This window comes from Sphingobium sp. B2 (genome assembly GCF_007693735.1).
Taxonomy (GTDB): domain Bacteria; phylum Pseudomonadota; class Alphaproteobacteria; order Sphingomonadales; family Sphingomonadaceae; genus Sphingobium; species Sphingobium xenophagum.
Genome location: NZ_VDBZ01000001.1, coordinates 2,604,775 through 2,718,131, shown reverse-complemented (window position 1 = coordinate 2,718,131; position 113,357 = coordinate 2,604,775). Strand labels below are relative to the sequence as shown.

Genomic DNA, 113,357 nt, shown 5'->3' with positions numbered 1-113,357 from the left:
TTGAAATGATGATGTTCCAGATTGGCGAAGCTGTGCGACATATTGCCTTCGCCCGACAGGAACGGCTTTTCCCAGATCGGGACGCCATCGCGCAGGATGCGGCTGGCACCCTCGATATGCGCAGGCGGGGTACCGACCAGCAATTCCGGCCCAAGGGCGGCCTGCCGCAGCTTGGAATGGGCGAGCCACAGATAATTGTGCCGTTCGGTCACATGGTCGCTGAACTCGTTGGCCAGCGCCAGGCCGAGCCGATAGGGCTGGCCGTCATCACCGATGATGTAGATGCCCGCAAGTTCCGGTTCCTCGCCGCCATCCCTGGCAAAGGCCGGCATGGTCAGCGGTTCGCCCGGCCCGACCAGTTGCGACCCGTCGCCCTTGTAAAACCATTCGGGCTGCTGGCCGACGGCGCCCGGCGCGGGCTTGCCGCCCTCCAGCCCTTCCAGGAACATGCGCATGGAATCGGTCTGCCGTTCCGCCGCCGCTGCCTCACGGTGCATCTTGTCGCGGCCTTCGGCGGAGCCGAGATGGGTCAGGCCCGTGCCGGTCAACTGGATATGCGCGTCATCATCATGGTCGATGGGGGCGAGCAATTCGCCCGCTGCAAAGGCCGCGGCAATGTCGATCGCATCGCCCGCGCCCGCCGCTTCGACCGCGGCGCTCAGGCTGATGTTACGGGCGATCGCGTCGAGCGCCAGGGCGCGGATGCTGGCATAGCCCGGCACGATATGGGCGGCATCGCCCTGCGCCGCGATGACGGAGCGGACGCCGCTGGGGGCACGATGCTGCAACAGGCGCAATGTCATGTAAAAACTCTCCTCCCGCACGCCATTTGCGGCGCTGGCTGATCCTGAATGATGGCCGATCATGTGCTTGGGCGGCTGCAATATGCAGCAGCGCTCGCGTGATGACTCTCTCAATTACTCCGACATATTACAGGAAGATGGTAATGGCAATGCTTGTATTCTACATCGATCCGTGCCTGATAGGTGCAAGGTGGGAGGAGCCGGGATGGGACAGGACAGGCCGTCAAAAACTGCGCATGCCGCGGAAAATGGGGATTCGGCAAAAGTGGCGCGGGGGCCTGGCAGGCGATTGCACGGGGCGATCGCGCACAAGCTGGGCACGGCGATCTTGTCTGGCCAATATGCGCCGGGCGATGTCCTGTCGGGTGAGGTCGCCTTTGCCGAGGAACTGGACGTGTCGCGCAGCGCCTATCGCGAAGCGATTCAGGTGCTGACCGCCAAGGGATTGGTGGAAAGCCGCCCCAAGGCCGGGACGCGGGTGTTGCCGCGCACCCGCTGGAACCTGCTTGATCCCGAAGTGCTGGGCTGGGCCTTTGCCGGGGAACCCGACATCCAGTTCGTGCGCGACCTGTTCGAGCTGCGCGCCATCGTCGAACCGGCCGCTGCCCGGCTGGCGGCGCAGCGGCGCGACAAGAATGACATCAAGATCATGAAGGACGCGCTGGCCGCGATGCGCCGCCATACGCTGGCGACCGAACTGGGGCGCGCGGCCGACCGCGATTTTCACAATGCGATCCTCAACGCGACCCGCAACGATGCGCTTCAGGTGTTGTCCGCCAGCATCGGATCGGCGGTCAACTGGACAACCCAATATAAGCAGCGCGCCCGCGCCTTGCCGCGCAACCCGATCCCCGACCATGTCCGCGTGTTCGACGCGATCGCGGCGGGAGACGCGGCGGCGGCGGCCGAGGCGATGGGCGTGCTGGTCGATCTGGCGCTGGAGGATACTGCAAGCGCGATGGGGGGATGACCCTGCCCGGTACGGGGAATGAAAAAGGCCGGAGCAGGATGGTCCTGCTCCGGCCTTTTTTGCCCCGAAGTGCGACCCTCGGCTGTTTTTGGCTTATTCCGCGACTGGCTGGTCGGGCAGCGCGTGGGTCACTTTCGATCCCCATAGCGCGTAGAAGAGGATGTAGAGTTCGCACGCCGCGGTCAGCAGGAACGACCATTGCAGGCCGAATTCGTCCGCCAGCTTGCCCTGCACCACGACCAGCGCGCCACCGGCGATCGCCATGATCAGCAGGCCCGACCCTTCCTCGGTCAAGGGGCCAAGTCCCTTGATACCCAGGGTGAAGATGGTGGGGAACATGATCGAATGGAACAGGCCGACCAGGATCAGCGACCACATCGCGATCGGGCCGGTGGTAAATACCGTCACCAGCATGACGATGAACGCCCCGATCGAGAAGGCGGCCAGCACATGGCCTGCATCGAATTTCTGCATGATCGCAGAGCCGGCAAAGCGGCCGACCATCATCCCGCCCCACAGCAGGCTGAGATAATTGCCCGCCTGCTCATGGGTCAGGTTGGCGATATCGGGCTGGCTGACGAAATTGACGAACAGGTTGGCGACGCCGATTTCCGCGATCAGATAGATGAAGATGGCCGGGATGCCGAACACCAGATTGCGATGCACCCAGAGCGAGTGTTTCTTGCGCTCTTCCTTGCTGTGACGCGATGTCGCATTGCCCATGGCGGGCAGGGGGAAGCGGGCGATGATGACCGCCAGAACCACCAAAATGACCGCGACGATGATATAGGGCAGGATCACCGACTGCGCGTCGGCCAGCCGTTCTGCCTGGGTCAGGACGACATCGCCCTGCGACGTGCCACCCTTTGACCGGCCCAGGATCAGATAGGCGCCAAACAGGGGGGCGAGCATCGTGCCCGCCGAGTTCATCGCCTGCACCAGATTGAGGCGCGAGGAGGCGGTTTCCGGCTTGCCGACAACCGCGACATAGGGGTTGGCCGCGACCTGCAACAGGGTGATGCCGCTGGCGATGACGAACAGCATGACCAGCGTCACGCCGTAGGAGGGAATGGACGCCGCCAGCGTCATGCCCGCCGCGCCCGCCGCCATAATGAGCAGGCCGATCACCATCGATTTCTGATAGCCGACCCGTTCGATCAGCTTGGCCGATGGAATGGAGGCGAAGAAATAGGCGATGAACCAGACTGATTCGATAAGCGTTGTCTGGGTGTAGCTCAAGTCAAACACGCTGCGCAGATGCGGCAGCAGCGTGTTGTTGATGACCGTGATGAAGCCCCACATGAAAAACAGGCTGGCCAGCAGCCCTAGCGCCGGGCCGTAGCGAACGCCGGGATTATGCGCCATCGATGGCGCGGCGGTCGAGGAAACTGGTCCTGCCATTCATCCGTCTCCGTAAATTCCAATGCGGCACAGCCGCTATGAGGGGTTGCATCCGCTTATTTTGTCTGAGTATATTCCCCGAAACCGCCCGTCAATGGGTCATGGTCATAAGAGGAAGCCTCATGCGCAACGTCGCTATTATCAAAACAACGCTGTCATACGCAGTCACGCTGGCGCTGACAAGCGGGGCGGCGCTCGCCGCCGAAGCCAGCCGCGCGCCCGCTGGAACCCTGGCGGACGGAACCGCGGTCGAGGTGATCAGCCTGACCAACAAGCAGGGCATATCGGCCCGGATACTGACCTATGGCGCGACGCTCCAGTCGCTGTCGATGCCGGACAAGCATGGCAAGACTGCGGACGTGCTGCTCGGCTATGACGACCTCAAAGACTATGTCGACCATCCCAATTATTTCGGCGTGACCGTGGGCCGCTATGCCAATCGCATCGCGGGCGGCGCCTTCTCGATCGACGGCAAGGCCTATCAGTTGCCGCTCAACGACAAGACCAACAGCCTGCATGGCGGCGGCAAGGGTTTCGACAAGCAGGTCTGGAAAGTCGCCTCCGTCAAGAGCGGGCCGGTCGCAACGCTGGTACTGACATTGACCAGTGCGGATGGCGATTCGGGTTATCCGGGCAAGCTGGACAGCAGCGTCACCTACACGCTGGATGAGGCGGGCAATCTGGGCATCCTATTCGATGCCAAGACGGACAAGCCCACCATCGTCAACATGACCAATCATGCCATTTTCAACCTGGGCGGCGAAGGATCGCCGGACGGGGCGCTGGGCCATGTGCTGACGATTCCGGCCAAAGCCTATACCCCGGTCGATGAAGCGCTGATCCCGACTGGTGAACGCAAGCCGGTGGATGGCAGCGTATTCGATTTCCGCCAGCCCCGCCGCGTGGCCGACGGCATTCGCGACGGCCGCGATCCGCAGATCGTTTTCGGGCGTGGCTATGACCATAATTGGGCGCTGGACAAGGGGCTGACCAAGACCCCCGAACTGGCCGCCCGGCTGGAAGACCCGGCATCGGGCCGGGTGGTTGAGGTGCTGACGACCGAGCCCGGCGTGCAATTTTATGCGGGCAATTTTCTCGACGGTACGCTGGTGGGCAAGAGCGGTCACCTCTATCGCATGGGTGATGGCATCGCGCTGGAGCCGCAGAAATTCCCCGATGCGCCCAACAAGCCCAATTTCGTGTCGGCGCGGGTGGATCCCGGCAAACCCTATCATCACGCGATGGTCTATCGCCTCTCGGTCAAGCGGTGAACCATGGTGCAGTGGCGGATGATCGCGCGCGATGGCGCCGACATGCTGGGCGAAGGGACTATATGGTCGGCGCGTGATGATGCGGTCTATTGGGTCGACATCCTTGCTCCCGCGCTCAACCGGCTGTCCCTGAAGGACGGCGCCGTCGAACGCTGGGCAGTGCCCGAACCGCTGGGCTGGGTGGCCGAGCGGACGGGCGGCGGCTTTATCGGCGGGTTCAAGAGCGGTTTTGCAGAGATCAGCCTCGACCCGCTGACCATCACGCCGATCGGTGACCCGGAACCTGACCTGCCGGGCAATCGCATGAATGATGGCAAGGCCGATGCGCAGGGCCAGATCTGGTGCGGCACGATGGACATGGCGGAGGAAAGCGACAGCGGATCGCTCTATCGCCTGACCCCCGATCTTGTCTGGCAACAGATGGATACAGGCTATCGCGTCCCCAACGGCCCGGCCTTTTCGCCCTGCGGCAAATGGCTCTATCATAGCGATACCGCCCGCCGGATCATGTATCGCTTCGCCCGAACGGCAGAGGGAATTGCCGATCGGCAACCCTTCATTTCCTTCACGGATGCGGATGGTTATCCCGACGGCATGACCGTGGATGCCGACGGCCATATCTGGGTCGCCCATTGGGGCGGCGGGCGGATCAGCCGGTTCACGCCCGATGGCAGGCTAGACCGCGCCATCGCCTTGCCCGCGCGGCAGGTGACCAACATCTGCTTCGCCGGACCCGACCTCAATCGCATGTTCGTCAGTTCAGCCGCGATCGGCCTGCACGCGACGCCCTATGACGGCGGCTTGTTCGAAGTCGATTGCGGCGTGCGTGGCTTGCCGACCCATCTATTTGCTGGCTGACGTTCGATCGACATATGGGTCGATAAAAGGCGATTGAACTGCGTGCCGAAATCTGCTTAAAGCGCCGGGACAGCGTTGTCATTCCTTCTCCAAGACGTACAACGTTGCGATCCCGAACAGCCATAGGCGAACTGCACGCGCCAAAAGGCTGTTCGGGACATTTTTCCGCCACCTATGTTCGGTTCGCTGTCGGCTTATCCCGGCCAGTGCCCGTGCGCGGCGACCTGCTCCGGCTTTCGCAGGCCAGTCCCCTGGAAAAAGCAGCGTCGCTTGCGGGCGGAGAATGGAGACAGGGGCGCAAGCCCCTTCCCTGTGCGTGGCTTCCTGCTAAAGCGCCCCCATGCTCAATCTTAACGGTATCACCGTGCGCCTTGGTGGCCGCACCATCCTCGACCGCGCCAGCGCGGCGCTTCCCCCACGCAGCCGGGTCGGCCTGATCGGTCGCAATGGCGCGGGCAAGTCCACGCTGATGAAGGTCATGATCGGCCAACTCGATCCCGACGATGGCAGTTGCGACATGCCGCGCGACACGCGCCTTGGCTATATTGCGCAGGAAGCCCCCAGCGGCACGGCGACCCCGTTCGAAACGGTGCTGGAGGCGGACAAGGAGCGCGCCGCATTGATGGCGGAGGCCGAGCATACCGAAGACCCCGATCGCCTGGGCCATATCTATGAGCGGCTGACCAGCATCGACGCCTATACTGCGCCCGCCCGCGCCGCGCGCATATTGGTGGGCCTTGGCTTTGACGAGGAAATGCAGGGGCGTCCGCTCGACAGCTATTCGGGCGGCTGGAAGATGCGGGTGGCGCTCGCCTCGCTGCTCTTCTCCAATCCCGACCTGCTGCTGCTCGACGAGCCGTCGAACCATCTCGACCTTGAAGCAACGATGTGGCTGGAAAATTTCCTGAAAGCCTATCGGGGCACGGTGGTCGTCATCAGTCATGAGCGTGACCTGCTCAACAATGTCGTCGATTATATCCTCCATCTGGAGGGCGGCAAGGTCACCCTCTATCCCGGTGGCTATGACGCATTCGAGCGGCAGCGGGCCGAACGCCTGGCCCAGCTTGAATCGGCGCGCGTCAAGCAGCAGGCCGAGCGGGAGAAATTGCAGGATTATGTCGCGCGCAACTCCGCGCGCGCATCCACTGCGAAACAGGCCCAGTCGCGTGCCAAGGCGCTGGCGCGGATGCAGCCGATTGCGGCGGCGATCGAAGACCCCACGCTGGCGTTCAGCTTCCCCAGCCCGCCCGAACTGCGCCCGCCGCTGATCACCATGGACATGGCGGCGGTCGGCTATGGCGACACGCCGATCCTGCGCCGGGTCAATCTGCGCATCGACCCGGACGACCGGCTGGCGCTGCTCGGCCGGAACGGCAACGGCAAGACGACGCTGGCCCGCCTGATCGCGGCGCAACTCGCGCCGATGGAAGGGCAGATGCAAAGCTCGTCCAAGATGCAGGTCGGCTATTTCACCCAATATCAGGTGGAGGAACTGGACGTCACCGACACGCCGCTGGAACATATGACCCGCGTGATGAAGGGCGCGACCCCCGGCGCGGTGCGCGCGCAACTGGGGCGGTTCGGCTTTTCGGGCGAACGCGCAATCCAGAAGGTCGGGAGCATGTCCGGTGGCGAGCGGGCGCGGCTGGCGCTGGCGCTCATTACCCGCGATGCGCCGCATTTGCTGATCCTCGACGAACCGACCAACCATCTGGACGTCGACAGCCGCGAGGCGCTGGTGCAGGCGCTCAACGATTATAATGGCGCGGTGGTGATCGTCAGCCATGACCGGCACATGATCGAACTGGTCGCCGACCGGCTGGTGCTGGTCGATGGCGGGACGGCCCAGCCGTTCGACGGCAGTCTGGAGGATTATACCGACATCGTCCTGCGCAAGGCCGATGGCAACAGCAGCGGCGACGCGCCCAAGGTCGATCGCAAGGCCGATAAGAAGGCGGCTGCCGAATGGCGCGAAAAGCAGAAGGCGCTCAAAAACGCCGTCTCCCGCGCCGAAAAGGAAATGGCGGCGCTGATCGCCGAGCGCAAGCGGATCGACGCCGTGCTGTTCGATCCCAAGGCCGCCACCGGGGCGGAAGCGAAGATGACGACCAGCGAGTTGATGGTGAAGCGCGCTGCGGTGGAAAAGAAGCTGGAAGCGGCGGAGGAAGTCTGGATGGAAGCGGGCGCGGCGCTGGAGGCGGGCTGAAACCCTTTCAGCGCCCGATCAGGATGAACGGCGCCCAGATATAGGGTTGCGCTGCGTCGGGCCGCTTTGACCGCATCAGCTTGCGCATCGCCTTCTGGAGCGCCACCGCGCGGGGCGTCCCCCGGTTGGCGGCTTTCACCGTTTCGAGCGTCACGAAAGCGCTCGCATCGTCGCGCACCGGCCAATGCGACACCAGCAGCGATCCTGCCCCTGCATAGCGGAACGCCTGCGCCAGTCCCGAATAGGCCGGCGCCTGCGCGCTGTCGCCCGCCGCCGTGTTGCAGGCCGACAGGATTACCCAGTCCGCGCCGATCCGCATTGCCGCGACCTCCGAAGCGGTCAGCAGACCGTCATCGCCGGTGCCGGGGGACGGCGGAGACAGGACCAGCGCGGGTTCGGTCACGCCCTCCATCTGGCCGCTGACCAGTCCGTGGGTTGCAAACAGGATGACGGAATAGGGCGCGAGATCCTGTGCGCGCAGTGCCGCTTCGCTCGCCTGCGCCCCGACCAGCAGGGTGGCGCGATCCGTGCCGAAGCGATCCGCCACGGCGCGCAGTTCGGCGAGCGATCCGGGCAGGGACGGCAGTTCGGACAAGGCAGCCGCATCGGCGGTGCCGCCGCGAAAATAATGGTTCGCCGCGAGCAATGCGGGCGCCGCTGGCCTGGTCCCGGTGGCAAAGGGGGCAGGCGCGCCGACGCCCAGAAAGCTCTGGTTGCGCATGGCGATCCGCTGTGGCGCCGCCGGGCCGGTGGCAAAGCCGGGCTGTACCTCGATCGCGAAGCGGCGGATCAGCCAGGGCGTATCCCGATCGATCGTAACGACGGGCCGCTGCGGCAGCATCGCGAAGGGCAGCGAGGCGAAGGCGCCGGTGGGCACGATCCGCAACGCCTTTGCCTTGCCCAGCCGGGCGAGGATGGTGGGCGTGAAAATCTGGGCATAGAGATCATGCGCAGCGGTCCGGTCGAACCCGCCGGGTGTCATCGTGCCGCGCAGCCGGTCGACCAGCGCGACCATGGCGGCGCGGCCCAACCCCGCGCGCTCCACGGTCGCGCCGTCGGCATCGACCGCCAGCAGATACACCCCGTCAAAGGCGGGCATCACCGCCAGCAAGGCTTCGTCCTGCGCCAATCCGGCGCGCAATGTCGCAAGGTCGGGCCGGATGCCGCCGCGTGCTTCGATCCAGCGGGGATAGTCGCGGGCGATGGCGGCCCGTTCGGCCTCGGCAATGGCCTCCACGGCGGAGCGGGCGGCGCGCGCGGCGTCTACATCCTTGTCGGTCGCCAGCGCCTTGAGCAACGCGCTGTCCGCCTTGGCCAGCGCCTTCAGCTTGTCCTGCAAGGTGCGAACCCGCGCGGCGAGCGCTGGATCGGCCACCAGCCGCTCTGCCACCAGCCTGTTGGCCTGGGCGATGCGCGATCCGGCCAGAATCGCCATGGCGTCCAGCGCCAGCGCCGGGTCGTTCGCCTGCACCGCGATCTTGAGGATGGTATCGAGCGCGGCGCGTTGATCCTCATTCAGGTCGCCATCATCGTCGAGCGACTGGCTTTCGCGCAGCAGCCCGGCCATTTGCCGCGCCGCCGGGACAGCGCCGTCGCCCTGTGCCCAGGCGGCCATCATGGCGGCATTGGCCAGCGCGAAGGCAGGCGCATCATCGATCTGCCGGGTTTCGCGCAGATAATCGGCGGCGGCGGCCCGCGCAGCGTCCTGCTGGTTGGTGGCGATCAGCGCGGGGACGAGCAGCGGATAGACACGCTGCCCCATGTCCCGATCGCTGGCGGTCGGGGTGCGGACGCGGTCCATCGCCGTGCGCGTACGCTCGATCACCTCCTCCGGCCGTCCCGACGCGGCACTGGCAACGGCGGCAAAGGCCAGTGCGCGCGCACCCTGCGGGCTATTGTCGCCCTCGATCGCCCGAAAACCGCGCTCCGCCTCCAGAAACAGCGGCTCGGCATCGCTATAGCGTTCCATCGGCAACAGCACGCCGGCCATGTTATAGAGGCCGAAATGATAGAAGAGGCTCTTCGTCCCCACCGTCTCGCGCTTGATGGCGATGGAGCGCTCCATATAATCCAGGCTTTCCGCCCGTCGCCCCGTCCGCGCCAGCAGCAGCCCCAGCATTTCCAGCGACCGATGATAGCTGGGATGTTTGCGATCGACATGGTCGGTCGCGATATTGACCGCCAGCCGCGCATATTTTTCCGCCTCGACCAGCCGCGCCGCGCGATAGAGCATCTGCGCATAGGTGTAGGTCGCGGCCACAGTATCGGGATGATTGGGGCCAAGGCTGGTCGTGCGGGCTTCCAGGCTGGCGCGCTGGGCGTCGACGGCTTCGCCATAACGCCCCAGTCGCGATAGCGCCTGCGCGTGGGAAAAGGCGATGTTGGACTTGAGCATATAGTCCGCTTCGGAAAGCGCCTTTGGCCCGACGCGCGCGAAATAGCCGTCGGCATAGGCGCTGGCCTGCGCCAGCGTCTCGGCCCCGGCGGTGACGTCGCCGATGATCGACTGGACATAGCCCTTGACCGACATGCCTTCCAGCCAGGGGATGGGATAGGCGTCGCGGAACGGCGCGATCAGCGCCAGCCCCTTGTCCACATGGGCGAGGGCGGAGGGATTCTTGCCCTCGATCTGGTCCATGGACCCCAGCTTGATCAGGCCGACGCCCGCCAGCGGATGAGGGTGGTTGCCCACGCGCACCTTCATCGCCTTGTCGTGCAACGCGGCCCAGGCGTCGCGCGTCTTTTGCGACATCGACTGGGCGAAATCGTCATTTTCGAACAGGGTCGTCGCTTTTTCATCAAGCGCGCGCAATTGGGCGTGGCGCGGATCGTCGACGCGGAAGCCCGGCACGGTCTGGGCGACGCCCGGCAGCACCGGCATCGTCGCCAGCGCCAGCATCACGGCTATCCTGCCTGCCAAAAGCCCCATCGCCTGTCCCCTGACTCTGCCCCTACGGCATCCTTTGCGGGCGCGGGGGCTTTGGCGTCAAGTTACAAGCGTTCGGGCCGGACGATCATGCCAGGGTCAGGCGCCAGTCCCAGCGCAGCGGATCGCCATCCATGACATCGACCCCGCGCGCGATCAGGGCGTCGCGTATCTCGTCCGACAGGGCGAAATCCTTGTCGGCGCGCGCAGCGGCACGGCGTTCCAGTTCCGCTTCAATCTCTTCCGGCGCGATCTGCGCATCCTTGGGCTGGAGCCGCAGGTCGGCGCGGGTGAGGGTCATGAGGTTAAGACCCAGCGCCGCGTCGAAGGCTGCGATCAGGCAGAGTTTCTCATCCACCGGCACTTTCTTGAGCGCAATCGCCTCTTCCAGCAAAGGCAGCGCGCGCGGCGTCATCAGGTCATCGCTAATCGCGGCGTCAAACTGCTCCAGCAGGGGCGCGAGTTTGGGATGCATGTTGGCGCGCAAATAGTCGAGCCGGGGCGATTGCCACGTCACCCCTTCGGCGCGGGCTTTCAATCCCTCGACGCCCATGACCAGCCGCTTCAACCGGGTCAGAGCCGCACCGACCCCTTCCGCGCTGAATTCCAGTTCGCTGCGATAATGCGCGCCCAGGCACAGCAGGCGATAGGCCAGCGGATGCACGCCCGCGTCGATCAGCGAAAAGAGCGTGGTGAAACCGCCCTTCGACTTGCTCATCTTGCCGCTGCGATCGACCAGGAAATTATTGTGCATCCACCAGCGCGCGCCGGTGAAGCCCGCTTCGGCCGCGCCGACATCCGGACCGCAGCAGGCGTGAAAGGCCTGATTCTGGGCAATTTCATTGGGATGATGGATTTCGCGATGGTCGATGCCGCCGGTATGGATGTCGAACGGATGGCCAAGGCGCGCCTGGCTCATCACTGAACATTCCAGATGCCAGCCCGGCGCGCCCTTGCCCCACGGACTGTCCCATTCCATCTGCCGCTGTTCGCCGGGCGGCGACTTGCGCCAGATCGCAAAGTCGGACGGGTTGCGCTTGCCTGCGACCGGGTCGATCCGGGCATGGGCGGCATCGTCCCGCCCGCCTGCCAGCGCGCCATAATCAGGCACGGTCGCGCTGTCGAAATAGAGGCCGCTGTCCAGTTCATAGCAATGTGCTGGCGCGATCCGCTCGGCAAATGCGATCATCTGCGGCACATAGTCGGTCGCGACGGTCCATTCGCTGGGCGCGATGATGTTGAGGTCGGCGATATTCTGCTTGAAAGCCTGCGTGTAGTGGGCGGCAATGTCCCAGATGCTCTTGGCGCTGGCGCGGGCCGCCGCCTCCATCTTGTCATCGCCCGCGTCCGCGTCGCTGGTTAGATGGCCGACATCGGTGATGTTGATGATATGGGTGACCGACAGCCCCTTCCACAGCAGCGTCCGCCGCAAAGTGTCGGTAAAGACATAGGCGCGCAAATTGCCCAGATGCGCATAATTATAGACGGTCGGTCCGCAGCTATAGACGCGCGCATGATTGTCCTCGATCGGCGCGAACGGCTCGATCGGGCGGGTCAGGCTGTTGAACAGGCGCCAGGGCGCTGCGATATGCTGATCGTCGGACATGGCGCAGAGCCTGTCTCTTATACACATCTAGATGTGTATAAGAGACAGCTGTTGAACAGGCGCAAGGGCGCGGCGATATGCTGGTCGTCGGACATGGCGCAGAGCGATGACGCGAAGCGGCGCATGGGTCAATAAGAAGAAATCCTCGCCGCGCGGGGGAAGAACCGAGAATTTGTAATAAAATGTTGCGCCGGCCTCTGGCTCTTGTACCGGCGCGTTCCTCCGCCAATATGGTTGGTGCGGGCCGGGCCCCTCTGACGCGCTGGACTTCTCCCCCCTGGTCCAGCCGTGATGTCGGACCGCATCGGGTGCGCCCGGTGCAGGTTTTGCGGCAATTCCCCCCTCATATGCCGCAGGAGACCGCACCGGGCCACTCGAACCATATCTTGATGGATGGAGTGACCTTACGTGAATAATCCCGTTCGTATGCCGGGCTATGGTGCGAGCCGCACGGCGCAGACCGACGCCGGGCTGCGCGCGCACATGCTGGGCGTTTTCCGCAATATGGGCCTGGGTCTGGTGATTACCGGCCTGGTCGCGGCGTTCATCGGCAATACGCCGGTGCTGGCCGCTGCCATCTTCGGCACGCCGCTCAAATGGGTGGCGATCTTCGCGCCGCTGGCCTTTGTCTTTTTCTTCAGCTTCCGCATCGAAAAGATGACGACATCCGGCGCACGCATGGCCTTTTGGGCCTTCTCCGCCGTGATGGGCGTGTCGCTGGCCAGCGTCTTCCTGGTGTTCACCGGGGGCAGCATCGCGCAGGCCTTTTTCTCGGCCGCCGTCATGTTCCTGGCCATGTCGCTGTGGGGATATACCACGCAGCGTGACCTGACGAAGATGGGCAGCTTTCTGATCATGGGCCTCATTGGCATCATCGTCGCCAGCCTAATCAACATCTTCATCGGATCGTCGGCGATGGCGATGGTCATCTCGATCCTGGGCGTGGTGATCTTCACGGGCCTGACAGCCTGGGATACGCAGCGGATCAAGTCGGAATATTTCGCCTATGCCGGCCATGAAATGGCGGCGAAGATGCAGGTCATGGGCGCGCTGTCGCTGTACCTGAACTTCGTCAACCTGTTCCAGATGCTCCTCAGCCTGACCGGCGAGCGGGAGTAAGCGGATGCGGGACCAAGCGGCCGTATCGGCCATGCTCTGCCCGGTCTGTCACGTCGGATTGGCGATGACGGACCGGCAGGGGGTCGAAATCGACTATTGCCCGCAATGCCGGGGCGTGTGGCTGGACCGGGGCGAACTGGACAAGATTATCGACCGGGCCATGTCCGACACGGCTGCGCCCGCCCGGCCAGCGCCCTTCGCGCAACCCAGCTACCGCCCGGACCGCGATTATCGCGACGACGGGCGGGGCTACCCGAAAAAGCGCAAGAAGAGCTTTCTGGAAGAGCTGTTCGATTGATGGAAAGGCCGGTCCTGCTGGGCCGGCCGTTTTCATACACCCATACCCGTCATCCCCGCGAAGGCGGGGATCCAACTCACGCCAGTCGCGGATCGGGAGATGGGTTCCCGCTTTCGCGGGAATGACGGAAATTTTGACACGCTTCACCAGCGCGCGATTACTACTGCCGCTGTAAAACACGAGAACATTGCTATCACCGCGCCGGGCCAGCCCGTATATGGCGGGGCTGTTGCGAAACAGCAAAGAGCGTAAGTAGCGCGGCTATTTTTTGGGTCCCATCGGCTTGCTTGATCTTGAAAAGCTCAATGCGCGGCGCCCCAACTTGGCCCCGTGCCGATTTCCACGCCCAACGGCACGCTCAGTTTTACGATCGGCTCGGCGGCGCTTTCCATGACGCGGCGGATCACGGCGCTGGCGGCGTCCACATCGCCCTCCGGCAGTTCGAACACCAGTTCGTCATGCACTTGCAGCAGCATCCTGACGCCCGGCAGCCCCGCTGCCTCCAGCGCCGGTTCCATGCGCGCCATCGCCCGCTTGATGATGTCGGCGCTGGTCCCCTGGATCGGTGCGTTGATCGCGGCGCGCTCGGCGCCCTGCCGTTCGTGCTGGATCGATGCGCGGATGCGCGGGAACCAGGTCTTTCGCCCGAACAATGTTTCGGTATAGCCGCGTTCCCGCGCCTTCTCGATCGTTTCGTTGATATAGATGCTGATGCCGGGGAAGCGCTCATAATATTTGGCGATCATCTCCTGCGCCTCGTCCGCGCTGATCTCCAGCCGCCCGGCCAGTCCCCAGCGGGAAATGCCATAGAGGATCGCGAAATTGATCGTCTTGGCCCGCCCGCGCGTGTCGCGGTTGACCTCGCCAAACAGCTCCTTGGCGGTCGCCGCGTGAATATCCTCTCCCGCCGCGAACGCCTCTTTCAGCGCAGGCACATCAGCCATATGCGCGGCCAGCCGCAGCTCGATCTGGCTATAGTCCGCCGCCAATATGACATTGCCTGGTTCCGCGACAAAGGCGTGGCGGATCTGCCGCCCGACTTCGGTGCGGATCGGAATATTTTGCAGGTTGGGATCGGTCGAGGAAAGCCGTCCTGTCTGCGCCCCGGTCAGCGAGTAACTGGTGTGGACCCGGCCTGTATCCTTGTTGATCTGGGCTTGCAGCGCGTCGGTATAGGTGGATTTGAGTTTGGAAAGCTGACGCCATTCCAATATTTTGCTGGCGATCGGCGCGCCTTGCGCGGCCAGTTGCTCAAGGATGGTGACGTCGGTGGAATAGGCACCGGACTTGCCCTTCTTGCCGCCCTTATAGCCCATCTTGTCGAACAGGATCGCGCCCAGTTGCTGGGTCGATCCGATCGCGAAGGGTTGCCCGGCCAGTTCGTGTATCTCCGTCTCCAGCGCGGCGATGCCAGCGGTAAATTCGCCAGACAGCCGCGCCAGATGTTCGCGGTCCACCTTGATCCCGCGATGTTCCATCCGCGCGATCACCGGCACCAGCGGACGGTCGACCAGTTCATAGACGCGGTTTGCGCCTTCATTGGCTACCCGCGTCTTGAACAGCTTCCACAGGCGCAGCGTCACGTCCGCATCCTCGGCGGCATAGGCGGTCGCCTTGTCCAGCGGCACTTCTGCAAAGCTGATCTGGCTCTTGCCGGTGCCGACGACCTCCTTGAAGCTGATACACTCATGATTGAGGTGCGTGCGTGCGGCCTCATCCATGCCGTGGCCCGACAGGCTTTGACCGGCATCCAGGTCGAAGCTCATGACGATCGTGTCGTCGAACGGCGTGACGGCGATGTCGTGCCGCCGCAGCACGGTCATGTCATATTTCAGATTCTGCCCCACTTTCAGGACTGCATCATCCTCCAGCAGCGGTTTGAGCTTCGCCAGCACGGTCGCCAGCGGCAATTGCTCCGGCTTTTCGGCAAACATGTCGCGCCCGCCATGGCCGATCGGGATGTAGCAGGCCTTGTTGGGGCCGGTCGCCAGGCTCACCCCCACCAGCTGGCAGGACACGCAATCGAGCATGTCGGTTTCAGTGTCGACCGCGACGATCCCTTCCGCCGTCGCCTGTGCGATCCAGCGGTCGAGCGCTTCTTCGCTGACGACGGTTTCATACAGGCTGCGGTCGATCGCCGGTTCCGGCGGCGCGACCGGGGTGGCGACGGGTTCCGGCACGCCGGAGGAGACCGCGGCCACCGCGACGGCGGCGGCTGGGGCGCCCAGCCGGTTGAGCAGCGTTTTGAAGCCGTGATGCGTCAGGAAATCCTGCAACGGCTCCTTGGGAATACCCTTGAGCGCCAGATCCTCCAACGGTTCGGGCAGATCCATACTGTCATGCAGCGCCACCAGCCGCCGCGACAGGCGCGCCATTTCGGCATGGGCGATCAGATTTTCCTGCATCTTGGACTTCTTCATCGTCGGCGCTGCCTCCAGCGCCGCTTCCAGCCCGCCATATTCGACGATTAGCTTGGCCGCGGTCTTGGGACCGATGCCCGGCACACCCGGCACATTGTCCACGCTGTCGCCCATCAGCGCGAGCACGTCGCCCAGCTGGTCGGGCTGTACGCCGAATTTGCCGACGACATAATCGGCCCCGCGCCGTTCATTCTTCATCGTGTCATACATGTCGACGCCCGGCTGGATCAGCTGCATCAGATCCTTATCTGAACTCACGATGGTGACATGCCATCCCGCCGCAATCGCCGCCCTGGTATAGCTGGCGATCAGGTCGTCCGCTTCATATCCCGCCTCCTCGATACAGGGGAGGGAGAAGGCGCGGGTCGCGTCCCGAATCATCGGGAATTGCGGGACCAGGTCTTCGGGCGCGGGCGGGCGGTTCGCCTTATACTGGTCATACATATCGTTGCGGAAGGTGTGCGACCCCTTGTCCAGGATCACCGCCATATGCGTTGGCCCTTCCGCCTTGCCCAGTTCCTCCGCCAGTTTCCACAGCATCGTCGTATAGCCATAGACAGCGCCGACCGGCTGGCCATGCTGGTTGGTGAGCGGCGGGAGCTGATGATAGGCGCGAAAAATATAGCCGCTGCCATCGACGAGATAGAGGTGATTCTGGGTCATGGGGAAGGGGGATAGCGGGTTACGCATCCTCCCTCCAGTCGTCAGGTCGACAGAAAGCCCGGCGACCGGACCCGATCGATCAAACCCCGCGTCACCGGCGCGCGCCCTTATCTCATTTCGGCTCGTGGTTCGCCGCGACGGCCTTTGCCACAGCCTGCATCAGCGCCCAGCGTTCCGGGATGGAAACGGTGGTGCTGCCGATCATCACGGCGACCGCGTAGCTGGTGCCATCAGGCGCAGTCATGATGCCGACATCATTATATCCGGTGGAGCGTGGCGGCAGATCCTGGCCGGTTCCGGTCTTGTGCAGATAGGACCAGCCCGGCGGCACCCCGCCCTTGATCCGCTGCGGCCCGGTCTTGGCTTCCGACATGATCGACAGCAGCAGGCGGGAAGATGCGGACGATAGCATATCGCCCTGTTTCAGCCTTGCCAGCGCCTGGACGATCGCGGCGGGCGCCGCCCCATCGGGCGGGCTGGCGAGGTAATTGTCCAGCGCCTTCACCCGCGCGGCCATCGGCACCCTTGCGCGGGCAGTGTAGAAGTTGCGGCCGATCGCATAATCCTGCCGCCAGTCGAGCCCCGCCGTCGCCGATTGCAGCAGCCTTTCGCCCGGACCAAAGCGGATGTCCTTGATCATCCGCCGCGCCAGAAAGCCACGCACGGCGTCCGGCCCGCCGACCGCGCGCAGCAGCGTGTCGTTGGCGGTGTTGTCGCTTTGCGTCATGGCCCGGCGCATCAGGTCGGAATAGCTGGTGGTCCAGCCTTTGGTCCCGACCATCGCGGCGGTCGGCTGGTGAAACAGGGTCAGGTCGTTGCGGGTGATGGTCGTGGTGTCCGCCAGGCGCAGCTTGCCCCGGTCGACAGCGTCCAGGAACGTCATCGCGACCCAAAGTTTGGACACGCTCTGCTGCGGGAACAGCGCATTGCCATTCCATGCCACGGTCCAGTCCGCGCCGATCCTGCGAACGGCGATGCCCACCTTGCCCCGGAAACTTTGCCCCAGATTGCGCACGACGCTGACCAGCGCGGGGGAGGGCGTTTCTGTCTGGTCGATGTCCCTGTAGGGCAAGGGCGGGTTGGCGACCTTGCGGATCGGCCAGGTGTTGGTCGTGGGCTGCACGCCCTTGGGCGCGGCGGGGGCAGCCTGCGCCGGGCGCGGTTCGGGGGCGCTTACGCAGGCGGACAGCGCCGCCATCAACAGGACCAGGCGCGCAGAACCGCCCCGGCTATCATTCGATCTCATTCCATTCCCCGCACTCTGCAAGTGCCATTTAGGGTCAGCCGCCCGGTTGGCGGGCAAGGCCGATGCGACGAATGATTCCACAAATGCGATGTAAGGAGGCTTAACGGGGAACCGGCACGAAACCGCTTCCGCTCAGTTGCGGTTAAGCGGCGCAGCGGCAATAGGGCGGCATGATGGACAAAGGCATGGACAGGCGGGCGCTGCTCGGGGGGATGCTCGCGGCGAGCGGCCTGATGTGGGGCGGTACGGCGCAGGCCGCGCCCTTTACCTCGCGCCGGATCGCGGTGACGGTACGGGGCGCTGGGCGGGACGTGCTGCTGATCCCCGGCCTTGCCAGTGGTCCGGGCATCTGGAACGGGGTGCTGGGCGCGATGCCAGGCTATCGCTTCCATCTGGTTCAGGTGCGCGGCTTTGCAGGGTTGGCGGCGGATGCCAATGCCAGCGGCCCGCGGGTTCAGCCGCTGGCCGACGAAATTGCCCGCTACATCACGGTCTCTGGCCTCAAGCGCCCGGCGATCGTGGGTCATTCGATGGGCGGCACACTGGCGATGATGGTGGGGCTGAAGGGCGTGGCTGGCCGGGCAATGGTGGTCGACATGCTGCCAGCCGGGGCGGCGATGGTCGGCGGCACTGCCAGCGGCCTTGGCTTTCTCGCGGACCAGCTTGGCGGCTATCTGACCGGGACAGTCGCGGGGAGGCGCTATCTGGCGCAGATTGTCGGCCAGGCGCCCGGCGCCAGGGGCAGCGATCCCGAAGTCATCGCCAACGCCCTGCGCGATCTGGCGAATATCGATCTTGGCCCGCAACTCGCGCGCCTTTCTATCCCGCTTGAGATAGTCTATGCGGTCGGCGCGGACCGGGAGCAGGCAGCGGTCATCACCAGCCGGTTCCGCAGCGCCTATGCCCCCAAGAAGGATGCCGTGCTGCGCGCCATTGGCCCCAGCGGCCATATGGTGATGGCAGATCAGCCCGCACGCTTTCAGGCCGCGCTCGGTGCTTTCCTCAAGGATATTTGATAGGCGTCAAAGCGTGGTGCGAGCGACAGGGGTAGGGCGGAAATCGGATGCGCTTTCAGCGTCTCCCTCCTCCACCTTGAGGCGCGGCGCCGACCCGGCGACCGCGCCATTTTTTTACGGCGTCAGCACCGTGTCGACCGCCTTTTCCAGCATGTCGGGATAATCGAGGGTATAGTGCAGTCCCCGGCTTTCCTTGCGATGGAGTGCGGAGCGCACGACCAGCCGGGCGACTTCCAGCAGGTTGCGTAATTCGATCAGGTCCGGGGTGACGCGGAAATTGCCGTAATAATCATCGACCTCCTGCGCCAGCAGGGCGACGCGGTGCTGGGCGCGCTCCAGCCGCTTGGTGGTGCGGACGATGCCGACATAATCCCACATGAAGCGACGAATCTCTTTCCAGTTATGCTGGACGATGACTTCTTCGTCGCTGTTGGTCACGCGGCTTTCGTCCCATGGCCGGATGGGCGGCGGGGCGGGCAATTCGTCCCAGTGATGGCGGATATGTTTGGCGGCGGCTTCGCCGAACACGAAACATTCAAGCAGCGAGTTGGACGCCAGGCGATTGGCCCCGTGGAGGCCGCTTTCGGTCACTTCGCCGGCGGCATAGAGACCCGGCAGGTCGGTCCGGCCATCCAGGTCGATCACCACGCCGCCGCAGGTATAATGTTGCGCGGGGACGACCGGAATCGGCTCCTTGGTAATGTCGATGTCCAGGTCCAGCAGCCGGGCATAGATGGTCGGGAAATGGTGCCGCACAAACTCCGGTGGCTTGTGGCTGATGTCGAGATGGACATAATCGAGGCCCAGCCGCTTGATTTCATGGTCGATGGCGCGGGCCACCACGTCACGCGGGGCCAGTTCCTCGCGCGGGTCGAAGCGCGGCATGAAGCGCTCGCCGCCGCCCGGCACGCCGGGCGGCAGTTTCAGATGCCCGCCTTCACCGCGCACCGCTTCGGTGATCAGGAAATTCTTGACCTCCAGATTATAGAGGCAGGTCGGGTGGAACTGGTTCATTTCCATGTTCGACACGCGGCAACCCGCACGCCAGGCCATGGCGATGCCGTCGCCGGTGGCGCCGCGCGGGGCAGTGGAGAAAAGATAGGTGCGGCCCGCGCCCCCGGTGCACAGGATCGTCGCCTTGCCCAGCAGCGCATCGACATGCTTGGTCTTCTTGTTGAAGGCATAGACGCCCCAGACATGGCCATCGCCTGAATAGCGCTCGCCATGGCGGGAGGTGATGAGGTCGATCGCGATCAGATCGTCGATCAGGGTGATGTTGGGATTGGCGCGGGCGGCCTTCAGCAGGGCGACCTGCACCGCATGGCCGGTGGCATCATCGACATGGACGATGCGGCGATGGCTGTGCCCGCCCTCGCGCGTCAGGTGCCAGCGATCGCCGAAATCCTCACCTGCGTTGAACGGAACGCCGAGTTTGGCGAGGCGCTCGATCGCGGCAGGCGCTTCGGACACGACAAACTCGACCGTAGCGCGATCATTGAGGCCAGCGCCCGCGACCATCGTATCTTCGACATGCGCCTCGAAACTGTCACCGGCGTCGAGTACGGCGGCGATGCCGCCCTGCGCCCAGTTGGTCGACCCGCCGTCCAGCGCGCCCTTGGCCAGCACCAGCACCTTGCGATCCTGCGCGAGGTTGATGGCGGCCGTCAGCCCCGCAGCGCCGGAGCCGATGATGATGACGTCGTGGGTGGTTGTGGGCATCGTCGTCCTAGATACTCTTTTTCCGTTCGTCCTGAGCGAAGTCGAAGGTCGGGGCCGAACGGAGTGAGGTTTTGCCTTCGCTACGCTCAGGCGAGGGCTTCGACAAGCTCAGCCCGAGCGGAGACTGGAACAGCCCACCCTCACGCCGCCGCCGTCAGATTGAGGAACACATCCTCCAGATCCGGGTCGCGCGTCACGACGTCGACGATCGCCAGGCCGCTGGCCTGCACGGCGCTGAGCACCTGACCCGCATTGGCGCGGTCCTTGAGGTAGGTGATGGTCAGCGTGCGGTCGCCCGATCGTTCGACCTTCTCGAAACAGGGGGCGTCGGGCGGGGTCGTAATGTCGCGGTCCACGGTCACCTGCACCACCTTTTCCTGCGCCATGTCGACCAGTTCGCGGGTCGGCTTGTCGGCGATCAGGCGGCCATGGTTGATGATGCCGATGCGGTCGCACAGTTCCTCGGCCTCTTCCAGATAATGGGTCGTCAAGACGATGGTGACGCCCAGCGCGTTGAGTTCGCGCACATAGGCCCAGAGTTGCTGGCGCAATTGCACGTCGACGCCCGCGGTCGGCTCATCGAGCACCAGGATCGGGGGGGAATGGACCATCGCCTTGGCCACCAGCAGGCGGCGCTTCATGCCGCCCGACAATGTGCGGGCATAGGCGTGCGCCTTGTCCTCCAGATGGACGGCGCGCAGCAATTCCATCGATCGGCGCTGACCCTTGGGCACGCCATAATAGCCGGCCTGATTTTCCAGCGTCTCGAAGGGCGTGAAGAAGGGGTCGAACACGATTTCCTGCGGCACGATGCCGATGGAGTTTTTCGCGTTGCGCGGATTGACGTCCGTATCGAAGCCCCAGATGCGCGCTGTGCCCGACGTCTTGTTGACCATGCCCGCAAGGATATTGATCGTCGTCGATTTGCCTGCGCCATTGGGGCCGAGCAGACCGTAAATCTGGCCGCGCGGGATCGACAGGTTCATGCCGTCGAGCGCGCGCTTGCCGCCCTTGTAGATTTTGGTGAGATTGCTGATCTCGATGGCGGCCTCTGGGGCGGATGCGGGCGTTTCGGTCATGGCTCCACTCTATGGTGATCCGGCCGGGCAAAGGGAAGGGGTCAGAATTCGTCCGCAATGTCCATCAGGCCAAGCAACTTGCGCGGAGCGACCTGACGCCAGCTTTCGCGCAGCCGTTGCGCCACATGGTCCCAGTCCGTGTCGCCAAGGTCCAGCCGGATGCCGACCCATTCATTGCCGAAATAGGCGGGGCGGTAATAGCGGGCCGGGTCGGCTTCGATCAGGCTGGCCTGTTCTTCGGGCGCTGTGGTTTTGACCAGCAGGGCAATGATGCCGTCGCCATGATGGTCGCGCGTGAAATAGGCGAATTTCTTGCCCTTGACGATGCCGAAGCAGGGCATGCCGTGCGAAACAATCTCGTCCGCCTGCGGCAGGGCCAGCGCGCTTTCGCGGACCTTGTTGAGCAGCCAGTCGGGCTGGCGTTCGCGGGTGACGAAATCGGCCAGCGTGCGAGAATAGAGCTGATGTTCGGCGATGAGGATGCGGGCGGCCAGGCTGTCGGCGGTGTCGCCGGGCAGGATCGCCACGGCGGTCTGGCCCAGCACCGGGCCATCGTCCAGTTCGGCGGTGACGATATGGACCGAGCAACCGGCATGGCTGTCGCCCGCGTCGATGGCGCGCTGGTGGGTGTCCAGCCCCTTATATTTGGGCAGCAGGCTGGGGTGGATGTTGAGCATCCGGCCTTCCCAACCCGACACGAATTCGGGCGACAACAGGCGCATATAGCCCGCCAGCGCCACATATTGCGCGCCCGCCGCGCGCAGCTTTGCGTCAATGATCCGGTCGAATTCGGCGCGCTTATGGCCTTTATGGCTTTGGCCGAAGGTGGGGATGCCCTCCGCTGCGGCCAGCGTCAGGCCAGCGGCATCGGGATCGTTGGCGGCGACCAGTACGATCTCATAGGGGCAGCTTTCCGCCTTGGCCGCATAGAGCAGCGCCGCCATGTTGGACCCGCGACCGGAGATCAGGACGCCGACTTTTGCCTTTTGCATAACAACATCCGTTCGGTTCGAGCGAAGTCGAGAACCCTGGCGCGACCGTTTCTCGACTTCGCTCGAAACGAACGGAGGGGGTGATTTTAGCCCAGATGCGTGGCGCGCCAGTCGGCCTTGCCGCTCCATGTCTCGACCGAGCCGCGCACGGTGCAGCCCTTCTCGCCCGCCTGCACTTCGCCGATGCGATGGACGGTTTCGCCCGCAGCTTCGAGCGCGGTGGTGACGCCTGCGACATGGTCTTCTTCGACGCTCAGCACCATGCCGATGCCGCAGTTGAAGGTCCGCGCCATTTCGCCCGGTTCGATGTGGCCCTGCGCCTGGAGGAAGGCCATCAGGCGCGGCTGGTCCCATGCGTCGGCATCGACCATCGCATGGCAGCCGTCGGGCAGGACGCGCGGGATATTTTCCAGCAGTCCGCCGCCGGTGATGTGGGCCAGCGCATTGATCATCCCGGCGCGGACCAGAGGCAGCAGGCTTTTCACATAGATTTTGGTGGGCGCCATCAGCGCGTCGATCAGCAAAATATCCTGATCGAAAATGGCGGGGCGGTCGAGCTTCCAGCCCTTGTCGGCGGCAAGGCGGCGGACCAGCGAGAAACCGTTGGAATGGACGCCGGAGGATGCCAGGCCCAACAGCACGTCGCCGACCTTGACCCGATTGCCGGTCAGCGCCTTCTGCCGTTCGACCGCGCCGACGCAGAAACCGGCCAGATCATAGTCGCCCGGCCCGTACATGCCGGGCATTTCGGCGGTTTCGCCGCCAATCAGCGCGCAACCGGCGATCCGGCACCCCTCGGCTATCCCGGCGATGACACGTTCGGCGACGCCGCTCTCCAGCTTGCCGGTGGCATAATAGTCGAGGAAGAAAAGCGGCTCGGCCCCCTGGACGATCAGGTCGTTGGCGCACATGGCGACCAGGTCGATGCCCACGCCATCATGGCGATCATGGTCGATCGCAAGCTTCAATTTGGTGCCGACGCCGTCATTGGCCGCGACCAGCAGCGGATCGTCATAGCCTGCGGCCTTCAGGTCGAAAAAGCCGCCAAATCCGCCAAGTTCGGCGTCTGCGCCAGGGCGGCGGGTCGCCTTGGCCAGCGGCGCGATGGCGCGGACGAGGGCGTTGCCCGCGGCGATGTCGACGCCAGCCTTGGCGTAGCTGTAGGATTCGTTCTCACTCATGGGGGAGCGCCCTAGAGCAAAGGCGGGCAAAACGGAACCGTCGATCTTGGCGGCATCATTGCACATCCGTTCGCCCTGAGCGACGTCGAAGGGCTTTACCGAGCGTAGCGGGGTGCTTCACTGCGTTCAGCAGAGGGCTTCGACTTCGCTCAGCCCGAACGGTAGGGGGTGGGGCATAGTGAAGGTTGGCGCTTGGCATCCTGGGCAAATCCCGCCAAAAGGCGCTCGTGAGCCTGAGCCAGACCCTTAATCGCCTGCCGTTCCAGCCCGGCGCGCTGCTGCGCGCCGTGTCGCGCCCGGTCCAGATCCTCCTCGCCATCGCCATCGGCCTGATTGCCGCAGCGCTGTTTGCGCAGATGGAGGGGGAGCGGGGCGTCCCGCCGATCGCCAGTGGCGGCGATTTCGAGGTGCGCGGCGTCAAGGTCGATGTCGTCGCCAAGGATGCAGACAGCGCCCGCTATGCCGGGTGGCGGATGGCGCAGCGGCAGGCGTGGCGGATGCTGTGGACGCGCACCCATGGCGGCGGCGGCGCGCCGGCCCTGTCCGATTCGCAGATCGAGGCGATGGTTTCGGGCATAGAGATTGATTTCGAGCAGGCCGGACCGACCCGTTATGTCGCGACATTGGGCATATTGTTCGACCGGGCACGCACCGGGCAATTGCTGGGCGTGTCGGGGAATGTCATGCGGTCGCCGCCGCTGCTGGTGATACCGGTTCTGTGGGATGGCGGATCTGCGGTGTCCTATGAACGCACCAATGAATGGCAGAAGGCCTGGGCGCGGTATCGCACCGGCGACAGCGCGATCGACTATGTGCGCGTGGCCGGGTCGGTCGCGGACCCGATATTGCTGACGGCCGGACAGACCGGGCGGCGCGGACGCCTGTGGTGGCGGGTGCTGCTCGACCAATATGGCGCGGCCGACGTGGTGATCCCGATCGCGCGGCTGGACCGCGCCTATCCCGGCGGCCCGGTGACCGGCACCTTCACCGCGCGCTATGGCCCGGACAACAGCCTGATCGGCAGCGTGACGCTGCGCGCGTCCAATGCCAGCGGCGTCGCGCAGATGCTGGACGAGGGCGCGCGGCGGATCGATGAAATGTATATTCGCGCACTCAATGATGGCCGCCTGCGCCCCGACCCGTCGCTGATCATCGAGGAGCCGGTCGATCCTGACGCGCTGGCGATCGAGAATGCGACGGATACGGTGATCGAGACGGACGATCTGCCGACGGCGGCCAGCACGAGCGGCACCAGCAGTTTCGCGATCCAGTTCGACACGCCCGATGTCGGGTCGATCAGCGCGGGCGAATCGGCGGTGCGGGCGATCCCCGGCGTGCGGTCGGCATCGACCAGCAGCCTGGCGCTGGGCGGCACGTCGGTCATGCAGGTCAGCTTTGACGGCACGGTGGATATGCTGCGCAACGGGTTGCAGGCGCGCGGCTATACCGTCAGCGTATCAGGCACGACCCTGCGCATCGTGCGCAGGCAGGCGCCGCAGCCGACGCCACCATCACAGCAATGAGCCAGATCAGCCTGCCTTTCGACTGGCAAGGCGCGGCCAGCGGCGGAGATTTTCTGGTCAGCGACGCCAATGCCCAGGCGGTCGCCCATCTGGAACGCTGGCGCGACTGGCCGCTGTCGGTGAGCGTGCTGACCGGGCCGCCCCTGTCGGGCCGATCGACGCTGGCGCGCCATTTCGCGCAGATGAGCGGTGGCAGTGTGATCGACGATGCGCAGGGAAAGGACGAACATGCGCTGTTCCATGCCTGGAACGAGGCGCAGACGAGCCGCCAGCCATTGCTGATGATCGGCCATGCGCCCCCCGCCAGCTGGACCGTGGCGCTGCCCGACCTGCGATCGCGGCTGGCCGCTGCGCCCCATGTCGCGATCGCCGAACCGGACGAGGCGCTGGCGCGCGCGCTGATCGAGCGCCAGTTGGGCGCGGCGGGGGCACGCTTCGCCGCCGACCTGCCCGACTGGCTGTTGCGCCGGATCGAGCGCAGCTATGGCGCAATCGCGGCGGTTACGCGGCTGCTCGACCAGACGGCTTTGTCATCTGGCCGTAAGATTTCCATCTCAATGGCAAAAGACTGCCTGCAAGGCGCTGGCTATCTGCCTATAGTAGCGCCCGACCCTTCCCTCGATCCGTGCGAGTGATCCCAGTGGCCGAAGCCGATCCCGCGACCAGCCTGACCCAGCCGATGGGTCGCTATTTCAACCGTGAGCTGTCCTGGCTGGCGTTCAACCAGCGCGTGCTGGAAGAGGCGATGAACCGCGCCCATCCGCTGCTGGAGCGGTTGCGCTTCCTGTCGATTTCCGGCGCCAATCTGGACGAATTCTTCTCCGTTCGGGTCGCGGGCCTCAAGGGGCAGCAATTGCAGGATGTGGACATGTGTTCGGCCGACGGGCTGACCGCGGGGCAGCAATTGACGGCCATTGCGGCGGAAACCGACCGGCTGATGCAGGCACAGCAGAAGGTGTGGGGCGTCGTCCATGGCGAGCTGGCGCAGGTGGGGATCGAAGTGGTCGGCCCTACCAGTCCGATCGATCCGCTGAGCGAAGCCTGGCTGCGGGACCATTTCCTGAACCAGATTTTCCCGATCCTGACGCCGCAGGCGCTGGACCCGGCCCATCCCTTTCCCTTCATCCCCAATCAGGGCTTGTCGATCGTCTTCGACCTGCAACGCCTGTCGGACAAGCAGCCGATCCGTGAACTGGTGATGATCCCCGCGTCGCTTGCACGCTTTGTCCGCATTCCCGGCGAACCGGCGCGTTACATGGCGCTGGAGGCGGTGGTGCGGCGTTTTTCGGTGGATCTGTTCCCCGGATATATGGTGCGCAACAGCGGCGTGTTCCGCATCATCCGCGACAGCGACATCGAGATCGAGGAAGAGGCCGAGGATCTGGTCCGCCACTATCGCAGCGCGATCAAGCGCCGCCGCCGGGGCCGCGTCATCCGGATGGAGATAGAAGAGCGCATCCCCGAACCGGTCGAGGAGATGTTGCAGGACATGCTTCAGGGCCATGAGGCCGTAGTGGTCGAGGTGGAGGGGTTCATCGGCATCGGCGACCTGTCCGGCGTCGTCGAGGAGGATCGGCCAGACCTGAAATTCGAACCCTATGCGCCGCGCTTTCCCGAACGCATCCGCGAATATGGCGGCGACTGTTTCGCCGCGATCCGGGCCAAGGATATTGTCGTCCACCATCCCTATGAGGCGTTCGACGTCGTCGTCGCGTTTCTGAAGCAGGCAGCGGTCGATCCCGATGTGGTGGCGATCAAGCAGACGCTCTATCGCGCGGGCAAACAGTCCGCGATCATCCGCGCGCTGATCGACGCGGCGGAGGCGGGCAAGTCCGTGACCGCCGTGGTCGAATTGAAGGCGCGGTTCGACGAAGAGCAGAACCTGATGTGGGCCGACGCGCTGGAGCGGGCCGGCGTGCAGGTCGTCTATGGCTTCATCGACTGGAAAACCCACGCCAAAGTGTCGATGGTGATCCGGCGCGAGGGGGATCAGTTTCGCAGCTACTGCCATTTTGGCACCGGCAATTATCATCCGGTCACGGCCCGCATCTATACCGATCTGAGCTTCTTCACCGCCGATCCGGCCTTCAGCCGGGATGCCGCCGCGCTGTTCAACTATATCACCGGCTATGTTGAGCCGCAGGGGCTGGAAAAGCTGGTCATGTCCCCGCGCAGCCTGCGCGATCATCTGTGCGCGATGGTGGATGCCGAGATCGACCATGTCCGCGCCGGTCGCCCCGGCACCATCTGGGCCAAGATGAACAGCCTGGTCGACCCGGCGCTGATCGAAAAACTCTATGCCGCCAGCAATGCCGGGGTGCAGATAGACCTGATCGTGCGGGGCATTTGCTGCCTGCGCCCCGGCGTGCCGGGCATGTCGGAGCATATCCGGGTCAAGTCGGTGGTCGGCCGTTTTCTGGAACATAGCCGCATCGCCGTGTTCGGCAATGGCAAGGCGCTGCCCAATAACGGTGCCAAAGTCTATATCAGTTCGGCTGACTGGATGCCGCGCAACTTCGACCGGCGCGTCGAATTCCTGGCCCCGATCGAAAATCCGACCGTGCATGATCAGATTTTGGACCAGGTGATGGTCGCCAATCTGATCGACAGCGAACAAAGCTGGACGCTCGACAGCACGGGGCATTACACCAGGCTCGATCCGGGCGACAAGCCGTTCAACCTGCACCGCTATTTCATGACGAACCCGTCCCTGTCGGGGCGCGGCGCGGCGCTGGACAATGAAGCGGTGCCGACATTGCGCCTGCGCGGGCGGACCTGAGCCTGATGAATTCCATGCTCAGCCGGGTCCGCGAAGCGGCGCATACGATGACGATGTCGGCGCAACCGACGACGGGTCGCACCGCGATCATCGACATTGGTTCCAACAGTGTGCGTCTGGTGGTGTATGACGGGCCGCGCCGCATCCCGTTCATCCTGTTCAACGAAAAGGTGATGGCGGGGCTGGGCGCGGCGCTGGCGCGGACCGGACAGATCGAGCCGGAACCGATGGAGCGCGGGCTGCGCGCGGCCGAACGCTTTGCCCATCTGTGCCGACAGATGAAGGTTGCCGATATTCGCTGCGTGGCGACCGCGGCGGTGCGGGACGCGACCAACGGGCCGGAATTCATCGCCCGCGCTGCCGCCATGGGGCTGACGGTGGAATTGCTGTCGGGCCGGCAGGAAGCAGTCGGCGCGGCGATGGGCGTGCTGTCGGGCATTCCGCATGCGGACGGCATAGTCGGCGATCTGGGCGGCGGCAGTCTGGAACTGGCGCGGATCAGGGACGGGCAGGTGCATGACACCATATCCCTGCCGCTGGGCGTACTGCGCCTGCCGCAAATCCGCGCCAAGGGGCCAAGATTGCTGGAACGGCAGGTGGCCAAGATGCTGGCCGATGCGGGGTGGCAGCAGGCGCCTGACCTGCCATTCTATCTGGTCGGCGGGTCGTGGCGGGCGCTGGCGCGGTTCGACATGCAGCTGACCCAGTTTCCGCTGCCGGTGGTGCATCAATATGAAATGCCCGCGACCCGCGCCGAGCAACTGATCCGTATCGTGTCCCATGTCGATCGCGCGCGGTTGAAGGAAATTCCGGGCATGAGCGGGTCGCGCGTGCCGACGCTGGGCGATGCGGCGGCGTTGCTGTCGGTGGTCGTGCGCCAGTTGCGGTCGAGCCGTCTGGTCGTGTCCGCCTATGGCCTGCGCGAGGGGTTGCTGTTCGAAGGGCTGCCGCCCGAAATTCGGGCGCATGATCCGCTGCTGGTCGCAGCCGAAGCGGAGGGGGAGGCGCAATCGCGGTTTCGCGGCCATGGCGACCGGATCGAGCGCTGGATCGCGCCCCTGTTCGCCGATGATGCGCCCGCCGCGCGCCGTATCCGCCGCGCTGCCTGCCTGCTGGCCGATGTCGGTTGGCGCGCCAATCCCGATTTCCGCGCCGAACGGGGCATGGAGATTGCGCTGCACAGCAATTGGGTGGGTATCACCGCGGCGGAGCGGGCGATGCTGGGGCAGGCGTTGTTCAGCCATTTTGGCGGTGGCACGGCGATCGCGCCGGGGCTGGAACGGCTCGCCAGTGCCGAGGCGCTGCGCCGGGCGATGCTGTGGGGGCTGGCGATCCGACTCGCGCAGCGCCTGTCCGGCGGGGTCGAGCGGCCACTGACCCATACGCGGCTGACGTTGCGGGACGGGCTGCTGCTGCTGGAACTGGACAGCGACGATGTGGCGCTGGGCGGCGAAGTGGTGGAACGGCGGTTGCGGCATCTGGCGCAGACGCTGGGCGTGAAATATCGGCTGGTGCGGGGTGAGGGGTAGGGACTTCAACAGGTTCGTCATGCCAGTGGACGCGGGGATGACGGACCGAGCAACACACCCGCACTGCCCACCTTCCCCTGCCGCGTAATCTTGGCTAAGCCCCGGCGATGACATCTTCTCCCGCGCCGCTCAGCCGATCGCTCTTTGGCTTTTCGATCTTTTATGGCGGCATGGTCTGCATTGCGGGCGTGCTGGGCAACAAGCAGGTGACGCTGGGGCCGGTGTCGGCGATCGGGCCAGCATTGGGGCTGGGTCCGCTGGCGGTGGAGGCAGGCATCTTCGCCTTCCTGCTGCTGGTGACGATTTCCAGCGCAGTGGCCGAACTTCACGGTCGCGCGGTGGCCAACCGGCTGGTGCAGATCGGCTTCCTGCCGCTGATCGCCTCTATCCTGCTGTCGGTCCTGGTCCTGGCGGCTCCCGCTGCGGGAGATATGGACCCGGCCCGCGCCCAAGCCTTTGCCATGATGATGGGCGGCACGCCGCGCATCTGGGCGGGCGGCATCATCGCCTATGGCGTGTCGCAGACATTGAACGTGACCCTGTTCGCGATGCTCAAGGGGCGGGAGGGTGGCCGCCTGCTGTGGCTGCGCGCGGCGGTGGCGAGCATCCTGTCGCAGATCGCCGACACGCTGCTGTTCGTGACGATCGCCTTTTACGGCGTCTTTCCGATCGGCGAGCTGCTGCTGGGCCAGATGCTGGCCAAGGTCGTGCTGTCCGCATTGCTGGTGCCGCCGGTCATTTATCTGCTGGTCGCGCTGGGGCGGCGGCTGGACCGCTGAGGGCGGCGGCAGTCGACCCCGGCAATGTGCGACAGTAAGCCGAACATATGCACGATAATGGCAAAAATGGATTAGTTAGCTAACTAATCGAATTGTAAACGCGGTGTTGCGCGGCTTTGGGGGTCTGGCTTCGATAGCTTTGACGGCGTCGAATGATGCCGGTTGGCGTGTGAGGCGGGCGGGCGCGCGTCGCTTCTTGCTCCTCGCCCGCTTTGCCCCTATGCGCCCGCGCATGACCAGTTCGCATGATCCCGTCCCGGCGCTGCTCGCCAAGGCTGAAACCCTCGTCGAGGCGCTGCCCTATATGCAGCGCTATGCGGGCAAGACCTTCGTCGTGAAATATGGCGGCCATGCGATGGGCGACCCGGAAGCGGCGCGCGATTTTGCCGAGGATGTCGTGCTGATGAAGGCGGTCGGCATCAATGTCGTCGTCGTCCATGGCGGGGGGCCGCAGATCGGCGCGATGCTCAAGAAGCTGGGCGTCGAATCGGAATTTATCGGCGGGCTGCGCGTGACGGACGCGGAAACCGCCAAGATCGCCGAAATGGTGCTGGCCGGTTCCATCAACAAGGAAATCGTCGGCTGGATTGCGGGCGCTGGTGGCCGGGCGGTCGGCATTTCCGGCAAGGATGGCGGGCTGGTCGTCTGCGAAAAGGTGCTGGGCAAGCGCGAGGCGGACCCCAATTCGGGGATCGAGCGCAATGTGGACCTTGGCTTTGTCGGCGATCCGGTAAAGGTCGACCGGCGTATTCTGGATACGCTGACGCAGGACGGGATCATTCCGGTCGTCGCGCCGGTTGGCATCGGCGCGGATGGCGATACCTATAATGTCAACGCCGACACGATGGCGGGCGCGATCGCCGCAGAACTGGGCGCGTCGCGCTTCTTCCTGCTGACCGACGTGGCGGGCGTGCTGGACAAGAACAAGAATCTGCTGACCGATCTTGATCCCGCCGCGATCGAGGTGCTGCAACAGGATGGCACGATCAGCGGCGGCATGATCCCGAAGCTGGAAACCTGCGTCAAGGCGGTCGAGGGCGGGGTGGACGCCGCGGTCATTCTGGACGGGCGGGTGCCGCATGCCATGCTGCTGGAAATCTTCACCAAGCGCGGTGCGGGCACGCTGATCCGCAAATAAGCCGTCGCCTGCCCCCTGTCCGGAGAGCCGATCCATGTCGCTGACCAATCTTCTAGTCCCGACCTTTGTGCAGATGCTCAATCGTCTGTCCACCTGGCTGGAAAAGGCGGATGGTTCCACCGGCGATGCACTGCTGTCCGCGCGTCTGGCGCCCGACATGTTCCCCCTGTCGACGCAGATTCGCTTCGCCTGTGTGCAGGCGCAGGAAGCGATGTGTCGACTGAAGGGAGAGGATTTTCCGGATTCGCTGGGCGCGTTGCGCGATGAGGGGCGCAATGGGGCGGAGCATCCCGGTTCGATCGCGGATGCCAAGGGCCGGATCGCGCAAACCCTGACCTTGCTGGAGGGGCTGGCCCCCGACGCGCTGGATGCTGCTGCTGGCACGATGATTGCCCATGCGCTGCCCAACGGGATGATTTTGGATCTGACCGCCGAGCAATATGCGCGCGACTGGGCGCTGCCCCAATTTTATTTTCACCTGATGACGGCCTATGCGATCCTGCGGGCCAATGGGGTGGACCTGGGCAAGGCGGACTATGTCGCGCACCTGTTCCCCACTATCCGGCCGGGAACGATGCCGACCGCCTGATCGGACCTTTCCCGGCGCGGCGAACGCCCGGTCAGCATCGCGCCGATGCGATCATGCGCCGGTTCGGCCCGATCCCCTATGTGCCTGTGATGCCCATGCCAGCCACGAAAAAGCTTTCGGAAAGCGTGCGGCGATGCTTGTCCCCCGGCCATCGGACGGGGTAGAGAGAGGCAATATTTTTCGGAGACCTCATGGCCTACGCGCTTTATCAGATCATCGTCATCCTGCTCGACGTGCTGTGGTGGATCATCATCATTCAGGCCGTCATGAGCTGGCTGATCGCGTTCAACATCGTGAATATGGGCAGTGATTTCGTCCGGACCGTCATGACCGCGCTCGACCGGATGACTGCGCCCATCTACAATCCCATTCGCAAGGTCATGCCCGATCTGGGCGCTCTGGACCTTTCGCCGATGGTCGTGCTGCTGGCGATCCTGATCATCCGCCAGGCTGTGTTGCCGCCGCTGTTCGGGCTGGTGTGACGGTCTGGAGCCAGACGGGCGACGACCTGATCCTGGCCGTCCGGCTGACCCCCGGCGCATCGAAGGCCGCGATCGGCGGCATATGGACGGATGAAAAGGGCGCGCAATGGATGTCCGCCCGCGTGACCGCCGTGCCGGAAAAAGGGCGGGCCAACGACGCGCTGGTCGCCCTGCTCAGCAAATATCTCGACTGGCCCAAGGGGGCGATTTCGCTGGAATCGGGGGACAGCAACCGGCTAAAGCGGCTGCGTATCCGGGGCGGCGCACAGCCGCGCCTGATCGCCATCATAGAAGAACAGGTTGACGTGACATGACCATCGGCAAGATCATCGACGGCAAGGCTTTTGCGGCGGGGCTGCGCGACAAGGTGGCGGAGGGCGTGAGCGCTTTCGCCGCGCAGGCGGGGCGCAAGCCGGGCCTGGCCGTGGTGCTGGTGGGCGAGGACCCGGCCAGCGCGGTCTATGTGCGCAACAAGGGCAAGATGACGGTCGCCACCGGCATGGAAAGCTATGAGTTCAAGCGCCCGGCCAGCATCGGCGCGGACGATCTGCTCGACCTGATCGAGGAGCTGAACCATGACGAGCGGGTCGATGGCATATTGGTCCAGTTGCCGCTGCCCGATCATATCGACGAGAGCGCCGTTCTGGCCGCGATCGACCCGGCCAAGGATGTCGACGGGTTCCATGTCGTCAATGCCGGCAAGCTGGCGACGGGGCAGGAGGCGCTGGTCCCCTGCACGCCGCTGGGCTGCATCATGCTGCTGAAAGACGAACTGGGCGACCTGAGCGGCCTGGAAGCCGTGGTGGTGGGCCGGTCGAACATTGTCGGCAAGCCGATGGCGCAATTGCTGCTGGCGGAAAGTTGCACCGTGACAATCGCCCATAGCCGCACCCGCGACATTGCGAGCATCGTCCATCGCGCCGACATCGTCGTCGCTGCCGTGGGGCGGGCCGAAATGGTCAAGGGCGAATGGATCAAGCCCGGCGCGACGGTGATCGACGTGGGCATCAACCGGGTGGCCGATACCGAGGATGGCAAGAGCCGGATCGTGGGCGATGTCGCGACGGCCGAGGCGCTGGCCCATGTCCGCGCGATTACGCCGGTGCCGGGCGGGGTCGGGCCGATGACGATCGCGGTGCTGCTGCGCAATACGCTGGTCGCGGCCCATGCCCGCGCCGGGCTGGCGAAGCCCGACGGGCTGTGAGGGTGCGCCCGACGCTGCTGGCACCGCTGCTGGTTTTGGGCGCGGCGGTGCTGGTCGCGGCGAAACCGCCGATGCGCTTTCAGCCCGATCCCAGTTCCGTGATCGCCGCAGAAATCGCCTTTAGCCGGCTGGCGCAGGAGAAGGGGCAGTGGACCGCCTTTCGCGCCACCGCCGACGATGATGCAGTGATGTTCGTGCCGCAGCAGGTGTCGGCGAAGGCGTGGCTGAAGGGGCGGGCCGATCCGCCCGCGTCGGTCAAATGGTCGCCGTCCGCCGTCTATGTCTCCTGCAACGGCAATCTGGCCGCCAGCACCGGCAACTGGACCCGGCCCGATGGCGCGGTCGGTTATTTCACGACCATCTGGCGGCGCGACAAGAAGGGCGCCTGGAAGTGGATCGCCGATCATGGCGACACGCTGGCCAAGGCGCGCGAGGCGCCGGAATTTCTGAGCGGCAAGGTGGCGACATGCAAGCGGCCCGCGCGCGGCGAAGGCCCGCCGCAGGATGGCCCGCCAGCCGCAGGAAAGGACGCGCCGCTGCCCCCGCCCGACGAGAGCCTGCTCTGGTCGGCGCAGGTTGCGCCCGATGGCGGCCGCCGCGTCACGGTGCGGATGTGGAACGGCAGCGACTATGATATTGTGATCGACGACAGGGTAGGGGCGGCATCATGACCGAATTGTTCATTTCCGCCTTCGTCACCCTGTTCGTGGTGATCGACCCGCCCGGTTGCGCGCCCATCTATGCCAGCCTGACCGGCGGCGCGACGGTGGCGCAGCGCAAGGCGATGGCGATCCGCGCCGTCGGCATTGCCGCCGCAATCCTGCTGGTGTTCGCGCTATGGGGCAAGCAGTTGCTGGGCGTGCTGGGGATTGCGCTCGACAGTTTCCGTATTGCGGGCGGCATCATGCTGTTCATGATCGCGATGGACATGGTGTTCGAAAAGCGCACCCAGCGGCGCGAGGACCGGGCGCAGAAGATCAGCGCCGAAGAGCGGCATGTCGAGGATGTGTCGGTATTTCCGATGGCGATGCCGATGATCGCCGGGCCGGGATCGATCGCTACCGTCATGCTGCTGATGTCGCGCGCCGATGGCATGGGCGAGCGGATGGTGGTGCTGGGCGCTGTCGTCGTGACGCTGATGCTGATGCTGGGCGCATTGCTGGCGGCGGGGCCGCTGATGGCGCTGCTGGGCCACAGGATAGAGGCGGTGATCACCCGGCTGCTGGGCGTGCTGCTGGCCGCGCTGGCGGCGCAGTTCGTGATCGACGGGTTGAAGGCGAGTTTTTAATCCTCCCCGGCGCGGGGAGTTCAACAGAGTCACATGCCTCTGTTGAACAGGCGAAGCCTGACGGAGGGGGGCGCCTGATTGCACGCCCCCTCCACCACTTCGTGGTCCCCCTCCCCTTGCAGGGGAGGATGAGTTGTTAACCCCGCACGTCGGCTTCGGTGACGGGTGCGATCTTGATTTCGACGCGGCGGTTGGCGGCCTTGCCCTCTTCGGTGGCGTTGGACGCGATCGGCTGGGTTTCGCCATAGCCGCGCGTGCCGATGCGGGCGGACTGGACGCCGCGACCGATCAGATAGTCGGCGACGGAGCGGGCGCGCCGTTCCGACAGGGTCTGGTTATAGGCGTCCGACCCGTCGCTGTCGGTATGGCCGAGCACGTCGATATAGGTTTTGGGATATTGCGCCAGCACGCTCGCGACGTCGTTGAGCGTTGGCTGGAACTGGGGCTGCACATCGGCGCGGTCATAGCCGAAGGTGATGCCGGAGGGCATGCGCAGCAGCAGATTGTCGCCGTCGCGAATCACGTCGACGCCCGTGCCGGCGGTTTCTTCGCGCAGCTTGCGTTCCTGGGCGTCCATATAGGCGCCCACGCCCGCGCCCGCGATGGCGCCAATGCCAGCGCCCAGAATCTTTTCGGTCCGGTCATTGCGCCCGCCGACCAGATCGCCCAGCAGATAGCCGCCCAGCGCGCCGCCGATGCCGCCGATCGCAGCCTTGGAAATGGTGCGCTGACCTGTGTTGGGATCGGTCGTGCAGGCGGTGGTGGCCAGCATTGCGGCCAGGCCTGCCGCGCCGATGATGCGGTGAGAAATCTTCATGATCCTGATCCCTTGTCTTTCCTGAATCTCGTTCTGGCGCCCGTATGAGCCGAATAACCCCAAAATCACCGAGCTATGTGTTTGTTCCACAAGCGAACTGAACGGGCGATGATGGGGATGTTGTGCAATTGAAAGAATAACGGTTATAGGAGGTCGCTGACCGCCATGGCCACGATCCCCCTTCCCAATCCGACGCCCTTTCCCTGGGCCGATCTTTTCATCATTCTCGCCCTGGTGGCGTTGAACGGTATTTTCGCGATGTCGGAGCTTGCCATCGTATCGGCGCGCAAGCCGCGCTTGCAGGGGCTGGAAAAGGCCGGGCGCAAGGGCGCGGCGACGGCATTGCGGCTGGCGAGCGATCCGGGCAAATTCCTGTCCACCGTGCAGATCGGCATCACCCTGATCGGCATTGTCGCGGGCGCCTATTCGGGCGCGAGCCTGGGCGGCCCGGTCGGCGAGCGGCTCTATGCGCTGGGCCAGAATCTGGGCATAGGCCTGTCGTCCAATGCAGCGGAAAATCTGGGCTTTGCGCTGGTCATCGGTTTTACCACCTATGCATCGCTGATCATTGGCGAATTGGTGCCCAAGCAATTTGCGCTGCGCGCGCCCGAACCGATTGCGGTGATCATGGCCGGGCCGATGCTGTGGCTGTCCAAGGCGACTGCGCCGGTCGTGTGGGTGCTCGACGGGTCGAGCGCGCTGATCTTCAAGCTGTTGCGGATGAACCGCGAATCGGAACAGCATGTGACCGCCGAGGAGCTGCATCTGATCGTCGCGGAGGCCAGCCGGTCGGGCGTGATCGAGGAAAGCGAACGGGCGATCATTTCAGGCGTGGTGCGGCTGGCCGACCGGCCGGTGCGCGAGGTGATGACGCAGCGCATGGACGTCGACTGGATCGACATTGCGGCGGATGACGCGACGATTCGCGCGCGATTGCTGGAAACGCCCCATACCCGGTTGCCGGTGGGGCGCGGATCGGTGGAGGATATTGTCGGCATCGTCCAGGCGCGCGACATCATGAGCGCGCTGTTCCGGGGCGAGACGCTGAATGTCGGTGCGCTGATGCGCAAGGCGGAGGTGGTGCCTGACCAGGTCGATGCGATGGACGCGCTGGAAGTGCTGCGCCGGTCGGACGTGCCGATGGTGATGGTCCATGACGAATATGGCCATTTCGAGGGGATCGTGACCCCGGCCGACCTGTTGTCGGCGATTGCGGGCCATTTCGCGTCCGATCGCGACGCCTATGACGAACCCGACGTGGTGGAACGGGAGGATGGCAGCCTGCTGGTATCCGGGCAGATGCCGATCGACCAGCTGGCCGAGCGGATCGGCATCCTGCTGTCGGAGGATCGCGATTATGCGACCGTGGCGGGCCATGCGCTGTGGCTGCTCAAGCGCCTGCCGGAAGTCGGCGATTTCGTCGACGATCAGGGTTTCCGTTTCGAGATTGTCGATATGGACGGGCGCAAGATCGACAAAGTGCTGGTCGCAGAGCGCTGAGGCGCGCGGGACAATCGGTTGCCGAAATACTAACATTCGTTATGATCGTCCCCAAAGGAGAGGATCATGCGATTTACCGAACAGGATTATCTGGCCTATGTCGCCGCGTTCAACGCGCGCGACTACAAGACGCTGGAGACGTTCTTTGCCGACGATTTCGCGTTGGAAAATGCGGGGTTCAAGGTCCAGGGAAAGGCGGCGTTCCGCGAATTCTATGCGTTTTTCCATGACTATATCCGCGAAACCGTGCTGTTCCGCGGCTTTTATCCGGGCCAGGACGGCTTCGTCGCCCATGTCGTCATCCGCTTTGAAGGGCTGAAGGATCTGACCCCGGCCGTGCTGGCGGAAAAGGGCTATCCGGGCATGACGCCGGTCAATCGTGGTGGCAGCGCAGATGTGGAGTTTCTGATCCTCTATCTGCTCGATGCGGACGGACTGATCCGCCACATCAAGGGCGCGGTCTGGGTGCCGGAGCGCTAAGGGACGATCAGTCCAGCCTTTTCACCCAGAATTGCATGGGGTGGTCGCGTTCGTTGGCGTCGCCCCTGTCCTTCCAGCCAAACTGGCCGATCAGCCCATCGACCGGCGCAAAGCCGCGCTTGTGCCAGAAGGGGTCGAGCGGGCTGTAGCCGGCGGGGCGGGCAGGGTGATCGGCCGGGCGGATGACGGCACAGAAGGCGGCGATAGAAAAGCCAAGGTCGCGCGCCCTGGCTTCGCGCCGGTCGAAAAAGGCGTGGCCGATGCCATGGCCGCGCCATTCGGGCAGCAGGACCGATTCGCCGAAATAATAGACATGGCCAATATCCATGCCGCGCGCGCGGAACGGGGCGGCGAAGGCGGCGGCATGATCGGCCATCGGCGCGGCGGTGGCGGCGCCGACCAGCCTGTCGCCCTGATCGGTCCTGGCAAAGGCGCCTACGACCAGCGCGCCGGGGCTGTCGGCGTAGGCGGCCAGATAATCGCGCTCATAGGCGCGGTCCCCGTCATAGAGATAGGGGAAGTCCCTGAACACCGCGATGCGCAGGTCCGCCAACGAATCGAGCGCGGCAACCAGTGCCGCGCCCGTCAATTCGCATATGTCGACCGGCGTACCGATCGGGCTTTACTCGGCAGCGTTCGCTGCCGGAGCTTCGCTCGCATTGGCAGCGTTGCCCGCTTCGGCTTCGGCGGCGTTCGCGCCTTCGGCGGCCGGCGCAGCGTCGGCAGCTGGCAGCGGCAGGTTGGAACCCTGTGTGTTCATCCAGGCGATCAGGTTGGCGCGATCGACCGGATTGCCAAGGCCCGCAAAGGTCATCTTGGTGCCAGGCGCGAATTCACGCGGGCTTTTCAGCCAGTGATCGAGATTTTCGAAGGTCCAGCTGCCGCCCTTGCCGGACAGCGCCGCCGAGAAGGCAAAACCGGCCTTGCCCTTGCCGATTTCCTCGCCGACCGTCGCGTACAGGTTGGGACCGATGCCGTTGGCGCCGCCCGACGTGATGGTGTGGCAGGCGGCGCACTTGGCAAACACCTTCTCGCCCGCTGCGACGTCCGCGCTGGCCAGCAGGGTGTTGAGGCCGGGGCCGGAAGCCGCGCCTTCGCCTTCAGCCTCGACGCCTTCGATCGCATAGCCCATCGGTTCGGGCCGTTCGTCATGGAAATATTTGGAACTGACGATCGCGCCGCCGAGCGCGATAATGCCAGCGAACAGCGCCCAGCCCGCTACGGTATTGAAACGATCGCCCATTTCGCTCGATTTCCCTTGCATTTCTGTTCGGGCGGCTGTCTTGGCGCCCCCTCTTGGCCGTTGCCATAATGGCGGACACGCGAACGTGCAACCCGGCTTGACACCACAAATGCGCAGGGGCGTGTCGCGCTTGCGCCGCCGACGCTTGCGCGGCCCCGCGCAACTGCCTAAGCGCGCAGCCATCCATGGAAAACTATCCCGCCCCCGCGCGCGCGATTGTCGCGCAACTGGCTGAAAAAGCCGCCGCCGACCCGGCCCGCGCCGTCGCCTATCAGGGCGCGCCGGGGGCCAATTCGCATCTGGCGGCGCTTGGCTATGCGCCCGATTGCGTGCCTTTGCCCTGTTTCGCATTCGAGGATGCGATCGATGCGGTGCGCAACGGACAGGCGGAACGGGCGATCATCCCGATCGAAAACAGCCTGCACGGGCGGGTGGCGGACATGCATTTCCTGCTGCCCGAATCGGGCCTGTCCATCGTGGACGAATATTTCCTGCGCGTGCGACATTGCCTGATGGCGCCGGACAACAGCCCGGTCAAAAGCGCGATCAGCCATCCCCAGGCGCTGGGCCAATGCCGCCATTATCTGCGCGAACGGGGCATCCAGCCGGTCGCCTATGCCGATACGGCGGGCGCAGCGGCGCTGGTGGCGGAAACGCGCCTGCCCGGCGAAGGGGCGATCGCGCCCTATCTGGCGGCGGAGATTTACGGCCTGCGGCTGATTGCGGAGAATATTGAGGATAGCGACGACAATGTAACGCGCTTCCTGGTGCTGGCGCGCGCGCCGCGGATGCCGGTTGCCAATGTCGGGCCGGTCATGACGACTTTCCTGTTCGAGGTGAAGAATGTCCCCGCCGCGCTCTACAAGGCGATGGGCGGCTTTGCGACCAACGGCGTCAACATGACCAAGCTGGAAAGCTATCAACGCGGCGCGAGTTTCGCCGCGACGGAGTTTTTCTGCGATATTGAAGGCATGCCGGGCGACCCGGCGGTCGACCGGGCGCTGGCGGAACTGGAATTCCACACCAAATGGGTGCGGATGCTGGGCAGTTATCGGCAGGCGCGGCCACGGACTTAGGCGCGCGCAACCGATCATCCTCCCCTTGCAGGGGAGGTGTCGGGCCGCAGGCCAGACGGAGGGGTGTCGCCGTCTCGATAGGGTAACACCCCTCCGTCAGCACGTCGTGCTGCCACCTCCCCTGCAAGGGGAGGATGTCACAGTGGTGCGAAGAAAAAGACGGGATTGCAGCTTTCGTTGGGATGCCGGGATTTGTTTGGGCTATAGGCGCTGGATGGTCGCAGCTATTTTCTGGTCCGCTTTGGCGATGAGCGCCATTGTCGGCGTTCGCTATCTGCTGGCGAGCGGTGGTTTTGCGCTGGCGACGCGGGTGCGGCAGCCGGGCCTGTATCGCGGGCTGGAGCGGCAGATGCGCAGGGAGATCGGCTGGTCGCTGCTGTCCGCGCTGATTTACGGCATCCCCGCCGGGGTCGTCGCATGGGGATGGCAGGCGCGTGGATGGACGCGCATCTATACCGATGTGGCAGCCTTCCCGATCTGGTATTTGCCCGTGTCGGTGCTGCTTTACCTGGCCGCACATGACACATGGTTTTACTGGACGCATCGCTGGATGCACCGGCCCAAGCCCTTTCGCATCGCCCATGCGGTGCATCATGCCAGCCGCCCGCCGACGGCCTGGGCGGCGATGAGTTTTCACCCCTGGGAAGCGCTGACCGGGGCGGTCGTGATACCGGCGCTGGTGTTCATCATCCCGATCCATGTCGGCGCGCTGGCGGCGGTGTTGACGATCATGACGATCATGGGGGTCAGCAATCATATGGGGTGGGAGATGTTTCCGCGCTGGATGGTGCGCGGGCCATTGGGCGGCTGGCTGATCACCGCCACCCATCATCAGCGGCATCATGACCTTTATGCCTGCAATTACGGCCTCTATTTCCGGGTCTGGGACCGATTGTGCGGCACGGACCGGGGGCTGGGCGATTTTACGGCAAAGGCGCGCGCGTGAAGGGGCGGGTCGGTGGGTTGATGTTGCTGGTTCCGCTGTTGCTGGGCGCGGCGCCGCTGGGGCAGCCGCAGCCGCTCATCATGGCGCTGGAGGGGCTGCGATCGACCAAGGGACAGATATTGGTGTGCGTGACGCGGGTGCCGCGCTATTTCCCAGATTGCAGCGATGATCCCGACAAGCGGCATTTTGCGGTAGCGGCCAGGGGCGGCGCGGTGACGATCGGCAATGTGACGCCGGGCGACTACGCCATCGCGATCGTCCATGACGAAAATGGCAATGGCAAGCTGGATACATTCGCGGGCATCCCGCGCGAGGGGGTCGGCTTTTCCCGCAATCCGGTGCTGCGCTTTGGCGCGCCCAGTTTCCGATCGGCCAGTTTTGCGGTCGCAGGCGCGCCGGTGGAACAGGATATCCGGGTCAAATATTTCCTGTAGGCATATCCGGCGGAACCTGTAACCGACGTGAAACATTCTCTGGCCGACCGCCATTGGCTGAACAGGGGCCTTATGAACCAGCTTACCCGCATCCTCCTCCTTACCCTTCCTTTCATGGCCGCCGCGCCCGCGCTGGCGCAGGAGGCGGAGGATCACAGCAGCCTGACCATCGGCGTGGGCGTCGCTTCCGTTCCCAGCTATGAAGGGTCCGACGATTCCCGATTGATCGTTGGCCCGCAATTGCGCGGCAAGGTGAAGGATCATGCCTTCTTCACCCGTGGTCCCATGCTGTTTTTCGATGCCATTCCCAACCGGGATGATAGCGGCATCGACTTTCAGGCGGGACCGGCCGTGGGCGTCCGGCTGGACCGGACCAGCCGCAAGCAGATCAAGGACCGCGCGGTCGAAGCGCTGGGCAAGCGCGATACCGCAGTGGAGGTCGGCGGCTATGTCGGCATCGGCAAGACCGGGATCATTACCAGCGCCTATGACAATCTGAGCGCGCGGGTCGCGGTGACCAAGGATGTCGCGGGCGCGCATGAAAGCTATATCGTCACCCCCGCGATCGAATATTTCACGCCGCTGTCGATCCGCAGCTTTGCGGGCGTCGGCCTGTCGGCCGACTATGTCGGCAAGAAGTTTGGCCGCTATTATTTCGATGTCGATCCAGCGGGCGCGCTGGCAAGCGGCCTGCCGGTCTATACGCGCGGCGGCAGCGGTTCCGGGTTCCGGCGCGTCAACGCCAATCTGACGGGGGGCTATTCCCTGTCCGGCGACATCCGCAAGGGATGGGTGATCGTCGGCGCGATTGGCTATTCGCGGATGCTGGGCCGCTATGCCGATTCGCCCGTGGTGGCGATTGCCGGGTCGAAGAACCAGTTTCTCGCCGCGCTCGGGGTTGGCTATACTTTCTGAGAAGTTTTTGAAAAATGCGCGAAAGAGCGCATTTGTGCTGCCGCACCGGCCCGCTCCCCCACCCGGCCACCCATAGAATACTGGCGTTGGGCATCCGGGCAGGGGAGCGGGCGAGTTTGTTGCAGCGCGCGTATCTCCTGCCTTGCGGGGAGGGTGACGCTCCCCATATTGCGGGCTATGGAGGCGGCGACGTACCGCAGTGGCAGGAGATGAAAGCGTGGCGACCCTGGGAATGAGCGAGGCCGACAAGCTGGCCGTGGAGGCGTTTCGCCGCGACGTGGTGGAGCCTTCGCGCACGCAGTTGGTGATCGTGGATTTCTGGGCCGAATGGTGCGGTCCGTGCAAGCAGCTGACGCCGATCATCGAGAAGGTGTGCGCCGACTATGCGGCCAAGGGCGTCAAGCTGGTCAAGGTGAATGTCGACGAAAATGGCTTTATCGCCAGCCAGTTCCGGGTCCAGTCGATCCCGACCGTCTATGCCGTGTTCCAGGGGCAGCCGGTCGCCGACCTGTCCCAGGCGCGGACCGAAGGGCAGCTCAAACAATATCTCGACCAGTTGCTGGGCCAGTTGCCGATCGAATCGGAGGAAAAGGCGCAGGAACTGGAAATCGCGCCGTTGATCGCCATGGCCGAGGAAACGCTGGCGGCGGGCGATGCCGAGCGCGCCCTGTCGATCTTTGCCCAGATTGCCGACATGGTGCCCGGCCATGCCGATGTGGCGTCCGGCCAGGCGCGCGCGCTGGTGGCGATGGGGCAGCTGGACGAGGCGGACGCGGTGCTGGACGCGCTGCCCGCCGATGCGGCGAAGGATCAGGCGGTGGACCGCGCACGCGCGGCGATCGCCCTGGCGCGTGACGCCAAGCCGGTGGCCGACCTGTCGGGGCTGGAGGCCAAAGTCGCAGCCGACCGGGACGATCATGCCGCACGGTTCGAACTGGCGGGCGGGCTGATGGCCAATGGCGACCGGGACGGCGCGGCGGAGGCGCTGCTGGAGATCGTGCGGCGCGACCGGGCGTGGAACGACAGCGCGGCGCGGACGCAATTGCTGACCCTGTTCGAGGCAGTCGGGCTGGAAGATCCCTGGGTATCGGCGCAGCGTCGCAAGCTGTCGCAGATATTGTTCGCCTGACGGCCCGGCCGGTGCCTCTCGCCCGCGTCTCGATATTCCCGCTGTCCGGCGCGCTGCTGCTGCCCGGCATGGATTTGCCGCTGCATATTTTCGAGCCGCGATACCGCGCGCTGATTCAGGACACGATGGCGCGGGACCGGCGGATCGGCATGATCCAGCCGCGTGGCGACGGGCCGGTGCCGCCGCTGTTCGACATGGGGTGCCTGGGCCATGTCAGCCATATCGAGGCGCTGGACGATGGGCGGTTCAACATCATCCTGACCGGGCTGGCGCGGTTCAAGGTGGTGCGCGAATTGCCGGTAACGACGCAGTTCCGCCAGATCGAGGCCGATGTGATGCAGGCACCGCAGGAGGATGAGGTGCTGCATGCGGTAGAGCGGGCGGCGCTGGAGCAGGAATCGCGCCGTTTTGCCGATGCGCTGGGCTATGTCGTCGACTGGACGGCGGTGTCGCGTCTCGATGATATGGCGCTGGTCAACGGCATCGCCCAGATCGCGCCATTCGACGCGGCGGCCAAGCAGACGCTGCTGGAGGCGGACACGCTGGGCGAACGGTCGGAACGGATCATCCAGCTGATGCAGATTTTCGGCCGGATCGAGCGCGATGGCGGCGCGACGATGCAATGACTTGGGCAAGTGCTGGTGCGCCGGTCGACCCGTGGCTGCTGGCCAAGCTGGTCTGCCCGGTGACGCGCACGCCGCTGCGCTGGGACGATGCGCGCGGGGCATTGCTGTCCGATGCGGCGGGGCTGGCCTATCCGGTGCGCGATGGCGTGCCGGTGCTGCTGCTGCGGGAGGCGGTGGCGATCTGAGCCAAATACGGAGATGGTTACGGGTAAGCGGCGATACATTCCACTTCCAGCGGCGCGCCCAGCGCCAGGCCATCGGCGCCAAAGGCGCTGCGCGCGGGCAGGCGCTTGCCCTTGAAATAGGGGAGATAGGCCGCGTTGAAGCGGGGCCAGTCGGCCATGTCATCCAGCATCACCGTGCATTTGACGACATGGCCAAAGTCGAGGCCGTTGTCGGCCAATATCCTGCCGACCGAATCCATCGCCGCCCTGACCGCAGCGTCAAACCCTTGCCCGTGCGGGTCCATGCCCGGCGGCACCTGCCCGATCTGGCCGGACAGATAGAGCGTGTCGCCGACGCGGACGGCGGGGGAGAAGGGCAGAGCCGCGGGCATCGCCTGCTGCGCCATGGCGGGTGCTGCGATGGTCAGGCTGAGCGCGGCGAGGAGGGCGAATGGCTGCATGGACGGACCCCTGTCGGACGGAAAAGGGCCGGTGCGTTTCCGAACCGGCCCTTCCTTTATGACATGATTTAACGGTCGATCAGAATTTGAAGTCGATGCGGGCGTAATAATAGCCGCCCGACGTGCCATAAGCGCCGTGGTTATAGGGGCTGTTATAGGAGCCGGAGCCGTTGATGTAGGGCGACACGCCGGGATTGACGACCACCCCGGTGCCGGTCACCAGCTTGGGCACTTCTGGAATCTTGTCGAACAGATTGTTCGCACCGATCGAGAAGGTGACATTGTCGGTGAAATCATAGCCGACCTCCAGGTCGGTGATGATTGCCCGTTTCACCACGCCGTTGAAATAGAGCTGGTTCGCATTGACGCCGTTGATCAGCGCGCCGTCGGCGATCAGGAAGCCGCCATCGGGGATCACGCCGCTGCCGACGCCCGGACGGACCAGCACGCTTTGCTTGGCATAGAGGGTTTCGCGCAGGTTGACAGTCAGCTTGTCAGCCTTCAGCAGGGCGCCGAAGCCGACCTTATATTTGGGCGTCGTATCTTCGATATTGCTTTCCGACGCGGCGTTGAACAGCGGATAGCCGACCTTGTTCTTGGTAATCTTGGTCTTGTTGTAATTGCCGTTCAGCGACAGGTTGAGCGTGCCGAAACCAAGCGCGACCGGATAGCTGGCGGAGAAGTCGATGCCCTTGGTCTCCGTGTTGATGCCGTTGGTGAAGCTTTGCACGCCAACCGTCTGGAGCGCGGTATCGAGAACGATGCCGGCGGCCGCCAGCGCGTCGAAGATCGCCGCTGCGCCGGGCTGGATCACGCCGCCCTGGACGGCGTTGCGCGATGCGGTAGCGGCGATGCGGTCCTTGATCTTGATAAGATAGGCATCGACGGTGATCGCCAGCCGGGGCACAGGGCGCAGAACGATGCCCGCCGAGAAGTTCTTCGATTTTTCCGGGCCAAGCGAGTCGAAGCCGAGCAGGGCGGCAGCGGGCGTGCCAGCGGGAAGCTGGGCGACGGCGCTGGTCGGCCCCACGTTGATGGTCGAATATTTCTGTTCGGCCAGTGTCGGTGCGCGGAAGCCGGTGCTGGCCGTAGCGCGGACCGCAAAGGCATCCGAAATATCGTAGCGGGTCGTGATCTTGCCGATCAGCGTATCGCCGAAATCGGTATAATCTTCGTAACGGCCCGCCAGATCGACGCTCCAGCCTTCGACCGGGTTGGCGATGAAGTTCAGGTAGCCCGCGCGCGAACTGCGCTTGAAACGCCCGGCGTCGGTCGCCTTGTAGCCGGGGAAGGACTGAACCCCGGTCTTGTAGGTCGAATAGAAATCGCCCTGGACGATTTCATAGGTGTCCTTGCGATATTCGCCGCCGAACGCGAAGGTCAGCGGAGTGGCCATGCCTATGTCGAATTCCTTGCGGATGTCGGCGGTCACTGTGGTCTGGCTGAGGCGGAAGCCGCCGTCATAGGCCTTGTCAGGCGTGTTGGGAACGCCGACGCCCAATAGCGACGCGGCATAGCTTTCCTGCCAGACTTCGCGATGGGCGGACCTCTCGGTCCAGATGTCGTTCTTCTGATTGCCGTAGGTGGTGCTCAGGTCATAGTTCCAGCCTGCCGTTTCGCCCCGCGCGCCGACGGTGAAGCTATATTCATCCTCGATCACATGCTGGAGCGGGACCATGCCCACAGTGCCGGTATTGCTGTAGCAGATATTGGGGTTGTAGGCCGCGGGCGTGACGCCGCCACCCAGATTGCCGGATTCGTAGCAGATGCGCTTGGGATGACGGTAGCCCTGCTTGGCCCAGCCTTCGCGGCGGGCGAGGCTGCCGAAGCTGTAGACTTCCACGCCGCCAAAATCATAACCTGCATTGTAGAAGAGCAGGTTGAGTTCGGTCTTGGGCTGGCCGCCATTGATCCCGGCCAGCGCGTCGCCGGTAAGGTTCGACCATTGGGCAGGGGCATTGGGCTGGAGCGTGCCATCCAGCTTCGTCACCTGCACCTGGCCTTCGCCAAGCGTGGTATAGTCCTGGCGGCGATGGAACAGGGACAGGTTGATATAGCCGTCCTCGCCAAGCCGGACGCCATAATTGCCGGAAACGGAGAAAAGTTCGCCTTCGCTGTCATAATGCTGACCGCCGGTCAGCTTGATCGAGCCGCCCTCTGGATCATCCTTCAGAATGAAGTTGATGACGCCTGCAATGGCGTCCGTGCCATACACGGCGGCGGCGCCTTCCTGCAGCACTTCGACGCGTTCGACCGAGTCTGGCGGAATAAGATCAATGCTGGGCGCGGCCGAGCCGGAGAAGGCACCGAGCACCTGAAGGATGCCATTGCCGTGGCGGCGCTTGCCGTTGACCAGCACCAGCGTGTGGTTGGGGCTGAGACCGCGCAGACGGGCCGACAGCGAGAAGCTGGAAAGGTCGGTGCCTTGCGTCTGGGCCGTGAAGCTTGGTACGATCTGGGTCAGCACCTGGTTGAGGTTCGGCTGGCCGACATGGGCGATGGCGTCCTGGCTGAGCACCTGGATCGGTGCGGCGCTGTCTGCGGCCTGCATGCCGACGGCGCGCGTGCCGGTGACGATGATCGCTGTGCCTTCGTCAACCTGTGGTTCCTGCGGCGCGTCTTGCGCGATGGCGCAGGCGGACCAGGACGATGCGAGGATCAGTGAGAGTTTAAGCGCCGATAACCGTGTCATTCATGCCCCCTGTTCAGCTTTATCGATGACAGGGGGAATGACGAAGGGGCAGCGCCGATCCTCTATTGCGCTGCACAAAAATTACAGATTTGTGGATTGTTTCTACTTCGTTTCTATGTCGGAAACGAGGCGTTATTGGGCAGGCGCAGCCGCGTAAGTCGATTTTGCGGCTGCGCCAAAGAGCCGTGTGGTCAGGACGCCATGGCGGCCTCTATCAGCGCCCTGGCTTCCGCCCCTTCCCAATCCATCGCGCCGATCACGCGGACCATTTCCTTGCCCTTTGCGTCATAAAGGACGGTCGTGGGGAGCAGGCCGGTGGCATAGTCGAAGCCGAAATGATTGTCCGGGTCAGCCCAGCCCTTGAGATGGGGCAGGGGATGCTTGGCGAAGAAGGGCTTGACCGCCTTTGCCCCCTGCGTGTCCTGCGAAATGGTGAGGACGGCCAGCCCCCTGGGGCCATAGCTTTGCGCGATCCGGTCGAGCGTTGGCATTTCCGCGACGCAGGGGGTGCACCATGTCGCCCACAGATTGACGAGCATCGGGCGCCCGGCGAAATCCTGCAAGGTAGCCTCGCCCCCGTCGGGATTCTGGAAGGCGAAGGTGGGAGCGGGGGTGCCCGCCTTGCTGCGGTCCAGCCGATAGCTGAACTCGCCGTCTCCCTGCGAGGCATTGCCTGACGCGGGAACCTCACCGCTCATGCTTGCATTGGCTTGCCCAGCGGGCGGCGATTGCCTATCGCAGGCCGCCAATCCGGCAGTCAGGAGCAGTATCATCAGCGCGCGTGAAGCAGATCGGGACAATGGGGGTTCCAAGGGAGAAGGCTCCAACAGCATGTGGGGTGGCCGGTTCGCGGCCGGCCCCGCTTCGATCATGCGCGAGATAAATGCCTCCATCCCATTCGACAAGCGATTGTGGAAGCAGGACATCGCAGGATCGAAGGCGCATGTCGCAATGCTGGCCAAGCAGGGCATCGTCGATGGCGAGGATGCGCAGGCGATTACCGAGGGGCTGAACCGGATCGCGGCGGAATATGAAGCCGATGGCGTGCCGGTGGACCTGGACCTTGAGGACATCCACATGGTCACCGAGTCGCGGCTGGCGCAGCTGATCGGCCCGACCGCCGGGCGGCTGCACACCGCGCGCAGCCGCAACGATCAGGTGGCGACCGATTTCCGCCTGTGGGTGCGCGATGCGATCGACGAGGTGCAGGCGGGGCTGATCGGCCTGCAACGCGCGCTGCTGGCGCGGGCAGACGAGAATGCCGATGCGGTGATGCCGGGCTTTACCCATTTGCAGTCGGCGCAGCCGGTGACGCTGGGCCATCATCTGATGGCCTATTATGAGATGGTGCGCCGCGACCGCAGCCGCTTTGCCGATGCGCGGGCGCGGGCGGACGAATGCCCGCTGGGCGCGGCGGCGCTGGCCGGTACCGGCTTTCCGATCGACCGACACGCGACGGCGACGGCTCTGGGCTTTGCCAAGCCGACCGACAACAGCCTGGACAGCGTGAGCGACCGCGACTTCGCGCTCGATTATCTGATGGCGGCAACGCAGGCATCGCTACACCTGTCGCGGCTGGCCGAGGAGTTCATCATCTGGGCCAGCCAGCCCTTCGGCTTCGTCAAGCTGCCCGACGCCTATTCGACCGGCAGCTCGATCATGCCGCAAAAGCGCAATCCCGACGCCGCCGAACTGGTGCGCGGCCATGCCGGGCGGATCATGGGCTGCATGAACGCGCTGTGCGTGACGATGAAGGGGCTGCCGCTCGCCTATTCCAAGGATATGCAGGACGACAAGCCGCCCGTGTTCGAGGCGCACGACCTGCTGGCCCTGTCGATCGCGGCGATGACCGGGATGATCGAAACGGTGACGTTCCGCACCGACCGGATGCGCGGCCTGGCCGAAAGCGGCTTTGCCACCGCGACGGATCTGGCCGACTGGCTGGTGCGCGAAGGGGGTATTCCTTTCCGCGAGGCGCACCATATCACCGGACGTGCCGTGGCGGCGGCGGAAGCGGCGGGCGTGCCGCTCGACCAGCTGCCCATCGCCACGTTGCAGGGCATCGACGCGCGGATCGACGATCGCGTCTATGCGGTCCTGACGGTCGATGCGTCGGTCGCCAGCCGGATGAGCCATGGCGGCACGGCGCCCATGCAGGTGCGGGCGCGGATCGCGCAGGCGCAGGAGGAATTGGGATCATGACGATTCGGACGATCGTGGGACTGGCCTTTACCGCGCTGGCGCTGGTTTCCTGCGGTGGGCGGCAACCGTTGAAGCCCGTTGCGGGCCAGGAGCTGCCAGCGGTGCCGGTGGGCGCGGCGACTTCGCCGACCGCCGCGCAGTTGATGACGCCATCGACCCAGGCACGGCCGCAACGCAATGTGGAATTGCTGACCCAGTCGCAAAAGCGACAGGCGGACGAATTTGACCTGCCGCCCGAAAAGCAGCCCCAATAAGAGACTGAGGACCGGAATTTGGACCATTTCGACTATGTGGACGGCGCCATGCAGGTGGAGCAGGTGCCGATGGCGGCGATCGCCGATGCGGTCGGCACGCCGGTCTATGTCTATTCGACCGCGACCCTGACGCGCCATGTCGGCGTGTTCCGCGACGCACTGGGCAGCCTTCACAATCCGCTGATCGCCTTTGCGGTCAAGGCGAACCCCAATGCGGCGGTGCTGGCGACGCTGGCGAAACTGGGCCTGGGCGCGGACGTGGTGTCGGGCGGGGAATTGCTGCGCGCGATCGCGGCGGGCATTCCGGCCGACCGCATCGTCTTTTCGGGCGTGGGCAAGACGGCTGAGGAAATGCGGCTGGCGCTGGACCATGGCATTTTCCAGTTTAATCTGGAAAGCGAACCGGAAGCGGAAATGCTGTCGCAAGTCGCCCTGTCGATGGGCAAGCGCGCGCCGGTGGCCTATCGGATCAACCCGGACGTCGATGCGGGTACCCATGCCAAGATTTCGACCGGCAAGTCGGAAAACAAGTTCGGCATCCCCTATGCCAGAGCGCTGGAAAGCTATGCCGCCGCGCGCGATCTGCCGGGGCTGGATGTGCAGGGCGTTGCCGTCCATATCGGCAGCCAGCTGACCGACCTCGCCCCGCTGGAGGCGGCCTTTACCAAGGTTGGCGCGCTGATCGCGGCGCTGCGCGATGCGGGCCATGACATTCGCACCGCCGATCTGGGTGGCGGGCTGGGCGTCCCCTATAACCCCGCCCTGCCCGAGCCGCCCAGCCCGGCGGCCTATGGCGACATGGTGTGCCGGGTAACGCAGGACTGGCCGGTGCGGTTGATGTTCGAACCGGGCCGGGTGATCGTGGGCAATGCGGGGGCGTTGCTGTCGCGGGTCGTGCGGGTGAAGCAGGGCGCGAAGGCGCCTTTCGTCATCGTCGACGCGGCGATGAACGACCTGTTGCGGCCAAGCCTGTATGACGCCTGGCATGATATTCGCGCGGTGACCCCGGCGGGGCAGCGCGCCGCCGCCAATGTGGTGGGGCCGGTGTGCGAGACGGGCGATACTTTCGCCATGGGCCGCGACATGGACGTGGTGGCCGCGGGCGATCTGGTCGCGTTCATGACCGCGGGCGCTTATGGCGCGACGATGGCGGGCACCTATAACAGCCGCCCGCTGACCCCCGAAGTGCTGGTATCGGGCGACAAATGGGCGGTGGTGCGCGCGCGTCCGCCGATCGAGGCGCTGATCGCTGGCGATAGCATTCCGGACTGGCTGGCCGACTGATGCACAGCCTGCCCGTCTTTCTGCGCCTGACGGGCAGGCCGGTGATCCTGACCGGGGCGGGCGAGGCGGCCGACGCCAAGCGCCGCCTGCTGGAGCGGGCGGGCGCGCAAATCGTGGGCGAGGAGGACAGCGCTGCGCGGATCGCCATCGTGTCGGATGGCGACGCGGCGACGGCGCAGCGGCTGCGGGCGCGCGGCGTGCTGGTCAATGCGACCGACAATCCAGACCTGTGCGATTTCACCCTGCCCGCGATCGTCGACCGCGATCCGGTGCTGATCGCGATCGGCACGGGCGGGGCGTCGGCGGGGCTGGCCAAGGCGCTGCGACAGAGGCTGGAGGCGATGCTGCCCGCGCGGTTGGGAAAATTGGCGGATGGCTTGCTGGCCGCGCGCGGGGCGATCAGGGCGCCTGTCTCTTATACACATCTAGATGTGTATAAGAGACAGGCGACAGAGGCTGGAGGCGATGCGGCCCGCGCGGTTGGGAAAAGTGGCGGATGGCTTGCTGGCCGCGCGCGGGGCGCTCAGGGCGCGCTGGGCAGATGCCGGCGCGCGGCGGCGGGGCATAGACGCGGGCCTTGCGCCGGGTGGGATGATCGATCCGCTACGGGCCGACGCGGCGGATGCACTTGGCGCGTGGCTGGCGGCAGAGGGGCAGGCGGTGGCAGCGCGGTTGGTATCCATCCGTCTATCGTCGGACGATCCGGATGAACTGACGCTGCGCGCCGCGCGGTTGCTGGGGGAAGCGGACAGAATCTACCATCCGCCGTCAGTGCCCGCCTTGATCCTCGACCGGGCGCGCGCGGATGCGGCGCGGATCGTGGCGGACGGGCCGCCTGATCATCCGGGTGAGGGCTTGTCGCTGTGGGTGACGTTGGGCGAGGGGATAGCCTAAATCTCGTCCGTTCGAAACGGACGGCGATGCGTGGCTCAGCCCTGTTGCGCGCTCAGGCGTTCGACTTCGTCATGCAGCGCCTGGATGGATGATACGAGGCGGGCGCGGTCGGCCTGGAGTTCGCGCAGGGTTTCGCGCGTTTCGCCCAGTTCGACGGCGCGCCGCGCGATGCGGGCGTCCAGTTCTGCATTGTGACGGGTGAGCGTGCCGAGCGTTTCTGCGCGCAGGCACAGATGACGCAGCCGCGCGTCGAGCACGTCGAAATCAAACGGTTTGACGACATGGTCGTCGGCCCCGGCCTCCAGCGCCTCCACAGTCGACTGGCTGTCGAGCCGTCCGGTCAGCATGACGAAGCAGGCGGAGGCGGAAAGGTTCGCGGCGCGGATTTTCTTCATCGTCGCGATCGCGGGCAACATGGTCAGCCCCATGTCGATCAGGATGATGTCGGCCGGGCGCGTAACGAGCAGGTTGACCGCGACAAAGCCATTTTCCGCCAGCGCCACGTCATAGTTCAGGTGCGACAGGCGGCGGGCGACGACGGCGCGCGCGGTAGGATTTTCGTCGATCAGCAATATGCGAAGGCGGCGTTGCGGTCGGGCAGTCTCGCTCATGTCCTGATCGTCGGGCCGACGGCTGCGAACGCGTTTGAAGATCGGCATGGCTCCACCCTTTTGCTACAATCCCCATGATAGGATGGCCGCGCAAAGAATTGGTTAATGAGCGGTAGCCACGATTAATTACATTTAATTGGTCCCCCCTTCCCGCGCGCCATAGCGTCGCCCCTGCGACCCGCAGAAAGAGGATGCCGATGCCACAGACCGTGCCTCAACTGGCGATTGACGATATTGCCGACCTGCCTGGCGAGGTCAGCCTGTTCGGATTGCAGGATGGCGACGTGCTGGACATCAGCCTGATGGATATTGTGATTGCGATCATCGACCAGCCGTGACGCCAGCAGCGTTGGCGGCGGCGCTGGGGCGGGCAGTGGCCGAGGCGCAGGATGCGCCGCCTGGCCGTGCGCTGGCGCTGATCCGGCCGTTCCTGCGTGACATAGGCTGGTTCACCGACCTGTTGGCGCAAGGCTGCGCGGCGTTGGCCGAAGATCCGCTGCATTTGCCGGGCTTTCGCGCGAGCCGCAACGGTGCTGCCCGGCATCTGGTGCTGGCGCGGACGGAGCGGATATGGCTGTCAGCGACGGTGATCGACCCGGTGCCGCAAACAGGATCGCGGGTGCATTTTTCCGGTCGTCACATGCTGTGCCGCCCGCTCAACCGCGCGCTGCGGGCCGAGGGGTTTCGGCTGGAGGCGGACCGGGCGGTGCCGACCGGGCAGCGGGATTGCGCCATGGGCGAGATATTGGAAGTGGACGAGCGGCGCGAAACGCTGCGCATTCTGCCGGACGAAGCGCCGCTGATGCTGTTGCGCGCGCAGGTCGCGCCGCAAGGGCCGGTCCGTTCGCGCATATGCGATTTTGCGACCGGGGCGCTGGTGGCGCGGGCGGAGGCGGATGAGGGCCATGCCCGCGCGCTGATGCTGCTGTCGCTGTTGCGGGCGCAGGGGCGGGCCGACGCGGCGGCGCAATTTGGCGAGGCGCTGGATATGCCGCTTGCCGCGCAACGCTGGGCGGTGATGCGCGAATATCTGGCGCTGGATACGGCAAGCGCCCTGCCTGCCTTGCGCGCCATGGCGCAGCGGGAAAGCGACGTTGCAGTGCGGGCGCTGGCCGCGCGGACGCTGACGCAGATCGGGGACATGGCGTGCCCCGCCTGATCGATCCAGCGCCAGACGAGCGGATGATCGACCTGGATGCCCTGATCGACTGGTGCGAAAGTCCGGCCTTCGATCCCGCCGACGAGGACGGGTTGGCGGCTGCCGCGCCCATGCTGCGGGCGCTGGGGCGCAACCGGCATTTCCTGGCCGATTTTGCGATCGCTGAACTCAAGACGCGCTGCGCGGGGCAGCGGCAGGCCAATCCCTATTCGGCGCAGGTCATGCTGCTGCGTCCACCCAGGGGCAAATTTGTGCTGCGCGCCGCCTTCTGGCCCGCCCAGCGCGACCATGTGATGCGGATGAGCGGCCCGGCCCCCTTCCTGTACCATGTGCCGCACGATCATGGCTTTGATTTCCTGACCATCGGCTATCTGGGGCCGGGCTATGGGTCGGACTATTATATCTATGACGGCGATGTCGCGGGCGCGGCGGGGGAGGCGGTGGCGCTGCGCTTTGTCGAGCGCAGCCATTTGTCGCAGGGGCGGATGCTGCTCTATCGCGCCAATCGCGACATTCATGCGCAACTTCCGCCGGACTCACTCTCTGTCTCGCTCAACATATTGGCGAGCGCGCCCGACCAGGGCTGGCGACGGCAATATCGGTTCGATACCGCCCGCAGCACGATCGCCGAATGTATGACCGTGGCCAGCGCGCAATTGCTGCTGGAACTGGCGGTCGGATGCGGCACGGACAATGCGATCGACCTGGCGCAGGATTTTGCGGCGCGGCACCCGGTCGACGCGATGCGGCGGACCGCCTGGGACGCGATCGGCGCCGGGATGAACGGCGCGGCCCGGATCGACCATTGGGAATCGGGCGCGCGGGGCAGCAGCCCGCTGATCCGGCATGCGAGCGAGGCCGCGCTCCGAATGGTCCGAAATGGATAGGGATTGGCTTGTTTTCGGACTGCGTCGGCGGTCGGATGCGGCTGGTCAGCAATGGATGGATGACAGGTGGGTAGGCGGGTCGATTGTCACGGATTGGGCAGTGATTTTGCCCCGCTGGCACGGGCGCTGAGCGCGCGCGGGTTCGACCTGGCGATGTTGGGGCCGGGCAGCGAGCCGCCGCGCGTCAGCATCAGCGACACGACGATATTGTGGCAGGGCGTGGACGATCCCGCCGCGCGCGCCCGTGCGCTGGAGAGCGGCGTACAGGATGTGGTTGGCCCCTGGATGCATGAAGACGAAGCGGTGGCGCGGATCATCCGGCTTGCCCGTGATGAGCAGCCCCGGCTGCGCGTGGGCGACCTGCTGATCCATCTGGTCGACCGGCAGGTGGAGCGGGCGGGCCGGGCCATCCCGTTGCTGGCCCGCGAATATGCGCTGCTGCTCCACCTGGCACGACGGCCGGGGGAGGCGATCAGTCGGGAGGCGCTGTTGCGGGCGATATGGGGGCTGGAGTTCAACCCCGGCACCAACAGCGTGGAAGTGCATATGTCGCGTCTGCGCGCCAAGATCGACCGGGACTTTGACTGGCCGTTGCTGCGGACGATCAAGGGGAAAGGCTATGCGCTCTGCCCGGTGGTGGCGACCGTGCTTTCAGGGGCATAGGCGCGCATGAACAGGTTGACCGCCAGGGCGACATCCGCCTGCAAGGCTTCCGGTCGTGGCTCGCGCATCTGCCCCATCAGCAATTGCTGATGACTGCCCCCCATGGTCATGGCCATCAGCATGCGTGCGGCGTCGGTTGGATCGGCCCGTCTTATCTGGCCGCGATTCATGGCGCCTTCCAGAAAGTCGGCGAGGAGCGCGCGGGTATGGCGGGGGGCAAGCTCGAAGAAAATCCGGCTGAGTTCGGGAAATCGCCCACCTTCGGAATAAATGAGGCGGTGCAGGGCGATGGCTTGGGGGGAGCAGACCTTGTCGAGCAGACTGCGGCAGGCGCGCAGCAGCGTCGGTTCCAGCAGGCCGCAGGGATCAAGGATTTGCGAGAGTTGCATCCGATAGGCCGTCACGACCCGATCGACGACGGCGGAAAATAACTCTTCCTTCGACGGAAAATGATTCCAGAGCGTCCCCTTCGACCCGCCCAGAGCCGCCGCGATGCCCGACATCGTCGTTCCGGCATAGCCATGTTCCAGGAAATAGCGCTCCGCAACCGTCAGGATACAGTCCCGTCGGTCCAGCCTGCGCGCTTCCCTTCGCGTGGGAGGAGGAGATTTGACCACAGCTGTCATTAAACCGTACCATAGAGTATGGCAATTTTGTTGACAAGGCCTCGCAACAGCGGCAATGGCGGTTTTCATACTGGATGGTACGGTTTGTCATGTCGGTGAGTCGCCTGTTTTCCCCCGAACGCATCATAATTTCGACGGCGGCCCTGTCGCTGCTGTCAGCATGTGCGGCCGTGCCTGATCTTGGCCCCGCCCCGGCGATTCGCACGGCGCAGAGCGTGGCGGCGCAGGACAGCCTGCACGCGCCTGACGTCGCCTGGCCGGGCGAAGGCTGGTGGACCGCCTATGGCGACCCGCAACTGACCGCGCTGATCGAGGAAGGGCTGGCCAACGCGCCCGACATGGCGATCGCCGCCGCCCGATTCGCGCAGGCGCAGGGCATGGCGCAACAGGCGGGCGCCACATTGCTGCCGTCGGCGGATCTGGACGCCAGGGCCGGGACGACCAAGCAAAGCTATAATATGGGGCAACCCAAGGAGTTCATTCCGCAGGGCTGGCTCGGTACGGGTCAGGTGGCGCTCAATCTGGGCTTTGACCTGGACCTTTGGGGTCGGAACAAGGCCGCGCTGGCAGCGGCGACGTCACAGGCCCGCGCGGCGCAACTGGACGCGCAACAGGCGCGGCTGGCGCTGACGACGGGCATCGCCGACGCCTATGCCGATCTGGCGCGGCTGTATGACGAAGCCGAACTGCAACAGCGCACGCTGGACATCCGGACCGCCAGCCAGAAGCTGGTTGCCGATCGCCGCCAGAACGGGCTGGAAACGCGCGGCAACGTGCGCCAGTCGGACGCGACGGTTGCAGCGGCGCGCGCGCAACTGGCTGGGGCGCGCGTGGCGATTGCGCTGCGCCAGCATCAGATTGCGGCGCTGGTCGGGGCCGGGCCGGATCGCGGGCTGGCGATCACCCGTCCGCCCAAGGGCCGGTTGATGCCGGTCGGGCTGCCCGCGGACGTTACCACCAATCTGGTCGCCCGCCGCCCGGACATCGCCGCCGCGCTCGCCCGCACGGAAGCGGCAGCCAAGCAGGTCAAGGTCGCCCGCGCCGATTTCTATCCGGCCGTGCGCCTCAGCGCGCTGATCGGGGTCCAGGCGCTGGGCTATGACACGATGTTTACCGGCACCGGCGTCAATGGATCGGCCAAGCCCTTCTACAACCGGCTGTTCGAAAAGGATTCGCTGTTCGGCAATGCCGGTCCGGCGATCAGCCTGCCGATTTTCCACGGCGGTGCATTGCAGGGCCAGTATCGCGGCGCGCGCGCCGGTTATGATGAAGCGGTGGCCAATTATGACAAGACGGTGCTGGCCGCCTATCGCGACGTTGCCGATGCGCTGACCAGCCGCCGCACGCTCGACGATCGGCTGGTGGATGCGCGCGCGGCGCTGGCGGCGTTGCAGGACGCCTATGGCGTGGCGCGCAAACGCTATGATGGTGGCCTGTCCACCTATCTTGACGTGCTGAATGTCGAAGATCAGCTGATCGCCGCGCGCCGGTCCGTTTCTGCGTTGGAAGCCAGCGCCTTTTCGCTCGATATTGCCCTGATCCGTGCGCTGGGCGGCGGTTTTGCCGACAGCGCTACACTGCCCAAGGATGCTGCGCATGGCTGATGCCACCCCTGAATTTTCTACCTCAGAGGCTTCGGATGCCACTGCGCCGGATGACACGAAAAAGGCGGATCGTGCCGCTGTGCGCAAGCTGTGGCTGACCCGTCTGGCGCTGGCAGTCGTGGTGCTGGGCCTGTTGTGGGCGGCCTGGTATCTGCTGATCGGCCGCAATCATGTCAGCACCGACAATGCCTATGTGAATGCCGAAATGGCGCAGGTGACGCCGCTGATTTCCGCGCAGGTGACGCAGGTGCTGGTCAGCGACACCCAGGCGGTGAAGCGGGGCGACGTGCTGGTGCGGCTGGACCCGACCAATGCGCGCATCGCCCTTGCGCAGGCGCAGGCCGATCTGGCCGAAGCGCGGCGCCGCTTCCGCCAGAGCAGCGCGACCAGCAGCGCGCTGGCGGCGCAGGTCGACGCGCGCGGCGCGGACATCGTGCAGGCGCGCGCGCAGCTGGCGACAGCGCAGGCCAATGTCGAAAAGGCGCGGATTGACCTGCAGCGGCGCGAGGCGCTGGTGGGCGACGGTGCGGTGTCGGGTGACGAAGTGACCAGCGCGCGCACCGCCTATGCCGCCGCGCGCGCTGCGCTGGAACTGGCGCAGGCAGGCGTGAACACGGCGCAGGCGACGCGCAGCGCGGCAAGCGGCCAGCTGGCCGCCAATGACGCGCTGGTCAGCGGGTCGAGCGTCGATACCGATCCGGGCGTCATGGTCGCGCAGGCCAAGCTGGATGCGGCGAAGCTGGACCTGGACCGCACGGTCATCCGCGCGCCGATCGACGGCGTCATCACCAAGCGGCAGGTGCAGGTAGGACAGCGCGTCGCGCAGGGCAGCCCGATCATGACGATCGTGCCGCTGGCGCAGGTTTATGTCGACGCGAACTTCAAGGAACGGCAGCTGCGCCAGGTGAAGGTCGGCATGCCCGCCACGGTCGTTGCCGACATTTACGGCGGCGACGTCGTCTATCATGGCAAGGTCGTGGGCTTTTCCGGTGGCACCGGATCGTCGCTGTCGCTGATCCCGGCGCAAAATGCGACCGGCAACTGGATCAAGGTGGTCCAGCGCCTGCCGGTCCGTATTGCGCTCGACCCCAAGGAACTGGCGGCCCACCCGTTGCGCGTCGGCCTTTCCACGGAGGTCGATATCGACCTTTCCGGTCACTGAAAGGCCGGGTCGTGAGCGGCGAGGCAAATATTTTTTCCCGGCTGACGCCGCGACAGCGCACATTGGCGGGGATGGTGCTGGCGCTCAGCAATTTCATGGTCGTGCTGGACCTGACCATCGCCAATGTTTCCGTGCCGCATATTTCGGGCAATCTGGGCATCACGCCCGATCAGGGGACGTGGATCATCACATCCTACGCGGTCGCCGAAGCGATTTGCGTGCCGCTGACAGGCTGGCTGGCGCAGCGCTTTGGCGTCGTCAAGATGTTCATCAGCGCGATGATCGGCTTTGGCCTGTTTTCGGTGCTGTGCGGCCTGTCGATGTCACTCAGCATGATCGTGGTCTGCCGCATTGGCCAGGGGCTGTGCGGTGGCCCGATCATGCCCATGTCGCAAACGCTGATGCTGCGCGTCTTTCCGCCCGAACGGCGTGCGCGGGCGATGGGTCTATGGGCGATGACGACGCTGCTGGGTCCGGCGATGGGGCCGATTATCGGCGGCTATATCAGCGACAATTGGAGCTGGCACTGGATCTTCTTCATCAACCTGCCGATCGCCATTCTGTGCGTATTTGCGGCGATGGCGCTGCTGCGTCCGGTCGAAACGGAAACGGCGCGGGTGCCGATCGACAAGATCGGGCTGGCCTTGCTGGTTTTCTGGATCGGCTGCCTTCAGGTCATGCTGGACCTTGGCCGGGACCATGACTGGTTTGCCGATCCGCTGATCTTGAGCCTGGCGATTCTCTCGCTGATCGGCTTTCTGGTCTTTATCATCTGGGAATTGACGGAAGAGCATCCGATCGTCGATCTGCGCGTGTTCCGCCATGTCGGCTTCACCACCGGGGTATTGTCGCTGGCGCTATGCTATGGTGCCTATTTTTCCGGCATCGTCATCATCCCGCAATGGCTTCAGTCCGCCAGGGGCTATACCGCGACATGGGCGGGGATCGTCACGGCCTTCACGGCCATGGCCGCATTGATGAGTGCGCCGTTCGCCGCCAGGATCATGGGCCGGGGGGTCGATCCGCGCTTCATGATTTCGGGAGCCGTGTTGTGGCTGGGCCTGATGACGCTGTGGCGCGCGCACTGGACCAGTAGCGTCGATTTCTGGATGATGGCTGCGCCGCAGTTCATTCAGGGGTTTGCCATGCCCTTCTTCATGATTCCGCTGACCACGCTGACATTGGGGTCGGTGCGGCCCGAAGAGACCGCTTCTGCTGCCGGGCTTCAGAATTTCCTGCGCACCATGGCGCTGGCGATCGCCACGTCGCTGGTGCTGACCGGCTGGGGCAATGGTCAGCGCGTGTCGCGCAGTGAACTGGCGGGTACCCTCCAGCCCGCCGATACGCAGGCGGCCCTGGCGAATATCGGCATGTCGACCGACCAGGCGCGGCAGGTGATTTCGAACATCGTCGATCAGGAAGCGACGGCCATTTCGGTGGATCATATATTCTTCATATCGGCCCTGATCCTGTTCTTCGCGTCGGCGATGGTCTGGCTGGCGCCCCGTCCCCGCCCCAATGTGGACACGTCCGCCGCGCACTGACCTGGTTTACAGCGCCGCCAGATCCTCCGGCCGGTTGATATTGGGCAGTGCCAGCCCCGGCATCGTCACCGCCCGCGCGCCGATGCGGTCGAGCCAGCCGTAGATGGAGCGATTATTCGCCTCCGCCAGATGCGCGTCCAATGCGTTGGCGAGCGATGCCGGCCACCAGCCAAGCAGTTGCTGGCCCTCCAGTATCGCGGCCTGTTCACCGATCAGCCGGGCGGGCAGGTCCGCAGGATAGACCGGCATGTCGCACCCTGTCGTCAATATCCCGGCAAACCCATGGGCCTGCGCGTGATGCAGCGCTGCGTTGAGGCCGCCGAGCGGTCCCATGTCGGGCGCGGGCCGATCCGCCAGACAGCCTGCGCGACCGCAAATCACCACTTTTTCGACATGGGGGGCCAGCCCCGCGATCGCATGGTCCAGCAGGGTCCGCCCGTCCGGCATCACCGCCAGCGCCTTGTCGCTGCCAAAGCGGCTGGAGCGCCCCCCCGCCAGCACCGCCCCCAATATCCGCCGTGCCGCCATGATGCTTCCTTGATAGCGCCGCTCTATCAGCCCTATAGCAAAGAGATGCAGACCCGCCTTGTCGAATATTTCCTGGCGCTGGAGCGCGAAGGCCATTTCGGCCGGGCGGCGGCGCTATGCCATGTGTCGCAACCCACGCTGTCTGCGGGGATCGCGACGCTGGAGACGCAATTGGGCAAGCGGCTGATCCGGCGCGACCGCAAATATGCCGGGCTGACGCCGGAGGGCGAGGCGATATTGCCATGGGCGCGGCAGTTGGTGGCAGCCGCCGAAGCGCTGGGGCAGGCGGCGGAAACCGCACGCGGGCCGTTGAAGGGCGAACTGCGGCTGGGCGCGATTCCCGCCGCCATGCCGGCGATCGGTTGTCTGGCAACCGCGATGCTGGACCGGCATCCGGGGCTGAATATCTCCGTCCGCGCGCTGACGTCGCGCCAGATCGAGCGCGAACTGGCCGCGTTCGAGCTGGATGCGGGCATCACCTATCTGGATTTCGAGCCGCCCGCCCATGCCCTGTCGGTGCCGCTTTATGCCGAACGGGCGATGCTGGTGAGCGCGGCGCATGGCGTGCCGATCCCGGCGGTCCTCGACTGGGCGGACCTGGCCAGCCTGCCGCTCTGCCTGTTGCATCAGGGAATGCAGAACCGGCGGATACTGGACGCGCGGCTGGCCGAGCGCGGGCTGGCGCTGCGGCCCCTGGTGACCGCCGACTCCTATGTCGCGCTGCTGGGGCTGGTGCAGCAGGGACGGCTCTGTTCGATCATCCCCGACAGCCATGCCGCCTTGCTGGACGGGCTGCGCTGGGCGCGCACCGCGGCGCTGCCGGACATGGGGGAGGGCAGCCGGGTGGGCGTGATCGTGTCGGACAGCGCGCCGATGGGGCCATTGGCGCAGGCGGTGCTGGCGGTGGCGCGCGGGTTGCGCCTGCCGCCCGGCTTTGGCTCCATTTGATAGATAAACTCTATCAAGCATCGCTGGCTTCGATTTGACCGGCGCGCCTTCCCGCCGCACAATCGCGGCAAAAGCTGAGCCATAAGGCAGGGTATCGGGATGGAAGAGTTTATCGAAGGCTGGACTGCGCGTCATGGCGCAACCCGCGACCAGTTGCTGCCGCTACTGCATGCGGTGCAGGAAGAGGCTGGCTATGTCGCGGACACTGTCGTGCCGGTCATCGCCCGCGCGCTGAACCTGTCGCGCGCCGATGTGCATGGCGTCGTCACCTTCTACCATGATTTCCGCCGGACGCCTGCGGGCCGCCATGTCGTGAAACTGTGCCGGGCCGAAAGCTGCCAGGCGCGGGGCGGCGCGGCGATCGAGGCGGCGGCGGCGCAGCGGCTGGGCGTGGCGATGGGGGAGACGCGCGGCGATGGCGCGATCAGTCTGGAGCCGGTCTATTGCCTGGGCCTGTGCGCGGTCGGGCCGAACGCGCTGGTCGATGGTCGCCCGGTCGCGCGGATCGACGGTGCGGCGCTGGACCGGATCGCGGCGGAGGTGGCGGCATGAAAATCTATGTGAGCCGCGACATGGCGTCGGTGGCGCTGGGCGCGGACGCTGTCGCGCAGGCCTTTGCCGATGCGGGGTGCGAGGTGATCCGCACCGGATCGCGCGGGCTGTTCAGCATCGAACCGCTGGTCGAGGTGGAAACGGCGCAAGGCCGGATCGGCTATGGTCCGGTCGGGCCGGGGGATGTAGCGGCGGTGCTGGATGGCAGCCACGCCAACCGGCTGGGGCCGGTCGACCAGCATCCATTCTTTGCGGGACAGCAGCGCTTCACCTTCGCCCGGTGCGGCTTGATCGATCCGGTCAACCTGACCGAATATGCGGCGCAGGACGGATGGAAGGGGCTGGAGGCGGCGCGCGCAATGACGCCCCAGGCCGTGGTCGATGCGGTCAAGGCGTCGGGCCTGCGCGGGCGCGGCGGGGCGGGGTTCCCGACCGGCATCAAGTGGCAGACGGTGCTGGATGCGCCTGCGGGCGACAAATATATCGTCTGCAACGCCGACGAAGGCGATAGCGGCACCTTTGCCGACCGTATGTTGATGGAGGGCGACCCCTATTGCCTGATCGAGGGCATGGCGATTGCGGCCCATGCCGTGGGCGCGCGCCATGGCTATATCTATATCCGTTCCGAATATCCCTTCGCCATCGCCACGATGCGACTGGCGATCGAGCATGCCGCCCATCTGATCGCGCCCTTCACGCTGGAAGTGCGCGAAGGGGCGGGCGCCTATGTCTGCGGCGAGGAAACCGCGCTGCTCGACAGCATCGAGGGCAAGCGCGGACAGGTGCGGGCCAAGCCGCCTCTGCCTGCGCTCAAAGGTCTGTTCGGCCAGCCGACGGTCATCAACAATGTGTTGAGCCTGGCGGCCGTGCCGTTCATTCTGGCGGAAGGGGCGGAGGCCTATGCCGCCGTCGGCTTTGGCAGGTCGCGCGGTACGATGCCGGTGCAACTGGCGGGCAATGTGCGCCATGGTGGCCTGTATGAGATCGGCTTTGGCATCACGCTGGGCGAACTGGTGAACGATGTCGGCGGCGGCACGGCCAGCGGGCGGCCCGTACGCGCGGTGCAGGTGGGCGGGCCGCTGGGCGCCTATTTCCCGCCATCCATGTTCCATCTGCCCTTCGACTATGAAGCCTTTGCGGCGGCTGGCGGCCTGATCGGCCATGCCGGGATCACGGTGTTCGACGACAGCGTGGACATGGCGCATATGGCGCGTTTCGCGATGGAATTCTGCGCGGCGGAAAGCTGCGGCAAATGCACGCCCTGCCGGATCGGATCGACGCGCGGGGTGGAGATTGTCGACCGGATCATGGCGGGGCGTGCTCCCGCAGCCGCAGCGCAACCTGACCCTGGGCTCCTGCCTTCGCAGGAGCACGGCGTTCTGGGCAAAGCCCTCTACTCCCGTTCCCCCAGCCGTATCGACACATCGCTCGACGCGCAAACCACGCTGCTGCGCGATCTGTGCGATACGATGAAATATGGCTCGCTCTGTGCGCTGGGGGGCTTCACCCCCTATCCGGTGCTGAGCGCGCTCGATTACTTCCCAGAAGATTTCGGCGCGCCTGCGCCGTTGAAGGAGGCTGCGGAATGACCTTTACCCGCGAAACCGACCATGGCACGCCCGCTGCGATTGCGACCGGCAAGTCCGTCACGCTGACCATCGACGGGCAGTCTGTCACCCTGCCCGAAGGCACCAGCATCATGCGCGCGGCGTCGCTGCTGGGTGGCTCCATTCCCAAGCTGTGCGCCACTGACAGCGTCGAAAGCTTTGGTTCGTGTCGCCTGTGCCTGGTGGAGGTGGAGGGCCGCAACGGCTATCCCGCGTCCTGCACGACGCCAGTGGCCGAAGGCATGGTGGTCCGTACCCAGACCGACCGCCTCAAGCAGTTGCGGCGCGGGGTGATGGAACTGTATATCTCCGACCATCCGCTCGACTGCCTCACCTGCGGCGCGAACGGGGACTGCGAATTGCAGGATCAGGCTGGCGCGGTTGGCCTGCGCGACGTGCGCTATGGCTATGATGGCGCGACCAATATGGGGCAGGCGAAGGACCAGTCTAACCCCTATTTCGATTTCGATCCCAGCAAGTGCATCGTCTGTTCGCGCTGCGTGCGCGCCTGCGACGAGGTGCAGGGGACGTTCGCGCTGACGATCGAGGGGATGGGATTCGATTCCAAGGTTTCCGCGTCGCAGGGCGAGGGATTTCTGGGATCCGAATGCGTGTCCTGTGGCGCCTGCGTGCAGGCCTGTCCCACCGCATCGCTGATCGAAAAGAAGGTCGTCGAAGTTGGCACCCCCGACCGCGCCGTCGTCACCACCTGCGCCTATTGCGGTGTGGGCTGCACCTTCCGCGCGGAAATGCGGGGCGAGGAACTGGTGCGCATGGTGCCGTGGAAGGACGGCAAGGCCAATCGCGGCCATAGCTGCGTCAAGGGTCGCTTCGCCTGGGGCTATGCCCAGCATCAGGACCGAATCCTGAACCCGATGATCCGCGCCAGCATCGACGAGCCATGGCGCGAAGTGTCGTGGGACGAGGCGATCGCCCATACGGCCAGCGAATTCCGCCGCATCCAGGCGAAATATGGCACCCGCTCCATCGGCGGCATCACGTCCAGCCGCTGCACCAATGAGGAAACCTTCCTTGTCCAGAAGCTGATCCGCCAGGGTTTTGGCAATAATAATGTCGATACCTGCGCCCGCGTCTGCCACTCGCCGACCGGCTATGGGCTGAGCCAGACCTTCGGCACGTCGGCGGGTACGCAGGATTTCGACAGCGTGATGCAGTCGGACGTCATTTTGGTCATCGGCGCGAACCCGACCGACGGCCATCCCGTGTTCGCCAGCCGGATGAAACGCCGCTTGCGGCAGGGGGCCAAGCTGATCGTCATGGACCCGCGCCGCACCGATCTGGTCAAATCCCCCCATATCGAGGCGGATCATCATCTGCCCCTGCGCCCCGGCACCAATGTCGCGATGCTGACCGCGATGGCGCATGTCATCGTCACGGAGAAGCTCTATGACGAAGCCTTCATCCGCGAACGGTGCGACTGGGATGAGTTTGCCGACTGGGCCGATTTCGTCTCCCAACCCGCCCGTTCGCCCGAAGCGATCGAACCGCTGACCGGCGTGAAGGCGGACGAGGTACGCGCTGCCGCCCGGCTCTATGCCACAGGCGGCAATGGCGCGATCTATTATGGCCTGGGCGTGACCGAACACAGCCAAGGCAGCTCGACCGTGATGGCCATCGCCAACCTCGCTATGGCGACCGGCAATGTCGGGCGCGAAGGCGTGGGCGTGAACCCGCTGCGGGGGCAGAATAATGTGCAGGGCGCCTGCGACATGGGCAGCTTCCCGCATGAATTTTCCGGCTATCGCCATGTGTCCGACACGGCGACGCGGCAGTTGTTCGAACGCTCATGGGGCGTCAGCCTGGACGCCGAGCCGGGGCTGCGCATTCCCAACATGCTGGACGCCGCGACCGACGGGACGTTCAAGGGGCTGTTCGTGCAGGGCGAGGATATTCTTCAATCCGATCCCAACACCCATCATGTCGCGGCGGGGCTTGCAGCGATGGAGTGCGTCGTGGTGCAGGACCTGTTCCTCAACGAAACCGCCAATTACGCCCATGTCTTCCTGCCGGGATCGACCTTCCTAGAAAAGGACGGCACCTTCACCAACGCCGAACGCCGCATCCAGCGGGTGCGCAAGGTGATGGCCCCGCTCAATGGCTATGCCGACTGGGAAATTGTGCAACTGGTCGCCAACGCCATGGGCCTCCAGTGGACCTATGATCACCCCGCGCAGATCATGGACGAGATCGCCGCGCTCACCCCGACCTTTGCGGGCGTCCATTATGACCGGCTGGAGGCGGAAGGATCGCTGCAATGGCCCGCCAATGACGCTGCGCCCGATGGTACGCCGACCATGCATATCGACGGTTTCGTGCGGGGGAAGGGCAAGTTCGTCGTCACCGACTATGTGCCGACGGACGAAAAGACCGGCCCGCGCTTCCCGCTGTTGCTGACGACCGGGCGCATCCTGTCCCACTATAATGTCGGCGCGCAGACGCGGCGGACGGCAAACACCGCCTGGCACCCGGAGGACCGGCTGGAAATCCATCCGTCCGATGCGGAAAATCGCGGGATCAAGGAAGGCGACTGGGTTGCCCTGAAAAGCCGTGCGGGGGAAACCACGCTGCGCGCGCAAGTGACCGAGCGGGTAGCGCCGGGCGTGGTTTATACGACCTTCCACCACCCCGAAACCCAGGCCAATGTCATCACCACCGACTATAGCGACTGGGCGACCAACTGCCCGGAATATAAGGTGACGGCGGTGCAGGTGATGCCATCCAACGGCCCCAGCGACTGGCAACTCGACTATGCCGATCAGGCCAGGATGAGCCGCCGCATTGCGCCGTTGGAAGCGGCGGAATAGGATCGGCCCGATGAGCGACGAAAATGACGTCATGTCCACCGCCGACCGGCTGATCTACATGGCCAACCAGATCGCGCGCAATCTGGCGGCGCAGGGCGATGCGGAGGCGGTTGCGTCCACCGCCAGCCATATCGCCAGCTTCTGGGACCCGCTTATGCGTGCGCGGATCGTGGCGCTGGCGGCGGAGCAGCCCGACGCCCTGTCGCCGATCGCGGCGCAGGCCGTGCGCCGGATCAGCGCTTGAAGCAGGGCGGCGACGCGCTGACCTTCATCCGTCTGGCCCGCGATGGGCAGGGCGAAGCGGTCGAACGGGTGCTGGCCGATGAAGTGCCGGTCGCGATCGAATTCAACGGCATCGGCTATGCGGTGCTGATGGCGACGCCCACTGATCTGACCGATCTGGTGCTGGGTTTTGCGCTGGCGGAACGGCTGATCAGGCCGGACGATGCGCCGTTCGACGTCGATACCCATGATACCGATCAGGGCATCGTGGCGCGCGCGACTCTGCCGCCTTCGCGGACCGATTTGCTGCTGGACCGGGTACGGCACCGCGCGTCCGATTCATCGTGCGGCCTGTGCGGGATCGAAAATCTGGAGCAGGCGATTCGGCCCCTGCCGCCAGTGACGACGCGATCGCGCGCCGACCGCGCCGCGATCTTTCGCGCGCTTGATGGGCTGGCGGCGCATCAACCGCTCAATGCCGCGACCGGCGCGGCCCATGCCGCCGCCTGGGTCGGCGCGGACGGGGCGATCCGTCTGGCGCGGGAGGATGTCGGGCGGCACAATGCGTTCGACAAGCTGATCGGCGCCATGAAGCGCGCGGGCGCGGGCTGGGACGAGGGCTTTGCGCTGCTGTCGTCACGCTGTTCCTATGAACTGGTGGAAAAAGCGGTGCTGAGCCAATGCCCGCTTCTGGTGACGATTTCCGCCCCCACAAGGCTGGCGGCGGAGCGCGCGGCGGCGGCGGGACTGCCGCTGGTCGTGCTGGCGCGACGCGACGCGATGTTGCACCGGGGCAACGCCCCGCTGACGTAGCGAAACAGCCGCTTGGCAATGCCGCGCCTTTGCCCTAGAGCGCGTCGCGTGAGGGGGGCTCGCCTTTCTTGCAGCTAGATCGCGCCGGTGTCCCGCAAGGGGCTGAAAATGGGAATGCGGTGCGGGCGTGGAAGCGCCCTATTCCGCAGCTGTCCCTGCAACTGTAAGCGGTGAGCATGATGCATAAGGGTCGCAAGACCCGGCCACTGGACGCCACTGTCTGGGAAGGTTCGTGCATCATTGCCCTGACCCGTGAGCCAGGAGACCTGCCGGCGTCTGGTCGCTCTTGCCCTGATCCAGGGGATTGGTCATGGCACGGTGGTTTTCCGTCGAGCGACGCTGTGCGGCCGGGGCCGCATCGTGCCGTGCGGCGGGGGCTGGCGTCATCCCGCATCATGGCGCGACCGCGTGCGCGGACGCCCTGGCCTTGAAGTCGCATGGGACGCGCAGGGCATATATCATGGTAAAAACAGGGATTTCTCTCATTGCGCTGCTGGCGGCAACGCCCGCTCTGGCGCAGGACGACGACATCATCGTCACCGCATCGGGCATCGAACAGTCGCGCGACGAAGTGGGGCAGGCGATCACCGTCATCGACGCGCAGACCATCCAGACGCGGCAGGCGGTCGATGTGGTCGATCTGCTGGCGACGACGCCGGGCGTTCGTTTCAACCGTAACGGGTCCACCGGCGGAGTGACCGGCGTATCGCTGCGCGGCGCGGAAACGACGCAGACTCTGGTGCTGATCGACGGGGTGAAGGTCAATGACCCCAGCGGCATCGGCGATGGGTATGATTTCGGCCATTTGCTGACCGGCAATATCAAGCGGATCGAAGTGCTGCGCGGCTCCAACTCGGTCGTCTATGGCAGCCAGGCGATCGGCGGCGTGGTCAACATCATGACCGGCGTGCCGGTGGACGGCTTCGGCGCGAACGCCTCGGTCGATTATGGCTATAGCGATACGGTCAATGCCAAGGCGGACGTGTCCGGCTCCAGCGGCATCGCGTCGGGCGGTGTGGGCGCGGCCTATTTCCGCACGGACGGCATCTCATCTGCGGTGGGCGGCACGGAAAAGGACGGCTATGAAAATATCGCCACCAACGCGCGGCTCAAACTGGCGTTCAGCGATGCGTTGAGCCTCGATCTACGTGGCTATTACATCCATGCCGATCTCGACTATGACAGCTTCTTTGGCGCACCGGCCGACAGCAGCGATGTGAGCAAGCTGGACCAATATGTGGGCTATGCGGGCCTCAACCTGGCTTTGCTGGATGGCAAGCTGACGAACCGCGCAGCCGTCACCTATCTGCGCAACGACCGCGACTATTATTTCGTGCGCGGCACCGACCCGGATTATGGCTATTCCGGCACCAACCTGCGCTTTGAATATGAAGGCGTCTATGCCCCGGTCGATCAGGCCAAGCTGGTATTCGGCTACGAGCATGAACGGCCCGACTATGATTTCTTCGGGTTCGGCAGCACGTCGTCGGCAAAGATCAATATCGACAGCGTCTATGCGCTGGCGATCGTCAAGCCCTTCACGGGCCTGTCGGTCACGGGCGGTGTGCGGCATGACGATCATAGCCAGTTTGGCGGCGCGACCACGTTCGGCGCGAATGCCAACTATTCGCCCAATGCAGGCGCGACCAATATCCGCCTGAGCTATGGCGAAGGGTTCAAGGCGCCCTCGCTCTATCAGCTGTACGACATGTTCAGCGGCAATAGCGCGCTGCTCCCCGAACGGTCGAAAAGCTATGATATCGGCTTTGACCAGAGCCTGGACGGTGGCCGGGCGATCCTGTCGGTCACGGCGTTCCGGCGGGATACGACCGACCAGATCAATTATGACAATGCGACCTTCAGCTACAGCAATCTGGACCGCACCCGCGCCAAGGGCGTGGAGGCGAGCATTGCCTTGAAGCCGGTGGACGCGCTGACCGTGACGGGCAGCTACAGCTATGTCGATGCGCGCGACCGGTCGGGCGGGATCACGGACGGCAACCGCCTGCCGCGCCGCGCGGCCAATGCGATCAGCGTTTCGAGCGACTATGTCTGGTCGTTCGGCCTGTCGACCGGGGCGACAGTGACGATGGTAGGCGACAGTTTCGACAATGCCGCCAACACCCGCCGTCTGGACGGCTATGCGCTTGTCGGCCTGCGGGCTTCGCTGCCGCTGGGCGAGCATCTGGAAGTCTATGGCCGGATCGACAATCTGTTCGATGAAGCCTACGCCACGGCCTATGGCTATGGCGTCTATGGCCGCTCCGCCTTTGGCGGCGTGCGTGTCCGCTTCTGATATGGCACAAGGGGGGACGGGCGCGCTGCTCGTCCCTTCACCTTGGCGCGTTCTGACGCGCCGTGCTTTTGCTGCGTGGCGCCCCAAGTTGCGCCACGATGGCCCGCGCCGCCTGCACATAGGCCGGGCCGCCGCACACGGTCCAGCTTTGCGGCAGGCTGATGCGCGGGATGGATTTGATCGCCGGATGCTGGAGCATTTCGGTCCCCTGATCGACCACCGCTTCGCTGCCGCTTTCCACGATCAGCCAGTCGGGCCGCGCCGCGACCATCGCCTCCAGCGGCACCTGCGCCAGCGCAGGCTTGCCGAGTTTTGCTGCCAGATTGGTCAGCCCGACCCGATGCATCAGGTCATCGACCAGCGTGCCTGTGCCGGTCATATAGCCGCGCCGCTGATAATAGGCGGCAACGCCGCCGCGCTTCGCTTTCGGCAGTGCTGCCAGATCGCGGTTCATCTGCGCAATCAGCTTTTCGCCCCGGTCGACATGGCCGACCGCGCGCGCGACCTGCCGTATCTGGTCCTTAATCGCGCCATAATTGTCCGCACTGGCCAGGCCCAATGTGGTCCATTGGCCCGGCGGCGCTCCGGCGACCATGTTCGGCCCGATCGGATAGCCCAGGATCAAATCGGGGCGGATCGCGAGCACCTCTTCCGAAGCGCGGCGCAGCGTACGATACCCGCGCGCCTTTTCCGCCGCCGCCGACAATTCGGGGTCGAGCGCATTGCTGCTGAGCGCCGCGATCTGGCCCTTGTCGGCCAGCGCGATCAGATATTGATCGGCGCACACGTTGAGCGACACGATCCGCCGCGGCGCAGCGTGTGCCGTTCCGGTGAGTGTCAGGGCGGCAATGGCGAGGATCAACGGACGGATCATGGAGCCTGTCTTGTAGTAGGACCTGTTCCTGCCTTCGCAGGAACATGGCGCTTTGCCAACCGCCAAGGGGAGCACTCATGACGGCCCGCCGCCACCCCTTGCTCGTCCCCGCGCTGCTGATCCTGCTGGTCGGCGCGGCGATGGGATCGGTGATGCTGGGGGCCGTCGCGATCAGCCCGGCGCGGATATGGGCGGTGCTGACCGGCGGCGGCGATGCGGTTGCCCGTGCGATCATCATCGACCTGCGCCTGCCGCGCATGCTGCTGGGCCTGCTGGTGGGCGCGATGCTGGGCCTGTCGGGCGCGGCGTTGCAGGGCTATCTGCGCAACCCGCTGGCCGAACCGTCCGTGCTGGGCGCGTCCAACGCAGCGGCGCTGGGCGCGGTCTGCGCGCTCTATTTCGGCCTCAGCGCGTTGCACCCGCTGGTCCTGCCGCTGCTCGCCATCACCACCGCGCTTGTCGCCATTGCCGGGCTGTTCCTGCTGGCCGGTCCATCGGAAAGCCCGCTGACCCTGATCCTGGCGGGGATCGCGGTCGCGACGCTGGCGGGCGCGGGCATCAGCCTGTCGCTCAACCTGTCGCCCAACCCCTTTGCCGCGATGGAGATCATGACCTGGCTGATGGGCAGTCTGGAAAACCGCAGCTATGTGCATGTCCTGGTCGCCTTGCCCTGCATCGCGATCGGCGCGGCGCTGCTGCTGGCGGACGGGCGGACGCTGGACGCGCTGACATTGGGGGAGGAAGGCGCGCAGGCGCTGGGCGTGAACCTTAATGCCGCGCGGTTGCGCATGATGCTGGGCGTCGCGATCGGCCTGGGCGGCGCGGTGGCGGTGTCCGGCGCGATCGGCTTTGTCGGCCTGATCGTCCCGCATATCGTCCGCCCGCTGACCGATCGGTCGCCATCGGCGGTGCTATGGCCGTCACTGCTGGGCGGCGCGGTGCTGCTGACGCTGGCGGATATTGGCGTGCGACTGATCCCGTCGGTCAATGAACTGAAGCTGGGGGTCGTCACCGCGATGCTGGGCGTGCCGGTGTTCCTGATCCACCTGATGCGGGAGCGACGGCTATGGTGAGCCTGGCGGTAGAAGGGCTGTCCGTCCGGCTTGGCCGTCATGTGGCGGTGCGCGATGTCGCGGTGACGCTGGAGCCGGGCCAGCTGGTCGGCATCATCGGTCCCAATGGCGCGGGCAAGTCCACGCTGATCCGGGCGATGCTGGGCCTTGCGAAGCCGCGCGCGGGCCGGGTGCTGATCGACGGGCAGGATGTGGCGCGGATCGACCGGGGGGCGATAGCGCGCGCCATCGCCTATCTGCCGCAGGGTCAGACGTTGCACTGGCCGCTCAGCGTCGATCGGCTGGTGGCGCTGGGGCGGCTGCCGCATCTGGGGCCGCTGTCCCGCCTGTCCGACGCAGACGAGGCAGCGGTAGAGGCAGCGATGGCGCGGGCCGATGTGCTGCACCTGAAAGGACGGATCGCGACCGAATTGTCGGGTGGGGAGCGGGCGCGGGTGTTGCTGGCGCGGGCGCTGGCGGTCGGGGCGCGCGGGCTGATCGCCGACGAGCCGCTGGCGGCGCTGGATCCTGGCCATCAGATCGACGTCATGAACCTGCTGCGCGACGAGGCGCGCAGCGGCGCGCTGGTGGTGACGGTGCTGCATGACCTGAGCATGGCCGCGCGCTGGTGCGACCGGCTGCTGCTGATGGATGGCGGCGCGCTGGTCGCCGACGGCGCGCCGATGGAGGTGCTGACGACGCAGGCGCTGGCCGATGTCTATGGCATCACCGCCTGCATCGATCCGGGCAATGGCTGGCCCTTGATCCTGCCGACCGGGCGCATCTAAAATCCTCCCCTGCAAGGGGAGGGGGTTGAATGGAGGCACGTGACTCCATTCAACCATCGAAGCTGGTGGTGGAGGGGTGTCCCGCTATCGATAGGGTGACACCCCTCCGTCAGGGCTACGCCCTGCCACCTCCCCTTGCAGGGGAGGATGATTTCATTCCGCGAAGCTGCGGGGAGCAGGCGCGATGACCGTGACTGCACCAGCCCCCACTTCCGACACTTCCAGCGCACGTTCGGCGACGCCGTTGCGGCCAAAGCGGAACGCGCCGTCAATGCCCGAAAAGCCGCCCGAATCGCGCAGGCGGGTGGTGGGGAAGGGGCTGCCGGGCTTCCAGTCCTGCGCGATCCGCACGGTCAGCAGGACCGAATCATAGCCGAGCGAGGACAGGCGGAAGGGCGCCGTGCCGTAGCGGGCGCGATATTTGTTCGCGAGCTGGCGATAGAGCGTGTCCGACACGCTGGCGAACCATGCGCCGCGCAGCACCGGGCTAGCCGCCAGCGTGCCTTCTGTATTCCACAATTCCGTGCCGAGCAGGCGGGCGGTCGCGCCGCCATTCTTGCGCACGATCGGGGCAATCTGGATCGCGACCTTGCCGCTGTCGGCGATCAGCAAGGCGTCATAGCTGGACGAGGCCTGCAATTTCTTCACCGCTGCAGTGATCGAGCCGGGGCTACGATCGAACGTCTGCATCGACACGACGGTGCCGCCCGCCTGTTCGACTGCGCGCAGCAGCGCATTGCCGGCGCGTTCGCCATAGGTGCCGCGCGGAATGAGCGCGGCGAACTGCGACAGCCCCTTGTCATGGGCGAAACCCACGACCCGCTCGATCGACTGGTTGGGGTTGTAACCCATGATATAGACGCCATTGCCCGCGACGCTGGCGTCGTTGGAAAAGCTGATCACCGGGACATTGGTGCGCGCGGCGATCGGCCCCACGATGCGGGCGTCCTCCGCCAGCAGGGGGCCAAGGATCAGGCGGTTGCCCTCGGCCAGGGCGCGGTTCGCCGCGGCTGCGGCGCCGGGCGCGGTGTCATAGGTGGTGATGCGGATCTTGTCGGTCCGGGTGTCCATCAGCGCCAATGTGGTCGCGTTGGCGATCGACTGGCCCACGGCGGCATTGGGGCCGCTCATCGGTACCAGCAGCGCGACGCGGTGGCGCAGCGTGTCGGTCGGCAGACCCTGGGTCACATCAGGGCCGGTCGGGCCTGTCGGGCCGGTCGGGGTGACGGGGGCCGGTCCCTTGGGCACGATCGACTGACAGGCGGCGAGCAGCAGCGTGCCCGCGGCAAGCACAATGCGCGTGCCGCGTTTCAAAGAAGCGAACAAGTCCGCTTGCCGGGAGGCATCCGTCTCTGTCATCTGGCGTCCTTATGGAAACACAATCATCGGGTCTTGAACCTGGGCTTTATATCGTCGCTGGGCCGATCGGCAACCTTGGTGACCTTACCCCGCGCGCGGCGGAGGTGCTGCGGCTGGCCGATGTCGTCGCCGTGGAGGATACGCGGGTGAGCGCGCGGCTGTTGCGCCATGCCGGTTCGGACCGACCGATGATCCCCTATCATGACCATAGCGGCGAAAATGTGCGGCAAAGGCTGGTTGACCGGATGGCGGGCGAATCGGTCGCCCTGCTGTCGGACGCGGGAACGCCGCTCATTTCCGATCCGGGCTACAAGCTGGTGCGCGATGCGCGGGCGGCGGGACGGCGGATCACGACCCTGCCCGGTCCCAGCGCGGCGATCGCGGCGCTGACGCTGTCGGGCCTGCCGACCGACCGTTTCCTGTTCATGGGCTTCCTGCCCAGCAAGGCCAAGGCGCGCGGCGATGCGCTGGACGAGGTGGCGGGGCTGCGGGCGACCCTGGTCTTCTATGAAAGCGGCCCGCGCCTGTCGGAAAGCCTGTCCGCCATGGCCGCGCATCTGGGCGACCGGGACGCGGCGGTCAGTCGGGAAATCAGCAAGGCCTTCGAGGAAACGGCCTGCGGCACGTTGAGCGAACTGTCCGCCCGCTACGCCGACGCGCCGCCCAAGGGCGAGATTGTGGTGACGGTCGGCCCGCCCGGCGAGGCTGCGCCGGCCAGCGCCGAGGATGCGGACGCGGCCCTGCTGGAGGCGCTGACCCGGCTGTCGGTGTCGAAGGCGGCGGGCGAGGTCGCGAAGAAACTGGGGCTGGACCGGCGCACCCTGTATGACCGGGCGACGGAATTGAAGGGGTGAAGCGGGAAGCGGCCGAGCGACGCGGACGTCAGGCCGAGCGGATCGCCGCCTGGTGGCTGCGGCTGAAGGGCTGGCAGATTGTCGGACGGCGGATGCGGACGCCAGCGGGGGAGGGCGATCTGGTCGCGCGCAAGGGCGCGATGCTCGCCTTTGTGGAGGTCAAGGCTCGCGCCACGGCGGCGGAACTGGACCTGGCGATCGACGAGCGGCGGTTGCGCCGGGTCGCGGCGGCGGCGGAAATTCTGTGGCATGATCTGGCCAAAGCGGGGGACGATATGCGAATCGACGTCATCCTCCTTGCGCCGGGCCGTGCGCCACGCCATCTGGCCAATGTCTGGCATGGGGGGTGATGTGCCTCTCCCCCCAAAACCGTTCGGGCTGAGCGAAGTCGAAGCCCTCGCCTGAGCGCCAGCGAAGGCAAAGCACCTCGCTAACGCTCGGCGGAGCCCTTCGACGTCGCTCAGGGCGAACGGAAAAGGAATGAAGATGACGCAACTGAACCCCCTGACCGTCGCCGTCCAGATGGACCCGATGGAGGGCATCAAGATCGCGGGCGATTCGACCTTTCACATCATGCTGGCCGGGCAGGCGCGGGGACACAGGCTCTACCATTATCTGGCGACCGACCTGACCTATCGCGACGGCCGGGTGCTGGCGAAGGCGCGGCCAGTGAATGTGCAGAAGGTGGAAGGCGACCATTTCGCTTTTGGTGAGCCGGAAATGCTGGACCTGGGGCGTGATGTCGATGTCGTGCTGATGCGGCAGGACCCGCCCTTTGACCTGAGCTACATCACCGCCACCCATTTGCTGGAGCGGGTGCAGGAAGAAACATTGGTGGTCAACGATCCGGCCAGTGTCCGCAATGCGCCCGAAAAGCTGTTCGTGCTGGACTATGCCCGCTTCATGCCGCCGACCATGATCACCCGTGACCTGGCCGAAGTGCGCAGCTTCCTGGCCCAGCATGGCGAGATCGTCGTCAAGCCACTCTATGGCAATGGCGGCGTCGCCGTTTTCCATGTCGGCAAGAATGGCGCGAACCTCTCTTCGCTGGTGGAAATATTCAAGGCGTCATGGGTTGAGCCGTTCATGGTTCAGGCCTTCATCCCCGGTGTCGCGCAAGGCGACAAGCGTATCGTCCTGATCGACGGCGAAGTCGCGGGCGCGGTCAACCGGATTCCGGGTGCGGGCGAAATCCGGTCCAACCTGGCGGTTGGCGGATCGGCGGCCAAGACCGTGCTGACCGACAGGGAACGGGAAATCTGCGACGCGATGGGACCGGAACTCAAGGCGCGCGGCCTGCTGTTCGTGGGCATCGATGTGATTGGCGGCGAGTGGCTGACCGAAATCAACGTGACATCGCCCACCGGGATCGTGTCGATCGATGCCTTTGACGGCACCGATACGGGCGGGATGATCTGGGACGCGATCGACGCGCGGCTGGCGGCACGGGCGGCGGCTTGAGCGAGTTTTTGTCTCCAGATCCGTTCGGGCTGAGCCTGTCGAAGCCCTCTGCTGTGCGAAGCGAAGTGACCTCCCTCCGGTCGGTCAAACCCTTCGACTTCGCTCAGGGCGAACGGAAGAAGAATATCATCCTTCATTCGGGCATCGTGACATGACCGACTGGGTGCTCCGCCTGATCGACGCGGGCGGCTATTGGGGCATTTTCGTCCTGATGGTGCTGGAGAATGTCTTTCCGCCGATCCCGTCGGAACTGATCATGGGCATTGGCGGCATTCGCGTGGGTCAGGGGCGGATGGCGATGGAATGGCTGCTGCTGGCCGGCACCATCGGCACCACGGTCGGCAATTATTTCTGGTATCTGGTCGGCCACGTGCTGGGCTTTGGCCGGTTGAAGCCGCTGGTCGATCGTTATGGCCGCTGGGCGACGCTGGAATGGCGCGATGTCGAGGCGCTGGACCGACTGTTCGGCAAATATGGCCAGATCGTCGTCTTCGTGTTCCGCTTCATGCCAGCGCTGCGGACGATGATATCGTTGCCCGCCGGGCTGTTCCGCATGGGGCATGTGAAATTCCTGGCGTGGACAGCGGGCGGGGCGCTGATCTGGAACATCATCCTGGCCTATGCCGGATTCGTGCTGGGCAGGAACTTCAGCCAGATCGACAAATATATCGGCCCCGCCGCTACCCTGTGCGTGGTGGGTGCGGTGATCCTCTATCTGTGGCGGCTGGCGACCTGGCGGCCAAAGGGTTAGGCGCGCGGGTGGGCGTTGCGGTAGACGTCCATCAGGTGCGCGGCATCGACCTGGGTATAGACCTGGGTGGAGGACAGGCTGGCATGGCCGAGCAGTTCCTGCAAACTGCGCAGGTCCGCGCCGCGCCCCAGCAGATGGGTGGCGAAGCTGTGGCGCAGCGCATGGGGGGTGGTGCGGTCCGAGAGGCCGAGCCGTCCGCGCGCGCCCTGTACCGCGCGGCGGATGAGGGCGGGGGAGAGCGGGCCGCCGCGGGCGCCGCGAAACAGCATCTCGTCGCGGGTCATGGGATAGGGGCAGAGCGCCACATAGGCGTCGATCGCCGCGCGGACCTGTGGCAGCAGCGGGACGACGCGCATCTTGCCCCGCTTGCCCGTGACGCGCAGGGTTTCGCCGAGCGGCAGCGCCGCGCCGGTAAGGCCCATGGCCTCGCCGATCCGCAGTCCCGCGCCATAGAGCAGCATCAGCACCGCCCAGTCGCGCGCGCCGATCCAGGCTTCGCGTGCGCCTTCGGCAATGTCCTGCGCCAGCGCGACCGCTTCATCGGGGGAGACGGGGCGGGGCAGTCCGCGCTTGGTGCGGGGGCCTTTCAATAGGGGCACGCGGGCGTCCTCACCCCCGATGAAGCGCAGGAAACCGCGCACGGCGGACAGTTCCCGCGCCGCTGACAGATTGCCGATACCCTCCATCCGCCGCGCGGTGAGGAAGGCGCGCAGGTCCGCCTGGCTGATCTGCGCCAGCAGCGCAGCGGTAACTTGCTCGCCATGATGCGCCTCCAGAAAGGCGACCAGCCGCTCGGCGGTTGCGACATAGGCGCGCACCGTATGGGTCGATCGCCGCCGGTCGAGGCTGAGATGATGACGCCAGCGTTCGATAAGGTCGGGGGAGGGCATGAGGGCAGTCTAGGGCAGGCGCGGGAAATAGGAAATGGCGGGCTTAACTTCGCATATTTCCCGGCAAATGCGACATAAAAGAACAAGGTTGGGACATTTTGTGACGGCTGAGCCCGTTGCAAATCCGGGAGTGGTGTGGTGGTTGACCGGAGGCCAGATGAAGGGGGATCGCGCTCTCGATAGGGCGACGCCTCTCCACCACCGCTTCGCGGCGGTCCCCCTCCCCTTGCAGGGGAGGATTTTCCAGGGTCGGCTTTGCACAGCGCATGTTCGCCTAATTTTTGAGCCAGGAAGAAGGGTTGGGATTGCCCGGTCCGGCATGGGCCGGGTTCGATGAAATGGCAGACTAGTGGCGGCAGCATAGGGCCAAGCGGAGCGATAGGACAGGCGTGGCCTTGAAATCCGGCGGGAAATGGGCACATGGGAAGCATGGCACCCCCTTTTGATCTGACCGACCTGCCGACGGGCGTGGCGATGCCCCTGTCGCCGATGGTGGCCCGCGTGCTGGCGCCCAATCCGTCGCCCTTCACCTTCACCGGCACGCAGACCTATGTGGTCGGATCGAGCGACGTGGCGGTGATCGATCCCGGCCCGGACGAGGCGGATCATCTGACGGCGCTCACCGCCGCCATTGCCGGGCGGCCGGTGGTGGCGATCGTCTGCACCCATACCCATCGCGATCATAGCCCGGCTGCCCAGCCGCTGCACGCCATGACCGGCGCGCCGGTGATCGGCTGCGCGCCGCTGACGCTGGACGATGACGGGCCGCGCGCCGATGCGGCGTTCGACGCGGCCTATCGTCCCGACCGGATACTGGCGGACGGCGAACGGCTGGCCGGCGAGGGATGGACATTGGAGGCGGTGGCGACGCCGGGGCATACGTCCAACCACCTTTGCTTCGCCCTGGTCGAGGAACAGGCGCTGTTTACCGGCGACCATGTGATGGGCTGGTCCACCAGTGTCATTTCGCCGCCCGATGGCGACATGGCCGATTATATGCGGTCGATGCAGCGGTTGCTGGAGCGTCAGGACATTATCTATTATCCCGCCCATGGCGAGCCGATCGACAATCCGCAGCGGCTGGTGCGGGGCATGATCGGCCATCGCAAGCAGCGCGAGGGCCAGATTTTGCGCTTTCTGGAGCGCAATGGCGACAGCTTGATCCCCGACATGGTGGCCGAAATGTACAAGGGCGTCGATCCGCGCCTGCACCCGGCCGCCGGGCGATCGGTGCTGGCGCATCTGATCGACCTGCATCAGCGGGGGCTGGTCATGGCGGCGGACGATCTGTGGCAGATGCGCTGAAACGCTATGCCGGGCCGTTTGTGGCCGGACTACTGCTGCTGTTCGTCGGCATGGCGATGTGGATCGGCTGGCAGCGCTATGACCGCGACTATGTCGTGGCGGTGGAGGAGGACGGGTCTGCCGTCACCAAGGTGATCGCCGCGAAGATCGCCGGGGTCAGCAGCCTGAAAGTGTCCGAACTTAACGGCACGATCCAGAGCAGCGCGCAGGATGTGCGCGGCTTTGGCCTGCTCAAGTCCGACCAGGTCGTCAAAATGCCTTTCTCGGTCGACTATTTCGTCGATGTTAGCGGATTGGGCGCGGACGATCTGGAATGGGACGGGCAGACTCGCACGCTGATCGTCAACGCGCCCGACGTGATGGCGGGCAAGCCCAATGTCGATGAGAGCCGCCGTACGCTGGTGCAGACCAATGGCCTGTTCGTGACCCGGCAGGCGAGTGAGGCGCTGAGCCGCCGCGTGTCCGCCCATGCGCAAAGCCGCGCGCTGGCAACCGCGCGCTCGCCCGAACGGATGGCGCAGGCGCGTGAATATGGCCGCGCGGCGATCGGCAAGTTGATGGCCGCGCCGCTCAGCGCGGCGGGCTATGGCGATGCGCGGGTGATCGTCACCTTCCCGCCCGAGCGCAGGGGCCGCAATGGCGAGCGGTGGGATGTGACCACGCCGATCAACGAGGTGCTGGCCAACAAGCGAGCGCAGCGCTAGGGCGCTCGTCAAGGACCGAGGAGTTTTAGGGACATGAACGCTTTTACCGGCATTCCGCAGGGTACCGACCTGCGCGCAGAGATTGAGCGGCTGCGCAAGGAGCGCAACGCGGTGATCCTGGGTCACTATTATCAAAGCCCGGAAATTCAGGACCTGTCGGACTTTGTCGGCGACTCGCTGGAACTGTCGCGCAAGGCGGCGGAGACGGACGCGGACGTCATCGCCTTCTGCGGCGTGCGCTTCATGGCGGAGACGGCCAAGATCCTGTCGCCCGACAAGATCGTCGTGCTGCCCGACATGGATGCCGGTTGCAGCCTGGAGGACAGCTGCCCGCCCGCCCAGTTCAAGGCGTTCCGCGAAGCGCATCCCGACCATATTGCGCTGAGCTACATCAACTGTTCGACCGAGGTGAAGGCGCTGTCCGACATCATCGTGACTTCTTCGTCCGCCGAAAAGATACTGGCGCAGATCCCCAAGGACCAGAAGATCATCTTCGGCCCCGACAAGCATCTGGGCGGTTATCTGAAGCGCAAGCTGGGCCGCGACATGCTGCTGTGGCCGGGCGTGTGCATCGTGCATGAGGCGTTCAGCGAGACCGAATTGCTGAAGCTCAAAGCCCAGCATCCCGACGCGCCGATCGCCGCGCACCCCGAATGTCCGCCCTATATCGTCGATCATGCCGATTATGTCGGGTCGACCAGCGGCATATTGGACTTTGCCAAGACGATGCCGGGCGACACGCTGATCGTTGCGACCGAACCGCACATCATCCACCAGATGGAAAAGGCGGTGCCGCAAAAGCGCTTCATCGGCGCACCGGGCGCGGACGGCAACTGCAACTGCAATATCTGCCCCTATATGGCGCTCAACACGATGGAGAAGCTGTACCTCGCGCTGCGCGACCTCCAGCCGCGCATCGAGATGGACGAAACGCTGCGGTTGGGCGCGAAGAAGAGCCTCGATCGGATGCTGGAAATGGCCAGCGGCACGGTGGGGCAGGGGGATTTGGGGGCGCGATAAGCCATGATCTTCTCCCTCCCCCGTTTCGACCTTGACGCTTTCGTCGCTTCCACGCTGGCCGAGGATCTGGGGCCGGATGGCCGGGACGTCACCAGCGAGGCTGTGATCCCCGCCGATGCGATGTTCGATGGGGTGATGGACACGCGGGACGCGGTGACGCTGGCGGGTCTGCCGGTCGCAGCCGCTTTCTTCCGGGCGCTCGATCCTGATGTGGTGATTGAACTGCTGCATCAGGATGGTGACCGGGTGGCGGCGGGGACCGACATCATGCGGATTCGCGGGAAGGCGCGTGCGATGCTGACGGCGGAGCGATCGGCGCTCAATACGGTCCAGCATCTGAGCGGTATCGCGACGATGACGCGCGCCTATGTCGATGCGATCGATGGAACTGGCGCGACACTGCTGGATACGCGCAAGACCATTCCGGGGCTGCGTGTCCTTGAGAAATATGCGACGCGGATGGGCGGGGCGACCAATCACCGCATGGGATTGTGGGACGCGGCGATGATCAAGGACAATCATGTCGCGGTCGCCGGATCGGTCGAGGAAGCGGTGCGCCGCGCGGTGGATGCCGGGGTTGCCAGCATCATCGTAGAGGTCGACCGGATCGACCAGATCGAACCGGCGCTGGCCGCCGGGGCCACGCATTTGCTGCTCGACAATATGGATGCGGCGACGCTGCGGCAGGCGACGGCGCTGGTCGGCGGGCGCGTGCCGACCGAGGCATCGGGCGGGGTGACGCTGGAGACGATCCGGGCAAGGGCGGACACGGGCGTCACCTATATCAGCGTCGGGCGGCTGACCCAGTCGGCCCCGGCGGCGGACATCGGGCTGGATTTCGCTTATGCTTAAAGGGCTGGCGCTGGTGGCGCTGATCGCGATGCCGGGGACGGCGCTGGCGCAATCGGCCCAGTGCAGCCCGCCCGCGCAGATCGCCCGGCCCGATCTGGAGGGGCCGACCGCCAAGGAGCCCAAGCGCATCCTGCCGATCGGCAGCTATACGCTGGCGCTCAGCTGGTCGCCGCAATATTGTTCGGCCGCGCGGGGCAAGGGGAGCGCGCTTCAGTGTGATGGCCGACATGGCCGTTTCGGCTTCACCCTGCATGGGTTGTGGCCGGACGGCTTTGGCAAGGAATGGCCGCAATATTGCCGCGCCGCCAATCTGGTGCCCCGGCAAGTGATCCGGCAGAATCTGTGCGCGACGCCGTCGGTCCAGCTGATCCAGCATGAATGGGCTAAGCATGGTACCTGCATGACGACAAGGCCGGAGCGCTATTTCAACCGGTCGCGGGCGTTGTACCAGTCGATCCGCTACCCCGACATGGGGGCGCTGGCGCGGAGCAAGTCCCTGACCGTCGGGCAGTTTGCGCAGGCCTTTGCGCGCGCCAACCGGGGGCTGAAGCCCGATATGCTGCGGGTCACGACGACGCGGGGCAACTGGCTGAGCGAGGTGTGGCTGTGCATGGACCGGGCGATGGAGTTTACCCGCTGCCCGGCGCATCAGGGCGGCGCGCCGCTCACGAGCCGGCTGCGGATCGCGCCGCTATAGTTCCTAGTGGTCCGATTTTGACATTTGCAGACGCATCCCAGCCGCCAGGGGATTCAAATGTCAAAACTCAATCCACTAGCCATCGATCGTCGCGGTCGAGGGGTGGTGCTTGTCCAGATGCTTGCGGATGATGCGCAGGTTGCGGGTGTTTGAGCGGAACGCGAAGTCGAACAGATCGCCGACCAAGGGAATGGCGCCCAGCAGCGTATCGACCCCGACATTGGCCGACATGCGGGTGATCTGCCATTTCGACATGCCCAGATTGCGCGCTTCCCAGACCATCCACATGCCCATGGATGCGGTCGCCAGATCGCCGATAACCGGCACCAGCCCGACGATGCTGTCGATACCGACGGGGCGATTGATGCCGGGGACGACGAACAGGCGCTCCAGCACCGCCTCCATCGCTTCGATACGGCGGCGCACCGAGGCGGGGTCGCGGCCAAGGCCCGGAATGGCGCTGGCGGCGCCATTTGCGGAGTCGGGCGAAATCGGCATGGGCAAGGCGTCTCCTGTTGCCTGCCCTAGTTGGTGCGTCGGAACAGATGGTTCAATGGGTGGCGCGCGCGGGGGGATGGCTGGAAACCGTTGAGCCGCTTCGACACGAGCGACCAGCGGATCGGTGTGCCAAGCGGGATATAGCCGTTATGCGCGACCATCAGCGCTTCGGCCTCCGCGATGCGGGCGGCGCGGTCCTCCGGCTTGCTGGCAAGGCTGGCGGCCTGAAGCTGGGCATCGGCGGCGTCGCTGCAATGGATTTTGCGGGCGCAGCCGACCCGGCCCAGATACCAGAGCGCGCTGTCATAGGCGGCGACTTCGTCGATCAGCCGCAGTTCCGCATCGCTGGTCATGGAGACGCGCCGCACCGGCAGGCCGATGGCGTCCAGATCGCGTCGCAGCAGGCCGAACAGCAAAGTCGCGCCCGGCCCCTGCGGCAGGGCGATGCGCAACGGCGGCGGGTCGCCATGATCGTCGCGCCAGACGGCAACGGCAGCGCTCGCCCGGCCGCGCCGGTCCTCCAGCGACAGGGCGGCCCAGTCCGGATCGGTCGGCGCGCGGCCAAGATCGAGCTGGTCGGGGACGATGCGGTTGCTGGTGGCCCAGCCGCCGATCGGCAGCAGGGCAGGGATCTGGCTGCGGTCGATCGCCATGTTGATCGCCGCGCGTATGCCGTCATCGTCGAGCAGGCTGCCCCGGCCCGTCACGGCCAGCCCCAGCAGCCCCTGCACCGGATCGGCCCGCACGGCATCGCGATCGACCCCGGCGGGGACCAGCAGCGGCAAATCGGCCAGTCGCCCCCCCAGCACCAGAGCGGCCTGCCCTTCGCGGAAGCGCACGATGGCAAGGGCGGCGCGTTCGGCGCGCAGCACGCGCGTCTGCCACGCCGGGACCGGCGTGTCTTCGGCATCGTCTTCGTCGCTCAGCCGGTCGATCGGGGTCAGGATTATCGCCTTGCCCCATGTCTTGCGGCGATAGGGGCCAGTGCCCCCGTCGCGCGAGACGATGGCCATTTGCGGCTGGGCCAGCATCTGGAGGATATAGGGGCGGGCCGTCGCAAGGCGGATCTCGATCACTTCGCCGGTCATCGGGATCACGGCCTGCACCGCGTCGAGCGGTCCGTCCGGGTCGAAGCGGCGCAGCGATTCGATCCGTGCCATCAGCATCCGCGCCACGTCGGGTGCGGTGACCCGCGCGCCATTGGCCCAGAAGGCGCGGCGCAGGCGGAAAATATAGCTGCGCCCGTCATCCTCCACGATCCAGCGCTGGGCGAGTGCGGGCAATATGTCGCCGCTGGCGTCGAAGGCGACCAGCCCCTGCGCGGTCGCGTCCAGAAACAGCTTGGCGCCCGGATCGGGCAGACGCTGCAAGGGTTTGGCGAAATCTTCGCGATCGCCCACGACGCTGACGACGACGGGATCGTTGCTGTCGGCCGAACAGCCGCCCACCATCGCAAGCAGGCCGGGCAGCGCAGCAAGGGCGAGGCGGTGGACGCGCCGACGGGGGATGGGGACGGTCGACATGATGGGCCGCCACCCTAGCCCGCTAACGGCCTGTCGCCAACCGCCATGGCGGGGCGATCGTGATCATTCCGATACCATTCCCGGATCGCGCGCCACCGCCATCGGCAGGTGCAGGATGAAGCAGGCGCCGCTCTGGGCGTCCTGACGGTCGGCGATGCTGATGCGGCCCTGATGACCGTCGATGATCGAGCGGGCGATGGCGAGGCCGAGGCCAGAATGCTTGCCGAAACTTTCGCCTTCGGGGCGGACGCTGTGGAAGCGGCGGAAGACATGCTCGCGCTCCGATTCGGGGACGCCCGGTCCTTCATCCTCGACGCTGACAAGCACCTGATCGTCGGCGACGGTCGCGACCACCTGAACCAGTCCGCCGTCCGGCGAGAAGGAAATGGCGTTGTCGATCAGATTTTCCAGCACGCGCACCAGCCGCTGTTCCTCGCCCAGCACCACCGCGACATTCTTGCGCGGGCGGGCGAAGGCAAGCCGCACGCCGCGGGGCACGCCGCGCGCCTCATGCGCGCCGACGATCCTTTCGATGAGCTGGCCAAGGTCCACCGGCTCGAACCGGGTGCGGGACAGTTCGGCATCGACGCGGGAGGCTTCGGCAATGTCGGTGACCAGCCGGTCGAGACGGCGGACATCGTCCTGCGCGATCGCCATCAACTGCGCGCGCAGGTCCGGCCGGTCGACCCGTTCGAGCGCGTCGAGGGCGGAGCGCAGCGAGGCGATGGGGTTTTTCAGTTCATGGCTGACATCGGCGGCAAAGGCATCGGTCGCGTCGATCCGCTGGCGCAGCGCCTGGCTCATGTCCGACAGGGCGCGGGCGAGCATGCCAATTTCGTCGCGCCGTTCGGGCAGGCGCGGCACGGTCACCTGCCGCGCGCGGCCCAGCCGCACGCGCACGGCGGCGCGGGCGAGGCGCTGGAGCGGGAGCACGATGGTGCGCGCCAGGAACAGCGAGAGCAGGACCGACGCCAGCACGGCGACGGCCAGCACCATGCCGAGGCGCAGCCGCTCCGCGCGGACGGTGCGGGTGATGTCGCGGGCATTTTCGGTCGCGAACAGGCTGGTGCCGTCGCGCATCGCCACGGCGGCGGAGATCACGAAGGTTCGGTCGGGAGCATAGCGGTTGACCGCCTGCGGCCGCCCGGTCTTGCGCGCTATCTGCACTTCGGGCCAGGCGTCCGCGCGATCGACGGCGGGTTCGACGAAGTCGGGCGGCCGGTCCGCCGACACGACCCGGTCCATCGCCTTGTCAAGGAAGCGGGCGACATGGCGCTGCCAGTCCTCTTCCGACGGCTGGCGCAGGCGATAGCGCGGCGCGTCCATGGCGAAACTGTCGGACAGGCGATGGCCGTCGGGCGCGTAGCGGCGCACCCGGTCGCCGGTCTGGCGGGCATAGGCGGCGATCAGCTGACGCTGGCGTTCGGGCGGGACGCTTTCCAGCCCGATCGCCAGCAATTGCAGTTCCCGCGCCGACTGTTCCAGCCGCGCGTCGACGATGCGCGTGCGATAGCTGTCGAGATAGAAAAATCCCCCCGCCAGCAGCGCCAGCGCAAAGACGTTGACGGCCAGGATGCGCGGCGTGAGGCTGATCCGCCCGGACCAGCGCAGGCCATCAGCACCCAGGCCGTCACTCTTCGGAGAAGCGATATCCGGCGCCATAGAGTGTGTCGATTGCGTTGAAATCGGAATCTACCTCGCGGAATTTGCGCCGCAGCCGCTTGATATGGCTGTCGATGGTGCGATCGTCGACATAGACGTCGTCCTGATAGGCGGCGTCCATCAACTGGTTGCGGTTCTTGACCACGCCGGGGCGGGTGGCCAGCGTTTCGAGGATGAGGAATTCGGTGACAGTCAGCGTCACGTCCTGACCGTTCCATTTCACCCGATGGCGGGCGGGGTCCATTTCCAGCCGCCCGCGAATGATCGGGTCGGCGACCGGCTGGTCGGGGGTTTCGGGCGTCCGGCTGACTTCGGCGCGGCGCAGGATCGCGCGGATGCGCGCGATCAGCAGCCGTTGGGAAAAGGGTTTGGAGATATAGTCGTCCGCCCCCATCGCCAGCCCCAGCGCCTCATCCAGCTCATCCGCCTTGGACGTCAGGAAAATGACCGGCATCGGGCTTTTTTCCCGCAGGCGGCGCAGCAGTTCAAGGCCATCCATGCGCGGCATCTTGATGTCGAACACCGCCAGATCGGCGGGATTGTCGAGCAACGCCTTCAGCGCGCCTTCCGGGTCGGAATAGACCCGCGTCATGAAGCCTTCGGTCTGGAGCGCGATCGACACGGACGTCAGGATATTCTTGTCGTCATCCACCAGGGCGATGGTTGCTGTCATGCGGCATCCCAGAAATATGTGTGGTCAGAAACATGCGTGGCGGGGGCGGAAAGAGCGTTAGACGATGCCAGCGCGCGCTGCAAGGAAGGCGGGGTCGGCCGATCATGCGGCAGGACAGTCGCTATTCGGGACAAACGCCTGAACACAGGGATTTGACGCACCCTACGCAAAGCCGTATGCCGCCAATGTCTGCAAGAATGACGCCGCCCGCAAGATAGCGGCGCTGAGGGGCGGACCGGTCGCGAATATACAGAATGTTTGTGACACGGAATTATTACATCAGGAGCAAAGGCGTGCAGGCCAAATCCTCAATCACCCTGGCCAACCAGGGCATTACGACCAATGCCGTCCAGTTCTGGAATCTCGGCACCGCGCCTCTGGTCGAGGCGGCGATCCGCAACGGCGAAGGCATATTGTCGAAGGACGGCCCGCTGGTCGTCAAGACCGGCAAGCATACCGGCCGCAGCGCCAAGGACAAGTTCATCGTCCGCGATGCCGAAACCGAATCGACGGTGTGGTGGGGCGAGACCAATCGCGGCATGACTCCGGAACATTTCGCCGCGCTCAAGGCGGATTTCTTCAAGGCGCTGGGCGAAAAGGACACGCTCTATGTCGCCGACCTGTTCGGCGGTTCGCAGCCCGAACATCGCGTCAATGTGCGCGTCATCAACGAGCGCGCCTGGCACAACCTGTTCATCCGCACCCTGCTGGTGCGTCCCACGGCCGATGAACTGGCGGGCTTTGCGCCCGAATATACGATCATCGACCTGCCCACGTTCAAGGCCGATCCGGCGCGTCATGGCTGCCGCAGCGAAACCGTCGTTGCCGTCAACTTCACCGAAAAGCTGATCCTGATTGGCGGCACCGCCTATGCCGGTGAAATGAAGAAGTCGGTGTTCGGCATCCTCAACTATCTGCTGCCGGTCAAGGGCGTGATGCCGATGCACTGTTCGGCCAATATCGGCCCGAACGGCGACACGGCTGTGTTCTTCGGCCTGTCCGGCACGGGCAAGACCACCCTGTCGGCGGACGCCAGCCGCACGCTGATCGGCGATGACGAGCATGGCTGGTCGGACACCGCCGTGTTCAATTTCGAAGGCGGCTGCTACGCCAAGATGATCAACCTGTCGGCCGAGGCCGAGCCGGAGATTTTCGCCACCACCAAGCGTTTCGGCACGGTGCTGGAAAATGTCGTGATTAACGAGGAGACTCGCGAAATCGACCTGGACGACAATAGCCTGGCGGAAAACAGCCGCGGTTCCTACCCGATCGACTTCATCCCCAACACGTCGGAAAAGAATCTGGGTCCGGTGCCCAAGAATATCATCTTCCTGACCGCCGACGCCTATGGCGTGCTGCCGCCGATCGCGCGGCTGACCCCGGAACAGGCGATGTATCATTTCCTGTCGGGCTATACCGCGCGCGTTGCGGGGACCGAGATCGGCGTGACCGAGCCGACCGCGACCTTCTCCACCTGCTTTGGCGCGCCGTTCATGCCGCGTCATCCCAGCGTCTATGGCAATCTGCTGAAGGAACGGATCAACAAGGGCGGGGTCACCTGCTGGCTGGTCAATACCGGCTGGGCCGGTGGCAAGGCGACGATGCCGGGGATCAAGCGGATGCCGATCAAGGTGACCCGCGCGCTGCTCAACGCCGCGCTCGACGGCAGCCTTAACCAGGCCGAATTCCGCACCGATCCCAATTTCGGCTTCGACGTGCCGGTGGCGGTCGCTGGTGTCGATTCGACCATCCTGGACCCGCGCGCGATGTGGGCGGACGCCAATGCCTATGACGAAACCGCCGCCGTGCTGGTCAAGCAGTTCGTCGACAATTTCGCGCAGTTCGAGGATCATGTGGACGAAGGCGTACGCAGCGCGGCGCTGGTCGCTGCCGCCTGATCGGACGCATTCGCGCAAATCGGGGCCGGGGGAGCGATCCTTCCGGCCCTTTTTCTTTTTGCACCTGCGTAACGATGCTATGGTAGCTGCCGGTGCGAAGCAGGAGTGACGATGATGGGCATGTTCGACGATCTAATCGGCAAGGTGGGCGGTCTGGAAGCGATCGCGGCGCAGATCGGTCTGACGCCCGAACAGATGCAGGGGCTGATGAGCGAGATCAGCGGCAAGATCGGGTCCGGTGAAACCAGCGTGGCGGCGCTCGCCGAAACCGCGGCGGAACATGGCGTGTCGGCGGACAAGTTGCAGGAATTGCTCGCCCAGTTCGGTGGCCCCGAAGCGATATTGGGCAAGCTGGGCGGGATGTTCGATCGCGATGGCGACGGCAATCCGCTCAATGAACTGGGTGGCCTGGCCAAGGGTCTGTTTGGCTGAACAGCCCGACCGCTGCAGGGGGCAGCTATCGACCCCCCAAGTTTTTTTCGCCTTGCCTTCATGGGGCGATGGCTCCATTCGCGTCAGATATCAGTTGTTGCGAACGATACGCAACAGGTGCGGCCCGCCCGGCCCGCGCGCATAGATGGCAAGGAAGAAGGTCTTGACCGACGTGACGATCGAAAAGCCGCAATTGGAACCCACCGGCGCGCTGAGCGTGGAAACGGTGCTGTCGGTGCGGCACTGGAACGAGCATCTGTTCAGCTTCCGCATCACCCGCCCGGCAAGCTTCCGCTTCCGTTCCGGCGAGTTTGTGATGATCGGCCTGAAGGGCGAAAATGGCAAGCCGCTGCTGCGCGCCTATTCGGTCGCCAGCCCGTCATGGGACGAGGAACTGGAATTCCTGTCGATCAAGGTCGAGGATGGCCCGCTGACCAGCAAGCTCCAGCTGATCGAACCGGGCGACCAGATCTATCTGGGCCGCAAGCCGACCGGCACGCTGGTGACCGATGCGCTGCTGCCGGGCAAGCGGCTGTTCATGCTGTCGACCGGCACGGGCCTGGCCCCGTTCTTGAGCCTGTCGCGCGACCCGGACGTGTATGAATTTTACGAGCAGGTCGTCGTGATCCATTCGGTACGCCGGGTCAGCGATCTGGCGTTCCGCGAGGAGCTGGAATCCAAATGGGCGGAAGATCCGCTGGTGTCCGAACAGGCGCCGGCGCAGTTCCATTATGTGCCGACCGTGACCCGCGAACCGTTTGACGGCCACACCGCGCGGATCGACAAGCTGGTCGAGAGCGGCGCGCTGTTCGAGGGGATTCCGGGCGCAGGGAAGTTCGATCCCGAAACCGACCGGATCATGATGTGCGGCAGCATGGAGATGATCAAGCAGTTCGCCGCCTGGTTCGAGGCGAATGGCTTTACCGAAGGCTCCAACGCCGCGCCGGGGCAATTCGTCATCGAGCGGGCGTTTGTGGGGTAACGCCTGAGCGCAGCGGAACAGGACGGGGCCGGGGGAGCGATCCTCCGGCCCTTTTTTTTCGTCAGGGGGTTGAAGCAACGTGCTCCCGCGCAGGCGGGAGCCCAGTGGAAAGGGCGGGACTGGGCTCCCGCCTGCGCGGGAGCACGTTGCTTTTTGAACCTAACCGCGCTTCCGCTCCGCCACCCATGCGTCGACATGGCCGGCCAGCACGGTCATGGGCACGCCGCCGCCCTTGACCACGGCGTCGTTAAACAGGCGGAAGTCGAAGCGGTCGCCCAGCGCGGCCTTGGCCATGCTGCGCAGGCGGTTGATTTCGCCATGGCCGACCTTGTAGCCGCAGGCCTGCCCCGGCCAGGCGCAGTAGCGGTCGACTTCGGCCTGGACATCCTCGACCGTCGATCCGTTGGTGGTGGCGAACCAGTGGATCGCCCTGTCGCGGGTCCAGCGTTTGGCGTGGAGGCCAGTGTCCACCACCAGACGGCAGCAGCGATAGGCGATCGACTGGAGATAGCCCAGCCGCCCGGCGACATCGCCGTCATAGGCGCCCAGTTCGTCGCCCAGTTGCTCGGCGTAGAGCGCCCAGCCCTCGCTATAGGCGTTGAAGGCCAGCAGCGACCGGATCAGCGGCAGTTTGTAGGTATATTCGCCCTGCCAGATATGGCCCGGTATGCCTTCATGATAGGTGAGCGTCGGCAGGCCGTAGCGCGGCCAGATGCTGGTGTCGCGCAGGTTGATATAATAGTTGCCGGGCGTCGTCCCGTCGATCGATCCGGCCCCGGCATAGGCGCCGGGCGCGCCCGCCTCTATCTCCACCGGCACGCGCTTGACCACCAGTTTGGCGGGGACCAGCGTGGCGAAGGCGCGGGGCAGGCGGGTGCGGATGTCGGTCAGGCGACCATCGATATAGGCCAATATCTGCGCGCGTCCCGTATCGTCATTGGGGAAGAGATAGCGCGGGTCTTTGCCCATCGCGGTCATGCGTTCGCCCACGGTGCCGCGGGTCATGCCCAGCCCCTTGAGCAGCCCGTCCATGTCCGATTGGAGGGCGGCCAGTTGCTCCAGCCCCAGTTGGTGCACCTCTTCGGGCGACATGGTGGTCGTGGTCCCGGCTTTGAGCGCCCAGGCATAATAGGCCTCCCCTTCGGGCAGTTTCCACACGCCCGCGTCCATGGTGGCGGTGGCGCGCTGGCGCTTGAGTTCGGCGACCTGGGCGGCGAGCGCCGGGGCGACCTTGTCCCGCACGATCTGAAGCGCTCTTGCCCCATAGTCGCCCGGCATCGACGCGGTGCGGCGGACGATGGAGGCGACCGGCACCCACTGGTCGAGCGGCAGGGCGCGCACCGCCTCCATCTGGGCAATGCTCTTGTCGAGCAGGAAGGCGGGGGCGCTGACGCCGATGCCCGCGTCATGGCGCAATCGCTGCGTTTCGCCGGCCAGATTGGCGGCATAGGCGGTGAGCCGGTCGAGATAGGCGTCGGCGTCGGCGGGGCTGGTGATGGCGTGGTTGCTGTCGAGGAAATCGGGGGTCTCGACAAAACTGCCGGTATTCTGCGCAACGGCATAGGGCGCGTTGCGGTAGGACCAGTTGCTGTTCATGATCGCCATGTCGCCAAAGGGGAAGGCGAACCCTTCCGTCGCCAGTTCGTGCGCGGCGCGGGCGACCTCTACATTGGTGCGGGTGACGGGGGAGAGCGGGGCAAGGTCGATGGCGCGGAGCTTGCTCAGGCGGTCGGTCACATGGGCGGCGATCTGCGCCTGGCCCGCCGGGCTTTTATTGCCGAGCCGATGCTTGAGCGCGGCGCGCGGGCCAGTGTCGATGCCAAGGCCGCTGGCGCTTTCGGGCGCATCGACCAGCATCGCTTCGGCCATGGCGGAAAGGGTCGCTTCGGCGCGGGCGTCCGGGCCGGATGCAAGGGTGTCGGCAGCGCAGGCGGGCAGCGCAGTCAGGGCGAAGGCGGAGGAACCAGCGACGAGGAAATCGCGGCGAGTGGCAGTCATGCAAGCGCTCCGAGATAGGATAGTTGCCGCTTAACTTCGCATATTTCCCGGCAAATGCGACATGATATTTCCTACTGGCGACAGATCATAACAAATCGCTGCGTACCTGTTCCGTCTGCTCGCGCTGGTCGATCCGCACACGATGGGGCATATGCGCGCGCAGCCCTTCGACGTCGCCCGCCAGCGACCGCAGCGCCGCGAACATGATGCGATGGTCCGGCCCGGTGCGATAGCCGACCTCCCGCCTACCCCGAAAAAGCGGTCGCGGCGCGGCGTCATGGATCAGCGCCATCGCGCGATCCCGCGCGGCATCCAGCCCCATTTCGATCGCCCAGTCCCACGCCGCGGCGAAACTGTCCGCGCCGGGCCGCGCACGCAGATGATAGGCCGATCGCGGCGAACAGCCCACGCTGCGCGCCGCATGCGCGACAATGCCGCACTGGGCCAGCGCGGCGATAAACGCCGCCTGCGCATCAGGCGTCCATCCGCGCGCACGGCGCTGAAGCGGGACCGGGGTGAAGCGGAGAAGGTTGGGAGCGTTGGGCATGACGGGGAGCATGGCATGGGAGGCGGTGTGTAGGACAGGGGGCACGAGTGGCTGGTCGCGGACTGGCCATTGCCCGACGCCAGAATGCCGGGTGGGTGATTGTCAGACCATGGGCGGTCGAGAATGGGAATGTCTGGTTCGGCGCAGAAGCGCCGCAAAAAATTCCTATAGATAGAGATGAGCTATTTCCGGCCCCCGCTACAAAATTAACCAGATTTTGAGCCTATTTGTAGTACTATATCGCATGGCAGCAACTAACTTTCGCTTATTTGCTATTGGGACGCCACGATTCCTTTCACGGGTTCGTAAGGCGGCGCCCATGCCTGATCATGTGATCGAGGGGCAATTGCGGGCCGCGCGTGAGGGCTATGCCGCAACATTTGTCGGGACCATCACCGTTGCGCTCCTGCTGGCCATTGCGGTCCCCGACACCGGGCATCGATGGCAGGTGGTGGTTGCGGCCACATTGTTGATCGCATTTTCTATCTGCAATTTTCTGGCGTGGCGTCGTGAGCGACGCGCAGGCTGGCACTATCCCGATCCCACGCAGAGCGTGAAACGGCTGACTTGGGTCAGCTTCGTTACTGCGCTGCTGTGGGGAATATTGCTGGGTGCGGCGATCTACGAGGCGCCAACCGATTGGGAATTGCTGATATCCTGCACACTGGTCGGCGTTGGATGTATCGGCCCCCTTAATGTGGCGACCGTGCCCAAGGCGAGCCTGGGCTTCATGGCCGGATGGTTGGTGATGTCCGTGGTCGACATGTTCCTGATCGCGGAAGCTCCATTAGAGGTGCTGCTGGCGCTGACGGTTTTCATTGCGCTGTTTGCGCGGAGCATCCTGGCGATGTCGCGCGCATCGTCCGACGCAATCCGGTCGCATGACGATCTCATCGCGGTGACCCGCGAGCATGAGCGCCTGGCATTGCAGGCGGAGACAGCGCGGTTGCAGCTGATGGTCAGCGAAAGTGATGCTCAGGCGCGCGCGACCAGCCTTGCCGTCGAGCATCGTCGGCAGGAGATGACGGCTCTGGCCACCCAATTTGAACGGACAGTGGCGGACGCGGTCACGGCGCTGGGAGCAGCCGCTGAAACGGCGCAGCATTCAACGATGTCGCTAGCGTCGATCAGCGTCGCGGATGCCGATGCGGCGGGTCGCACGGCCGAGGTCGCCCACCGGATCGAACAGGCGGGACAGATGATGCGCGAGACCGCAGCACAGCTTGGCGATTCTGTCGGCAAGGTCGGAACGCAGGTCGAAGCGCAGGTCGCGCTGGCCATGGCCGCTGCAGACCGATCAACGGGCACCCAGGCGGCATTCCGTGCGCTTGTCGCAGATGCGCAGGGGATCGGCGACATCGTCGCGTTGATCGAGGAGATTGCACGGCAAACCAATTTGCTGGCGCTGAATGCCGCGATCGAGGCTGCGCGTGCCGGCGCGACCGGAAGCGGATTTGCGGTCGTCGCGTCGGAGGTAAAGTCCCTGGCCGGGCAAACCCAGCGCGCAACGGGCGATATTGCACGACGAGTGGCAGCCATTCAGGAGCGCGTCGCCAGCGCGGTCGATAGCGTGTCTGCGGTGATCGGCCATGTCGATGAGGTCGCGGGCATAGCCGATACAGTGACCGCTGCGGTGATCGAACAACAGCGCGTCGCCGCCTTGATCGGTCTGTCGGCCGACGAACCCGCCGATGGAACCGAAAGCCTGTATAACGATGTGGCCGATACCGCGCGGCGGGCGGAGCGGACGCGCTTATTGACCGCCGAAGTCGCCGATGCCACCAACCTGATCGTCACGCGCGTGACCGCATTGGGGCATACTACCCAGCAACTCCTGTCCGAGTTGCGGGCCGCTTAAAGCCGAAGCCGCAATTGTGGCGATGTCGCCCTGGCACTGCGGGACGTGGCGCGCCCGCCCCTAAATCCCCTCCACCCGCAACGCCGTCCCCTCCGCCGCGATCACGCGGACCCGTGCGCCGACATCGGCGTCCGGGCCTAGCGCGGTCCAGACGCTGTCGCCGACTTTGACGCGGCCTTCGCCGCCCACAATCGGCTCCACCACGGTGACGGTCTGGCCGATCAGGCGGGCAGTGCGGTCGTTGAGGAGGGGGTCGGTGGAGGCGACGGGGTGGTCGGCGTACCAGCGGCGACCGGCCCAGACGGCGGCGATGCTGAGGGCTGCGAAGATCAGCAGTTGCAGCGGCAGGCCGATGGGCAGGGCGAGCGCGGCCAGGCCGGTGATGGCGGCGGCGATGGCGATCCAGATCAGGAACACGCCGGGGATCATCACTTCGGCGATGCCCAGCAGGGCGGCGAATACCAGCCAAGCCCAATGATCTTCGAGCAGGGTAGCGATGGTCATGGGGCGGGGGTCCGGTGGGGTTGGGGTGGAGCGAAGGGTAGGGTAAGGGCTGTCTCTTATACACATCTAGATGTGTATAAGAGACAGAGCCCAATGATCTTCGAGCAGGGTAGCGATGGTCAGGGGGCGGGGGTCCGGTGGGGTTGGGGTGGAGCGAAGGGTAGGGTAAGGGCTTCGACAGGCTCAGCCGGTCCTTCGACAAGCTCAGGACGAACGGCCTTGAGGGCGCGCCCGGCGCGTTTTACCACGACGCAGCCCCCCATCGCCTTCACCCCTGGCTCTGGCCGAAGGGGCCGCGCCGGGGGGCGGGCGGGGTTGGCGTGGGGGTGCCGTCGCTGCCCAGCGCTTCCTTCGCCAGCGCGCCGATGCCGCCCAGCGTGCCGATCAGCTGGGTCGCCTCCACGGGGAAGAGGATGGTCTTGGCATTGGGGCTGGTGGCGAACTGGCTGACGGCTTCGGTATATTTTTGCGCGATGAAGTAATTGAGCGCCTGCGGGTTGCCCGCCGAAATGGCGTCGGACACCATCTGCGTCGCCTTGGCTTCGGCCTCCGCCTCGCGTTCGCGGGCTTCGGCGTCGCGGAAGGCGGCTTCGCGGCGACCTTCGGCCTGCAATATCTGGCCCTGCTTTTCCCCTTCGGCGCGCAGGATTTCGGCGGCCCTTGCGCCTTCGGCATCCAGGATGTTGGCGCGCTTTTCGCGTTCGGCCTTCATCTGGCGGCCCATGGCGTTGACGATGTCAGCGGGCGGGCGGATGTCCTTGAGCTCCACACGGGTGATCTTGATGCCCCAGGCGTTGGTCGCATGATCGACCACCGACAGCAGCCGGGCGTTGATCTCGTCGCGTTTCGACAGGGTTTCGTCGAGGTCCATAGAGCCCATGACGGTGCGCAGGTTGGTGGTGGCGAGCTGCATGATCGCGACATAGAGTTCGGACACTTCATAGGCCGCCTTCGCAGCGTCCAGCACCTGAAAGAACACGACGCCATCGACCGACACCATGGCGTTATCCTTGGTGATGATTTCCTGCCCCGGAATGTCGACCACCTGTTCCATCATGTTGATCTTGCGACCGACCGCGTAGAAGAAGGCGGGGTAGAAATTGAGGCCGGGCTTGGCGACTTCGGTGAAACGGCCGAAGCGTTCGATCGTATATTGATAGCCCTGCCGCACCACCTTTACGCTGACGGCGAGGTAGAAGAGCACGAGTGCTGTAAGTGTGAGGGCGAAGGTCGTCAGCATCATGGTCTCCCCGAAACAGGCTTGGACTATGCGCTTTATTCGTTAACGGGGAAAGTCAAACCAAGGAGAGTTTCGATGTTGCTGCGTCATGCCCGTTCGCTGCTGTTCCTGCCCGCATCCAATGCGCGCGCCATCACCAAGGCACGCAGCCTGCCGTGCGATATGGTGATACTGGACCTGGAGGATGCCGTGCCGGACGAGGCGAAGGCGGATGCGCGCGCCGGGGCGGTGGCCGCGCTGGCCGAGGGTTTTGGCGGGCGCCTCACCGGCGTGCGGATCAATGTGGAAGGGACGCCCTGGCACGGCATGGAGATGGTCGCGATGAAGGGGGCGAGCGCCGACTATGTGGTGCTGCCCAAGGTCGAGAATGCCAAGCAGGTGCGCGACGTGTTCAGCGTGGCGCAAAAGCCGGTGATCGCGATGATCGAAAGCGCAAAGGGCGTGCTGGCCGCGCCATCCATCGCGGCGGGCGAAGGGTGCGCGGCGCTGTTCATCGGCGTTAATGACCTGCGCCGCGACCTTGGCATACCCGCCGGTGCGGGGCGCGAAGGGCTGACGCTGGCGATGCAGACGGTGGTGCTGGCGGCGCGGGCGGCGGGCATCGCGGTGTTCGACGGGGTCTATAACCGGCTGGACGATCTGGACGGGCTGGCGGCGGAATGCGTGGCCGGTCACCATCTGGGCTTTGACGGCAAGACGCTGATCCATCCCGCACAGGTGGCGGTGGCCAACGAGGTGTTCGGGCCGGACGCGCAGGCGCTGGCCGACGCAAGGCGGCTGATCGAGGCGGCGACCGGCGGGGCGGAGCGGTTCGAGGGGCGGATGATCGAGACGATGCATGTCGAGGAAGCGCGCGCTCTGGTGGCGCGGGGGGATGCGGTGGGGGCGTAAGGCTTTCGCGTCACACCCTTTGCCGTAATGCCGGGTTGAGGACGATGTTGGCCAGCAGCGCGGCGTTGCGGTCGAAATGATGGCCGCCCGGCACGACGATCTGCGTCGCCAGGCCGCGCGGAATGGCGGGACAGGCGCTGTCCTGCTCCAGCGTGCCGCGGATGCAGCGAATGGGCACGTCGCGCAGGCGCATGATTGCGGGCACGGTCGGCTGGGCCTGCGCTGAATCAAGGTTCAGCCATGAGGCGAGGTGGAACTGAAAATCGGCAGTTGGTCCAAGCCCCAGCAGCGACAGGCTGGCGATCTGGTCGCGCGTCTGCGGATCGAGCGTGCCCATGATGGCGGGCAGCGCGTCCGCGCCGAAACTATAGCCGATCAGCATGACGCGCGGCCGGTTCCAGCGCGCGCTGTAGGCGGCGATGATGCGGCGCAGATCCTGCCCCGCGCCCGCCGGCGTCCGCTGGCTCCAGAAATAGGACAGGCTGTCGATGCCGACGACCGGAATGCCCTTCGCCGCCAGCTGGCCGGCAATGTCGCGATCCAGCCCGACCCAGCCGCCATCGCCCGAATAGATGACCGCCATCCTGTCGTCATGGGTCGCGCGCGGGGCGGGCGTCACGATGTTGAGCGGCAGGTCGTCGACATTGGCTGCGTCGACGCGATTGAGCATCGGCGCCAGCGCCGCCATCACGCGCGGCATCCAGCGGGCGCGATCGGCAAAATCATGGTCGCCCTGCGGCAGGTCGATCAGGCGGGCATGGGGGACTTGGGCGACGAAGCGCCGGGCGGCGGCGAAATCGACCACCGTGTCGCGCTGTCCCTGCACCACGATCCAGGGCAGATTGATCTGGCGGTTGGGGGCAAACAGCCACCCGCGCGCTGGCTTGGCGATGGCATGGGCGCGAAAGCCGGGCGCTGAACACCAGGGCTTTTTGCCGGGGATGTCGGCGCTGAACCCCAGCGACAGGACAGCGCGATACGCCCCGTTGGGCCATTGCGCCAGACTGGCATAGGCGACCGTCGCGCCAGCGGAATAGCCGATGATGATGGGCTTCATATAGGCATGGACGCCCGCGCGATGCTGGACATCGCGCGACAGGGCGACAAGGGCATAGTTGGGGTCGATGCAGCGATCCCGCTGCCGTTCCAGCGTACGCATCAATGTGGGGGTGGACACGCCCGCCACCAGCAAGCCGCGGTTCGCCAGATCGCGCGCCATGGCGGCGGTGCCCGCATTCCATCCGCCGTCGCCGGACAGGAACAGCGCGGTCGCGCGGGGTTGGCCGCCGGGGCGGTAGAGGCGGATTCCGCCAAACGGCGCGAGGCTATAGGCGGTTTCCCTGACGCCCCTGTCGGCCGAAGCACGGACCGGCGCGCCGACCCCGGTGGCGACCAGCAGGCATCCGGCGACGAGGCTGGACATGGTGCGAATGATCTTGCGCATGAGCGGTAACCCCTAATGACCAGGATGCACCATGCCCCAACGCAACTGTCCCGCCATTTACGGGCGGATGACAAGTTCGTCATATAGAGGGGGGTGGCCCTATCCGCCGCCGCTGCCGACCAGCGCCTGAAGATCGATCAGGGTACGGGCGAAGGTCAGCCCCTGTGGCCCGGCGACGAAGCGCGCATCCCATTCGGGCGAGAATTTCTCCTTATAGGCGCGCAGCCCTTCAAAGCCGTACAGGGCGTTGCCATGCTGGTAGAGCATCGCCCCCAGCCGCGACCATAAGGGCGCCAGCCGCCGCGCCTCCAGCCCCGAAAGGGGCGCCATGCCGAGGTTGAACCAGCCATAGCCCTGCGCCTGTCCCCATTGCATCAGATGGACGAACAGAAAATCCATCGTGCCATAGGGCATGTCGTCGCGATGGCGCATCAGGTCGACCGACAGTTCCGATCGGTCCTGCGTTTTCCAGATGTTGGCGAAGGCGACGATCCTGCCCTGCACGCGCACGACCGCGCAATCGAAATGGGCCATATAGGCAGGATCGAAGCGGCCAACGCTGAACCCCTTTTCCCGGTGCCGCTTGGCCGCCAGCCAATGCGCCGAAATGTCCGCCAGTTCGTCCATGACGCCAGCCAGCTTTTCGGCCGGGACGATGTCGAAGGTCGCGCCTTCCCGCGTGGCGCGCCGTTCGGCGTAGCGCAGCGGCTTGGCATCAGGCCCGTCCAGCGTGAAACGGTCGAGCGGGACATGCGCCTCTTCGCCATATTTGGTGATCTGCAACCCCAGTTCGATCGCCAGTGGCAGGGCGGCGGCGCTGATCTGGTACAGCAGCAGGCGCCCCTGCGCGGCATCGACCTGTTCGCGAAAGGTCCAGAGCAGGTCGCTCCATTCCGATTCGGCACCGACGGGATCGCCCATCACGATCCAGCTATGGCCGCGTATCTGGTACATCAGGAAGGACTGGCCCGTGGCGGACAGCAGGAAGCGCTTGTCGCCGGTCAGCGCGAGATTGGCGTCGGTCCGCTGGGCCAGCGCCATTGCCGCTGCGCTTGGACCGATGGCGGCGTTGATGTCCTGCCGGACAGGCGCGGCCGGGCGGAAAAGGCGCAGGAAGGCGACACCCGCCAGCAGGATGGCCACGGCAAAGCTGGCCCGCAGGAAGCGCGACGCATCCCCGCGCCGGGCAAATTGCCACCACAGGTCGTTCTGATAATCCACATGTTTGTAGGCGAAGAAGCCGATCCATATCGACAGGCCGACCATCACCGCGACGGTCGCCAGCCAGCCCGGCGAAAAGGCTTCGGCCAGCAGGTGCGTCTGGCGATAGAAGGCCGGGCGGGTCCATTGCAGCGCGCCCGCGATGAGGAGCATTACGACCGCTTCCTCATAATCCAGCCCCTTGAGCAGCGAAAAGGCTGCGCCCGCGATCAACAGCAGGCGCGTCAGCCAGAAGGCCCCGTCCAGCCGCCGATAAAGGCCAGAGGACAGGATCAGCAGCGCCGCGCCCACGAGGCTGCCCGCGAGATGCGATATTTCGGTAAAGGGCAGGGGCAGCAGGGTGGAGAGCGTTGCGGCCCGGCCCGGTACGGTTGGCAGCGATCCCGACACCAGCAGCACCGCGCCGCCCAGAAAGACGAGCGCGGCCATCATCATGGGCGCAAGGCCGGAGGCGACGACCCGCATGCCGCCCAGCGTGCGCGCGATCGGCCGGTGCCAGCGATTGCCAACCTGAAACAGGACGATCGCAACCGCCAGCAGCAGGGGCGCGATATAATAGATCAGGCGATAGGCGAGCAGCGCGGCGACCAGTTCCGGCCGCCCCGTGCCGGGCAGTGCGGCCAGCATCACGGCTTCGAACACGCCGATGCCGCCTGGGACATGGGTGATGAGGACGGCGATGATCGCCAGCGTATAGCCGATGAAGAAGGCGGGCCATTGGTCAAGGCCGATGCCGGGGACCAGGACGAACAGCGCGGCGCTGGCCGCGGCAATATCCATCGTGCCGATGCCGATCTGCGCCAGGATGCCGGTGGCTGGCGGGACCGGGACGCTCCAGCCGCGCAGCCGGACTGTGCGTCCGTGCCGTCCCGCCCAGACGGCAAGGCCGGCGATCGCCAGCAGCAGCGCGATGCCCAGCCCCCGCAGCAGGTCCGTCGACCCGGCCAGGGCGCCGATCGCCATCATCTGTGGACGCCAGACCAGCATCGCGCCTGCCAGCACGAACACCCCGCTCCAGAAAGTGGCGCTGGCGATTGTCACCACGCGCGCAATGTCGCTGAGCGACAGGCCCGCGGCCGTATAGATGCGGTAGCGGGCCGATCCGCCCGTCAGCAGCGACAGGCCAAGATTATGGCTGAGCGTATAGCTGGTGAAGGATGCCAGCGCCGCGGTGCGATAGGGCAGGGGGCGGCCGATCGCCCGCAGCGCCGATACGTCATAGAGGGTCAGCGTCAGATAGCTGATCGCCGTCAGCGCCGCCGCCGCCAGCAGGCCGGTGGTCGGCAGCGCGTGCCAGGCCGCCCGGACCTGATGCAGATGGACCTCCTGCAACAGATGGTCGAGCGCGACGAAGCCCAGCGCCGCCAGCAATATGACGATGCCCACCGACAGGGCCATGCGATACCGCTGGAACGGGTGGCCTGCCATCGTGCGATCGGTCATGCTGTTCTTCATCCCCGTTGCCGCGTCCATATCTGGCTTTTGCACAGCCAGCCGCGAAACAGGCAACCCGATATCTTCAATCGATCGGCATCGAGTTGCTCGATCGTCGAGGAAAAGCTGCGGCCCTTGTCAGGCACGAATACATAGCCGGACCAGCGCCCCGGCCCGCGATAATGATAATCCTGAAGCAAGGCGGTGCCGACCAGATGCGCGACCCCGGCATCGGCTGCGTCAGCGGTCGCGTGGCCATCGGCCCAGCGCACCCAGCCGCACAGCGCGTCGCGGCAGGCGCCCGTCGTCACGACCACGCTGCCATGGGGATTGACCCAGTTGCCCTCGATCGGTTCCGCCGCAAGGCCGGGCCGAGGCAGGAACAGGGCGCTGGCAATGATGAGCCAATGGCCAAGGCGCGGCATGGTTTACGACCGTCCCACAAGATGGGCGCGGACCATCGCCGCGCGCAACGTGCCATAGACGGCGTCGACATCGCCGTTCAGCCGATGGCCGCCGGGCAAGGCCACGGACCGGGCGTTGGGCTGATGCAGCAGCGGGCACAGGCTGGACGCTTCCTCGCGCCCCTGAATGCACAGCAGCGGCGTCCAGGTGATTTGGCGCGCGGTCGGCAACGCGTCCGATTCCGCCATGGCGAAGGTGAAGATTTCCGATGGGGACGCCCTGTATTGGACCGTCGCCCCCGGTACGACCAGCGCGACCAGTCCGATCGACGACCGATCGGCGCGCGGCAATTTGCTGAGCGCGACATGCAGCATGTCCGCGCCATAGGATTGGCCAACGAGCAACAGCCGTCCCTTCGGGTTGATCTTGCGGGCCTGGGCGATCGCCGATTCCAGCAGCGCGTACGCATCGGCGGCGGTGCGGGTCTTCCTGAAATAGCTGAGCGAATTGACGCCGACGACCGGCACGCCGTCCGCGACCAGCCTGGCCGCGACCTTTGGCCCCATGCCGACACGAAATCCCATGTCGCCCGACCACAGGATCGCGACCGGGGCTAAGGGTTGCGGCTGATAATGGGCCGGGCGCATCGGCGTGAAAAGGTCGCCGCCCAGATAGCCGAGCCAGGCGAGTTTGAGCGCGATCACCACCAGCAGTGCGCCGATCCCTGCTATCCATCGCTTTTTAGACTTGCGCATCATCTGTCGGGCCTCTGGTCTGTTATCATCGCCCTTTTGCGCCCGCTTATCCATCGCATCGGTGACCTTTGCATGAACTCTATGTCATGTACCGGACAGCGCGGGGACAAGGGCCATGGGCTAGAAGGACGATCATGATCTGGTCCGCCCGCCCTTTCTATGCCGTCGCGATATTGCTGGCGTCCTTCGCGCCGCTGCTGGCGACCCGGCTAGAGCGCGCGCCATCGGCACCCACGGCGGTGAGCGATCGCATGGGGCTGACGCTGGGCGAGGACGAGCGGCGTCATATCGTGGTGACCAGCCTGCGCAGCGGCGGCGTCGCCGATCGCGATGGCATCGCGGTAGGCGACCAGCTGACCGGCATGGCGGGGCGACCGGCAACGACGCTGGAGGCGGTGCGCAGACTGGTGCGCGCGCCGGGGCATTGCGCCATGCCGCTGATGCTGGCGCGGCATGGCATTCCCTATCGGGCGATAATCTGGCAGTGCGGCAAGGCCAGCATCGGTTAGAAGGATCAATCCCATGGGTCGCAAGATTTTGCTGGTAGAGGATGACCGGACGACCGCCGACTTCATCATGAAGGGGCTGGCCGAACATGGCCATGTCGGCGACCATGCCGCCAATGGCCGCGACGGCCTGTTCATGGCGACCGACGGCGGTTATGACGCGATCATTCTGGACCGGATGCTGCCGGGCATGGACGGGCTGGCGGTGCTGGGCGCGCTGCGGGCTGCGGGGATCGAAACGCCGGTCATCCTGCTGTCCGCGCTGGGATCGGTCGATGACCGGGTGACGGGGCTGACCGCGGGATCGGACGATTATCTGGTCAAGCCCTTCGCCTTTGCCGAGTTGCTGGCGCGGCTGGAACTGCTGATGCGGCGGCGCGGGAGCGGTACGCATGTCGAGACGGTCCTGATGTGCGCCACGTTGCGCATGGACCTGCTGAAGCGCGAGGTCAGGCGCGATGCGCGCGTCATCGACCTGCAACCGCGCGAGTTTCGCCTGCTGGAATATCTCATGCGCCATGCCGGACAGGTCGTCACCCGGACGATGTTGCTGGAAGGGGTGTGGGATTATCATTTCGACCCCGGCACCAACGTCATCGACGTGCATATCAGCCGCCTGCGCCGCAAGGTCGACGGCGATGGCGACCAGCCCCTGATCCATACCGTGCGCGGCGCGGGCTATCGGCTAGGCGAATGAGGCCGGGTGCATGAGGCTGGACCAATGACCGCCACCCGCGCCATGCGCTGGCTGCGATCGTCCCATGCGCGCTTCATCGGGCTGATCCTGCTGCTGGAGCTGGTCTTTGGCGGCGCGTTGCTGCTGTCGGTGACGCAACTGGTCCATGCCAGCCTGGACGCGGCGGACAATGCCATTGCGCGCGACACGCGCGACACGCTGCTGGAAATCGGGCGGCAGGACGGGGACCGCGCGCTGGCCAGCGCCGTCACCGCGCGGGCGCAGGAGGAAAGCGACGCCGTCCTGCTGCTCGCGCGAGCCGATGGCGGCCGGATCGCGGGCAATCTGTCAGGCTGGCCGCCGGTCATTCCCGCCGATACCAAAGGGGTCAAGGCGAAGCTGTATCGCATCGGCGACACCGATGCCCTGTCCTACACGATCGTCGCCACCCGATTGCGGGATGGCCGCCGCCTGATGGTCGGCGAAAGCACCGACGACAGCGACCAGATCCGCGAGACGGTGGAACGCACGTTGCTGACAGCCCTGCTGATGGCTTTGCCGCTCGCGATCGTCGCGGCATGGCTGGTGGTCCATATCATCGACCGGCGAATCGGGCATATCGCAGCGACCGCCGCGCGGGTCGGCGCGGGCGAGATCGACCGGCGGGTGCCGCTGGACGGATCGGGCGACAGTTTCGACACGCTGGGCCGCACGATCAACAATATGCTGGACCAGATCGGCGCGCTGCTGGCGGAATTGCGGACGGTTACGGATAGCATCGCCCATGACCTGCGATCGCCATTGACCCGGTTGCGGACGCGGATCGACCGGGCGATGCTGTCGGACAATCCGGCAGACCTGCGCGAGGCGATCGATGGTATCAGCCGGGAGGCCGACCAGTTGCTGGCGATGCTGGCGACCGCGCTGGAGGTCAGCCGGATGGAGGCGGGCATCGGGCGCGACCGTTTCGTCGCGACCGACCTGGCGGCCATGCTGGTCGACATGGGCGAATTGTACGAGCCGGTCAGCGAGGATCAGGGGCGGACGCTGGCCATATCGATCGAGCATCCCGTCACATTGCCGGTCCATCGCGAACTGCTGGGGCAGGCGATCGCCAACCTGATCGACAATGCGCTGAAATATGGGGCGGGACGGATGACGCTGTACCTGACGGTCGAGGGGGACGATGTCATCGTCGGGCTGGCGGACCAGGGGGCGGGCATCGCGCCCGAACGAGAGGCCGAGGCATTGCGCCGCTTCGGGCGTCTGGACCCTGCCAGGGGGATAGCAGGGGCCGGCCTCGGTCTCTCTCTCATCGCGGCGGTTGCGAGGATGCACGGAGGAGACGTGCGCTTCGACCGTCGCGACGAACAATTTGCCGTGGAAATGCTGCTCAGGCGCCCCGCTTAGGGGCGCGGTGGCGCGACGGCACTGTTCAGGCGACGGGAGGCGGGTCGGGTCGACAGGGGGGACACCCGATGCCGACTTCCCGTCGCGGGGCTGGCTGTTACCGGCTTATTTGGAGGCGGGCTTCGTCGCGGTCGTGGTGGTGGTCGTCGTCGTCGAGACCTTCTTGGCGGCCTTGTGCTTCATGGCATGATGGGCAGGCTTGGCCGAGGCAGTGGCGGCCGATGCGGCGAGCGGGGTCGCGACCACGGCGAGGGAAGCCAGGCTGGTCAGGATCAGGCGAGTGTTCATGGGTTCAACTCCTATCAAGCGGTCCTTTCTGGACTGCCTGATCCTTATGGCAGCAGCGTCCCGTCGCGAGCGTGACCGGAAGATGAACTTTCGGACAGACGCGACGGGATGGCCGTCATCTGCTTGGCGATCCTGATACCGCGACGATGCCCCGTTCAGCGCGAACGGGAAATGCAGCGGAAGCCGATATGGCTTGTCGAACTGTCGATCGCCTGTGCGTGGCGGGCGGCCGGGCGGTAGCGCTGGCAGTAGTTCGCGGCGCACAGATGCGATCCGCCCTTGAGCACCTTGCGCGGGATCGCGATGTCCGGCGCGGCGGGATCAAGGCTTTCGCGCTTCGTCGCGCCGCGCGGATTGGCCGGAACGCAGCAACTGCCCCGGCTTTTGCGTTCGAGCCTGGGCTGGCCGTACCAGTCGGACGTCCATTCCCAGACATTGCCGATCATGTCGAACAGGCCATAGCCATTGGCGGGATAGCTGCGCACGGGCGAGGTGCGTTCATAGCCATCCTCCAGCGTGTTGCCGTAAGGAAAGGCGCCTTGCCAGTAATTGGCGAGCATGGCGCCGCCCGGCGCGAGTTCGTCGCCCCAGGCATAGTCCGCCCCGTCCATGCCGCCGCGCGCGGCAAATTCCCATTCCGCCTCCGTGGGCAGGGTCTTGCCCGCCCATTTGGCATAGGCTTCGACATCCTGATAGGCGACATGGACCACGGGATGATCCTCCAGCCCGGCGATGCTGCTGTCGGGCCCATGCGGGTGCCGCCAGTCCGTTCCGGTGCTGAATGTCCACCACTGGCTGTAATCGCCCAGATCGACCGGCCCGGCCGTCCGCTGGAACAGGAGCGATCCGGCCACCGCCAGCGCCGGGTCCATGCCCGGATAGTCGCGGGGGTCAGGCGGAATTTCGGCAAAGCTGCGATAGCCGGTCGCATCGACGAAAGCGGCGAATTCCCGGTTGGTGACGGGGGTTTCGTCGATCCAGAAGCCGTCCACCCGCACGGTGCGTACCGGCGCTTCTTCAGGATAGAAATTGACCGATCCCATCTGGAAGGCACCGCCTTCGATCCACCGCATTCCGTTCTTGTCAGTCAATCCGATCGTCCTTGCACTCAGTTCGGCCTGGCCATGGTCGGCTAGCCAGGGCCACCCGCCGCCCGCATCGCCTCCCGGTCGAAAATGATCGTCGATGGCGTATATTCGCCGTTCATCGTCAGCCGCAAATAGCGGGCCGCATTGGCAAGATAGAGCTTGGGATCGCTTTCCGCCACCTTTGCGATGGGGAGGGCAGGGCGGGCCGCTTCGCCGATGAATGTGAGCGCGTTGATCGCATGGAGCCGGACCTGCCAGGATTGCGAGGGCGCGCACAAGGCGATGAGCGCCGGGACCGAGTCCGCCGTTTCGCCCAGCCGGGCCAAGGCTTCGGCCAGCTGGATGCGGACATGGGGGGATGATTCGGCCTTCAGCCGGGCCAGCATGTCGGCCTGGGCCGGGCGCGCCGCATCGCCATGGATCAGCAGGCCCATGGCGCCCCAGTAGCGAATGACCTCTACCGGGCTGGCGAGCGCCGCGCGCAGTTGCGGCAGATTGTCGGGCCGGGCGGCGGCGGCGGAATGGGCCAGCGCCATGACGTCCTTGAGCGGGTAGAGCGCGGGATTACGCGAGTCTTCCCAGCCTTCGCCCTTCATATCCTCCGGCAGGAAGCCATTGTCGTTAATGGCGATCATATGATCGTCGAGCAGCCGCGAGAATTTGGCGAGCGTGGCGGCATGCGCCGGTTCACGCGCCAGATCCTTGATCTCGTGCGGGTCGGACGACAGGTCGTACAGTTCCTCGAACGGCTTGGTCTGGAAGAAGCGGTCCTGCACCGCGTTCAGCGTGCCGTCGATATGCGCCTGTTCCCAGTCCTGATAGCCCTTGGCGAGCCATTCAAACGCCTGATGCTGGCCCCAGGGACGATGCGGCATATAGTTGCGGATATAGCGCCAGCGGCCATCGGTGACGGTGCGCTGGAAATCGATCCGCTCGTCCATGCGGTTGCGCATGCCGAACGCGACGGCCTGTGGCCGCGCCTTGGGGCCAAGGAACGGCTTGCCGCGCATCTGTTTGGGCTGGGCCACGCCGGCGAGCGACAGGACGGTGGGGGCAAGGTCGATGAAGCTGACCGGGGTGGCGACCTCGCTGCCCGGTTTGGCGGGCATCAGGTGCCGCCATTTGGGCGGCACATAGACGACCATTTCGCACCGCAGGCCTTCATCATAGCAATAGCGTTTCGACCGGCCGAGCACGCCACCATTGTCGGAATAATGAAAGACGATCGTATCGTCGGCCAGCCCGTCGGCCGCCAGTTCGGCGAGGCGTTCGGCCAGCTGGCCGTCCATTTTTTCGATGAGGTTATAATAGCTGGCGAAATCCTGCCGGATGCCCGGCGTATCGGGCAGGAAGGGCGGCAGCGTCACCATGTCCGGCGTCACCCGCCCAGGGGTGGGGCTGAACAGGCGGGATTCATGGGTGGTTTCATAGTTGAACACGGCCATGAAGGGCTGCGTCCTGTCTGTGCGCGAGCGCCAGTGCGCCGCATTGCCTTCTCCATCCCAGATCGCCTTGGGATCGACATCGCAATTATAGTCGGTCTTGGCGTTGTTGGTGCAGAAATAGCCAGCCGCCCGCATCAGTTCGGGATAGGTGCGGAAGTCCTTGGGAAGCTTTGCCACGGCGCGCATCTGGTTCGCAGGGGCGCAGCTTTCGGGATAGACGCCGGTCAGTATGCCAAAGCGTGAGGGCGCGCAGACTGGCGCGTTGGAATAGACGTTGCGGTACAACAGACCCTTTTTCGCCAGCCCGTCGATCGTGGGCGTATGGGCCAGCCGGTCGCCATAGGCGCCGATATAGGGATTATTATCCTCGCTCACGATCCACAGGATATTGGGGCGCTCACCCCTGGCGGGCTTTGCCAGCGCGCCCGACCCAGCGGCGGCGGCGAGGCCCGCGGCTGACCCCAATATGGTGCGACGGGAGATGTCATGGGTCATGGCTTGGTGCTTCCCTGGACCTGGCGCGTCAATTCTTCGCTGAGCGGCGGGGTGTAGATGAGCGGCTTGCCAGCGGCCTGCGCCTTGAGCTTGGCCGGGCTGTCGGGCAGGATCGGATCGAGCCGGTCCACCGGGTTGGGCTTCACATACCAGTCAGCGGGGAAATCGGCCGCGCGCGGACCGTCAATATCGCGCCGCACCGCGCCGATCGACAGGCGCGCGCTGTAGGGAATGTTGTGGCGGCCATTGCGGTCGGCAAGCTGCTGGTAGAGCGCGACGCGCAATTCCTGTTTCTTCGCGGCCCAGGCCGGATCGTTGACGAGATTGTGCATCTCGTCCGGGTCGGTGTTGAGATCATACAGTTCGTCCGTGTCCCAGACGCCGTAATATTGGATATATTTCACATTGTCGCGTTCGATGGCGAAGGTGCCCGGCGTCATCGGGAAATTATATTCCCAATAATATTCATAGACGAAATCGCCCGGCTTCCAGTCCTTGGCGGCCTGCTTGCCTTCCCACAGCGCCCATGCGCTCTTGCCTTCAAACTGTTCGGGGCGGGCGGCGCCCGCGACGTCGAGGAAGGTCGGGGCGAAATCGAGATTGCGGATGCGGCCTTCATTGACCGTGGCCGCCGGGATCGTGCCCGGTTCCCACACCAGCAGCGGCACGCGCACCGACGCCTGATAGGCGTTGCGCTTGTCGATCAGCCCATGTTCGCCGACCATATAGCCATTGTCGGACGTGAAAACGACCAGCGTATCCTTGTCCAGTCCATTCTTGCGCAGATAGTCCATGATCCGGCCAAGGCTGTCGTCGATCGCCGACAGCGTGCCGTAATAATATTTGAGATATTCGGTCATCGGCACGTCGGCATTGTAGAAAAAGTCGATGCCGTGCCAGCTGTTGCGCTGGTTGCGCACCCATACCGGCTTGCCTTCATTATTCTGGGGCGTGTTCGCCGCGCTGGCGGGCAGGGTGAAGCGCGCCTTGTCATATTGATGCGCGTAACGCGGCGGGGGCAGGGGGTCGGAATGGACGCCCTTGTGGCTGAGATAGAGGAAGAAAGGCTTTTTGGGATCGCGCTCCTTCTGCAGCCAGTTCATCGCATAGTCGGTCAGTTCGTCAGTGATATAGCCCTGCTGCGGCACCGCCTTGCCATCGACATTGAGGTTGGGGGAGCTATGGGCGCTTTCCGCCTTTGCCGGCCAGTAATTGCCCTGCCCCTTGAAACTGACCCATTTGTCGAAGCCGGGGCGCGGGCCGTCGGTTTCGCTGCCCATATGCCATTTGCCGAAGAAGGCGGTGTTGTAGCCGGTCTGCTGCAAATAGCTGGGGAAGTAAGTGAGGCCCGCTTCGCTGCTGTCATTATTGTCGACGATGCCGTGGTTGCGCGCGGTTTGCCCGGTCAGAATGGTCGCGCGGCTGGGGCTGCATAGCGAGGAGGTGACGACGGCATTGGGAAAATAGCTGCCTTCCTTTGCCATGCGGTCGATGTTCGGCGTCTTGAGGAGGCCCGGCTGAAGGAAGCCCATGCCGTCATAGCGCAGGTCATCCACGAGCACGAAAATGATGTTGCGGGGGCGCTGCTGCTGCTGCTGGGCAGGGGCGGTCGCGGCCTTTTTGGGCGCGGCGGCGATCGAGGCGGGCGCCGTGAAGGAGCAGGCGATGATGCAGGCCGCGCCCGTCAGCGCGCGGCGCAGCGTGGGTGCCCTTTTCTTGTTGTTCGACACAGCGCGGTCCTCTCAATCTGCTTTAACTGGATATAATAGGCTGGCGTTCCGATGACGCCGGGAATGGCCCTGAAACGGCCCGTCCATCAATAGACCATCTCCGTCTCCCGCCCGTTCACCGTCACTTTGCGGGTGGAATGGAGCTTCCACAACGGGGCGGGGAGCGACGTGCGATAACGCTCGATCGCGCCTTTCAGTCGCTTGTCATTCTTTGGATCCCTGGCCGACAGATCCTGCTCTTCGGCGGGATCGGCCTTCAGATCGTAAAGATGCGACTGGTTCCAGTCGCGCGAGAGCCAGACTTTCTTGTCGCCCTGCCGCGCGGCATAGACCGGCTCCTGCCCCCAGACCAGCAGACGGTTGGGCTGTGGCTTGCGCGCGGTCGTCACCAGGTCATGCCCTTCCAGTTCCCTGGGCAGGGCATGGGCCGGGTCTGCGGCGCGCAGCACCGTTGCCGCAATGTCGAGCGAGGAAACCGGGCTGGCGCTGATGCCGCGCGTCTTGAGGCCCGCGGGCCATGAAAATACGAAGGGCACCCGCACCCCGCCTTCCAGATAGGTGAATTTGCCAGCGCCGAAGGGGTGGTCGGGATTGCAAAAGCCAAAGCGATGCGGGCAGCCATTGTCGGACAGGAACAGGACCATCGTATTGTCCCGCACGCCGCGTTTTTCCAGCGTATCGAGTATCTGGCCCACGCCATCGTCCATCGCCGCGATCATCGCGACATAGGTGCGGCGCACAGGGTCCTTGATGTGCGCGAACCGGTCATAATAGCTTTGCGGCACCTGCAACGGCCAATGCGGGGCGTTGTAGGCGACATAGGCGAAAAACGGGCTGTTCTTGTCCGCCGTGGCGCGGGTGATGAAATCGACCGCGCGATCGGTGATCTGGTTGGTCAGATAGCGCGAGAAATCGTCCGCCGGGCGCGCGTCCGGGCCTTCCACCATGGCATGATTGCCGGTGCGGGGGCCGATTTCATATTTATCCTCTTTGGTCGGGGTGGTGACGATGCCGGGCGTGGCCGGATCGACATAATTGGTTTCCCCGGCCAGGAATCCGAAAAATTCGTCGAAGCCGCGCTGCGTGGGATAGAATTGCGGGTCCGATCCCAGATGCCATTTGCCAAAGGCAGCGGCACGATAGCCAAGCGGGCGCAGGCGGTCGGCCAGCGTCTTCTGGTCGACGGGCAGGCCAGCGCCCTTATCGCCTTCATCATTGATATTATAGGTAAAACCAAAACGCTGGGGCATGCGGCCGGTCAACAGCGCCGCCCGGCTGACCGCGCATACCGACGCCGCGACATAGGCGTCCGAAAAGGCGACGCCCGATTGTGCGATCCGGTCTATGTTGGGGGTCGGCGCATCGCGACGGCCATAGGTCGACACGTCCGCCCAGTCGAGATCGTCCACCAGGATGATCACGACATTGGGGCGTGCCGCCGCCGCCACGTCCCTGGCAGGCTTTGGCGTGGCAGGTGTTGGCTGGGGCGTCGCGGTGATCCCGGTCGTCGTCGGCGCGCCCAGCCCGAAGGTCAGGGCGCTGGCGGCCAGCAGCAACGAGGCGAGGGGGCGGCGGGGGCGCTGGACCATCGGGTGGACCCTTTCTTGCGAAGCGATGTCAGGCGGGCAGGACGGCGTCGGCGGATGCGGCGATGGCGCGGCCATAGCCCCGCATGCCCAGCAGCAGGGCGGCGACCGACAGCGGCGAGGCGATGGCGCAGACCAGCGTGATGGCGGCGGGCAAGGCCTGCGGATCGCCATACCAATAATCGGTCACCAGCGCGATGGCGAACGGCCCGCCAGCCGCGCCGATCAGATTGACGATCAGCATATAGCCCGCCGATACCGACGCCCGCATCCGGTTGGGGGTGATTTCCTGCAAGGCGGCAAGACCACCGCCGAAATTGAACCCTGCGAGGAAGTTCATCGCGCCGATCAGCGCGAGCGACAAGGCCGCGGTCGGCATCTGGGGGAACAATATGGTCACCGGGATCAGGCTGATGAAGCCGAACAGGGCGGCATAGAGATTGCCGCGCGCGATCCCGCGCCGTCGCAATGCCGAGGCCGCAAAGCCGCCGATCAGCGTGCCGCTCACGCCGCAGACCGCCGTGATCGTGCCATAGAGGCCGCCAATCTGCGCGGTCGTCAGCCCGAATTTGCGCTCAAGGAAAGCGGGAATCCATGCGCCCGTCGCATTGCCGACCAGGATCATCAGCGCGAAGCCCAGGCTGATGCCGACATAGGCCTGCCAGTGCCGGGCGATGTGTGCGAACAGCACCGGAAAGGGCGGGCTGGGCGCATGGACGCCTTCGCCCCGGCGCGGGGGTTCAGGGACGAGCAGCATGAGCGCGGAGAGCAGCAGGCCGGGCAGGCCGAGCACCAGAAACGCGATATGCCAGCCCTTGGTCTCGCCGATCAGCGGCACGTTCACGATGCTGGATGGCGGCACGACCGTTGCGAGCAGCCCCCCAAGCAGCAACGCCGCCGCCCCGCCGACATAGATGCCCATCTGATAGATACCCATGGCCGCGGGCAGCCGGTGCTTGGGAAAATAATCGGACAGGATGGAGTAGGCGGCGGGGCTGAGCCCCCCTTCGCCCGCGCCCACGCCGATACGGGCGACGAACAGCATCCCGAAGCTGCGGGCGAGGCCGCACAGGGCGGTCGCGAGGCTCCAGATGAAGATGGCGGCGGCGACGATATTGCGGCGGTTGGCCCGATCCGCCAGCCGCGCGACCGGAATGCCGACCAGCACGTAGAACATGGTGAAGCTGAGGCCGTAAAGCAGGCTCATCGCGGTGTCGCTGACCTGCAAATCTTCCTTTATGGGCTGCACCAGAAGCGCCAGAGCCTGCCGGTCGACAAAGGCGAATGTATTGGCAGCGGCAAGCATGAACGC

The 113,357-nt window shown here is 65.2% G+C and carries 107 protein-coding genes and 1 riboswitch (2 of these 108 only partly in view); of the genes, 67 read left to right on the top strand and 40 right to left on the bottom strand.

What is annotated here, in order from left to right; genetic code table 11:
* A protein-coding gene (araD1, locus tag FE851_RS13320; protein WP_145203077.1) for an AraD1 family protein crosses the window boundary here: on the bottom strand, window positions 1-803 show its 5' portion. Its footprint begins 190 nt before the window's first position; 803 of the gene's 993 nt are visible here — the first part of the coding sequence; its start codon is at window positions 801-803; its stop codon lies beyond the left edge, outside the window.
* Window positions 804-1,008: 205 nt separating this feature from the next.
* Here araD1 and FE851_RS13315 point away from each other — a divergent pair, with 205 nt between their 5' ends.
* Complete coding sequence (locus FE851_RS13315) at window positions 1,009-1,773, top strand: FadR/GntR family transcriptional regulator (RefSeq protein ID WP_174827243.1); 765 nt, start codon at window positions 1,009-1,011, stop codon at window positions 1,771-1,773.
* A gap of 93 nt (window positions 1,774-1,866) precedes the next feature.
* Here FE851_RS13315 and FE851_RS13310 read toward each other — a convergent pair whose 3' ends face one another.
* Window positions 1,867-3,174 (bottom strand): sugar MFS transporter, encoded by a 1,308-nt coding sequence (locus FE851_RS13310; RefSeq protein WP_026149691.1) that lies wholly within the window; start codon window positions 3,172-3,174, stop codon window positions 1,867-1,869.
* A gap of 122 nt (window positions 3,175-3,296) precedes the next feature.
* Here FE851_RS13310 and FE851_RS13305 point away from each other — a divergent pair, with 122 nt between their 5' ends.
* The 3 genes from FE851_RS13305 (at window position 3,297) to FE851_RS13295 (ending at window position 7,509) form a co-directional block, all read left to right on the top strand.
* Window positions 3,297-4,445 (top strand): aldose epimerase family protein, encoded by a 1,149-nt coding sequence (locus FE851_RS13305; protein ID WP_145203074.1) that lies wholly within the window; start codon window positions 3,297-3,299, stop codon window positions 4,443-4,445.
* 3 nt (window positions 4,446-4,448) lie between these two features.
* On the top strand, window positions 4,449-5,303 hold the full coding sequence (locus tag FE851_RS13300; protein WP_145203071.1) for an SMP-30/gluconolactonase/LRE family protein: 855 nt from the start codon (window positions 4,449-4,451) through the stop codon (window positions 5,301-5,303).
* A 340-nt stretch (window positions 5,304-5,643) separates the two neighbouring features.
* On the top strand, window positions 5,644-7,509 hold the full coding sequence (locus FE851_RS13295; RefSeq protein ID WP_017183808.1) for an ABC-F family ATP-binding cassette domain-containing protein: 1,866 nt from the start codon (window positions 5,644-5,646) through the stop codon (window positions 7,507-7,509).
* Window positions 7,510-7,516: 7 nt separating this feature from the next.
* Here the strand turns inward: FE851_RS13295 and FE851_RS13290 are convergent, their stop codons facing one another.
* Window positions 7,517-10,408: a CHAT domain-containing protein gene (locus FE851_RS13290; RefSeq protein WP_145204413.1), complete on the bottom strand. Its 2,892-nt coding sequence runs from the start codon at window positions 10,406-10,408 to the stop codon at window positions 7,517-7,519.
* Window positions 10,409-10,523: 115 nt separating this feature from the next.
* Entirely contained in the window at window positions 10,524-12,041 is a 1,518-nt protein-coding gene (locus FE851_RS13285; protein WP_145203068.1) for a cysteine--tRNA ligase, read from the bottom strand.
* On the opposite strand from FE851_RS13285, the gene FE851_RS26160 reads away from it, so the two are divergent.
* The 3 genes from FE851_RS26160 to FE851_RS13275 all read left to right on the top strand — a co-directional run bounded on the left by FE851_RS26160 (window position 12,024) and on the right by FE851_RS13275 (window position 13,458).
* Window positions 12,024-12,176 (top strand): hypothetical protein, encoded by a 153-nt coding sequence (locus tag FE851_RS26160; protein WP_186378816.1) that lies wholly within the window; start codon window positions 12,024-12,026, stop codon window positions 12,174-12,176. The two genes, FE851_RS13285 and FE851_RS26160, sit on opposite strands and share 18 nt — an antisense overlap.
* Before the next feature lie 291 nt (window positions 12,177-12,467).
* Window positions 12,468-13,160, top strand: coding sequence for a Bax inhibitor-1/YccA family protein (locus FE851_RS13280; RefSeq protein ID WP_019053111.1), 693 nt, complete (start codon window positions 12,468-12,470; stop codon window positions 13,158-13,160).
* Between the two features lie 4 nt (window positions 13,161-13,164).
* Complete coding sequence (locus tag FE851_RS13275; RefSeq protein WP_019053110.1) at window positions 13,165-13,458, top strand: zf-TFIIB domain-containing protein; 294 nt, start codon at window positions 13,165-13,167, stop codon at window positions 13,456-13,458.
* A 302-nt stretch (window positions 13,459-13,760) separates the two neighbouring features.
* Here FE851_RS13275 and polA read toward each other — a convergent pair whose 3' ends face one another.
* Together polA and FE851_RS13265 are read right to left on the bottom strand one after the other, a co-directional pair.
* Window positions 13,761-16,541, bottom strand: a complete 2,781-nt coding sequence (gene polA / locus FE851_RS13270; RefSeq protein ID WP_145204410.1) for a DNA polymerase I — start codon at window positions 16,539-16,541, stop codon at window positions 13,761-13,763.
* Window positions 16,542-16,653: 112 nt separating this feature from the next.
* Complete coding sequence (locus tag FE851_RS13265; RefSeq protein WP_145203065.1) at window positions 16,654-17,787, bottom strand: serine hydrolase; 1,134 nt, start codon at window positions 17,785-17,787, stop codon at window positions 16,654-16,656.
* Window positions 17,788-17,957: 170 nt separating this feature from the next.
* Between FE851_RS13265 and FE851_RS13260 the strand changes: the two genes are divergently transcribed.
* Complete coding sequence (locus FE851_RS13260) at window positions 17,958-18,803, top strand: alpha/beta fold hydrolase (protein WP_145203062.1); 846 nt, start codon at window positions 17,958-17,960, stop codon at window positions 18,801-18,803.
* Window positions 18,804-18,917: 114 nt separating this feature from the next.
* Here the strand turns inward: FE851_RS13260 and nadB are convergent, their stop codons facing one another.
* The 4 genes from nadB to purM form a co-directional block, all read right to left on the bottom strand.
* A complete protein-coding gene (nadB, locus tag FE851_RS13255; protein WP_145203059.1) occupies window positions 18,918-20,522 on the bottom strand; it encodes an L-aspartate oxidase in 1,605 nt (534 codons plus the stop codon).
* A 140-nt stretch (window positions 20,523-20,662) separates the two neighbouring features.
* Entirely contained in the window at window positions 20,663-21,601 is a 939-nt protein-coding gene (locus tag FE851_RS13250) for an ABC transporter ATP-binding protein (RefSeq protein ID WP_130751807.1), read from the bottom strand.
* A 41-nt stretch (window positions 21,602-21,642) separates the two neighbouring features.
* Window positions 21,643-22,593, bottom strand: a complete 951-nt coding sequence (purN, locus tag FE851_RS13245; RefSeq protein ID WP_017183820.1) for a phosphoribosylglycinamide formyltransferase — start codon at window positions 22,591-22,593, stop codon at window positions 21,643-21,645.
* Window positions 22,594-22,679: 86 nt separating this feature from the next.
* A complete protein-coding gene (purM, locus tag FE851_RS13240; protein WP_145203056.1) occupies window positions 22,680-23,774 on the bottom strand; it encodes a phosphoribosylformylglycinamidine cyclo-ligase in 1,095 nt (364 codons plus the stop codon).
* Window positions 23,775-24,001: 227 nt separating this feature from the next.
* Between purM and FE851_RS13235 the strand changes: the two genes are divergently transcribed.
* From FE851_RS13235 to FE851_RS13180, 12 genes are all read left to right on the top strand, one after another.
* Window positions 24,002-25,297 carry a hypothetical protein gene (locus FE851_RS13235; RefSeq protein WP_026002522.1) on the top strand — a complete coding sequence of 432 codons (1,296 nt, stop codon included), beginning with the start codon at window positions 24,002-24,004 and terminating at the stop codon, window positions 25,295-25,297.
* Window positions 25,294-25,932 carry a chromosomal replication initiator DnaA gene (locus tag FE851_RS13230; RefSeq protein WP_145203053.1) on the top strand — a complete coding sequence of 213 codons (639 nt, stop codon included), beginning with the start codon at window positions 25,294-25,296 and terminating at the stop codon, window positions 25,930-25,932. The genes FE851_RS13235 and FE851_RS13230 overlap by 4 nt, the downstream gene beginning before the upstream one ends.
* 5 nt (window positions 25,933-25,937) lie before the next feature.
* A complete protein-coding gene (locus tag FE851_RS13225) occupies window positions 25,938-28,076 on the top strand; it encodes an RNA degradosome polyphosphate kinase (RefSeq protein ID WP_107123539.1) in 2,139 nt (712 codons plus the stop codon).
* Between the two features lie 5 nt (window positions 28,077-28,081).
* On the top strand, window positions 28,082-29,605 hold the full coding sequence (locus tag FE851_RS13220; protein WP_130751810.1) for a Ppx/GppA family phosphatase: 1,524 nt from the start codon (window positions 28,082-28,084) through the stop codon (window positions 29,603-29,605).
* A gap of 107 nt (window positions 29,606-29,712) precedes the next feature.
* A complete protein-coding gene (locus FE851_RS13215; RefSeq protein WP_017183826.1) occupies window positions 29,713-30,384 on the top strand; it encodes a queuosine precursor transporter in 672 nt (223 codons plus the stop codon).
* 220 nt (window positions 30,385-30,604) lie between these two features.
* Complete coding sequence (argB, locus tag FE851_RS13210) at window positions 30,605-31,522, top strand: acetylglutamate kinase (RefSeq protein ID WP_145204407.1); 918 nt, start codon at window positions 30,605-30,607, stop codon at window positions 31,520-31,522.
* 34 nt (window positions 31,523-31,556) lie between these two features.
* Window positions 31,557-32,111 (top strand): DUF1993 family protein, encoded by a 555-nt coding sequence (locus FE851_RS13205; RefSeq protein WP_145203050.1) that lies wholly within the window; start codon window positions 31,557-31,559, stop codon window positions 32,109-32,111.
* A 191-nt stretch (window positions 32,112-32,302) separates the two neighbouring features.
* Window positions 32,303-32,593 (top strand): YggT family protein, encoded by a 291-nt coding sequence (locus tag FE851_RS13200; protein ID WP_017183829.1) that lies wholly within the window; start codon window positions 32,303-32,305, stop codon window positions 32,591-32,593.
* Window positions 32,590-32,907 carry a DUF167 domain-containing protein gene (locus tag FE851_RS13195; RefSeq protein ID WP_145203047.1) on the top strand — a complete coding sequence of 106 codons (318 nt, stop codon included), beginning with the start codon at window positions 32,590-32,592 and terminating at the stop codon, window positions 32,905-32,907. Before FE851_RS13200 ends, FE851_RS13195 begins: the two co-directional genes overlap by 4 nt.
* A complete protein-coding gene (gene folD, locus FE851_RS13190) occupies window positions 32,904-33,797 on the top strand; it encodes a bifunctional methylenetetrahydrofolate dehydrogenase/methenyltetrahydrofolate cyclohydrolase FolD (RefSeq protein ID WP_017183831.1) in 894 nt (297 codons plus the stop codon). Before FE851_RS13195 ends, folD begins: the two co-directional genes overlap by 4 nt.
* On the top strand, window positions 33,794-34,468 hold the full coding sequence (locus tag FE851_RS13185; RefSeq protein ID WP_145203044.1) for a hypothetical protein: 675 nt from the start codon (window positions 33,794-33,796) through the stop codon (window positions 34,466-34,468). The genes folD and FE851_RS13185 overlap by 4 nt, the downstream gene beginning before the upstream one ends.
* Window positions 34,465-35,085, top strand: coding sequence for a MarC family protein (locus tag FE851_RS13180; RefSeq protein WP_017183833.1), 621 nt, complete (start codon window positions 34,465-34,467; stop codon window positions 35,083-35,085). The genes FE851_RS13185 and FE851_RS13180 overlap by 4 nt, the downstream gene beginning before the upstream one ends.
* Window positions 35,086-35,221: 136 nt before the next feature.
* Here the strand turns inward: FE851_RS13180 and FE851_RS13175 are convergent, their stop codons facing one another.
* Window positions 35,222-35,902, bottom strand: a complete 681-nt coding sequence (locus tag FE851_RS13175) for an OmpA family protein (RefSeq protein ID WP_017183834.1) — start codon at window positions 35,900-35,902, stop codon at window positions 35,222-35,224.
* A 165-nt stretch (window positions 35,903-36,067) separates the two neighbouring features.
* Between FE851_RS13175 and FE851_RS13170 the strand changes: the two genes are divergently transcribed.
* Together FE851_RS13170 and FE851_RS13165 are read left to right on the top strand one after the other, a co-directional pair.
* Window positions 36,068-37,402 carry a hemolysin family protein gene (locus FE851_RS13170; protein ID WP_107123367.1) on the top strand — a complete coding sequence of 445 codons (1,335 nt, stop codon included), beginning with the start codon at window positions 36,068-36,070 and terminating at the stop codon, window positions 37,400-37,402.
* A gap of 66 nt (window positions 37,403-37,468) precedes the next feature.
* Entirely contained in the window at window positions 37,469-37,882 is a 414-nt protein-coding gene (locus FE851_RS13165; RefSeq protein WP_017183836.1) for a nuclear transport factor 2 family protein, read from the top strand.
* Between the two features lie 7 nt (window positions 37,883-37,889).
* On the opposite strand, the gene FE851_RS13160 is transcribed toward FE851_RS13165, so the two are convergent.
* On the bottom strand, window positions 37,890-38,471 hold the full coding sequence (locus tag FE851_RS13160; protein ID WP_145203041.1) for a GNAT family N-acetyltransferase: 582 nt from the start codon (window positions 38,469-38,471) through the stop codon (window positions 37,890-37,892).
* 33 nt (window positions 38,472-38,504) lie between these two features.
* Entirely contained in the window at window positions 38,505-39,125 is a 621-nt protein-coding gene (locus FE851_RS13155) for a c-type cytochrome (protein WP_019053092.1), read from the bottom strand.
* Between the two features lie 185 nt (window positions 39,126-39,310).
* Between FE851_RS13155 and FE851_RS13150 the strand changes: the two genes are divergently transcribed.
* The 7 genes from FE851_RS13150 to FE851_RS13120 all read left to right on the top strand — a co-directional run bounded on the left by FE851_RS13150 (window position 39,311) and on the right by FE851_RS13120 (window position 44,436).
* Window positions 39,311-40,201, top strand: coding sequence for a prephenate dehydratase (locus FE851_RS13150; protein ID WP_017183839.1), 891 nt, complete (start codon window positions 39,311-39,313; stop codon window positions 40,199-40,201).
* Window positions 40,202-40,415: 214 nt separating this feature from the next.
* Window positions 40,416-41,147, top strand: a complete 732-nt coding sequence (locus tag FE851_RS13145) for a sterol desaturase family protein (RefSeq protein ID WP_145203038.1) — start codon at window positions 40,416-40,418, stop codon at window positions 41,145-41,147.
* A complete protein-coding gene (locus tag FE851_RS13140; RefSeq protein ID WP_145203035.1) occupies window positions 41,144-41,581 on the top strand; it encodes a DUF2141 domain-containing protein in 438 nt (145 codons plus the stop codon). Before FE851_RS13145 ends, FE851_RS13140 begins: the two co-directional genes overlap by 4 nt.
* A gap of 72 nt (window positions 41,582-41,653) precedes the next feature.
* Window positions 41,654-42,496, top strand: coding sequence for a MipA/OmpV family protein (locus FE851_RS13135; RefSeq protein WP_145203032.1), 843 nt, complete (start codon window positions 41,654-41,656; stop codon window positions 42,494-42,496).
* Window positions 42,497-42,713: 217 nt separating this feature from the next.
* Complete coding sequence (locus FE851_RS13130) at window positions 42,714-43,625, top strand: tetratricopeptide repeat protein (protein ID WP_186378815.1); 912 nt, start codon at window positions 42,714-42,716, stop codon at window positions 43,623-43,625.
* A gap of 11 nt (window positions 43,626-43,636) precedes the next feature.
* On the top strand, window positions 43,637-44,251 hold the full coding sequence (locus FE851_RS13125) for an LON peptidase substrate-binding domain-containing protein (RefSeq protein WP_017183844.1): 615 nt from the start codon (window positions 43,637-43,639) through the stop codon (window positions 44,249-44,251).
* Window positions 44,248-44,436, top strand: a complete 189-nt coding sequence (locus FE851_RS13120; protein ID WP_130751817.1) for a Trm112 family protein — start codon at window positions 44,248-44,250, stop codon at window positions 44,434-44,436. The genes FE851_RS13125 and FE851_RS13120 overlap by 4 nt, the downstream gene beginning before the upstream one ends.
* A 17-nt stretch (window positions 44,437-44,453) precedes the next feature.
* Here FE851_RS13120 and FE851_RS13115 read toward each other — a convergent pair whose 3' ends face one another.
* The 3 genes from FE851_RS13115 to FE851_RS13105 all read right to left on the bottom strand — a co-directional run bounded on the left by FE851_RS13115 (window position 44,454) and on the right by FE851_RS13105 (window position 48,341).
* Window positions 44,454-44,876 carry a RidA family protein gene (locus tag FE851_RS13115; protein ID WP_145203029.1) on the bottom strand — a complete coding sequence of 141 codons (423 nt, stop codon included), beginning with the start codon at window positions 44,874-44,876 and terminating at the stop codon, window positions 44,454-44,456.
* Between the two features lie 79 nt (window positions 44,877-44,955).
* Window positions 44,956-47,568 (bottom strand): TonB-dependent receptor plug domain-containing protein, encoded by a 2,613-nt coding sequence (locus FE851_RS13110; RefSeq protein WP_145203025.1) that lies wholly within the window; start codon window positions 47,566-47,568, stop codon window positions 44,956-44,958.
* 191 nt (window positions 47,569-47,759) lie between these two features.
* Entirely contained in the window at window positions 47,760-48,341 is a 582-nt protein-coding gene (locus FE851_RS13105) for a TlpA family protein disulfide reductase (RefSeq protein WP_145203022.1), read from the bottom strand.
* A gap of 58 nt (window positions 48,342-48,399) precedes the next feature.
* On the opposite strand from FE851_RS13105, the gene argH reads away from it, so the two are divergent.
* Genes argH through FE851_RS26760 form a run of 5 tightly spaced genes read left to right on the top strand, consistent with a single transcriptional unit; the run spans window position 48,400 to window position 52,202 of the window.
* Window positions 48,400-49,770: an argininosuccinate lyase gene (gene argH, locus FE851_RS13100; RefSeq protein WP_145203019.1), complete on the top strand. Its 1,371-nt coding sequence runs from the start codon at window positions 48,400-48,402 to the stop codon at window positions 49,768-49,770.
* On the top strand, window positions 49,767-50,024 hold the full coding sequence (locus FE851_RS13095) for a hypothetical protein (protein WP_017183850.1): 258 nt from the start codon (window positions 49,767-49,769) through the stop codon (window positions 50,022-50,024). The genes argH and FE851_RS13095 overlap by 4 nt, the downstream gene beginning before the upstream one ends.
* Before the next feature lie 18 nt (window positions 50,025-50,042).
* Window positions 50,043-51,308 (top strand): diaminopimelate decarboxylase, encoded by a 1,266-nt coding sequence (gene lysA / locus FE851_RS13090; RefSeq protein WP_145203015.1) that lies wholly within the window; start codon window positions 50,043-50,045, stop codon window positions 51,306-51,308.
* Window positions 51,308-52,018 (top strand): bifunctional precorrin-2 dehydrogenase/sirohydrochlorin ferrochelatase, encoded by a 711-nt coding sequence (locus FE851_RS26765; protein WP_261370928.1) that lies wholly within the window; start codon window positions 51,308-51,310, stop codon window positions 52,016-52,018. The genes lysA and FE851_RS26765 overlap by 1 nt, the downstream gene beginning before the upstream one ends.
* A complete protein-coding gene (locus FE851_RS26760) occupies window positions 51,981-52,202 on the top strand; it encodes a hypothetical protein (RefSeq protein ID WP_261370927.1) in 222 nt (73 codons plus the stop codon). The genes FE851_RS26765 and FE851_RS26760 overlap by 38 nt, the downstream gene beginning before the upstream one ends.
* 35 nt (window positions 52,203-52,237) lie before the next feature.
* Here FE851_RS26760 and FE851_RS13075 read toward each other — a convergent pair whose 3' ends face one another.
* Entirely contained in the window at window positions 52,238-52,861 is a 624-nt protein-coding gene (locus tag FE851_RS13075; RefSeq protein ID WP_017183853.1) for a response regulator transcription factor, read from the bottom strand.
* A 149-nt stretch (window positions 52,862-53,010) separates the two neighbouring features.
* Here FE851_RS13075 and FE851_RS26155 point away from each other — a divergent pair, with 149 nt between their 5' ends.
* From FE851_RS26155 to FE851_RS13060, 4 genes are all read left to right on the top strand, one after another.
* Complete coding sequence (locus FE851_RS26155) at window positions 53,011-53,151, top strand: hypothetical protein (RefSeq protein ID WP_017183854.1); 141 nt, start codon at window positions 53,011-53,013, stop codon at window positions 53,149-53,151.
* Window positions 53,148-53,972 (top strand): hypothetical protein, encoded by an 825-nt coding sequence (locus FE851_RS13070; protein WP_261370926.1) that lies wholly within the window; start codon window positions 53,148-53,150, stop codon window positions 53,970-53,972. Before FE851_RS26155 ends, FE851_RS13070 begins: the two co-directional genes overlap by 4 nt.
* Window positions 53,960-54,859, top strand: coding sequence for a transposase (locus FE851_RS13065; protein ID WP_145203012.1), 900 nt, complete (start codon window positions 53,960-53,962; stop codon window positions 54,857-54,859). Before FE851_RS13070 ends, FE851_RS13065 begins: the two co-directional genes overlap by 13 nt.
* A 66-nt stretch (window positions 54,860-54,925) precedes the next feature.
* Window positions 54,926-55,522: a winged helix-turn-helix domain-containing protein gene (locus tag FE851_RS13060; protein ID WP_261370925.1), complete on the top strand. Its 597-nt coding sequence runs from the start codon at window positions 54,926-54,928 to the stop codon at window positions 55,520-55,522.
* Here FE851_RS13060 and FE851_RS13055 read toward each other — a convergent pair.
* On the bottom strand, window positions 55,477-56,148 hold the full coding sequence (locus tag FE851_RS13055) for a TetR/AcrR family transcriptional regulator (RefSeq protein WP_145203009.1): 672 nt from the start codon (window positions 56,146-56,148) through the stop codon (window positions 55,477-55,479). The two genes, FE851_RS13060 and FE851_RS13055, sit on opposite strands and share 46 nt — an antisense overlap.
* A gap of 89 nt (window positions 56,149-56,237) precedes the next feature.
* Here FE851_RS13055 and FE851_RS13050 point away from each other — a divergent pair, with 89 nt between their 5' ends.
* The 3 genes from FE851_RS13050 to FE851_RS13040 are packed head-to-tail and all read left to right on the top strand — an operon-like array spanning window position 56,238 to window position 60,458.
* Window positions 56,238-57,752 carry an efflux transporter outer membrane subunit gene (locus FE851_RS13050; RefSeq protein WP_145203006.1) on the top strand — a complete coding sequence of 505 codons (1,515 nt, stop codon included), beginning with the start codon at window positions 56,238-56,240 and terminating at the stop codon, window positions 57,750-57,752.
* The gene (locus FE851_RS13045) at window positions 57,745-58,914 is read left to right on the top strand and encodes an EmrA/EmrK family multidrug efflux transporter periplasmic adaptor subunit (RefSeq protein ID WP_026149683.1); all 1,170 of its coding nucleotides are present in this window, start codon (window positions 57,745-57,747) and stop codon (window positions 58,912-58,914) included. The genes FE851_RS13050 and FE851_RS13045 overlap by 8 nt, the downstream gene beginning before the upstream one ends.
* Before the next feature lie 11 nt (window positions 58,915-58,925).
* The gene (locus FE851_RS13040) at window positions 58,926-60,458 is read left to right on the top strand and encodes a DHA2 family efflux MFS transporter permease subunit (RefSeq protein WP_186378814.1); all 1,533 of its coding nucleotides are present in this window, start codon (window positions 58,926-58,928) and stop codon (window positions 60,456-60,458) included.
* A gap of 6 nt (window positions 60,459-60,464) precedes the next feature.
* Here the strand turns inward: FE851_RS13040 and FE851_RS13035 are convergent, their stop codons facing one another.
* Entirely contained in the window at window positions 60,465-60,986 is a 522-nt protein-coding gene (locus FE851_RS13035) for a molybdenum cofactor guanylyltransferase (protein ID WP_145203003.1), read from the bottom strand.
* Window positions 60,987-61,031: 45 nt separating this feature from the next.
* Here FE851_RS13035 and FE851_RS13030 point away from each other — a divergent pair, with 45 nt between their 5' ends.
* From FE851_RS13030 to FE851_RS13000, 7 genes are all read left to right on the top strand, one after another.
* Window positions 61,032-61,934, top strand: a complete 903-nt coding sequence (locus FE851_RS13030; protein ID WP_026149682.1) for a LysR family transcriptional regulator — start codon at window positions 61,032-61,034, stop codon at window positions 61,932-61,934.
* 99 nt (window positions 61,935-62,033) lie between these two features.
* Window positions 62,034-62,486, top strand: coding sequence for a formate dehydrogenase subunit gamma (locus FE851_RS13025; protein WP_017183864.1), 453 nt, complete (start codon window positions 62,034-62,036; stop codon window positions 62,484-62,486).
* Window positions 62,483-64,075, top strand: a complete 1,593-nt coding sequence (locus FE851_RS13020; RefSeq protein WP_145203000.1) for a formate dehydrogenase beta subunit — start codon at window positions 62,483-62,485, stop codon at window positions 64,073-64,075. Before FE851_RS13025 ends, FE851_RS13020 begins: the two co-directional genes overlap by 4 nt.
* Complete coding sequence (gene fdhF, locus FE851_RS13015; RefSeq protein WP_145202997.1) at window positions 64,072-66,918, top strand: formate dehydrogenase subunit alpha; 2,847 nt, start codon at window positions 64,072-64,074, stop codon at window positions 66,916-66,918. The genes FE851_RS13020 and fdhF overlap by 4 nt, the downstream gene beginning before the upstream one ends.
* Before the next feature lie 10 nt (window positions 66,919-66,928).
* The gene (locus tag FE851_RS13010) at window positions 66,929-67,162 is read left to right on the top strand and encodes a formate dehydrogenase subunit delta (RefSeq protein ID WP_017183867.1); all 234 of its coding nucleotides are present in this window, start codon (window positions 66,929-66,931) and stop codon (window positions 67,160-67,162) included.
* A complete protein-coding gene (fdhD, locus tag FE851_RS13005) occupies window positions 67,159-67,953 on the top strand; it encodes a formate dehydrogenase accessory sulfurtransferase FdhD (RefSeq protein WP_145202994.1) in 795 nt (264 codons plus the stop codon). The genes FE851_RS13010 and fdhD overlap by 4 nt, the downstream gene beginning before the upstream one ends.
* Before the next feature lie 68 nt (window positions 67,954-68,021).
* A riboswitch (cobalamin riboswitch) is annotated at window positions 68,022-68,242 on the top strand.
* A gap of 171 nt (window positions 68,243-68,413) precedes the next feature.
* Window positions 68,414-70,249, top strand: a complete 1,836-nt coding sequence (locus FE851_RS13000) for a TonB-dependent receptor plug domain-containing protein (protein WP_145202991.1) — start codon at window positions 68,414-68,416, stop codon at window positions 70,247-70,249.
* Between the two features lie 37 nt (window positions 70,250-70,286).
* On the opposite strand, the gene FE851_RS12995 is transcribed toward FE851_RS13000, so the two are convergent.
* Window positions 70,287-71,123 carry an ABC transporter substrate-binding protein gene (locus FE851_RS12995; RefSeq protein WP_145202988.1) on the bottom strand — a complete coding sequence of 279 codons (837 nt, stop codon included), beginning with the start codon at window positions 71,121-71,123 and terminating at the stop codon, window positions 70,287-70,289.
* 77 nt (window positions 71,124-71,200) lie between these two features.
* Here FE851_RS12995 and FE851_RS12990 point away from each other — a divergent pair, with 77 nt between their 5' ends.
* Window positions 71,201-72,196, top strand: a complete 996-nt coding sequence (locus FE851_RS12990) for a FecCD family ABC transporter permease (protein WP_145202985.1) — start codon at window positions 71,201-71,203, stop codon at window positions 72,194-72,196.
* Window positions 72,190-72,963 carry an ABC transporter ATP-binding protein gene (locus tag FE851_RS12985; RefSeq protein ID WP_145202982.1) on the top strand — a complete coding sequence of 258 codons (774 nt, stop codon included), beginning with the start codon at window positions 72,190-72,192 and terminating at the stop codon, window positions 72,961-72,963. The genes FE851_RS12990 and FE851_RS12985 overlap by 7 nt, the downstream gene beginning before the upstream one ends.
* A 153-nt stretch (window positions 72,964-73,116) precedes the next feature.
* Here the strand turns inward: FE851_RS12985 and FE851_RS12980 are convergent, their stop codons facing one another.
* Entirely contained in the window at window positions 73,117-74,322 is a 1,206-nt protein-coding gene (locus tag FE851_RS12980; RefSeq protein WP_145202979.1) for a penicillin-binding protein activator, read from the bottom strand.
* An 11-nt stretch (window positions 74,323-74,333) separates the two neighbouring features.
* On the opposite strand from FE851_RS12980, the gene rsmI reads away from it, so the two are divergent.
* The 4 genes from rsmI (at window position 74,334) to FE851_RS12960 (ending at window position 77,388) form a co-directional block, all read left to right on the top strand.
* A complete protein-coding gene (gene rsmI / locus FE851_RS12975; protein ID WP_145202976.1) occupies window positions 74,334-75,176 on the top strand; it encodes a 16S rRNA (cytidine(1402)-2'-O)-methyltransferase in 843 nt (280 codons plus the stop codon).
* Window positions 75,173-75,526, top strand: coding sequence for a YraN family protein (locus tag FE851_RS12970; RefSeq protein ID WP_145202972.1), 354 nt, complete (start codon window positions 75,173-75,175; stop codon window positions 75,524-75,526). Before rsmI ends, FE851_RS12970 begins: the two co-directional genes overlap by 4 nt.
* Before the next feature lie 136 nt (window positions 75,527-75,662).
* Window positions 75,663-76,637, top strand: coding sequence for a glutathione synthase (gshB, locus tag FE851_RS12965; protein ID WP_017183876.1), 975 nt, complete (start codon window positions 75,663-75,665; stop codon window positions 76,635-76,637).
* 151 nt (window positions 76,638-76,788) lie between these two features.
* Window positions 76,789-77,388 carry a DedA family protein gene (locus FE851_RS12960; RefSeq protein ID WP_017183877.1) on the top strand — a complete coding sequence of 200 codons (600 nt, stop codon included), beginning with the start codon at window positions 76,789-76,791 and terminating at the stop codon, window positions 77,386-77,388.
* Here the strand turns inward: FE851_RS12960 and FE851_RS12955 are convergent.
* Entirely contained in the window at window positions 77,385-78,278 is an 894-nt protein-coding gene (locus tag FE851_RS12955) for a tyrosine recombinase XerC (RefSeq protein ID WP_107123337.1), read from the bottom strand. The genes FE851_RS12960 and FE851_RS12955 overlap by 4 nt on opposite strands.
* Window positions 78,279-78,707: 429 nt before the next feature.
* Between FE851_RS12955 and FE851_RS12950 the strand changes: the two genes are divergently transcribed.
* From FE851_RS12950 to FE851_RS12930, 5 genes are read left to right on the top strand one after another with little or no spacing between them, the layout of a single operon-like run.
* Window positions 78,708-79,583 carry an MBL fold metallo-hydrolase gene (locus tag FE851_RS12950; protein WP_145202969.1) on the top strand — a complete coding sequence of 292 codons (876 nt, stop codon included), beginning with the start codon at window positions 78,708-78,710 and terminating at the stop codon, window positions 79,581-79,583.
* Window positions 79,568-80,287, top strand: a complete 720-nt coding sequence (locus FE851_RS12945) for a DUF4230 domain-containing protein (RefSeq protein ID WP_107123335.1) — start codon at window positions 79,568-79,570, stop codon at window positions 80,285-80,287. The genes FE851_RS12950 and FE851_RS12945 overlap by 16 nt, the downstream gene beginning before the upstream one ends.
* Before the next feature lie 33 nt (window positions 80,288-80,320).
* On the top strand, window positions 80,321-81,307 hold the full coding sequence (nadA, locus tag FE851_RS12940; protein WP_145202966.1) for a quinolinate synthase NadA: 987 nt from the start codon (window positions 80,321-80,323) through the stop codon (window positions 81,305-81,307).
* A 3-nt stretch (window positions 81,308-81,310) separates the two neighbouring features.
* Window positions 81,311-82,159: a carboxylating nicotinate-nucleotide diphosphorylase gene (nadC, locus tag FE851_RS12935; RefSeq protein WP_145202963.1), complete on the top strand. Its 849-nt coding sequence runs from the start codon at window positions 81,311-81,313 to the stop codon at window positions 82,157-82,159.
* A complete protein-coding gene (locus FE851_RS12930) occupies window positions 82,152-82,856 on the top strand; it encodes a ribonuclease T2 family protein (protein WP_145202960.1) in 705 nt (234 codons plus the stop codon). Before nadC ends, FE851_RS12930 begins: the two co-directional genes overlap by 8 nt.
* Before the next feature lie 75 nt (window positions 82,857-82,931).
* Here FE851_RS12930 and FE851_RS12925 read toward each other — a convergent pair whose 3' ends face one another.
* From FE851_RS12925 to FE851_RS12910, 4 genes are all read right to left on the bottom strand, one after another.
* Complete coding sequence (locus FE851_RS12925; protein ID WP_145202957.1) at window positions 82,932-83,354, bottom strand: DUF4112 domain-containing protein; 423 nt, start codon at window positions 83,352-83,354, stop codon at window positions 82,932-82,934.
* Between the two features lie 26 nt (window positions 83,355-83,380).
* The gene (locus tag FE851_RS12920; RefSeq protein ID WP_145202954.1) at window positions 83,381-84,877 is read right to left on the bottom strand and encodes an ABC transporter substrate-binding protein; all 1,497 of its coding nucleotides are present in this window, start codon (window positions 84,875-84,877) and stop codon (window positions 83,381-83,383) included.
* Window positions 84,878-84,940: 63 nt separating this feature from the next.
* Window positions 84,941-86,539, bottom strand: a complete 1,599-nt coding sequence (locus tag FE851_RS12915; RefSeq protein ID WP_145202951.1) for a sensor histidine kinase — start codon at window positions 86,537-86,539, stop codon at window positions 84,941-84,943.
* Window positions 86,508-87,212, bottom strand: coding sequence for a response regulator transcription factor (locus FE851_RS12910; RefSeq protein ID WP_019053050.1), 705 nt, complete (start codon window positions 87,210-87,212; stop codon window positions 86,508-86,510). Before FE851_RS12910 ends, FE851_RS12915 begins: the two co-directional genes overlap by 32 nt.
* 293 nt (window positions 87,213-87,505) lie before the next feature.
* Between FE851_RS12910 and FE851_RS12905 the strand changes: the two genes are divergently transcribed.
* The 3 genes from FE851_RS12905 (at window position 87,506) to FE851_RS12895 (ending at window position 90,524) form a co-directional block, all read left to right on the top strand.
* Window positions 87,506-89,110, top strand: a complete 1,605-nt coding sequence (locus FE851_RS12905) for a phosphoenolpyruvate carboxykinase (protein ID WP_145202947.1) — start codon at window positions 87,506-87,508, stop codon at window positions 89,108-89,110.
* A 114-nt stretch (window positions 89,111-89,224) separates the two neighbouring features.
* On the top strand, window positions 89,225-89,542 hold the full coding sequence (locus FE851_RS12900) for a hypothetical protein (protein WP_026002527.1): 318 nt from the start codon (window positions 89,225-89,227) through the stop codon (window positions 89,540-89,542).
* 163 nt (window positions 89,543-89,705) lie between these two features.
* A complete protein-coding gene (locus FE851_RS12895; protein WP_107123329.1) occupies window positions 89,706-90,524 on the top strand; it encodes a ferredoxin--NADP reductase in 819 nt (272 codons plus the stop codon).
* A 159-nt stretch (window positions 90,525-90,683) separates the two neighbouring features.
* Here FE851_RS12895 and FE851_RS12890 read toward each other — a convergent pair whose 3' ends face one another.
* Window positions 90,684-92,522 carry a DUF885 domain-containing protein gene (locus FE851_RS12890; RefSeq protein WP_145202944.1) on the bottom strand — a complete coding sequence of 613 codons (1,839 nt, stop codon included), beginning with the start codon at window positions 92,520-92,522 and terminating at the stop codon, window positions 90,684-90,686.
* Window positions 92,523-92,607: 85 nt separating this feature from the next.
* Window positions 92,608-93,069, bottom strand: a complete 462-nt coding sequence (locus FE851_RS12885; protein ID WP_145202941.1) for a hypothetical protein — start codon at window positions 93,067-93,069, stop codon at window positions 92,608-92,610.
* A gap of 319 nt (window positions 93,070-93,388) precedes the next feature.
* On the opposite strand from FE851_RS12885, the gene FE851_RS12880 reads away from it, so the two are divergent.
* Entirely contained in the window at window positions 93,389-94,927 is a 1,539-nt protein-coding gene (locus FE851_RS12880; RefSeq protein WP_186378813.1) for a methyl-accepting chemotaxis protein, read from the top strand.
* A 60-nt stretch (window positions 94,928-94,987) separates the two neighbouring features.
* On the opposite strand, the gene FE851_RS12875 is transcribed toward FE851_RS12880, so the two are convergent.
* Both FE851_RS12875 and FE851_RS12870 read right to left on the bottom strand, forming a co-directional pair.
* Window positions 94,988-95,431, bottom strand: a complete 444-nt coding sequence (locus tag FE851_RS12875; RefSeq protein ID WP_130751847.1) for an NfeD family protein — start codon at window positions 95,429-95,431, stop codon at window positions 94,988-94,990.
* 268 nt (window positions 95,432-95,699) lie between these two features.
* Window positions 95,700-96,671 (bottom strand): SPFH domain-containing protein, encoded by a 972-nt coding sequence (locus tag FE851_RS12870; RefSeq protein ID WP_107123532.1) that lies wholly within the window; start codon window positions 96,669-96,671, stop codon window positions 95,700-95,702.
* Between the two features lie 75 nt (window positions 96,672-96,746).
* Between FE851_RS12870 and FE851_RS12865 the strand changes: the two genes are divergently transcribed.
* Entirely contained in the window at window positions 96,747-97,562 is an 816-nt protein-coding gene (locus tag FE851_RS12865) for an HpcH/HpaI aldolase/citrate lyase family protein (RefSeq protein ID WP_145202934.1), read from the top strand.
* A 10-nt stretch (window positions 97,563-97,572) separates the two neighbouring features.
* On the opposite strand, the gene FE851_RS12860 is transcribed toward FE851_RS12865, so the two are convergent.
* The 4 genes from FE851_RS12860 to FE851_RS12845 form a co-directional block, all read right to left on the bottom strand.
* Window positions 97,573-99,006: an AcvB/VirJ family lysyl-phosphatidylglycerol hydrolase gene (locus FE851_RS12860; protein WP_145202931.1), complete on the bottom strand. Its 1,434-nt coding sequence runs from the start codon at window positions 99,004-99,006 to the stop codon at window positions 97,573-97,575.
* A gap of 99 nt (window positions 99,007-99,105) precedes the next feature.
* Window positions 99,106-101,670, bottom strand: coding sequence for a bifunctional lysylphosphatidylglycerol flippase/synthetase MprF (gene mprF, locus FE851_RS12855; RefSeq protein WP_409994488.1), 2,565 nt, complete (start codon window positions 101,668-101,670; stop codon window positions 99,106-99,108).
* Between the two features lie 8 nt (window positions 101,671-101,678).
* Window positions 101,679-102,086 (bottom strand): DUF2147 domain-containing protein, encoded by a 408-nt coding sequence (locus tag FE851_RS12850; protein WP_145202923.1) that lies wholly within the window; start codon window positions 102,084-102,086, stop codon window positions 101,679-101,681.
* A 3-nt stretch (window positions 102,087-102,089) separates the two neighbouring features.
* A complete protein-coding gene (locus tag FE851_RS12845) occupies window positions 102,090-102,875 on the bottom strand; it encodes an AcvB/VirJ family lysyl-phosphatidylglycerol hydrolase (RefSeq protein ID WP_145202920.1) in 786 nt (261 codons plus the stop codon).
* Between the two features lie 80 nt (window positions 102,876-102,955).
* On the opposite strand from FE851_RS12845, the gene FE851_RS12840 reads away from it, so the two are divergent.
* From FE851_RS12840 to FE851_RS12830, 3 genes are read left to right on the top strand one after another with little or no spacing between them, the layout of a single operon-like run.
* Window positions 102,956-103,330 (top strand): PDZ domain-containing protein, encoded by a 375-nt coding sequence (locus FE851_RS12840; RefSeq protein ID WP_145202917.1) that lies wholly within the window; start codon window positions 102,956-102,958, stop codon window positions 103,328-103,330.
* Window positions 103,331-103,343: 13 nt separating this feature from the next.
* Window positions 103,344-104,024 (top strand): winged helix-turn-helix domain-containing protein, encoded by a 681-nt coding sequence (locus FE851_RS12835; protein WP_017183901.1) that lies wholly within the window; start codon window positions 103,344-103,346, stop codon window positions 104,022-104,024.
* A 24-nt stretch (window positions 104,025-104,048) separates the two neighbouring features.
* Window positions 104,049-105,413, top strand: a complete 1,365-nt coding sequence (locus FE851_RS12830) for a sensor histidine kinase (RefSeq protein ID WP_145202914.1) — start codon at window positions 104,049-104,051, stop codon at window positions 105,411-105,413.
* Between the two features lie 105 nt (window positions 105,414-105,518).
* On the opposite strand, the gene FE851_RS12825 is transcribed toward FE851_RS12830, so the two are convergent.
* The 6 genes from FE851_RS12825 to FE851_RS12800 form a co-directional block, all read right to left on the bottom strand.
* Window positions 105,519-105,701, bottom strand: a complete 183-nt coding sequence (locus tag FE851_RS12825) for a hypothetical protein (protein WP_017183903.1) — start codon at window positions 105,699-105,701, stop codon at window positions 105,519-105,521.
* 155 nt (window positions 105,702-105,856) lie between these two features.
* Entirely contained in the window at window positions 105,857-106,774 is a 918-nt protein-coding gene (locus tag FE851_RS12820) for a formylglycine-generating enzyme family protein (protein WP_019053038.1), read from the bottom strand.
* A 59-nt stretch (window positions 106,775-106,833) separates the two neighbouring features.
* A complete protein-coding gene (locus tag FE851_RS12815) occupies window positions 106,834-108,729 on the bottom strand; it encodes a sulfatase-like hydrolase/transferase (protein WP_145202911.1) in 1,896 nt (631 codons plus the stop codon).
* A complete protein-coding gene (locus FE851_RS12810; protein ID WP_145202908.1) occupies window positions 108,726-110,459 on the bottom strand; it encodes a sulfatase in 1,734 nt (577 codons plus the stop codon). Before FE851_RS12810 ends, FE851_RS12815 begins: the two co-directional genes overlap by 4 nt.
* An 86-nt stretch (window positions 110,460-110,545) precedes the next feature.
* Window positions 110,546-112,048, bottom strand: a complete 1,503-nt coding sequence (locus tag FE851_RS12805; protein WP_261370923.1) for a sulfatase — start codon at window positions 112,046-112,048, stop codon at window positions 110,546-110,548.
* Window positions 112,049-112,076: 28 nt separating this feature from the next.
* A protein-coding gene (locus FE851_RS12800) for a spinster family MFS transporter (RefSeq protein ID WP_261370922.1) crosses the window boundary here: on the bottom strand, window positions 112,077-113,357 show its 3' portion. 57 nt of this gene lie beyond the right edge of the window; the window shows 1,281 of its 1,338 coding nt (coding positions 58-1,338); its start codon lies beyond the right edge, outside the window — the gene reads right to left on this strand; it ends in the stop codon at window positions 112,077-112,079.

What these genes read in the sequence shown, in the direction of transcription:
- FE851_RS13050 (WP_145203006.1), top strand. Translation starts at nt 56,238, where the DNA reads ATGTCGGTGAGTCGCCTGTTTTCCCCCGAACGCATCATAATTTCGACG.
- FE851_RS26765 (WP_261370928.1), top strand. Translation starts at nt 51,308, where the DNA reads ATGCACAGCCTGCCCGTCTTTCTGCGCCTGACGGGCAGGCCGGTGATC.
- FE851_RS12995 (WP_145202988.1), bottom strand. Translation starts at nt 71,123, where the DNA reads ATGATCCGTCCGTTGATCCTCGCCATTGCCGCCCTGACACTCACCGGA.
- FE851_RS12875 (WP_130751847.1), bottom strand. Translation starts at nt 95,431, where the DNA reads ATGACCATCGCTACCCTGCTCGAAGATCATTGGGCTTGGCTGGTATTC.
- FE851_RS13300 (WP_145203071.1), top strand. Translation starts at nt 4,449, where the DNA reads ATGGTGCAGTGGCGGATGATCGCGCGCGATGGCGCCGACATGCTGGGC.
- FE851_RS13145 (WP_145203038.1), top strand. Translation starts at nt 40,416, where the DNA reads ATGGTCGCAGCTATTTTCTGGTCCGCTTTGGCGATGAGCGCCATTGTC.
- purN (WP_017183820.1), bottom strand. Translation starts at nt 22,593, where the DNA reads ATGCAAAAGGCAAAAGTCGGCGTCCTGATCTCCGGTCGCGGGTCCAAC.
- FE851_RS13315 (WP_174827243.1), top strand. Translation starts at nt 1,009, where the DNA reads ATGGGACAGGACAGGCCGTCAAAAACTGCGCATGCCGCGGAAAATGGG.
- FE851_RS12985 (WP_145202982.1), top strand. Translation starts at nt 72,190, where the DNA reads ATGGTGAGCCTGGCGGTAGAAGGGCTGTCCGTCCGGCTTGGCCGTCAT.
- FE851_RS13120 (WP_130751817.1), top strand. Translation starts at nt 44,248, where the DNA reads ATGACTTGGGCAAGTGCTGGTGCGCCGGTCGACCCGTGGCTGCTGGCC.
- FE851_RS26155 (WP_017183854.1), top strand. Translation starts at nt 53,011, where the DNA reads ATGCCACAGACCGTGCCTCAACTGGCGATTGACGATATTGCCGACCTG.
- FE851_RS13280 (WP_019053111.1), top strand. Translation starts at nt 12,468, where the DNA reads ATGCCGGGCTATGGTGCGAGCCGCACGGCGCAGACCGACGCCGGGCTG.
- FE851_RS12830 (WP_145202914.1), top strand. Translation starts at nt 104,049, where the DNA reads ATGACCGCCACCCGCGCCATGCGCTGGCTGCGATCGTCCCATGCGCGC.
- FE851_RS13030 (WP_026149682.1), top strand. Translation starts at nt 61,032, where the DNA reads ATGCAGACCCGCCTTGTCGAATATTTCCTGGCGCTGGAGCGCGAAGGC.
- FE851_RS13150 (WP_017183839.1), top strand. Translation starts at nt 39,311, where the DNA reads ATGGAAAACTATCCCGCCCCCGCGCGCGCGATTGTCGCGCAACTGGCT.
- FE851_RS13220 (WP_130751810.1), top strand. Translation starts at nt 28,082, where the DNA reads ATGAATTCCATGCTCAGCCGGGTCCGCGAAGCGGCGCATACGATGACG.
- nadB (WP_145203059.1), bottom strand. Translation starts at nt 20,522, where the DNA reads ATGCCCACAACCACCCACGACGTCATCATCATCGGCTCCGGCGCTGCG.
- FE851_RS12910 (WP_019053050.1), bottom strand. Translation starts at nt 87,212, where the DNA reads ATGACAGCAACCATCGCCCTGGTGGATGACGACAAGAATATCCTGACG.
- FE851_RS13010 (WP_017183867.1), top strand. Translation starts at nt 66,929, where the DNA reads ATGAGCGACGAAAATGACGTCATGTCCACCGCCGACCGGCTGATCTAC.
- gshB (WP_017183876.1), top strand. Translation starts at nt 75,663, where the DNA reads ATGACGCAACTGAACCCCCTGACCGTCGCCGTCCAGATGGACCCGATG.
- FE851_RS26160 (WP_186378816.1), top strand. Translation starts at nt 12,024, where the DNA reads ATGCTGATCGTCGGACATGGCGCAGAGCCTGTCTCTTATACACATCTA.
- FE851_RS12930 (WP_145202960.1), top strand. Translation starts at nt 82,152, where the DNA reads ATGCTTAAAGGGCTGGCGCTGGTGGCGCTGATCGCGATGCCGGGGACG.
- purM (WP_145203056.1), bottom strand. Translation starts at nt 23,774, where the DNA reads ATGAGTGAGAACGAATCCTACAGCTACGCCAAGGCTGGCGTCGACATC.
- argB (WP_145204407.1), top strand. Translation starts at nt 30,605, where the DNA reads ATGCGCCCGCGCATGACCAGTTCGCATGATCCCGTCCCGGCGCTGCTC.
- FE851_RS12840 (WP_145202917.1), top strand. Translation starts at nt 102,956, where the DNA reads ATGATCTGGTCCGCCCGCCCTTTCTATGCCGTCGCGATATTGCTGGCG.
- FE851_RS13265 (WP_145203065.1), bottom strand. Translation starts at nt 17,787, where the DNA reads ATGAGATCGAATGATAGCCGGGGCGGTTCTGCGCGCCTGGTCCTGTTG.
- FE851_RS13025 (WP_017183864.1), top strand. Translation starts at nt 62,034, where the DNA reads ATGGAAGAGTTTATCGAAGGCTGGACTGCGCGTCATGGCGCAACCCGC.
- FE851_RS13095 (WP_017183850.1), top strand. Translation starts at nt 49,767, where the DNA reads ATGACGATTCGGACGATCGTGGGACTGGCCTTTACCGCGCTGGCGCTG.
- fdhF (WP_145202997.1), top strand. Translation starts at nt 64,072, where the DNA reads ATGACCTTTACCCGCGAAACCGACCATGGCACGCCCGCTGCGATTGCG.
- FE851_RS12865 (WP_145202934.1), top strand. Translation starts at nt 96,747, where the DNA reads ATGTTGCTGCGTCATGCCCGTTCGCTGCTGTTCCTGCCCGCATCCAAT.
- FE851_RS12915 (WP_145202951.1), bottom strand. Translation starts at nt 86,539, where the DNA reads ATGGCGCCGGATATCGCTTCTCCGAAGAGTGACGGCCTGGGTGCTGAT.
- FE851_RS13155 (WP_019053092.1), bottom strand. Translation starts at nt 39,125, where the DNA reads ATGGGCGATCGTTTCAATACCGTAGCGGGCTGGGCGCTGTTCGCTGGC.
- FE851_RS12955 (WP_107123337.1), bottom strand. Translation starts at nt 78,278, where the DNA reads ATGCCCTCCCCCGACCTTATCGAACGCTGGCGTCATCATCTCAGCCTC.
- FE851_RS12920 (WP_145202954.1), bottom strand. Translation starts at nt 84,877, where the DNA reads ATGTCGACCGTCCCCATCCCCCGTCGGCGCGTCCACCGCCTCGCCCTT.
- FE851_RS12925 (WP_145202957.1), bottom strand. Translation starts at nt 83,354, where the DNA reads ATGCCGATTTCGCCCGACTCCGCAAATGGCGCCGCCAGCGCCATTCCG.
- FE851_RS12880 (WP_186378813.1), top strand. Translation starts at nt 93,389, where the DNA reads ATGCCTGATCATGTGATCGAGGGGCAATTGCGGGCCGCGCGTGAGGGC.
- FE851_RS12990 (WP_145202985.1), top strand. Translation starts at nt 71,201, where the DNA reads ATGACGGCCCGCCGCCACCCCTTGCTCGTCCCCGCGCTGCTGATCCTG.
- FE851_RS13215 (WP_017183826.1), top strand. Translation starts at nt 29,713, where the DNA reads ATGACATCTTCTCCCGCGCCGCTCAGCCGATCGCTCTTTGGCTTTTCG.
- FE851_RS13310 (WP_026149691.1), bottom strand. Translation starts at nt 3,174, where the DNA reads ATGGCAGGACCAGTTTCCTCGACCGCCGCGCCATCGATGGCGCATAAT.
- FE851_RS12845 (WP_145202920.1), bottom strand. Translation starts at nt 102,875, where the DNA reads ATGGATAAGCGGGCGCAAAAGGGCGATGATAACAGACCAGAGGCCCGA.
- FE851_RS12805 (WP_261370923.1), bottom strand. Translation starts at nt 112,048, where the DNA reads ATGGTCCAGCGCCCCCGCCGCCCCCTCGCCTCGTTGCTGCTGGCCGCC.
- FE851_RS13290 (WP_145204413.1), bottom strand. Translation starts at nt 10,408, where the DNA reads ATGCTGGCGCTGGCGACGATGCCGGTGCTGCCGGGCGTCGCCCAGACC.
- FE851_RS13035 (WP_145203003.1), bottom strand. Translation starts at nt 60,986, where the DNA reads ATGGCGGCACGGCGGATATTGGGGGCGGTGCTGGCGGGGGGGCGCTCC.
- FE851_RS13180 (WP_017183833.1), top strand. Translation starts at nt 34,465, where the DNA reads ATGACCGAATTGTTCATTTCCGCCTTCGTCACCCTGTTCGTGGTGATC.
- FE851_RS13250 (WP_130751807.1), bottom strand. Translation starts at nt 21,601, where the DNA reads ATGACCGAAACGCCCGCATCCGCCCCAGAGGCCGCCATCGAGATCAGC.
- rsmI (WP_145202976.1), top strand. Translation starts at nt 74,334, where the DNA reads ATGGAAACACAATCATCGGGTCTTGAACCTGGGCTTTATATCGTCGCT.
- FE851_RS13295 (WP_017183808.1), top strand. Translation starts at nt 5,644, where the DNA reads ATGCTCAATCTTAACGGTATCACCGTGCGCCTTGGTGGCCGCACCATC.
- FE851_RS13305 (WP_145203074.1), top strand. Translation starts at nt 3,297, where the DNA reads ATGCGCAACGTCGCTATTATCAAAACAACGCTGTCATACGCAGTCACG.
- FE851_RS12900 (WP_026002527.1), top strand. Translation starts at nt 89,225, where the DNA reads ATGGGCATGTTCGACGATCTAATCGGCAAGGTGGGCGGTCTGGAAGCG.
- FE851_RS13260 (WP_145203062.1), top strand. Translation starts at nt 17,958, where the DNA reads ATGATGGACAAAGGCATGGACAGGCGGGCGCTGCTCGGGGGGATGCTC.
- FE851_RS12950 (WP_145202969.1), top strand. Translation starts at nt 78,708, where the DNA reads ATGGCACCCCCTTTTGATCTGACCGACCTGCCGACGGGCGTGGCGATG.
- FE851_RS13205 (WP_145203050.1), top strand. Translation starts at nt 31,557, where the DNA reads ATGTCGCTGACCAATCTTCTAGTCCCGACCTTTGTGCAGATGCTCAAT.
- FE851_RS13045 (WP_026149683.1), top strand. Translation starts at nt 57,745, where the DNA reads ATGGCTGATGCCACCCCTGAATTTTCTACCTCAGAGGCTTCGGATGCC.
- FE851_RS12870 (WP_107123532.1), bottom strand. Translation starts at nt 96,671, where the DNA reads ATGCTGACGACCTTCGCCCTCACACTTACAGCACTCGTGCTCTTCTAC.
- FE851_RS13020 (WP_145203000.1), top strand. Translation starts at nt 62,483, where the DNA reads ATGAAAATCTATGTGAGCCGCGACATGGCGTCGGTGGCGCTGGGCGCG.
- FE851_RS12820 (WP_019053038.1), bottom strand. Translation starts at nt 106,774, where the DNA reads ATGCGGTGGATCGAAGGCGGTGCCTTCCAGATGGGATCGGTCAATTTC.
- FE851_RS12960 (WP_017183877.1), top strand. Translation starts at nt 76,789, where the DNA reads ATGACCGACTGGGTGCTCCGCCTGATCGACGCGGGCGGCTATTGGGGC.
- FE851_RS12890 (WP_145202944.1), bottom strand. Translation starts at nt 92,522, where the DNA reads ATGACTGCCACTCGCCGCGATTTCCTCGTCGCTGGTTCCTCCGCCTTC.
- folD (WP_017183831.1), top strand. Translation starts at nt 32,904, where the DNA reads ATGACCATCGGCAAGATCATCGACGGCAAGGCTTTTGCGGCGGGGCTG.
- FE851_RS13165 (WP_017183836.1), top strand. Translation starts at nt 37,469, where the DNA reads ATGCGATTTACCGAACAGGATTATCTGGCCTATGTCGCCGCGTTCAAC.
- FE851_RS12860 (WP_145202931.1), bottom strand. Translation starts at nt 99,006, where the DNA reads ATGCGCAAGATCATTCGCACCATGTCCAGCCTCGTCGCCGGATGCCTG.
- FE851_RS12815 (WP_145202911.1), bottom strand. Translation starts at nt 108,729, where the DNA reads ATGACCCATGACATCTCCCGTCGCACCATATTGGGGTCAGCCGCGGGC.
- FE851_RS13175 (WP_017183834.1), bottom strand. Translation starts at nt 35,902, where the DNA reads ATGAAGATTTCTCACCGCATCATCGGCGCGGCAGGCCTGGCCGCAATG.
- FE851_RS13115 (WP_145203029.1), bottom strand. Translation starts at nt 44,876, where the DNA reads ATGCAGCCATTCGCCCTCCTCGCCGCGCTCAGCCTGACCATCGCAGCA.
- FE851_RS12835 (WP_017183901.1), top strand. Translation starts at nt 103,344, where the DNA reads ATGGGTCGCAAGATTTTGCTGGTAGAGGATGACCGGACGACCGCCGAC.
- nadC (WP_145202963.1), top strand. Translation starts at nt 81,311, where the DNA reads ATGATCTTCTCCCTCCCCCGTTTCGACCTTGACGCTTTCGTCGCTTCC.
- FE851_RS13170 (WP_107123367.1), top strand. Translation starts at nt 36,068, where the DNA reads ATGGCCACGATCCCCCTTCCCAATCCGACGCCCTTTCCCTGGGCCGAT.
- FE851_RS12885 (WP_145202941.1), bottom strand. Translation starts at nt 93,069, where the DNA reads ATGCCCAACGCTCCCAACCTTCTCCGCTTCACCCCGGTCCCGCTTCAG.
- FE851_RS13000 (WP_145202991.1), top strand. Translation starts at nt 68,414, where the DNA reads ATGGTAAAAACAGGGATTTCTCTCATTGCGCTGCTGGCGGCAACGCCC.
- FE851_RS13110 (WP_145203025.1), bottom strand. Translation starts at nt 47,568, where the DNA reads ATGACACGGTTATCGGCGCTTAAACTCTCACTGATCCTCGCATCGTCC.
- FE851_RS12850 (WP_145202923.1), bottom strand. Translation starts at nt 102,086, where the DNA reads ATGCCGCGCCTTGGCCATTGGCTCATCATTGCCAGCGCCCTGTTCCTG.
- nadA (WP_145202966.1), top strand. Translation starts at nt 80,321, where the DNA reads ATGAACGCTTTTACCGGCATTCCGCAGGGTACCGACCTGCGCGCAGAG.
- FE851_RS13135 (WP_145203032.1), top strand. Translation starts at nt 41,654, where the DNA reads ATGAACCAGCTTACCCGCATCCTCCTCCTTACCCTTCCTTTCATGGCC.
- FE851_RS13275 (WP_019053110.1), top strand. Translation starts at nt 13,165, where the DNA reads ATGCGGGACCAAGCGGCCGTATCGGCCATGCTCTGCCCGGTCTGTCAC.
- mprF (WP_409994488.1), bottom strand. Translation starts at nt 101,670, where the DNA reads ATGACCGATCGCACGATGGCAGGCCACCCGTTCCAGCGGTATCGCATG.
- FE851_RS12980 (WP_145202979.1), bottom strand. Translation starts at nt 74,322, where the DNA reads ATGACAGAGACGGATGCCTCCCGGCAAGCGGACTTGTTCGCTTCTTTG.
- FE851_RS13055 (WP_145203009.1), bottom strand. Translation starts at nt 56,148, where the DNA reads ATGACAGCTGTGGTCAAATCTCCTCCTCCCACGCGAAGGGAAGCGCGC.
- polA (WP_145204410.1), bottom strand. Translation starts at nt 16,541, where the DNA reads ATGACCCAGAATCACCTCTATCTCGTCGATGGCAGCGGCTATATTTTT.
- FE851_RS13230 (WP_145203053.1), top strand. Translation starts at nt 25,294, where the DNA reads ATGAGCCAGATCAGCCTGCCTTTCGACTGGCAAGGCGCGGCCAGCGGC.
- FE851_RS13200 (WP_017183829.1), top strand. Translation starts at nt 32,303, where the DNA reads ATGGCCTACGCGCTTTATCAGATCATCGTCATCCTGCTCGACGTGCTG.
- argH (WP_145203019.1), top strand. Translation starts at nt 48,400, where the DNA reads ATGTGGGGTGGCCGGTTCGCGGCCGGCCCCGCTTCGATCATGCGCGAG.
- FE851_RS13075 (WP_017183853.1), bottom strand. Translation starts at nt 52,861, where the DNA reads ATGCCGATCTTCAAACGCGTTCGCAGCCGTCGGCCCGACGATCAGGAC.
- FE851_RS13105 (WP_145203022.1), bottom strand. Translation starts at nt 48,341, where the DNA reads ATGATACTGCTCCTGACTGCCGGATTGGCGGCCTGCGATAGGCAATCG.
- FE851_RS12825 (WP_017183903.1), bottom strand. Translation starts at nt 105,701, where the DNA reads ATGAACACTCGCCTGATCCTGACCAGCCTGGCTTCCCTCGCCGTGGTC.
- FE851_RS13285 (WP_145203068.1), bottom strand. Translation starts at nt 12,041, where the DNA reads ATGTCCGACGATCAGCATATCGCAGCGCCCTGGCGCCTGTTCAACAGC.